The sequence below is a fragment of the Bradyrhizobium sp. USDA 4461 genome, assembly GCF_054055655.1.
In genome coordinates this window covers 2735659-2849797 of the sequence record NZ_JBSRXM010000001.1, presented here as the reverse complement: position 1 = coordinate 2849797, position 114139 = coordinate 2735659, and the positions used below count along the sequence as shown (strand labels likewise).

At 64.7% G+C, this 114139-nt stretch carries 105 protein-coding genes and 1 tRNA gene (2 of these 106 running past the window's edge); 47 read left to right on the top strand and 59 right to left on the bottom strand.

Going from position 1 to position 114139, the window contains the following annotated elements; all coding sequences use genetic code 11:
• The 8 genes from ACVINW_RS13285 to ACVINW_RS13250 all read left to right on the top strand — a co-directional run.
• Nucleotides 1-757, top strand: the final stretch of a protein-coding gene (locus ACVINW_RS13285) for an AMP-binding protein (RefSeq protein WP_456751707.1). The gene continues 794 nt to the left of window position 1, outside the view; the window shows 757 of its 1551 coding nt (coding positions 795-1551); the start codon falls outside the window, past its left edge; it ends in the stop codon at nt 755-757.
• A gap of 124 nt (nt 758-881) precedes the next feature.
• On the top strand, nt 882-1580 hold the full coding sequence (locus ACVINW_RS13280) for a DUF2270 domain-containing protein (protein WP_456751706.1): 699 nt from the start codon (nt 882-884) through the stop codon (nt 1578-1580).
• 79 nt (nt 1581-1659) lie between these two features.
• On the top strand, nt 1660-2547 hold the full coding sequence (locus tag ACVINW_RS13275) for a TauD/TfdA dioxygenase family protein (protein ID WP_456751705.1): 888 nt from the start codon (nt 1660-1662) through the stop codon (nt 2545-2547).
• Nucleotides 2548-2966: 419 nt separating this feature from the next.
• A complete protein-coding gene (locus ACVINW_RS13270) occupies nt 2967-4562 on the top strand; it encodes an ABC transporter substrate-binding protein (protein WP_456751704.1) in 1596 nt (531 codons plus the stop codon).
• Between the two features lie 90 nt (nt 4563-4652).
• Nucleotides 4653-5600: an ABC transporter permease gene (locus ACVINW_RS13265; protein WP_456751703.1), complete on the top strand. Its 948-nt coding sequence runs from the start codon at nt 4653-4655 to the stop codon at nt 5598-5600.
• 60 nt (nt 5601-5660) lie between these two features.
• The gene (locus tag ACVINW_RS13260; protein ID WP_456751702.1) at nt 5661-6554 is read left to right on the top strand and encodes an ABC transporter permease; all 894 of its coding nucleotides are present in this window, start codon (nt 5661-5663) and stop codon (nt 6552-6554) included.
• Nucleotides 6554-7567 (top strand): ABC transporter ATP-binding protein, encoded by a 1014-nt coding sequence (locus tag ACVINW_RS13255; RefSeq protein WP_456751701.1) that lies wholly within the window; start codon nt 6554-6556, stop codon nt 7565-7567. Before ACVINW_RS13260 ends, ACVINW_RS13255 begins: the two co-directional genes overlap by 1 nt.
• Entirely contained in the window at nt 7564-8556 is a 993-nt protein-coding gene (locus ACVINW_RS13250) for an ABC transporter ATP-binding protein (RefSeq protein ID WP_456751700.1), read from the top strand. The genes ACVINW_RS13255 and ACVINW_RS13250 overlap by 4 nt, the downstream gene beginning before the upstream one ends.
• A 46-nt stretch (nt 8557-8602) precedes the next feature.
• Here ACVINW_RS13250 and ACVINW_RS13245 read toward each other — a convergent pair whose 3' ends face one another.
• The 3 genes from ACVINW_RS13245 to ACVINW_RS13235 all read right to left on the bottom strand — a co-directional run bounded on the left by ACVINW_RS13245 (nt 8603) and on the right by ACVINW_RS13235 (nt 13214).
• Nucleotides 8603-10582, bottom strand: a complete 1980-nt coding sequence (locus tag ACVINW_RS13245; protein ID WP_456751699.1) for an acetyl/propionyl/methylcrotonyl-CoA carboxylase subunit alpha — start codon at nt 10580-10582, stop codon at nt 8603-8605.
• Entirely contained in the window at nt 10579-12219 is a 1641-nt protein-coding gene (locus tag ACVINW_RS13240) for an acyl-CoA carboxylase subunit beta (protein ID WP_456751698.1), read from the bottom strand. The genes ACVINW_RS13245 and ACVINW_RS13240 overlap by 4 nt, the downstream gene beginning before the upstream one ends.
• A 128-nt stretch (nt 12220-12347) precedes the next feature.
• Nucleotides 12348-13214 carry a 3-keto-5-aminohexanoate cleavage protein gene (locus tag ACVINW_RS13235; RefSeq protein ID WP_456751697.1) on the bottom strand — a complete coding sequence of 289 codons (867 nt, stop codon included), beginning with the start codon at nt 13212-13214 and terminating at the stop codon, nt 12348-12350.
• Between the two features lie 212 nt (nt 13215-13426).
• Between ACVINW_RS13235 and ACVINW_RS13230 the strand changes: the two genes are divergently transcribed.
• On the top strand, nt 13427-14650 hold the full coding sequence (locus tag ACVINW_RS13230; protein WP_456751696.1) for an ABC transporter substrate-binding protein: 1224 nt from the start codon (nt 13427-13429) through the stop codon (nt 14648-14650).
• A gap of 181 nt (nt 14651-14831) precedes the next feature.
• Here the strand turns inward: ACVINW_RS13230 and ACVINW_RS13225 are convergent, their stop codons facing one another.
• The 4 genes from ACVINW_RS13225 to ACVINW_RS13210 all read right to left on the bottom strand — a co-directional run bounded on the left by ACVINW_RS13225 (nt 14832) and on the right by ACVINW_RS13210 (nt 19108).
• Nucleotides 14832-15677 (bottom strand): helix-turn-helix domain-containing protein, encoded by an 846-nt coding sequence (locus ACVINW_RS13225; RefSeq protein WP_456751695.1) that lies wholly within the window; start codon nt 15675-15677, stop codon nt 14832-14834.
• Nucleotides 15678-15794: 117 nt separating this feature from the next.
• Entirely contained in the window at nt 15795-16451 is a 657-nt protein-coding gene (locus ACVINW_RS13220) for a glutathione S-transferase family protein (RefSeq protein WP_456756388.1), read from the bottom strand.
• A gap of 83 nt (nt 16452-16534) precedes the next feature.
• Complete coding sequence (locus ACVINW_RS13215) at nt 16535-17671, bottom strand: acyl-CoA dehydrogenase family protein (RefSeq protein ID WP_456751694.1); 1137 nt, start codon at nt 17669-17671, stop codon at nt 16535-16537.
• Between the two features lie 93 nt (nt 17672-17764).
• On the bottom strand, nt 17765-19108 hold the full coding sequence (locus tag ACVINW_RS13210; protein WP_456751693.1) for an HD domain-containing protein: 1344 nt from the start codon (nt 19106-19108) through the stop codon (nt 17765-17767).
• Nucleotides 19109-19307: 199 nt separating this feature from the next.
• On the opposite strand from ACVINW_RS13210, the gene ACVINW_RS13205 reads away from it, so the two are divergent.
• Together ACVINW_RS13205 and ACVINW_RS13200 are read left to right on the top strand one after the other, a co-directional pair.
• A complete protein-coding gene (locus ACVINW_RS13205; RefSeq protein WP_456751692.1) occupies nt 19308-20849 on the top strand; it encodes an acyl-CoA synthetase in 1542 nt (513 codons plus the stop codon).
• A 129-nt stretch (nt 20850-20978) separates the two neighbouring features.
• A complete protein-coding gene (locus ACVINW_RS13200) occupies nt 20979-22202 on the top strand; it encodes an ABC transporter substrate-binding protein (protein ID WP_456751691.1) in 1224 nt (407 codons plus the stop codon).
• Nucleotides 22203-22434: 232 nt separating this feature from the next.
• On the opposite strand, the gene ACVINW_RS13195 is transcribed toward ACVINW_RS13200, so the two are convergent.
• Complete coding sequence (locus ACVINW_RS13195) at nt 22435-23199, bottom strand: helix-turn-helix domain-containing protein (protein WP_456751690.1); 765 nt, start codon at nt 23197-23199, stop codon at nt 22435-22437.
• Between the two features lie 200 nt (nt 23200-23399).
• Here ACVINW_RS13195 and ACVINW_RS13190 point away from each other — a divergent pair, with 200 nt between their 5' ends.
• The 3 genes from ACVINW_RS13190 (at nt 23400) to ACVINW_RS13180 (ending at nt 28815) form a co-directional block, all read left to right on the top strand.
• Complete coding sequence (locus tag ACVINW_RS13190) at nt 23400-25655, top strand: marine proteobacterial sortase target protein (RefSeq protein ID WP_456751689.1); 2256 nt, start codon at nt 23400-23402, stop codon at nt 25653-25655.
• A gap of 200 nt (nt 25656-25855) precedes the next feature.
• Nucleotides 25856-26425, top strand: a complete 570-nt coding sequence (locus ACVINW_RS13185) for a class GN sortase (RefSeq protein ID WP_456756387.1) — start codon at nt 25856-25858, stop codon at nt 26423-26425.
• Between the two features lie 167 nt (nt 26426-26592).
• The gene (locus tag ACVINW_RS13180) at nt 26593-28815 is read left to right on the top strand and encodes an acetate--CoA ligase family protein (RefSeq protein WP_456751688.1); all 2223 of its coding nucleotides are present in this window, start codon (nt 26593-26595) and stop codon (nt 28813-28815) included.
• A 168-nt stretch (nt 28816-28983) separates the two neighbouring features.
• Here the strand turns inward: ACVINW_RS13180 and ACVINW_RS13175 are convergent, their stop codons facing one another.
• Complete coding sequence (locus ACVINW_RS13175; protein ID WP_456751687.1) at nt 28984-29745, bottom strand: S1 family peptidase; 762 nt, start codon at nt 29743-29745, stop codon at nt 28984-28986.
• 439 nt (nt 29746-30184) lie between these two features.
• Here ACVINW_RS13175 and ACVINW_RS13170 point away from each other — a divergent pair, with 439 nt between their 5' ends.
• Nucleotides 30185-30859, top strand: a complete 675-nt coding sequence (locus ACVINW_RS13170) for a LuxR C-terminal-related transcriptional regulator (RefSeq protein ID WP_456751686.1) — start codon at nt 30185-30187, stop codon at nt 30857-30859.
• A 154-nt stretch (nt 30860-31013) separates the two neighbouring features.
• Here ACVINW_RS13170 and ACVINW_RS13165 read toward each other — a convergent pair whose 3' ends face one another.
• Entirely contained in the window at nt 31014-31316 is a 303-nt protein-coding gene (locus tag ACVINW_RS13165) for a hypothetical protein (protein ID WP_456751685.1), read from the bottom strand.
• On the opposite strand from ACVINW_RS13165, the gene ACVINW_RS13160 reads away from it, so the two are divergent.
• From ACVINW_RS13160 to ACVINW_RS13120, 9 genes are all read left to right on the top strand, one after another.
• A complete protein-coding gene (locus ACVINW_RS13160; protein WP_456751684.1) occupies nt 31275-33650 on the top strand; it encodes a cyanobactin maturation protease PatG family protein in 2376 nt (791 codons plus the stop codon). The two genes, ACVINW_RS13165 and ACVINW_RS13160, sit on opposite strands and share 42 nt — an antisense overlap.
• A 174-nt stretch (nt 33651-33824) precedes the next feature.
• Nucleotides 33825-34019 (top strand): hypothetical protein, encoded by a 195-nt coding sequence (locus ACVINW_RS13155; RefSeq protein WP_076864612.1) that lies wholly within the window; start codon nt 33825-33827, stop codon nt 34017-34019.
• Between the two features lie 57 nt (nt 34020-34076).
• Nucleotides 34077-34256, top strand: a complete 180-nt coding sequence (locus tag ACVINW_RS13150) for a hypothetical protein (RefSeq protein ID WP_456751683.1) — start codon at nt 34077-34079, stop codon at nt 34254-34256.
• A gap of 35 nt (nt 34257-34291) precedes the next feature.
• Nucleotides 34292-34633: a hypothetical protein gene (locus ACVINW_RS13145; RefSeq protein ID WP_456751682.1), complete on the top strand. Its 342-nt coding sequence runs from the start codon at nt 34292-34294 to the stop codon at nt 34631-34633.
• Nucleotides 34634-34728: 95 nt separating this feature from the next.
• Nucleotides 34729-35415: a methyltransferase family protein gene (locus ACVINW_RS13140; RefSeq protein ID WP_456751681.1), complete on the top strand. Its 687-nt coding sequence runs from the start codon at nt 34729-34731 to the stop codon at nt 35413-35415.
• Nucleotides 35416-35585: 170 nt separating this feature from the next.
• Nucleotides 35586-36218, top strand: coding sequence for an HAD-IA family hydrolase (locus ACVINW_RS13135; protein ID WP_456751680.1), 633 nt, complete (start codon nt 35586-35588; stop codon nt 36216-36218).
• Between the two features lie 173 nt (nt 36219-36391).
• The gene (locus ACVINW_RS13130; protein ID WP_456751679.1) at nt 36392-36712 is read left to right on the top strand and encodes a hypothetical protein; all 321 of its coding nucleotides are present in this window, start codon (nt 36392-36394) and stop codon (nt 36710-36712) included.
• A 154-nt stretch (nt 36713-36866) separates the two neighbouring features.
• On the top strand, nt 36867-37814 hold the full coding sequence (locus ACVINW_RS13125; RefSeq protein WP_194457917.1) for an AAA family ATPase: 948 nt from the start codon (nt 36867-36869) through the stop codon (nt 37812-37814).
• A 6-nt stretch (nt 37815-37820) separates the two neighbouring features.
• The gene (locus tag ACVINW_RS13120; protein ID WP_456751678.1) at nt 37821-39197 is read left to right on the top strand and encodes a vWA domain-containing protein; all 1377 of its coding nucleotides are present in this window, start codon (nt 37821-37823) and stop codon (nt 39195-39197) included.
• A 118-nt stretch (nt 39198-39315) separates the two neighbouring features.
• Here ACVINW_RS13120 and ACVINW_RS13115 read toward each other — a convergent pair whose 3' ends face one another.
• A complete protein-coding gene (locus ACVINW_RS13115) occupies nt 39316-39843 on the bottom strand; it encodes a hypothetical protein (RefSeq protein ID WP_456751677.1) in 528 nt (175 codons plus the stop codon).
• On the opposite strand from ACVINW_RS13115, the gene ACVINW_RS13110 reads away from it, so the two are divergent.
• Nucleotides 39835-39966: a hypothetical protein gene (locus tag ACVINW_RS13110; RefSeq protein ID WP_456751676.1), complete on the top strand. Its 132-nt coding sequence runs from the start codon at nt 39835-39837 to the stop codon at nt 39964-39966. The genes ACVINW_RS13115 and ACVINW_RS13110 overlap by 9 nt on opposite strands.
• Nucleotides 39967-40151: 185 nt before the next feature.
• A complete protein-coding gene (locus tag ACVINW_RS13105) occupies nt 40152-41372 on the top strand; it encodes a DUF2235 domain-containing protein (RefSeq protein WP_456751675.1) in 1221 nt (406 codons plus the stop codon).
• Between the two features lie 5 nt (nt 41373-41377).
• Here ACVINW_RS13105 and ACVINW_RS13100 read toward each other — a convergent pair whose 3' ends face one another.
• Genes ACVINW_RS13100 through ACVINW_RS13090 form a run of 3 tightly spaced genes read right to left on the bottom strand, consistent with a single transcriptional unit; the run spans nt 41378 to nt 45428 of the window.
• Nucleotides 41378-43600 (bottom strand): molybdopterin cofactor-binding domain-containing protein, encoded by a 2223-nt coding sequence (locus ACVINW_RS13100; RefSeq protein ID WP_456751674.1) that lies wholly within the window; start codon nt 43598-43600, stop codon nt 41378-41380.
• Nucleotides 43597-44088, bottom strand: coding sequence for a (2Fe-2S)-binding protein (locus ACVINW_RS13095; RefSeq protein WP_456751673.1), 492 nt, complete (start codon nt 44086-44088; stop codon nt 43597-43599). The genes ACVINW_RS13100 and ACVINW_RS13095 overlap by 4 nt, the downstream gene beginning before the upstream one ends.
• Nucleotides 44085-45428: a c-type cytochrome gene (locus tag ACVINW_RS13090; protein ID WP_456751672.1), complete on the bottom strand. Its 1344-nt coding sequence runs from the start codon at nt 45426-45428 to the stop codon at nt 44085-44087. Before ACVINW_RS13090 ends, ACVINW_RS13095 begins: the two co-directional genes overlap by 4 nt.
• Nucleotides 45429-45561: 133 nt before the next feature.
• On the opposite strand from ACVINW_RS13090, the gene recQ reads away from it, so the two are divergent.
• From recQ to ACVINW_RS13070, 4 genes are all read left to right on the top strand, one after another.
• Entirely contained in the window at nt 45562-47427 is a 1866-nt protein-coding gene (gene recQ / locus ACVINW_RS13085) for a DNA helicase RecQ (RefSeq protein ID WP_456751671.1), read from the top strand.
• Between the two features lie 144 nt (nt 47428-47571).
• Complete coding sequence (locus ACVINW_RS13080; RefSeq protein ID WP_456751670.1) at nt 47572-48270, top strand: alpha/beta hydrolase; 699 nt, start codon at nt 47572-47574, stop codon at nt 48268-48270.
• Nucleotides 48271-48434: 164 nt separating this feature from the next.
• Complete coding sequence (locus tag ACVINW_RS13075) at nt 48435-50183, top strand: flavin-containing monooxygenase (protein WP_456751669.1); 1749 nt, start codon at nt 48435-48437, stop codon at nt 50181-50183.
• An 82-nt stretch (nt 50184-50265) separates the two neighbouring features.
• On the top strand, nt 50266-51207 hold the full coding sequence (locus ACVINW_RS13070; protein ID WP_456756386.1) for a metallophosphoesterase: 942 nt from the start codon (nt 50266-50268) through the stop codon (nt 51205-51207).
• A 141-nt stretch (nt 51208-51348) separates the two neighbouring features.
• On the opposite strand, the gene ACVINW_RS13065 is transcribed toward ACVINW_RS13070, so the two are convergent.
• The 3 genes from ACVINW_RS13065 to ACVINW_RS13055 all read right to left on the bottom strand — a co-directional run bounded on the left by ACVINW_RS13065 (nt 51349) and on the right by ACVINW_RS13055 (nt 54406).
• Nucleotides 51349-52614, bottom strand: coding sequence for a S1C family serine protease (locus tag ACVINW_RS13065; RefSeq protein ID WP_456751668.1), 1266 nt, complete (start codon nt 52612-52614; stop codon nt 51349-51351).
• A gap of 205 nt (nt 52615-52819) precedes the next feature.
• Nucleotides 52820-53065: a hypothetical protein gene (locus ACVINW_RS13060; protein WP_456756385.1), complete on the bottom strand. Its 246-nt coding sequence runs from the start codon at nt 53063-53065 to the stop codon at nt 52820-52822.
• Between the two features lie 327 nt (nt 53066-53392).
• The gene (locus ACVINW_RS13055) at nt 53393-54406 is read right to left on the bottom strand and encodes a 1-aminocyclopropane-1-carboxylate deaminase (protein ID WP_456751667.1); all 1014 of its coding nucleotides are present in this window, start codon (nt 54404-54406) and stop codon (nt 53393-53395) included.
• A gap of 161 nt (nt 54407-54567) precedes the next feature.
• On the opposite strand from ACVINW_RS13055, the gene ACVINW_RS13050 reads away from it, so the two are divergent.
• Nucleotides 54568-55032, top strand: coding sequence for an Lrp/AsnC family transcriptional regulator (locus ACVINW_RS13050; RefSeq protein WP_456751666.1), 465 nt, complete (start codon nt 54568-54570; stop codon nt 55030-55032).
• Between the two features lie 35 nt (nt 55033-55067).
• On the opposite strand, the gene ACVINW_RS13045 is transcribed toward ACVINW_RS13050, so the two are convergent.
• Nucleotides 55068-56630: a serine hydrolase domain-containing protein gene (locus tag ACVINW_RS13045; protein ID WP_456751665.1), complete on the bottom strand. Its 1563-nt coding sequence runs from the start codon at nt 56628-56630 to the stop codon at nt 55068-55070.
• Between the two features lie 321 nt (nt 56631-56951).
• On the opposite strand from ACVINW_RS13045, the gene ACVINW_RS13040 reads away from it, so the two are divergent.
• The 3 genes from ACVINW_RS13040 to ACVINW_RS13030 all read left to right on the top strand — a co-directional run bounded on the left by ACVINW_RS13040 (nt 56952) and on the right by ACVINW_RS13030 (nt 60314).
• Nucleotides 56952-58352, top strand: coding sequence for a selenium-binding protein SBP56-related protein (locus tag ACVINW_RS13040; protein ID WP_456751664.1), 1401 nt, complete (start codon nt 56952-56954; stop codon nt 58350-58352).
• A gap of 2 nt (nt 58353-58354) precedes the next feature.
• Nucleotides 58355-59029 (top strand): hypothetical protein, encoded by a 675-nt coding sequence (locus ACVINW_RS13035; RefSeq protein WP_456751663.1) that lies wholly within the window; start codon nt 58355-58357, stop codon nt 59027-59029.
• A 145-nt stretch (nt 59030-59174) separates the two neighbouring features.
• Complete coding sequence (locus tag ACVINW_RS13030) at nt 59175-60314, top strand: LysM peptidoglycan-binding domain-containing protein (protein WP_456751662.1); 1140 nt, start codon at nt 59175-59177, stop codon at nt 60312-60314.
• Between the two features lie 20 nt (nt 60315-60334).
• On the opposite strand, the gene ACVINW_RS13025 is transcribed toward ACVINW_RS13030, so the two are convergent.
• Nucleotides 60335-60790, bottom strand: a complete 456-nt coding sequence (locus ACVINW_RS13025) for a c-type cytochrome (RefSeq protein WP_456751661.1) — start codon at nt 60788-60790, stop codon at nt 60335-60337.
• A gap of 37 nt (nt 60791-60827) precedes the next feature.
• On the opposite strand from ACVINW_RS13025, the gene ACVINW_RS13020 reads away from it, so the two are divergent.
• On the top strand, nt 60828-61631 hold the full coding sequence (locus tag ACVINW_RS13020) for an NAD-dependent protein deacetylase (RefSeq protein ID WP_456751660.1): 804 nt from the start codon (nt 60828-60830) through the stop codon (nt 61629-61631).
• A gap of 164 nt (nt 61632-61795) precedes the next feature.
• On the opposite strand, the gene ACVINW_RS13015 is transcribed toward ACVINW_RS13020, so the two are convergent.
• The 9 genes from ACVINW_RS13015 to dctA all read right to left on the bottom strand — a co-directional run bounded on the left by ACVINW_RS13015 (nt 61796) and on the right by dctA (nt 68532).
• Nucleotides 61796-62092, bottom strand: a complete 297-nt coding sequence (locus ACVINW_RS13015; RefSeq protein ID WP_456751659.1) for a hypothetical protein — start codon at nt 62090-62092, stop codon at nt 61796-61798.
• Entirely contained in the window at nt 62089-62367 is a 279-nt protein-coding gene (gene minE, locus ACVINW_RS13010; RefSeq protein WP_244070139.1) for a cell division topological specificity factor MinE, read from the bottom strand. Before minE ends, ACVINW_RS13015 begins: the two co-directional genes overlap by 4 nt.
• Nucleotides 62367-63182 carry a septum site-determining protein MinD gene (gene minD, locus ACVINW_RS13005; RefSeq protein WP_456751658.1) on the bottom strand — a complete coding sequence of 272 codons (816 nt, stop codon included), beginning with the start codon at nt 63180-63182 and terminating at the stop codon, nt 62367-62369. The genes minE and minD overlap by 1 nt, the downstream gene beginning before the upstream one ends.
• A gap of 25 nt (nt 63183-63207) precedes the next feature.
• A complete protein-coding gene (gene minC / locus ACVINW_RS13000; protein WP_456751657.1) occupies nt 63208-63918 on the bottom strand; it encodes a septum site-determining protein MinC in 711 nt (236 codons plus the stop codon).
• A gap of 167 nt (nt 63919-64085) precedes the next feature.
• Nucleotides 64086-64349: a hypothetical protein gene (locus ACVINW_RS12995; protein ID WP_456751656.1), complete on the bottom strand. Its 264-nt coding sequence runs from the start codon at nt 64347-64349 to the stop codon at nt 64086-64088.
• A gap of 47 nt (nt 64350-64396) precedes the next feature.
• Nucleotides 64397-65047, bottom strand: a complete 651-nt coding sequence (locus tag ACVINW_RS12990; RefSeq protein WP_456751655.1) for a TetR/AcrR family transcriptional regulator — start codon at nt 65045-65047, stop codon at nt 64397-64399.
• A gap of 190 nt (nt 65048-65237) precedes the next feature.
• Nucleotides 65238-66215: a tripartite tricarboxylate transporter substrate-binding protein gene (locus ACVINW_RS12985; RefSeq protein ID WP_456756384.1), complete on the bottom strand. Its 978-nt coding sequence runs from the start codon at nt 66213-66215 to the stop codon at nt 65238-65240.
• 46 nt (nt 66216-66261) lie between these two features.
• A complete protein-coding gene (locus ACVINW_RS12980) occupies nt 66262-67191 on the bottom strand; it encodes a LysR substrate-binding domain-containing protein (protein WP_456751654.1) in 930 nt (309 codons plus the stop codon).
• 24 nt (nt 67192-67215) lie between these two features.
• Complete coding sequence (gene dctA, locus ACVINW_RS12975; RefSeq protein ID WP_456751653.1) at nt 67216-68532, bottom strand: C4-dicarboxylate transporter DctA; 1317 nt, start codon at nt 68530-68532, stop codon at nt 67216-67218.
• Between the two features lie 263 nt (nt 68533-68795).
• Between dctA and ACVINW_RS12970 the strand changes: the two genes are divergently transcribed.
• From ACVINW_RS12970 to ACVINW_RS12955, 4 genes are all read left to right on the top strand, one after another.
• Complete coding sequence (locus tag ACVINW_RS12970; RefSeq protein ID WP_456751652.1) at nt 68796-69938, top strand: FAD-dependent monooxygenase; 1143 nt, start codon at nt 68796-68798, stop codon at nt 69936-69938.
• Nucleotides 69939-69961: 23 nt separating this feature from the next.
• Complete coding sequence (locus ACVINW_RS12965; protein ID WP_456751651.1) at nt 69962-70360, top strand: carboxymuconolactone decarboxylase family protein; 399 nt, start codon at nt 69962-69964, stop codon at nt 70358-70360.
• Entirely contained in the window at nt 70350-71201 is an 852-nt protein-coding gene (locus ACVINW_RS12960; protein ID WP_456751650.1) for an alpha/beta fold hydrolase, read from the top strand. The genes ACVINW_RS12965 and ACVINW_RS12960 overlap by 11 nt, the downstream gene beginning before the upstream one ends.
• A 238-nt stretch (nt 71202-71439) precedes the next feature.
• Complete coding sequence (locus tag ACVINW_RS12955) at nt 71440-73098, top strand: alkaline phosphatase family protein (protein WP_456751649.1); 1659 nt, start codon at nt 71440-71442, stop codon at nt 73096-73098.
• A gap of 126 nt (nt 73099-73224) precedes the next feature.
• Here ACVINW_RS12955 and ACVINW_RS12950 read toward each other — a convergent pair whose 3' ends face one another.
• The 14 genes from ACVINW_RS12950 to ACVINW_RS12885 form a co-directional block, all read right to left on the bottom strand.
• Nucleotides 73225-74064 carry an urease accessory protein UreD gene (locus ACVINW_RS12950; protein WP_456751648.1) on the bottom strand — a complete coding sequence of 280 codons (840 nt, stop codon included), beginning with the start codon at nt 74062-74064 and terminating at the stop codon, nt 73225-73227.
• The gene (gene ureG, locus ACVINW_RS12945) at nt 74061-74711 is read right to left on the bottom strand and encodes an urease accessory protein UreG (protein ID WP_456751647.1); all 651 of its coding nucleotides are present in this window, start codon (nt 74709-74711) and stop codon (nt 74061-74063) included. The genes ACVINW_RS12950 and ureG overlap by 4 nt, the downstream gene beginning before the upstream one ends.
• Nucleotides 74708-76414 (bottom strand): urease subunit alpha, encoded by a 1707-nt coding sequence (gene ureC / locus ACVINW_RS12940; protein ID WP_456751646.1) that lies wholly within the window; start codon nt 76412-76414, stop codon nt 74708-74710. The genes ureG and ureC overlap by 4 nt, the downstream gene beginning before the upstream one ends.
• Nucleotides 76415-76416: 2 nt before the next feature.
• Nucleotides 76417-77115, bottom strand: a complete 699-nt coding sequence (gene ureB / locus ACVINW_RS12935) for an urease subunit beta (protein ID WP_456751645.1) — start codon at nt 77113-77115, stop codon at nt 76417-76419.
• 16 nt (nt 77116-77131) lie between these two features.
• Nucleotides 77132-77812 carry an urease accessory protein UreF gene (locus ACVINW_RS12930; RefSeq protein WP_456751644.1) on the bottom strand — a complete coding sequence of 227 codons (681 nt, stop codon included), beginning with the start codon at nt 77810-77812 and terminating at the stop codon, nt 77132-77134.
• On the bottom strand, nt 77799-78254 hold the full coding sequence (gene ureE, locus ACVINW_RS12925) for an urease accessory protein UreE (protein ID WP_456751643.1): 456 nt from the start codon (nt 78252-78254) through the stop codon (nt 77799-77801). The genes ACVINW_RS12930 and ureE overlap by 14 nt, the downstream gene beginning before the upstream one ends.
• A gap of 132 nt (nt 78255-78386) precedes the next feature.
• Nucleotides 78387-78689: a putative quinol monooxygenase gene (locus tag ACVINW_RS12920; RefSeq protein WP_456751642.1), complete on the bottom strand. Its 303-nt coding sequence runs from the start codon at nt 78687-78689 to the stop codon at nt 78387-78389.
• Nucleotides 78689-80203: an amidase gene (locus tag ACVINW_RS12915; protein ID WP_456751641.1), complete on the bottom strand. Its 1515-nt coding sequence runs from the start codon at nt 80201-80203 to the stop codon at nt 78689-78691. Before ACVINW_RS12915 ends, ACVINW_RS12920 begins: the two co-directional genes overlap by 1 nt.
• Before the next feature lie 87 nt (nt 80204-80290).
• Complete coding sequence (locus ACVINW_RS12910; RefSeq protein ID WP_456751640.1) at nt 80291-80992, bottom strand: ABC transporter ATP-binding protein; 702 nt, start codon at nt 80990-80992, stop codon at nt 80291-80293.
• Nucleotides 80989-81717 (bottom strand): ATP-binding cassette domain-containing protein, encoded by a 729-nt coding sequence (locus ACVINW_RS12905; RefSeq protein WP_456751639.1) that lies wholly within the window; start codon nt 81715-81717, stop codon nt 80989-80991. Before ACVINW_RS12905 ends, ACVINW_RS12910 begins: the two co-directional genes overlap by 4 nt.
• Nucleotides 81718-81719: 2 nt before the next feature.
• Nucleotides 81720-82784: a branched-chain amino acid ABC transporter permease gene (locus ACVINW_RS12900; RefSeq protein WP_456751638.1), complete on the bottom strand. Its 1065-nt coding sequence runs from the start codon at nt 82782-82784 to the stop codon at nt 81720-81722.
• On the bottom strand, nt 82784-83650 hold the full coding sequence (locus ACVINW_RS12895) for a branched-chain amino acid ABC transporter permease (RefSeq protein WP_456751637.1): 867 nt from the start codon (nt 83648-83650) through the stop codon (nt 82784-82786). The genes ACVINW_RS12900 and ACVINW_RS12895 overlap by 1 nt, the downstream gene beginning before the upstream one ends.
• 61 nt (nt 83651-83711) lie before the next feature.
• On the bottom strand, nt 83712-84950 hold the full coding sequence (locus tag ACVINW_RS12890; protein WP_456751636.1) for an urea ABC transporter substrate-binding protein: 1239 nt from the start codon (nt 84948-84950) through the stop codon (nt 83712-83714).
• A 70-nt stretch (nt 84951-85020) separates the two neighbouring features.
• Nucleotides 85021-86070 (bottom strand): substrate-binding domain-containing protein, encoded by a 1050-nt coding sequence (locus ACVINW_RS12885; RefSeq protein WP_456756383.1) that lies wholly within the window; start codon nt 86068-86070, stop codon nt 85021-85023.
• Here ACVINW_RS12885 and ACVINW_RS12880 point away from each other — a divergent pair.
• Entirely contained in the window at nt 85952-86773 is an 822-nt protein-coding gene (locus ACVINW_RS12880; protein WP_456751635.1) for a MarR family winged helix-turn-helix transcriptional regulator, read from the top strand. The genes ACVINW_RS12885 and ACVINW_RS12880 overlap by 119 nt on opposite strands.
• Before the next feature lie 152 nt (nt 86774-86925).
• On the opposite strand, the gene ACVINW_RS12875 is transcribed toward ACVINW_RS12880, so the two are convergent.
• Nucleotides 86926-87270, bottom strand: a complete 345-nt coding sequence (locus ACVINW_RS12875) for a MerR family transcriptional regulator (RefSeq protein WP_456751634.1) — start codon at nt 87268-87270, stop codon at nt 86926-86928.
• A gap of 80 nt (nt 87271-87350) precedes the next feature.
• On the opposite strand from ACVINW_RS12875, the gene ACVINW_RS12870 reads away from it, so the two are divergent.
• A complete protein-coding gene (locus tag ACVINW_RS12870; RefSeq protein WP_456751633.1) occupies nt 87351-88931 on the top strand; it encodes a nitrilase-related carbon-nitrogen hydrolase in 1581 nt (526 codons plus the stop codon).
• Between the two features lie 653 nt (nt 88932-89584).
• Here the strand turns inward: ACVINW_RS12870 and ACVINW_RS12865 are convergent.
• Genes ACVINW_RS12865 through ACVINW_RS12835 form a run of 7 tightly spaced genes read right to left on the bottom strand, consistent with a single transcriptional unit; the run spans nt 89585 to nt 96945 of the window.
• Entirely contained in the window at nt 89585-90337 is a 753-nt protein-coding gene (locus ACVINW_RS12865) for an SDR family NAD(P)-dependent oxidoreductase (RefSeq protein WP_456751632.1), read from the bottom strand.
• The gene (locus tag ACVINW_RS12860; RefSeq protein ID WP_456751631.1) at nt 90334-91203 is read right to left on the bottom strand and encodes a fumarylacetoacetate hydrolase family protein; all 870 of its coding nucleotides are present in this window, start codon (nt 91201-91203) and stop codon (nt 90334-90336) included. Before ACVINW_RS12860 ends, ACVINW_RS12865 begins: the two co-directional genes overlap by 4 nt.
• Nucleotides 91204-91224: 21 nt before the next feature.
• Nucleotides 91225-92007: a 2-keto-4-pentenoate hydratase gene (locus ACVINW_RS12855; RefSeq protein WP_456751630.1), complete on the bottom strand. Its 783-nt coding sequence runs from the start codon at nt 92005-92007 to the stop codon at nt 91225-91227.
• An 11-nt stretch (nt 92008-92018) separates the two neighbouring features.
• On the bottom strand, nt 92019-92900 hold the full coding sequence (locus tag ACVINW_RS12850) for an alpha/beta fold hydrolase (protein ID WP_456751629.1): 882 nt from the start codon (nt 92898-92900) through the stop codon (nt 92019-92021).
• A 22-nt stretch (nt 92901-92922) separates the two neighbouring features.
• Nucleotides 92923-94734, bottom strand: a complete 1812-nt coding sequence (locus ACVINW_RS12845) for an FAD-dependent monooxygenase (RefSeq protein WP_456751628.1) — start codon at nt 94732-94734, stop codon at nt 92923-92925.
• A gap of 43 nt (nt 94735-94777) precedes the next feature.
• Complete coding sequence (locus ACVINW_RS12840; RefSeq protein ID WP_456751627.1) at nt 94778-95728, bottom strand: 3-carboxyethylcatechol 2,3-dioxygenase; 951 nt, start codon at nt 95726-95728, stop codon at nt 94778-94780.
• Nucleotides 95729-95778: 50 nt separating this feature from the next.
• Nucleotides 95779-96945, bottom strand: a complete 1167-nt coding sequence (locus ACVINW_RS12835) for an ABC transporter substrate-binding protein (protein WP_456751626.1) — start codon at nt 96943-96945, stop codon at nt 95779-95781.
• Nucleotides 96946-97113: 168 nt separating this feature from the next.
• On the opposite strand from ACVINW_RS12835, the gene ACVINW_RS12830 reads away from it, so the two are divergent.
• Nucleotides 97114-97899, top strand: coding sequence for a helix-turn-helix domain-containing protein (locus tag ACVINW_RS12830; protein ID WP_456751625.1), 786 nt, complete (start codon nt 97114-97116; stop codon nt 97897-97899).
• 469 nt (nt 97900-98368) lie between these two features.
• On the opposite strand, the gene ACVINW_RS12825 is transcribed toward ACVINW_RS12830, so the two are convergent.
• From ACVINW_RS12825 to ACVINW_RS12810, 4 genes are all read right to left on the bottom strand, one after another.
• Nucleotides 98369-98458, bottom strand: a tRNA-Ser gene (locus tag ACVINW_RS12825).
• A gap of 345 nt (nt 98459-98803) precedes the next feature.
• Nucleotides 98804-100255, bottom strand: a complete 1452-nt coding sequence (locus ACVINW_RS12820; RefSeq protein ID WP_456751624.1) for a trehalose-6-phosphate synthase — start codon at nt 100253-100255, stop codon at nt 98804-98806.
• Nucleotides 100256-100458: 203 nt separating this feature from the next.
• Nucleotides 100459-101310, bottom strand: coding sequence for a trehalose-phosphatase (gene otsB / locus ACVINW_RS12815; RefSeq protein ID WP_456751623.1), 852 nt, complete (start codon nt 101308-101310; stop codon nt 100459-100461).
• Between the two features lie 3 nt (nt 101311-101313).
• Nucleotides 101314-102807 (bottom strand): MFS transporter, encoded by a 1494-nt coding sequence (locus tag ACVINW_RS12810; protein WP_456751622.1) that lies wholly within the window; start codon nt 102805-102807, stop codon nt 101314-101316.
• Nucleotides 102808-102990: 183 nt separating this feature from the next.
• Between ACVINW_RS12810 and ACVINW_RS12805 the strand changes: the two genes are divergently transcribed.
• Entirely contained in the window at nt 102991-103359 is a 369-nt protein-coding gene (locus tag ACVINW_RS12805; RefSeq protein WP_456751621.1) for a DUF3175 domain-containing protein, read from the top strand.
• Nucleotides 103360-103514: 155 nt separating this feature from the next.
• On the opposite strand, the gene ACVINW_RS12800 is transcribed toward ACVINW_RS12805, so the two are convergent.
• A complete protein-coding gene (locus tag ACVINW_RS12800) occupies nt 103515-105548 on the bottom strand; it encodes a methyl-accepting chemotaxis protein (RefSeq protein ID WP_456751620.1) in 2034 nt (677 codons plus the stop codon).
• 463 nt (nt 105549-106011) lie between these two features.
• Here ACVINW_RS12800 and ACVINW_RS12795 point away from each other — a divergent pair, with 463 nt between their 5' ends.
• Both ACVINW_RS12795 and ACVINW_RS12790 read left to right on the top strand, forming a co-directional pair.
• Nucleotides 106012-107184 (top strand): FIST N-terminal domain-containing protein, encoded by a 1173-nt coding sequence (locus ACVINW_RS12795; RefSeq protein WP_456751619.1) that lies wholly within the window; start codon nt 106012-106014, stop codon nt 107182-107184.
• Nucleotides 107181-108554, top strand: a complete 1374-nt coding sequence (locus ACVINW_RS12790; protein WP_456751618.1) for an ATP-binding response regulator — start codon at nt 107181-107183, stop codon at nt 108552-108554. The genes ACVINW_RS12795 and ACVINW_RS12790 overlap by 4 nt, the downstream gene beginning before the upstream one ends.
• Here ACVINW_RS12790 and ACVINW_RS12785 read toward each other — a convergent pair.
• The 4 genes from ACVINW_RS12785 to ACVINW_RS12770 all read right to left on the bottom strand — a co-directional run bounded on the left by ACVINW_RS12785 (nt 108549) and on the right by ACVINW_RS12770 (nt 113054).
• The gene (locus ACVINW_RS12785) at nt 108549-109331 is read right to left on the bottom strand and encodes a LuxR C-terminal-related transcriptional regulator (protein ID WP_456751617.1); all 783 of its coding nucleotides are present in this window, start codon (nt 109329-109331) and stop codon (nt 108549-108551) included. The two genes, ACVINW_RS12790 and ACVINW_RS12785, sit on opposite strands and share 6 nt — an antisense overlap.
• Before the next feature lie 80 nt (nt 109332-109411).
• Entirely contained in the window at nt 109412-110092 is a 681-nt protein-coding gene (locus tag ACVINW_RS12780) for a response regulator (RefSeq protein ID WP_456751616.1), read from the bottom strand.
• Between the two features lie 24 nt (nt 110093-110116).
• A complete protein-coding gene (locus ACVINW_RS12775; protein WP_456751615.1) occupies nt 110117-111316 on the bottom strand; it encodes a c-type cytochrome in 1200 nt (399 codons plus the stop codon).
• A 22-nt stretch (nt 111317-111338) separates the two neighbouring features.
• The gene (locus ACVINW_RS12770) at nt 111339-113054 is read right to left on the bottom strand and encodes a PQQ-dependent methanol/ethanol family dehydrogenase (RefSeq protein ID WP_456751614.1); all 1716 of its coding nucleotides are present in this window, start codon (nt 113052-113054) and stop codon (nt 111339-111341) included.
• A 404-nt stretch (nt 113055-113458) separates the two neighbouring features.
• On the opposite strand from ACVINW_RS12770, the gene ACVINW_RS12765 reads away from it, so the two are divergent.
• Together ACVINW_RS12765 and ACVINW_RS12760 are read left to right on the top strand one after the other, a co-directional pair.
• Complete coding sequence (locus ACVINW_RS12765; RefSeq protein ID WP_456751613.1) at nt 113459-113944, top strand: (2Fe-2S)-binding protein; 486 nt, start codon at nt 113459-113461, stop codon at nt 113942-113944.
• Nucleotides 113945-114034: 90 nt separating this feature from the next.
• Nucleotides 114035-114139, top strand: partial view of a xanthine dehydrogenase family protein molybdopterin-binding subunit gene (locus tag ACVINW_RS12760; RefSeq protein WP_456751612.1) — the 5' portion only. It continues 2235 nt past the right edge of the window; 105 of the gene's 2340 nt are visible here — the first part of the coding sequence; the start codon lies at nt 114035-114037; the stop codon falls past the right edge of the window.

Here is a 114139-nt window from a genome sequence, read left to right as displayed (position 1 = left end):
TGAGGAGGTCCGCACCCGTTACGATCTGTCGACGCTCGAGATCGCGATCCATGCCGCCGCGCCCTGCCCGGCGCTGGTCAAGGACGACATGATCAGATGGTGGGGGCCGATCATCCACGAATATTACGGCGCGACCGAAGGCCTCGGCTTCACCGCCTGCAACAGTGAGGAGTGGCTGGCGCATCGCGGCACCGTCGGCAGGGTGCTGCTCGGAGACCTGCACATTCTCGACGAGAACATGAAGCCCTGCCCGAAGGGCACGCCGGGCACCGTGTGGTTCAAGACCGCCACGCCGTTCGAATATTTCAACGATCCGGCCAAGACCAGCGAGGCGCGCTCGGCCGACGGCAGCATGAGCACGGTCGGCGACGTCGGCTATGTCGACGACGACAACTTCCTCTATCTGACCGATCGCGCCACCTTCATGATCATCTCCGGCGGCGTGAATATCTATCCGCAGGAATGCGAGAACCTCCTGATCACCCATCCCAAGGTCGCCGACGCCGCGGTGTTCGGCGTGCCCAATGTCGATCTCGGCGAGGAGGTGAAGGCGGTGGTGCAGCCGGCCGAGGGCGTGGCGCCGGGGCCGGAGCTCGCCGAGGAGCTGATCGCGTTCTGCGCCAGCTCGCTGTCGCGCCAGAAGGTGCCGCGCTCGGTGGATTTCGAGGCCGAGCTGCCGCGGCTGCCGACCGGGAAGCTCTACAAGCGCCTGCTGCGCGATCGCTACTGGGGCAACAAGACCTCGCGGATCGTCTGAGTCTGGCGGCGCGGCCAGCCGGGGCGCGCGCGGCCGGGAACGGCGGGCGACGTAACAGACTCGCCCGCCGCGCGGATTCGGCGTTATGCTCCGCCATTGCAAGCCAGCTTCGCCGGAGGCCGCCATGCCGTCGCCCCAGCCGCGCGAGCCCCAGCCGGTGCAGGCCGGAAGGCTCGAATTCACTGCCGCCGAGATCGGCGCGCTCGCCCACCTCTATCGCGGCGAAGTCTATCGCAGCACGGTCTGGCGCACCCGCCTCGACAGTTCGACCAACTGGGCGGTGGTCACGACCGGGATCGCGCTGTCGGCGACCTATAGCAACGCGGATGCTTCGCCCCTGCCGATGGTGCTGGTCGGCCTGCTGGTCACCGTCTTCCTGCTGTTCGAAGCAAGGCGCTATCGCTACTTCAATGTGTGGCGCGCCCGGGCACGACTGCTCGAAACTGATTTCTACGCGCCGATGATCCGCGGCGAAGATCCCTCGCCGACTGCGCCATGGACTGAGCTGCTCGCCAACGACTATCGCAAACCGAGCTATCACATCAGCTTTGCGCGTGCGGTCGGCCGGCGGCTGCGCCGGACTTATGGCTGGATCTTCGCGATCCAGGCCATTGCCTATTACGGCAAGCTTGCGATCCATCCGCTGCCGCTGACCACGATGAGCGCGATCTGGGACCGCGCTTCGATCGGCCCGATACCCGGAGAGATCGTGATCCTGGCCGGCGTTGCGTTTCACGCCAGCTGGGCGCTGTTCGCCTTCGTCACGCAACGCATCGAGGTCGCCGATCGGCGCGCGCGGCACAATCTGATCGCGATGGGGTGAGGCGGCGTGGGCCGCGTTGCCGCCGGCGAGCTTTTCCCCTAACCTCGGCCCAACAAGAAAAGTCAGGGAGAATGTGCCGATGGAAGTGATTCCACTCAAGCCGGGCTTCGGCGCCGAACTGCGCGGCGTGACGCTGTCGGATGTCGCGGCCAGCGATGCGGCCTATGCCGCGGTGCGCGCGGCGTTCGAGGAACATTCGGTGCTGGTGTTCCGCGGCCAGGAGGTCAGCGACGACATCCAGCTCGCCTTTTCGCGCCGCTTCGGTCCGCCCGAGACGACCAAGGTCGGCTCGATGGGCACCGGCTCGCATTTCGTGATCCTCTCGACCTTCGGGCCCGACGGCAAGGTGGTGCCATCCGACCACCGGCAGCAGCTGCGCGCCCGGGCCAACCAGCTCTGGCACACCGACTCGTCCTTCAAGCGCGTGCCGGCGCTGACCTCGATCCTGTCGGCGCGCATCATCCCCGAACATGGCGGCGAGACCGAGTTCGTCTCGATGCGGCTGGCCTTCGAGCGGCTCGACAAGGATGTGGCGAAGCGGCTGGAGAACTCGTTCGCCTGGCACTCCTACGCGCACTCGCGCAGCAAGGTCGCAGCCGGCCTCGCGACATCAGAGGAAGTCGATGCACTGCCGCCGGTGTGCTGGCGCATGGTGTGGCGCAATCCGGTCAACGGCCGCGGCGCGCTGTATCTCGCCTCCCACGCCTATGGCGTCGAGGGCATGGATGCCGAGGCCGGCAAGGCGCTGATCGAGCAACTGACCGAGGCTGCGACCGCGCCCGGCGTCAGCTATCTGCATCAATGGAAGCAGGGCGATGTCGTGATGTGGGACAACCGCGCCACCATGCATCGCGGCCGCCCCTGGCCGGCACATGAAGGCCGCCTGATGATCCGCACCACGATCTCGGCGACGGATGCCGATGGCGTCGCGAGCGTGAGCCCACCCTCGTCGCAGGCGGCGGAGTGAAGGACGACAATGCTCTCTCACCGTCATCCTGAGGAGCGCGCTCTTGCGCGCGTCTCGAAGGATCGGCGGCCGCCAGCGGGGCCGTTCATCCTTCGAGACGCGCTTCGCGCTCCTCAGGATGACGGAGAACGAATCGGCAGCCACACCGTAATCGGCGACAAACTGTCGCTGATAGCGGACTGCTTCACAGCGCACGCGTCGGCGCTCGCAATCGAATTCAAGCGGAGATGCGTCACTGCATAGCAAAACAACCCGAGTTCCGCGCCATCACAGTCAATATTCCCAGTCCGTGGAAATTTTAATGCACTCGCGTCATCCGAATTGCCAATCCCTTCGCGGCCCTCGCTGGTTGCCCGACAGGCTCACCGTGGTATCGTCGATGCCAATCGGCCATTGAGACCGACATGCGGGAGGGGACCATGCGGAGCGTGCAAGCGCTGGCCGTTGCGGTGTTGTCTGTGTTGACCGTCAGTGACGTATCACGTGCAGCCGAGCCGAAATCCGGCGGCATCTTCAGGATCTATCACCGCGACAGTCCCGGAAGTGCCTCGATCCACGAGGGCGCGACCTATTCGCTGAACGTTCCGTTCATGCCGATCTTCAACAACCTCGTCATCTTCGACCAGCACATCGCCCAGAACAGCACCAGCACGATCCGGCCCGAGCTCGCGGAAAGCTGGGCCTGGAGCGGCGACAACAAGACGCTGACCTTCAAGCTGCGCAAGGACGTGAAGTGGCATGACGGCAAGCCGTTCACCGCGGCCGACGTCAAATGCACCTTCGACATGCTGATGGGCAAGTCGCAGCAGAAGTTGCGGCAGAACCCGCGCAAGTCCTGGTACGACCAAGTCGACGAGGTGACCACCAACGGCGACTATGAGGCGTCGTTCAAGCTGAAGCGGCCGCAGCCGGCGCTATTGTCGCTGCTCGCCTCGGGCTATTCGCCGGTCTATCCCTGCCATGTGTCGCCGGCAGAGATGCGTACCAAGCCTGTCGGCACCGGGCCGTTCAAGTTCGTCGAGTTCAAGGCCAACGAATCGATCAAGCTCACGAAAAACCCCGATTACTTCAAGAAGGGCCTGCCCTATCTCGACGGCATCGAGTTCACCATCATCCCGAACCGTTCGACCGCGATCCTCGGCTTCGTCTCCGGCAAGTTCGATATGACGTTCCCGACCGAGGTATCAATCCCGCTGCTCAAGGACGTCAAGTCGCAGGACCCGAATGCGGTCTGCGTGGTGGAGCCGAACAACGTCTCCACCAACATCATCATCAATTCGACCGCACCGCCATTCGACAACCTCGATGTCCGCCGCGCGCTGGCGCTGGCGCTCGACCGCAAGGCGTTCATCCAGATCATGTTCGAGGGCCAGGGCGACATCGGCGGCACCATGGAGCCGGCGCCGGACGGGTTGTGGGCGATGCCGAAGGACATGCTGGAATCCATCCCCGGCTACGGTCCCGATGTCGAGAAGAACCGCGAGGAAGCCCGCAAGCTGATGCAGAAGGCGGGCTATGGCCCGGACAAGCATCTGCAGATCAAGGTGTCGACCCGCAACATCGCAGTCTACCGCGATCCCGCGATCATCCTGATCGACCAGATCAAGAGCATCTATATCGACGCCGAGCTCGACGTCGTCGACACCGCGCAATGGTTCCCGAAGATCGCCCGCAAGGACTACTCGCTCGGCCTCAACCTCACCGGCAACGCCGTCGACGAACCGGACCAATCGTTCTACGAGAATTATGCCTGCGGCTCGGAGCGGAACTACACCAATTATTGCAACAAGGAGATCGAGAAGCTGTTCGACCAGCAGTCCGAGGAGACCAACCTCGACAAGCGCAAGAAATTGGTCTGGGAGATCGACAAGAAGCTGCAAGAGGATGTCGCGCGTCCGATCATCTTCCATGCCCGCACCGGCACCTGCTGGAAGCCTTACGTGAAGAATGTCACGATCATGTCCAACAGCTCGTATAACGGCTATCGTTACGAGGACGTCTGGCTGGATAAATAGTCATAGCGTTTTCGAGCGAAGTGGATACCGGTTCGCGTCTAGAAAACGCGTCAAAAGAAAGCCACAGGCGAGATCAGGGAGAGAGCCAGGGTGTTTGCCTATATCGTGCGGCGGCTGTTCCTGATGCTCGTGACCCTGTTCGGGATCTCGGTCATCATCTTCGTGCTGCTGCGCGTGGTGCCTGGCAACATCGTCGACATCCTGTTCGACGCCGCGGGCTTCGTCGATCCCGCCGACAAGGCCAATCTCGAGCGCGAGCTTGGCCTGAGCCAGCCGATCGTGATCCAGTATCTGCATTGGATCGGCGGCCTCTTGCACGGCGACCTCGGCTATTCCTACGTCTCGGAGAAACCGGCGCTGGAGGAGATCCTGCCGCGGATTCCGATCACCGCGCGGCTGGCGGGACTTGCGCTGCTGTTCTCCGCCTCGATCGGCATCCCGCTCGGCGTGATCAGCGCCGTGCATCAGGGCTCGAAACTCGATTATGCGCTGCGCGTCGTCAGCCTCAGCGGCCTGTCGCTGCCGTCGTTCTGGCTCGGGTTGTTGATCCTGATGGCTTCGGTCTCGCTGTTCGGCACCATGCCGATCTTCAATCCGAACCCGACGACCTGGCTCGAGGCGCTGACCATCTATGCGGTGCCGGCAATGGCGGTCGGCTTCCGCAGCGCGGCGCTGACCATGCGCATCACCCGCTCCTCGATGCTGGAGATCCTGCGCCAGGACTATATCCGCACCGCGCGCGCCAAGGGCGCCTCCGAGGCCTCGGTGAACTATCACCACGCGCTGAAGAACGCGGTGCTGCCGGTGATCACCGTGGTCGGCATCGAGGCCGCGTTCCTGATCGGCGGCCTGATCGTGACCGAGACCGTTTTCAACATACCCGGCATCGCACGCTTCCTGGTCGAGGCGCTGCGCTGGCGCGACTACCCGATTGTGCAGAACCTCGTGATGTTCATCGCGGTCGTCGTCGTCGTGGTGAATTTCATCGTCGACATGCTTTATGCGGCGATCGATCCACGTATCCGGTTCGGAGACTAGCATGATCAGGAAAGTGGAAACCGGTTTTCCGATATGATCATGCTCAACTAAAGAGGCGGCGTGGCGACCATCAACTTCGAAAGTGAATTGCGACGCGCCGGGGCCAACGCCACCGGCGGCTGGGGACGGTTTGCGTTCCTGGCGCAGCGACACGTGCTCGGCACGATCGGCCTTGTCATCATGCTGTTGTTCATGCTGACCGCGATCTTCGCCGACGTCATCAGCCGCTACGATCCGCTGACCGTCGATTCCGCACACCGCCTGGCCGCCCCCTCCGCGCTGCACTGGTTCGGCACCGACTCCTTCGGCCGCGACGTCTGGAGCCGCATCATCCATGGCGCGCGGATCTCGCTCGCGGTCGGCATCGGCTCCACGATGCTTGGCGCCACGCTGGGCGTGATCGTCGGCCTCGCCTCCGGATATCTCTCCGGCTGGGTCGATCTCGTGTTCCAGCGCGTGACCGATATCCTGCAATCGCTGCCGCTGCTGGTGCTCGCGCTGGTGATGACGGCGGCGCTCGGCCCCTCGCTGCCCAACGTGATCCTCGCGATCGCCATCCCCCTGATCCCGACCGTTGCCCGTGTGATCCGCGCCAACACGCTGGCGCTCCGCGAACAGCCGTTCGTGGAAGCCGCCAAATCGATCGGCATGAGCGAGATGCGGATCGCGCTGCGCCACGTGCTGCCGAACACCATCGCCCCCTTGATCGTGCTCGCCACCGCGCAGCTCGGCTCGACCATCCTGACCGAGGCATCGCTGTCGTTCCTTGGCCTCGGCATCCCCGAACCCTATCCGTCATGGGGCCGCATGCTGTCGGAATCCGCCGCCGAATATGTCCGCACCGCGCCGTGGCTGGTGATCTTTCCCGGCATCGCGATCAGCCTCGCGGTGTTCGGCACCAATCTGTTCGGCGACGCGCTGCGCGACATCCTCGATCCGAGGCAGCGCGGCTGATGACCGAGGCTAAGACGCTCGATACGGTTCTCGAGGTGAAGAACCTGCAAACGGTGTTCTTCACCAACTCCGGCCTGTTCCGCGCTGTCGATGACGTCTCGTTCTCGGTCCGCCGCGGCGAGACGCTGGCGATCGTCGGCGAGTCCGGCTGCGGCAAGAGCGTCAGCGCGCTCTCGATCATGCGCCTGGTGCCCGATCCGCCCGGCCGCATCGTCGGTGGCTCGGTGACACTCGAAGGCACCGACCTGTTGAAGCTCGACGATGCCGCGATGCGCGACATCAGGGGCAACCGCATCTCGATGATCTTCCAGGAGCCGATGACCTCGCTCAATCCGGTGATGCGGATCGGCGACCAGATCATCGAGGCGGTGCGGCTACACCAGAACGTGAGCGGCAACGAAGCCTGGAAACAAGCCGTCGACATGCTGCGGCTGGTGCGCATTCCGGAGCCGGAGCGCCGCGCCCAGGAATATCCGCACCAGCTCTCCGGCGGCATGCGCCAGCGCGCGATGATCGCGATGGCGCTGGCGTGCCGGCCGGCGCTATTGATCGCGGACGAACCGACCACCGCACTCGACGTCACCATCCAGGCGCAGATCCTGGCGTTGATTGTCGATCTGCAGCAGCGGCTCGGCACCGGGCTGATCCTGATCACCCATGATCTCGGCGTCGTCGCGCAGACCGCGCAGCGCGTGATCGTGATGTATGCCGGCAAGAAGGTCGAAGAGGCGACGGTCGAATCGCTGTTCGAGACGCCGCTGCATCCCTACACCCGCGGGCTGATGGCCTCGATGCCGGCCGTGATCGCGCTCGGCGCAGAGAGCGACGCACGGCTGAACGAAATTCCCGGCATGGTGCCGTCGCTGACCAACCTGCCGCCCGGCTGCGCCTTTGCGCCGCGCTGCAAGCTGGCTATCGATCGCTGCCGCCAGGAATATCCGCCGCTCGACGAGGTCAGACCCAACCACTGGGCGGCATGCTGGCGCGCCGGCGACCTGGCGGAGGCGTCATGACCACGCAACGCCCGCTCCTCGAGGTCACCGATCTCGTCAAGCATTATGCGGTGCGCGGCGGCGTGCTGCGCCGGCAGGTCGGCACCGTGCATGCGGTCGACGGCGTCAGCTTTGCGCTCGGCGCCGGCGAGACGCTCGGCCTGGTCGGCGAATCCGGCTGCGGAAAGTCGACGGTGGCGCGCACCGTGCTGCGGCTGGTCGAGCCGACCAGCGGTGCGATCAAGCTCGACGGCGAGGATATCGCGCCGCTCAGCAAGACCGCGCTGCGGCCGCATCGCCGCTCGATGCAGATCGTGTTCCAGGACCCGTTCGCCTCGCTCAACCCGCGCATGACGGCCGGCGACATCGTCGGCGAGCCCTTGAGCGTGCACGGCATCGCGACCGGCGCGAAGAAGCAGGAGCGCATCGCGGAGCTGTTCCAGCAGGTCGGGCTGCGGCCCGACCAGATGAAGAACTTTCCGCACCAGTTCTCCGGCGGCCAGCGCCAGCGCATCTGCATCGCGCGCGCGCTGTCGCTTGGGCCGCGGCTGATCGTCTGCGACGAGCCGGTCTCGGCGCTCGACGTCTCGATCCAGGCGCAGGTGATCAATCTGTTGATCGACCTGCAGCGCAGGCAGAACTTTTCCTACCTGTTCATCGCGCACGACCTCGCGGTCGTCGCCCATATCAGCCACCGCGTCGCGGTGATGTATCTCGGCCGTATTGTCGAGATCGCCGACAAGCACGAGCTGTTTGCCAATCCGCGCCATCCCTATACGCAAGCCTTGCTCGCCTCGGTGCCGATCGCCGATCCGAAGGCCAGGCGCACCGCGCCACTGATCGACGGCGACGTGCCGAGCCCGATCAACCCGCCGTCAGGCTGCGCCTTCCACACCCGATGCCGCTGCGCGATCGATCACTGCAAGACCGAGCGGCCGGCGCTGCAGGCAGCCGGCCCCGGGCATCAGGTAGCGTGCTGGCTGAATGATGGGACGGGGCGGAGCGAATAGAGCTGTCGTCCCTGCGAAAGCAGGGACCCAGCGGTTATGACAGCGGCTACGCCGCCGTCTCGATCTCCACCACGATCTTCCCCGTTGTCACCTGCTCGCCCTCGGCGACGTCAATGGAGGACACCGTGCCCGCGACACCAGCGGTATGGACGTGCTCCATCTTCATCGCCTCCAGCGTCATGACAGGTTGGCCCGCCGCGACCTTGTCGCCGGCCTTCACCAAGACCGCGACGACCCGACCGTTCATCGCGGCGCGGACCTTGCCGTCGCCGCCGGCGGTTGACGCGCTCTCGGGCGGCGCGAGCGTGAGATCGCGGGCTGACAGCGTGACGCCGCGATGCAGGACAAAGAGCCGGTCGCCGTCGCGCAGGAATTTGGCCTGCTCCATCACGCCATCATGGTGGAAGCGGATGCTGTCTTGATCCAGCTCGTCGATCACGAAGCTGAAGCGATCGCCATTGCGGGCCGCGAGATAACTGCCGTCGCGCTCGCGGACGATCTCGATCTCCTGCACGCCGTGGCCGAGGTCGATCCGCAGGCCGAGCGGGAATGTCGCAGCCAGCGACCGGCCGCGCTGCCATGGCGGCGCATGCGGATTGGTGACATAGAGCAGCAGTGCCGCCAGCGCGAGATCGCTGCTGCGATCGGGCCGCGGCGCCAGCAGCGCCTCGCGATTATTGCCGATGAAGGCGGTGGTCGCCTCGCCCTTGGCGAACACCGGGTGGCGCAGGCAGTCGATCAGGAAGCCCTGGTTGGTGGTGACGCCAAACGCCGTGACCTGCTCCAGGGCTGAGATCAGCTTGCCGCGCGCCTCGTCGCGGGTGGCGCCATGGCTGATGACCTTGGCGATCATCGAATCATAGAACGGCGGAATCTCCGAGCCCGACTGCAGCGCGTGTTCGACGCGGATGCCATCGGGTATCTGCCACCGCGCCATCGACCCGGATTGCGGCATGAAGTCGTGCCCGGCATCCTCCGAGCACAGCCGCACCTCGATGGCATGGCCGGAAAAGGTGACGTCCTCCTGCTTCACACCGAGCGGCTCGCCGCGCGCGACCCGCAACTGCAATTCCACGAGATCGAGTCCGGTGATCGCCTCGGTGACGGGATGTTCGACCTGCAGCCGTGTGTTCATCTCCATGAAGTAGAAATTGCCAGCGCGATCGAGCAGGAATTCCAGCGTGCCAGCGCCCTCATAGCCGATCGCTTTCACCGCCTGGACGGCGACCGCACCCATCCGCGCGCGCAACTCCGGTGTCACCGCCGGCGACGGCGCCTCCTCGATGAGCTTCTGGTGCCGCCGCTGCACCGAACAATCACGCTCGCCGAGATGGATGGCATTGCCATGGCGATCACCGAACACCTGGATCTCGATATGGCGGGGATCGACGATCGCCCGCTCCAAAATCACGGTGGGATCACCGAACGCGCCTTGCGCCTCCGAGCGCGCGCTGCGCAGCGCATCAGGAAACGCCGCAGTATCCACAACCAGCCGCATGCCGCGGCCGCCGCCGCCGGCGACCGCCTTGATCATGACCGGAAAGCCAATCGCCTTGGCTTCCGCCAGCATCACGGCGTCACTCTGATCGGCGCCCTGATAACCGGGCACGCAGGGCACCCCGGCCTTTTGCATGATATCCTTGGCGCCGGCCTTGTTGCCCATCGCCAGGATCGCTTCCGGCGACGGCCCGATGAACACCAGCCCCTCATCGCGGCAGGCCTGCGCAAAGTCCTCGTTCTCGGCGAGGAAACCGTAACCGGGATGCACCGCGCTGGCGCCGCTCGCCTTGGCGGCTGCGATGATCGCGTCGATCTTCAGATAGGATTGCGCCGGCAATGCCTCGCCGATCCGCACCGCCTGATCGGCCTCGCGCACATGCAGTGCATCACGGTCGGCATCCGAATAGACCGCGACGACACCATAGCCGAGCCGCCGCGCCGAGCGCATGATGCGCAGCGCGATCTCGCCGCGGTTGGCGACCAGGATCTTGAAGAACGGCGTCCGCTTCACGATGGTACCGCTCATGGCCGCGCCACCGAGAACTGCATGCGCTGCGGGGTGCGTGCCTCGGCCTCGCGGCAGATCGAAAGTATCTCGGACAGCACCGTCCGCGTATCGCGCGGATCGATCACGCCGTCGTCGAGCACGCGGGCGCTGGTCGAGAACACGTCCATCTGGCCGTCGAACACGCCTGATATCTGCGCCTTCATCGCCTCCAGCTTCTCCCTCTCGATCGGTTTGCCGCGCCTGATGGCAGCGGCCTCGGTGACGATTGCCATGGTTTCGGCAGCCTGCTCGCCGCCCATCACGGCGGTCTTGGCATTCGGCCAGGAGAAGCAGAAGCGCGGATGGAAGCCGCGGCCGCACATGCCGTAATTGCCGGCGCCGAACGAGGCGCCGCAGTATAGCGTGATCTGCGGCACCGTCGCCGACGTCACCGCCTGGATCATCTTCGAGCCGTGCTTGATCATGCCGGCCTCTTCATAGGCCTTGCCCACCATGTAGCCGGTGGTGTTGTTCATGTAGAGGATCGGCGTGCGCGACTGGCAGCAAGCCTGGATGAAGTGCGTCGCCTTGTTGGCGCCGGGCACGTCGAGCGGGCCGTTGTTGGTGATGATGCCGATCGCTTGGCCTTGGATGCGGGCATGGCCGCAGACCGTCGCCGGGCCGTAATTGGCGCCAAACTCGGTGAAGTCGGAATCATCGATGAAGCGCGCGATCGCCTGGCGCATGTCGACGGGGCGCTTGTGGTCCATCGGCATGATGCCGAGGAGTTCTTCGGCATCGTAGCGCGGCGGCTTGAACGCGGCTGGCGTCGGCGCCGGCCGGTCGCGAGGACGATCCCAAAGACGATCCCATGGCAGCTTGGCCATGATCTCGCGCGCGATGCGCAGCGCATCGCGGTCATCCTCGGCAAGGTAATCGCCGAGGCCGGAGACCTGGGTGTGCATCTCGGCGCCACCGAGCTCCTCTTCGGTCGCGATCTCGCCGGTGGCAGCCTTGAGCAGAGGCGGTCCGGCGAGGAACGCGCGGGTGCGGCCGCGCACCATCACGATGTAGTCGGAGAGGCCGGTCTGGTAGGCGCCGCCCGCGGTCGAAGAGCCGTGGGTAACGGTAACGACAGGGAGCCCCGCCGCCGACAGCCGCGCCAGATTGCGGAAGATGTTGCCGCCGCGGACGAAATCCTCGACCCGGTAACGCAGCAGGTTGGCGCCGGCGCTCTCGACCAGCTGCACATAGGGCAGCTTGTTCTCCAGCGCGAGCTCCTGCACCCGCAGCGTCTTGTCGAGACCATAGGGCTGCAGCGCGCCGGCATCGATGCCGGAATCGTTGGCGCTGACCATGCAGCGAATGCCGGAGACGAAGCCGATGCCGGCGACCAGCCCGCCGCCGGGCACGCTCTTGTCCGGATCCGGCACGTCGAACATGTAACCGGCGAGCGTCGACAGTTCGAGGAACGGCGAGCCGGGATCGAGCACCAGCGCGACGCGCTCGCGCGGCAACAGCTGCCCGCGCTTGTGGAAGCGGTCCTTTGCCGCGGCCGACGCTGCGCGCGTCCGCTCCTCCAGCCCGCGCATCCGGGCAATCAGGGCGAGCATGCCATCGCGATTGCCCAGGAACGCGGCGCTGCCGGTGGAAATTGCGTTCTCGATGATGGCCATCAACCCTGCTCCTCACTCGCTGTCATTCCGGGGCAGCCCGAAGGGCTGAGCCCGGAATCCATGGCGCGACAGGACATGCGGCCTGATGGATTCCAGGCTCGCGCTGCGTGCGCCCCAGAATGACAGCCCTAGTGCCTGACCCCAAAAATCTGCCGCGCTTCCGCGGGGCTCGCGATCTCGCGGCCGGCGCGCCGCGCGCAGGCGGCGAGGCCTTCGACGAGCTGCCCGTTCGACGTCACCTTGGTGCCGTCACCGAGATAGAACGTATCTTCCAGCCCGCTGCGCAGATGGCCCCCCAGATCGGCGGCGTGCTGGTGCAGCGGCCAGATCTCGGCGCGGCCGATCGCGGTGACCTGCCAATGCGCGTCAGGCGCCTTCAGCTTGAGCAAGATCGGCAACAGCTCAGGATCCGCCGGCATTCCCGAGGCGACGCCCATCACGAAATTGTATTCGAGCGGCCCGGAATACATCCCGGTCTGCCGGTACATGCCGACGCAGCGCACGATGCCGACATCGAAGCATTCGAATTCGGGAATGGTGCCGGCGGCCTTCATCACGTCGAGATAGTCCTGCACCTTCTCGACCGCGTTATCGAACATCATCGGCGGCCAGGCCCAGGTGTTGTCGGCCTTGACCTTGAGATAATTCAGCGAGCCGGCATTGCAGGCCGCGATCTCGGGTCTGGTCTCGCGCACGCAATCGAGCGCGCCCTGGTAGTTCGGACCTGACGTGCCGGTGGTGTGGTTGATGATCACGCCGGGGCAGGCCTCGCGGATCGCCTGCTGGATCTCCTTGCTGACGGCCACTTCCCATGACGGCAGGTGGCCCTTGTTGGGCGCCTGCTGACGCAGGTGAATGTGCATGATGCTGGCGCCGGCGTTGAATGCGGCCTTGGCCTCGCGCGCCATTTCTTCCGGCGTCACCGGGACGTTGTGCTGCTTCGGGTCGGTCAGCACGCCGTTCAGCGCGCAGGTGATGACAGCCTTGTCGCTCATGGTCTGTTGTCCGCTTTGCAGCGCACATGCGCTGCTGATTTTCCCATGATGAGAAATTTGCCTTCGCACCATCTTGCGTTGACTGGCTAAGAGGATGCGATCACGTCGGAATCGGCTGTCAGCCGGTTAACACAAGACGCAACGTCCACATGATGCGTAACCTTGCTGCAAAGCAAAGCGGCGCAACAAGCCGGCATCACGGGGAGAACGTCATGGTCTCGATCAACCGGCGCACCTGGCTCGCGAGTGCGGCAGGCGCGGGACTTGCCGCCGTCGGAGGCCTCAGGCCCTTGCTCGCCGAGGACACGCCCGGCGTCACCGCGACCGAGATCAGGATCGGCAGCACCACTTCCCTGAGCGGACCGGTGTCCGCGCTCGGCGTGCAGGCGCGCTGCCAGGAAGCCTATTTCAAGATGCTGAACGAGCAGGGCGGCATCGCCGGCCGGCAGATCAAGTACATCTATTACGACGACGCGTTCAATCCGGCGAAGACGGTCGAGCAGGTGCGCCGCCTGATCGAGAGCGACAATGTCGCCTTCCTGTTCAACATGCTCGGCACTGCGCCGAACTCGGCCGTCGTCAAATACATCAACGCCGCCAAGGTGCCGCATCTGTTCCTGTCGGTGAATGGCGACAAATGGGGTGATTACAAATCCTATCCCTGGACCATGGGCTTTGCGCCCAGCGCGCGGACCGAGGCGCAGGTGTTCGTCAAATATGCGCTGAGTCAACACAAGGACGCCAAAATCGCGGTGCTCTACCAGAATGACGATCTCGGCAAGGATTTCGTCGCCGGCACCAAGGATGTGTTGGGCGAGCGGTTCGCGACGTCGGCCGTGGTGGCCTCTCATGAGGTCACCGATCCTACGATCGATTCCCAGATCGTCGCGCTGCGCGGCGCCAACCCCGACGTGCTGATCTCGGGCACCACGGCAAAGTTCTGCGCGCAATCGATCCGCAAGATCTACGAGCTTGGCTGGAAGCCGATGCACTTCATCGCGAGCGGCGCAGCGTCGTTGTCCTCGACCATCGTCCCCGTCGGTCTCGACAAGGCGCAGGGCACAATCTCGTCGGCCTATATCAAGGACGTTGCCGACCCTGCCTGGGCCAATGACCAAGGCGTGAAGGATTTCCTCGCATTCATGGAAAAATACTTCCCCGACGGCAATCCGAAGGAAGGCTACAATCTTTACGCCTATATGGTGGCGAACGTGCTCAAGATCGTGCTCGAGCAGTGCAAGGGCAATTTCAGCCGCGACAACATCATGGCGCAGGCGAACAATCTCAGGGACGTTTATGTCCCGACGCTATTGCCCGGCATCAAGGTCAACACCAGCCCGACCAATCACCACCCGCTGCAGCAGCTGCAGCTCCAACGGATCGAGGGGCCAGGCTGGTTGCGATTCGGCGAGGTGATCCAGGGCGCGAATTTGTAGCCTTCGTCCCGGCGTCCGCCGCCGTCGCCCGTCCTCCCCTTCCGCCTGAAAGAAAGAAGGTCGGGATGGGTCAGCCGCAAGCGACGCTGCAAGCGGAGAGATTTGATCCCCACCCGCTTTTTCAAGGGGAGGTTAAGTCACAGCCTGCATGCAGCGAAACGCAACCCGCCGGGACGCCGATCTAGGTCAACGCGCGCTCGTTCGCCGCTTGCCCCGTCCGATAGATCGCGAGGTCACGCGAGCCGGAGAAGATCGCGCGCGGCTTCAAGCCGTAGAAGCGGCGGATCGAGTGGCTGAAATGGGTCGAGTCGGGATAACCGATGTCCTGCGCGAGATGCGCGAGGTTGATGTCCTGGTTGGCAAAGTGCAGCAGATACCGCGCGCGCTTCCAGGCACGGAAGGACCGGAACGAGATCCCGGTCTCCTCCTTGAATAGATGCAGGAAGCGCGACGGCGACAGGCCGGCCTCGGCAGCGCAGCCGGCGGCCGTCACCGGCTCGCCGGAAAATTGTCCGATGCGGCCGATCGCGCGCACGACGCGCGGATCGAGCACGCGCTGCGGCAGCGCATCGCCGAAGCACATGGTGTCGAACTCGGCATTCGCGATCGCGTCGCGATGCTGCATCTCGGCGAGCGTCGCATAGGCGTTGCGAATCCGGTTCGCAAACAAATGCGAGTCGGGTCCTTGCAGACGGCGAGCGACGGCTTCCAGCGTGCCATCGGGCACGCTCTCCGGCTCGATCGCAACGCAGATCGCGGAGGGATGTTCGCTGGTGATGGTGTGGCGCAGGTTCGGCATCGTCACCGCGAGCTCGCCGTGGGACTCGCGCCCCTCGCTGGTCGACAGATGCAACCCGTCGCGGATTGCGACATAGACATGGAATGCGCCCGGACAGCGCTCGCGCGGACGGCCGAGCAGCCCGGCATAGAACACCCGCTCCGGCGTGATCAGCATCCGATGGCCGGACTGCTGCTGGCCGGAATGGCGAGCGGATTCCTTGCACTTCGCGTCCACGATCGCGTCCATGGCGGTTCCTCCTCGCGCGGCTCTTTGGGCCGCTGCGGCGGGGTTACCATAGCGCAAATTCGCGGACTGTCACCGGCGCGAAATGTCGTCATTCCGGGCGCATCGACGCCGGCGAGATTAAGGCCGCGCCCGCGGCGCAACGTTCTGTTCCAGCCCGGCTTTTTGCTCCGCCGCCACCGCGTGCCGGTAACCGTCGCGTTGCTGCAGCCGCGCCCAATAGGCCGCGACATTCGGCCCGAAATCCTTGGCAAGGCCGATATTGCTGGCGAGCCGCAGCGCATAGCCATTTGCAATGTCCGCAGCGGTGAAGCGTTCCGCGCAGAGGAATTCCGACTTGGCGGCGGCGGCCTCCACCGCGCGCAGCCGGCCCAGGAACCATTTTGCATAATCGCCCGAGACCTGCGGATTGCGCCGCTCCTCCGGCTCGAGCTGGCTGTAACGCAGCACCAAGGTCTGCGGAAAGGTCAGCGTCGCGTCGGAAAAATACATCCAGTTCAGGAACGCGCCATAGGCCGGCTCGTCGACGCTGACGATGAGCGACGTCGGACCGTACTTGGTGCCGAGGTAATGGCAGATGCCGGAGGACTCCGTCATCTTGGTCTCGCCATCGACCATGAACGGGATGGTGCCGAGCGGATTGATGCCGAGATACTCCTTGGCGAACACGCGCGGCGGAAACGGCAGCATCTTCAGCTCATAGGGCAGCCCGAGCTCCTCCAGCATCCACAGCGGACGGAACGAGCGCGCGGCATCGCAGTGATAGAGCGTGATCATCTCAGGCATTCCCCTTGTGGTCTATCCCTTGTCATTCCGGGGCGGCCACGCAGCGGACGAACCCGGAATGACGGGAAACTCTGTTACAACCCCATCTGCCTTGACGCGAGATCCTTCATGATCTCCTCGGTGCCGCCGCCGATGGCGTTGACCTTGACTTCGCGGTAGATGCGCTCGACCTTGACCCCGCGCATGAAGCCGGCACCGCCGAAGATCTGCACCGCTTCCGAGGCGCAGTGCGCCATGGTCTGGGTCGCCTGGTTCTTCATCATGCAGATCTCGGCGACCGGGCTTTCGCCCTGGCCGAGCCGCCACGCCAGCATTTCCAGCATCGCCTGCGAAGCCGCGACCTTCTGCGCCATGTCGACGATCTTGTGCCGGATGACTTGATGTTGCGCGATCGGCTTGCCGAAGGTCTTGCGCTCCTTGGCATAGGCGATCGCCTCGTCGAGGCAGACCCGCGCAGACGCGGTGCAGCCGGCCGCCATGCCCATGCGCTCGCTGTTGAAGTTCTGCATGGTGATCTTGAAGCCCTGGCCTTCCTCGCCGATCAGATTCTCGACCGGCACCCGGCATTCGTCGAAATGAAGCGTCGCGGTGTCCGACGCCCACCAGCCCATCTTCTTCAGTCTGGTCCGGGAGAGACCCGGCGTATCGCCTTCGATCAACAGCAGGCTGACACCGCCCGGCCCCTCGCCGCCGGTGCGCACCGCGACCGTCAGATAGTCGGCGCGCATGCCCGAGGTGATGAAGGTCTTCTCGCCAGAGACGACATAATGGTCGCCGTCGCGCCGCGCCCTGGTGCGGAGGTTCGCGACATCGGAACCGCCGCTCGGCTCGGTGATCGCGAGTGCGGAGATCTTCCTGCCCGCGAGCACCTCCGGCAGCACGCGCGCCTTGACCTCGGGCCGCGCGGCACGGGCGATCGGCGGCGAGCCGATGGTGTGGCTCATCAGGCTGGCGGAAACGCCGCCGGCGCCGGCCCGCGCCAGCTCCTGCGAGGCCACGATCTTCATGAACTGGTCGGCGGCGATCCCGCCATATTCCTCCGGAAAGCCGAGGCCGAGCAGCCCGATCTCGGACGCCTTGGCATAGAGTTCGCGCGGAAACTCGCCCTCCTCGTCCCATTGATGGGCAAATGGCTCGATCTCCCTGACAACAAAGCGCCGCATCACCTCGCGAAAGGCTTCATGCTCGCCGGTGTAGAACGGGTTTGCCATCCCGGTGCTCCATGGATCCAATACTGGAGCGAGAGTGTCCGCATCGAGCGAGGTAGACTTGCGTTGACTTGCTACCGAGACTTCATGTTGAAACTAGCCTTCTTCGATAGGAGCGGCTTTCTCGAATCTGACTACCTCTCTGCTAATGTCCGATCCATTCACGGTACCCACCACCGCATCTTCCGCACTTTCCCAAGCGTCTGTCCACGCTTCCTCAATTAGACGTCGAACAAGCCCCTCTAGATCTGCTGGTGCCTCCGTCGGAGCGACTTCCGCAAAAAATCGCGTTAGAGTAATTGTGTCATAGCCAGCATACTCATTGGGAACGAACAGAATACGCCCGCCAAGCGTCGATACTATCTTTGGGACGTCGGAAACCCGCACTGTACTGTCAACGGGAACCCATCCAGACGTCTCTACAAGACGCGCGAGTTCAGTGGGACTATCAATTCCCTTCACGCGATTTGCGTTCAATCGTCCGGCGCTCCGCTTCTGCAACAGATGGTCCACACCTCGGAGTTCTTTATCCACCGACACCAAGGTGTCGTGGGCAAGCCACCAAGCCTCCGCCAAGGCGAGTTCGAATGCGGGAGCAGCGGTGTAGACAAGCGCTTCATTCTCAATGAATGGGACCGCCATCCGCTCCTGAAAGGCCCAATGATGTTCAGATATGCCTTGCGGATTTAATAGCTTCCGCAGGAAAGTTGGTGCGCGACGGCGATCGATGTGCATGACATCTGAAACTCGCAGTAAACAAGCCATCTTGATCAGGTCGATACGACTCCTCGTTCTCCCTCCCAATGGGCCAAGGTCGTTCGCCAACTCGTCTTCGACTCGACCGATCGGCCACCAATGACTGTGCGCAAGCTGACCGATCTTCGGTCCGTAGAACTGGCGGACCTCGACATCGTCTATCAAGAATTCCTGTCCGCCGCTCGGAGCCTTCCAAGACATCCCCGGGAGCCTCTCAGCTTGCGGGGCGTGCATCATTCGCAACGCTTCTGCCGTCGCACGCTCCTCGACTAAAGCGAGGTCGATGGGTTCATTCGAGCCCTCTTGAGTCTCCATAAGAATTCTTGCGTAGCTATCTTTCCACGCCAGCGTCTCCTTCAGACCCTCGAGGCCGTTCGGGTAGGCGGCAACAGTCATAGCCGCATCATGGAGGAGTACAGCCCCGCCAAACACGAACGCCTCAGGCGGATTAAGATCCAGCCTGTCTCTCGCTACTATGGAGCCCATTTCCCAAAGCGCATCCAAATGCGAAGTGTCGTGAACTGTCATGCTTGGCATATCGGCCTGGATTCGACCAACTAGCGAAGCGGCCTTTTCCCGCACAGATAGATAACGTTCCTGAAAATATTGCTGCTCTGACTGGGTCGCATCTTCGCGTGCTTGAACAAATGCTCGTTGCCAGAGCCAAGTGTCTCGATACCCCATGTCCAATTTCCTGTTTCAAAACGATCGTTAAAGTTGAAGTATTCGGCAGATTCGCTCAAGAGCCATGCGCCCAAACCTGGCTTTTCTCAGCCACTAAACGCAAGACAGTATCCCGATACGCCCTCTCCACTGCCAATTCATGGCATCAATCGAGCCAGGAACAGGCGGCGCAAGACTGTCGTTCCCGGAGGAGGGACATGTGCCGGTTCGTTACTACGACTGGATCGCGCATCATCGCCGGCGCACGCCGGACAAGATGGCGCTCGTCGATCTCGCGAGCGGACGCCGCTTTGGCTATGCCGAGCTCGATGCCCGCGTGTCGCGGCTCGCCGCCTGGCTGCGCGACGGGCTTAAGGTTGCGCGCGGCGACCGCGTCGCGGTGCTGGCGCTGAACACCACCGATACGCTGGAGGTGCAGTTCGCCTGCTTCCGGATCGGCGCGATCTTCCTGCCGCTCAACACCCGCCTCACTGTCCCCGAGCTGCGCTACATCACCGGCGACGCCTCGCCCAAGGTGATGATCCATGACGACGACCTCGACGAGACGGCGCTTGCGGTCGCCAAACTCTGCGACGTCGCGTCCACCGTGCGGCTCGGCGCGGGCGGTGCCTATGAAGCCGGCATCGCGGCGGCCAAGCAGCTCGAACGGTTCGAGGAAGTCACGCTCGATGACATCTCGACCATCATGTACACCTCGGGCACCACAGGTCAGCCCAAGGGCGCGATCATCACCCATGGCATGACGTTCTGGAATTGCGTCAATCTCGGCGGTCCCGCCTACATCTCGCCGGCCTCGGTGCTGCTGACGGTGCTGCCGCTGTTCCACACCGGCGGGCTGAATTGCTACACCAACCCGGTGCTGCATGCCGGCGGCACGGTGCTGATCATGCGCGCGTTCGATCCCGGCGAGGCGCTGAAGCTGATCGGCGATCCCACGCAGGGCATCAACGTGTTCTTCGGCGTGCCCGCGATCTACCAGTTCATGGCGCAGCATCCGAGTTTTGCCACCGCTGACTTCAGCCGCCTCGTGATCGGGGGCGTCGGCGGCGCGCCGATGCCGGTGCCGCTGCTGAAGACGTGGGAGGCGCGCGGCGTCGCGCTGCAGCAGGGCTACGGCATGACCGAGACCTCGCCGGCGGTGATGGTGCTCGACCGCGAAGATGCCGCGCGCAAGGCCGGCTCGTCCGGCAAGCCGGTGCTGCATACCGAAGTGCGCGTCGTGCGACCCGATGGCAGCGATGCCGCGGTCGGCGAGCTCGGCGAACTCTGGGTCAAGGGCCCGAACATCACGCCGGGCTACTGGAACCGGCCGGACGCCAATGCCTCCTCCTTCACCGACGGCTGGCTGCACACCGGCGACGCCACAAGGATCGACGAGGAAGGCTTCTACTACATCGTCGATCGCTGGAAGGACATGTACATCTCCGGCGGCGAGAACGTCTATCCGGCCGAGGTCGAGAGCGTGCTGCATCAACTGACCGCCGTGGCCGAGGCCGCCGTGATCGGCATTCCGAACGAGCAATGGGGCGAGGTCGGAATGGCCGTGATCGCCGTGAAGCCGGGCCATACGCTGACGCCGGCCGAGATCCACGCGCATTGCCAGGCCAACCTGGCGCGGTTCAAATGCCCGCGCCTGATCGAATTCATCGATGCCCTGCCGCGCAACGCGACAGGCAAGATTCATAAGCCGACGCTCCGGCAGCAATTCAGCCAGCCGAAGCCGACCGATACCGCGGCGTGATCCTGGCGCGCGTTTCTCATGCGTTCCGGATCTCGCCGCGACCACAGATACCCCGCAACCGGCTGCCGGGGCCGGCTGCGGGTTCGTTGCGTCAGTCCCCAACCAGAATCAATCGAGGAAATTGCCTTTATGGAAACTACAAAAAAATTGTCGTTGCTGGCCGTAGCCACAGCGCTCTGCCTGCTCTCCACCCAGGCCGCCTTTGCACAAAAGAAGTACGACACCGGCGCCTCCGACACCGAGATCAAGATCGGCAATGTCGAGGCCTATAGCGGTCCCGCCTCCGCCTACGGCATCATCGGCAAGACCGAGGAAGCCTATTTCAAGATGATCAATGATCAGGGCGGCATCAACGGCCGCAAGATCAACTGGATCTCCTATGACGACGGCTATTCGCCGCCGAAGACCGTGGAGCAGATCCGCAAGCTGATCGAAAGCGACGAGGTGTTCCTGGTGTTCAACGCGTTGGGCACGCCGACCCAGACCGCGGTGCAGAAGTATCACAACGCCAAGAAGGTGCCGCAGCTGTTCCTCGCCACCGGCGCCAGCAAGTGGAACGACCCGAAGGACTTCCCGTGGACGATGGGCTTCCAGCCGAGCTATCGCGTCGAGGCGCGAATCTTCGGCAAGTACATCCTCAAGGCCAAGCCGGATGCCAAGGTCGCGATCTTCTATGCCAATGACGATTTCGGCAAGGACTACCTGATCGGCCTCAAGGAGGTGCTCGACAAGTCGAGCGTCAAGATCATCGCCGAGGAAAGCTACGAGACCACGGAGCCGTCGATCGATTCCCACATCGTCAAGCTTAAGGACACCGGCGCCGACGTGTTCGTCAACATCTCGACGCCGAAATTCGCGGCACAAGCGATCAAGAAGATCGCCGAGCTCGGCTGGAAGCCGATGCAGGTGATGACCGACGTCTCGATCTCGATCGGCGCCGTGATGAAGCCCGCCGGGCTCGAAGCCTCGGAAGGCGTGCTGTCGGCCGGCTATCTGAAAGACGCCTCCGATCCGCAGTGGAAGAACGACGAGGGCATGAAGAAGTTCATGGCCTTCGCCGAGAAGTACATGCCGGGCGCCAACCTCTCCGACGCCAATCTGGTCTATGGCTACGCCGCCGCGCAGACCATGGTGCAGGTGCTGAAGCAGGCCGGCGACGACCTGACGCGCGAGAACGTGATGAAGCAGGCCGCCAGCCTGAAGGATTTTGCGCCCGACACGCTGATCCCCGGCATCAAGATCAACACCAGCCCGACCGACTTCGCACCGGTCGAGCAGCTCAAGATGATGCAGTTCAAGAACGGACAGTGGGAGCTATTCGGCGAGATCATCAGTGCCGAGACCGGCGGCTAGCGCTGAGCTCTCGACGAGCAAACACATCGCGAAGCCGCCCCTCCGGGCGGCTTCGTTGTTTTTGCGGATCAATCTATCTCACCGTCACCCTGAGGAGCCGCGAAGCGGCGTCTCGAAGGGTCGACGGCCCTGCTGGTGCCGTGCATCCTTCGAGACGCGCGTGCCGCGCTCCTCAGGATGACGGAACTGGCATCGCAATATGCCGACATCCTTGTTGCCGCACGAGCCGCGACTATCCCGGCAGGAAGATCGCAAACGGCTCGTCGATGGTGCGGCGCAGATGCTCGCGATAGAGGGCGAAGTTGGCATCGTCGGCCGACACCCGGCCAAGGCTTGGCTTGGCGACGTTCCTCTCCGGCAGGAACGCGATCGGCGCGGCGACCGGCGTCAGCAGCGAGCCGCGGCCGGCGAGCAAGGTCGTGATGATGCCGTACATCTCGCCGGAATTGCGCGGGCGCGACACCGTGATGACGCGATGCTGTCCGTGCCGGTTGGTCACGAGGTAGACGAAGCCGGATTCATTCGGCACCGCGACTTCGCCATACTGCGTATAGTCGGCGTCCTGTCGCTCACCCTCGCGGAAGCCGAGCGACGATGTCGCATCGTCCCAGACGATCTCGGTGCGATAGGCGTAGAGCGCGCCCGGTTCGCCGAACGACGGGCGCACCGTGATGTAGGTGCCTTCGATCCGCGCCACCGAACGGCGGGAATAGGATCCGAGGCTGTCGGGTGCGATCCCGCCATTGGTTGGCACGACCACTTTGATCGCTTCCGGCAGCTTGCGCAGGGAGACGCCGAGCGCCTGCTCCAGCCGCACGGTGGTCGCCAGCGTGAACGGGCGGCGGCCGCCGAGCACCTTCTCCAAGGTCGAGAGGCTGAGCTTGGCCTGCTCCGCCAGCGTCTGCCGCGAGATGCGGCGGCGGGCGATTTCCTCGCGGATGGTCTCCGCGACCTGCTGGCTCTGCTCGGTGGAAAGTTGCTTGTCCGGCGTCGGCATCGTGATCCTGCAGCGGGTTCCCCATGAATTGACGCAGTCTAGCAGACCGGACAACTCATCACAAAACCGCACAAACCCGCCGCGGCCGGCGGCGGAGGGCGCCGGACGGCGGCCAATCATTGCCGATCATTCTGCTCGCGCCAAAACCGCCGTTCTCCATGATTGCGAAGCAGCGAAAGCCTCGCTCGGGAGTGACGAAAATGACGATTTACGATGCATGTGACAGCAGCCCGCAGATCCGAATGTCGCGCAGGATGCGCATTGCGCTGTTCTTCCTGGTGGAAGGCGTGGCCGCGCTGGCGATCGGCTTTGCCGCGCTGTTTGTGAGTTTCGATCCGGTGTGGTCGGCCGAGCTGCCGCAACAGGCGGTGCTGCGGCCATCGGATGCCCGCTCCGGCTCCCTGCTGTTCAAGACCGATGACGGCTATAGCGATGCGCTGAGGCTCGGCATCGATGTAGACCTCACCGTATCGGGCCCGACCGTGCGCGCCCGCGTCACGCAGATCTTCCGCAACCCGACCAAGGACTGGGTGGAAGCGACCTATGTCTATCCGCTGCCGGCGGGCGGCGCGGTCGACGCCCTGAAGATGGTGGTCGGCGACATCAAGGAGCGGCAGCAGGCCCGCGCGATCTACGAGCAGGCCAAGCAGACCGGCCAGAAGGCCGCGCTCACCGAGCAGGAGCGGCCCAATATCTTCACCAACTCGGTTGCCAATATCGGTCCCGGTGAAACCGTGCTGGTACAGATCGAATATCAGGAGCCGGTGCAGCAGAACGGCAATGAGTTCTCGCTGCGGGTGCCGATGGTGGTCGGCCCGCGTTACAATCCGCGGCTCGTCGTGCAAAGCGTCGACCTCCGCGCCGATGGCAGCGGTTGGGGCACCACCACGACCGATCCGGTACCGGATCGCGACCGCATCGCATCCGACGTGCTCGATCCCGCAGCCCATGCGCCGGTCAACCCGACCAACATTACGGTGCATCTCAACGCCGGCTTCCCGCTTGGCGACGTGAAGAGCCATTTCCACCAAGTCAAGATCGAGAGCCCCAATAGCACGGTGCGCGTCGTCCGGCTTGCCGAAGGCCCGGTGCCGGCCGATCGCGATTTCGAGCTGACCTGGAGGCCGGCCGCCGAGAAGGCACCGTCGGTCGGGCTGTTCCGCGAACATGTCGGCGATTCCGACTACCTGCTGGCCTTCGTCACGCCGCCGTCGGTCGAGCAGGCGCAGCAGAAACAGCTGCCGCGCGAAGTGATCTTCGTGATCGACAATTCCGGCTCGATGGGCGGCACCTCGATCATCCAGGCCAAGGCGAGCCTGCTCTACGCGCTCGGCCGCCTGCAACCGACCGATCGCTTCAACGTGATCCGGTTCGACGACACCATGGACACGCTGTTCCCGGCGCCGGTCGCGGCCAACAGCAGCAATATCGGCAACGCGACGTCGTTCGTCAGTGCGATCCAGGCCCGCGGCGGCACCGAGATGGTGCCGGCAATGCGTGCCGCGCTCTCCGACACCAACCATGACGACGCCGACCACGTCCGCCAGGTCGTGTTCCTGACCGACGGCGCCATCGGCAATGAGCAGCAATTGTTCGAGACCATCAGCGCGCTGCGCGGCCGTTCGCGGGTCTTCATGGTCGGCATCGGCTCGGCGCCGAACACCTACCTCATGACGCGCGCGGCCGAGCTCGGCCGCGGCACCTTCACCCATATCGGCTCGGTCGAGCAGGTCGACGAGCGCATGCGCGATTTGTTCGCCAAGCTGGAGAATCCCGCGGTAACCAATCTGTCCGCGAAATTCTCCGAGGCGACCGCCGACCTAACGCCGTCCGCACTCCCCGACGTCTATCGCGACGAGCCGCTAGTGCTGGCCGCGAAGCTCGACAAGCTCGCCGGTTCGGTCGAGATCAAGGGCCGCATCGGCGACCGTCCGTGGAGCGTGACGCTGCCGCTGGCGAACGCCGCCGAAGGCAAGGGCCTGTCGAAACTGTGGGCGCGCCGCAAGATCGCGGACGCCGAGGTCGCACGCACCACGCGGCAGCAGAGCCCCGCAGATGCCGACAAGACCATCCTTGCGCTCGCGCTGGAGCATCAGCTCGTGACCCGGCTGACCAGCCTCGTTGCGGTCGACAAGACGCCGAGCCGTCCCGAAGGCGAGCCGCTGAAGCTCGCAGAGCTGCCGCTCAACCTGCCCGCCGGCTGGGATTTCGCAAAGTTGTTCGGCGAGCGCCCGAGCCTGCCGACTGCTCCCGCCGAGCGTCGCGCTGAGGCCGGCGACGGCAAGGTGCAGCTCGCCGCGCTGAAGCGGTCACCGGTCGCCCCCCAAGGTCCCGGCGCGATCCAGCTGCCGAAGACCGCGACCGATGCCGAACTGAAGATGATCGCAGGTGTGATCCTGCTCACGGTCAGCCTCCTGCTTCTGGTGTTCAACCGACGTCAGACGTCGCCCCAATGACGTCGGATGAAAGGAGGAGGTGCCCCCGGCCTCCTCCTTTCCAAGAGCGCGCGCGGCCTTCCCATCCGTCCCCCGGGGGCCGCGCGCGCAGTTTTCCCTCGAGCGTCATTGCGAGCGGAGCGAAGCAATCCATGCCACCATTCGGGAAAAATGGATCGCTTCGTCGCTTCGCTCCTCGCAATGACGGGAGTCCGATGACGATGCGCCGCTTCATTCTCCCGCTCGCCTTCGCTCTCATCGGCCTGATCCTGTTCGGCCAGGGCGCCTATATCCGCGCCAAGGCGCTGCTCGCGCAGGTGCTGCTGGAGCGCGCCTTCGCCCAGAGTATCGCGACCGGCCAGCCGGTGAAGCCGTGGCGCTGGGCCGACACCTGGCCGGTGGCCCGGATCGAGGTGAAGCGCCTGCACGCCTCCGCGATCGCGCTTGCCGGCAGCAGCGGCCAGGCGCTGGCGTTCGGCCCGGGCCATGTCGAGCAGACCGTCGACGCCGGCGAGCGGGGTGTCGCGGTCTATTCGGCGCATCGCGACACCCATTTCGCCTTTCTGAGAGATGTCACAATCGGCGACGAGATCGACGTGACGCGAAGCGACGGCAAGATGTTTCGCTACCGGGCCGACCGCAGCGCGGTCGTCCGCTTCGATCAATCCGACATCGATCCCATCACGGATAAGCACGAGCTGGTGCTGTCGACCTGCTGGCCGTTCGACGCGCTGATATCAGGGCCCGAGCGTTATCTGTTGCACGCGACCCTGATCGAATCGGGTTCCTGACTCGCGTCAATTTTCGCCTGCCGGGATATTGCGCGCGACGCCCTGACTTGCGCCGGCGTGAGTTGCTACCCCCTTCCATCAGCCATAAAAACAATGAAAAATCATGTCCTGCGGTGATCGACCGTGGGCCAGAGGAAACAAGCAGAACAAGGATAAGGGCAGGCTCCATGGAAGCTCTCGCACGCACCGCGTCTCATCCGTCCCGCGGATGGGCACCGCCAGCCGACGCCAGCGACATCGTCAAGAGCATCCATGCGATGCTGCACCCGCGCAACATCGTGCTGGTCGGCGCCACCGACAAGCCCGGCAACTACGCCGAACGGATCTGGAACAACCTGGTCAAGTACGGCTATGCCGGAGGCCTTTATCCGATCAACGCCAAGCGCGAGGCGATCTGGGGCGTCACCTGCTACAAGGATTTCGCCAGCCTTCCGGAGAAACCCGACCACGTGCTGGTGCTGGTGCCGGCCCGCTTTGCCGTGCAGGTGATCCGCGACGCCGCCGCGGCGGGTGCACGCTCGGCGACCATCGTCACGTCAGGCTTCAGCGAATTGCAGGATGAAGAGAGCCAGCGGCTCGCAGCCGAGCTGAAGCAGGCGATCAAGGAGACCGGGCTTGCGGTCACCGGTCCGAACTGTCTCGGCAATCTCAGCGCCGGCGAGAACCTGTTCACCAATATCGACGACCGCATCGTCACCATGGAGCAGGGCGCGGTGGCGATCGCCGGCCAGTCCGGCGCCATCGTGATGGCGATCCGCCAGGCGCTGGAGGATCGCGGCGTCGGCGTCGGCTACATGGTCACGACCGGCAACGAATCCGGTCTCGAGACGCCGGATCTGATGAGCTATTTCGCTGCCGATCCGAGCATCCGTGTCATCGTGGTCTATCTCGAAGGCGTCAGGAATACAAAAGTGTTCCGCGAGGCCTGCAAGGCCGCGCGCGCCGCCGGCAAGCCTGTCATCGCGCTGAAGCTCGGCGCCTCCGAAGGCGGCCGGGCTGCTGCGATGGCGCATACCGGCGCGCTCGCCGGCTCGATCGAGACGTTCGATGCGATCTCGACCCGCGAGGGTGTGATTCGGGTGCGCGGGCTCGACGAACTGATCGAAACCACCGAGTGTTTCGTGCACGCCGATCCGCCGAAGGGCAACCGCCTCGCCGCGGTGTCGCTGTCGGGCGGCAAGCGCGGGCTTCTGATCGATGCGTTCTATTCCGCCGGCCTCAATTTCGCGCCGCTCAGCCCGAGCGCGTCCGGACAACTGGCGCAGATGCTCGGGCCCGGCAGCATCGTCGGCAACCCGCTCGACGCCGGCTTTGCCGCGGTGGTCGATCCCTCCGTCTACATGAAGTCGATCAAGATCATGATCGACGATCCCGATACCGACATCGTCATCATCGATGCTGAACTGCCGAAGGCGCCGCACGAGCTGCGCGAGCGCAATCTGCGGATCGTCAACGACATGGCGGGCCAAGCCAACAAGCCGGTGATCTACATCAGCGCGATGTCGATCGGCTTCACCGAATTCACCAAGGGCCTGCGCAAATCGCTGCCCAATATCGCCGTCATGCAGGGCCTCGACCGCGCGGTCGGCGCGATCAAGTCGCTGATCGAATATGCGGGGTTGCGCAAGGAAGTGCCCGACATCGCGTCGAGCTCGAAGCCGTCGGCGCGCACCGTGCTGGAGAAGACGCTGAAGGCCGCCAATGGCGCCGCCGCGCTCGACGAGGTCGCCTCGAAGAAGCTGCTTAAGGCCTATGGCATCCCGATCTCCAAGGAAGCGGTCGCGCAGACCGCCGCGGAGGCCGTGAAGATCGCCAAGCAGATCGGCTTTCCGGTGGTCGCCAAGGTGGTCAGCCCCGACATCCTGCACAAGTCGGATATCGGCGGCGTGGTGCTGAACCTCGCCAACGCGGCCGAGGTGAAGAAGGCGTTTAACGACATCACCGCGCGGGTGAAGAAGCTGAAGGGCAAGCCGAAGCTCGAGGGCATCCTGATCGCGCAGCAGGTCAAGGCCGATCTCGAGCTCGTGGTCGGCGCCTCGCTCGATGCCGAGATGGGCCCCGTGGTGCTGTTCGGCACCGGCGGCGTCGACATCGAGCTGATGAAGGACGTGGCGCTGGCCGGTGCACCGCTCGATGACGCCGAAGCGAAGCAGCTGATCGCCAAGACCAAGGCCGGCGTCAAGATGAAGGGCTATCGCGGCAAGCCGGCGCTGCACGAGCCGTCGGCGGTGAAGGCGCTGGTCGGACTCTCCAACTTGATGGCCGACGCCAATGGCCGCATCGCCTCGATCGACGTCAACCCGTTCCTGATCAACAGCAAGCTCGGCGTCGCCGTCGACGGCCTGATCGTGCTGAACAACGCCGCCGCGAACAAGGCAGCGGGGCATTAGGTCTGGCGCCCGCCCTGCCCCTCCCGTCATCCTGAGGTGCGAGCTCTTGCGAGCCTCGAAGGATGCACGGCCCGGCTGGTGGCCGTCGATCCTTCGAGACGCCGCTTCGCGGCTCCTCAGGATGACGGAATTCTGAGTGCGTCGGCGATTCGACCGGAGCGCGCCGGGCTAAAACCCCGCGCCCCACTGCCGCGCGGTCTGCATCACCCAGTCGCGATAGAGCGTCAGCGGCGTCACGCCGGTGATGCCGCCGCAGCCCGCAGTGCCGTTCGGCCCGGTCGACCAGCTCACCACGCCGACGATGACAGGCCCGCCAGGCTTGTCCTCGAACACGGGTGCACCGGAATCGCCGGTGCAGGCGCCGAGCCCGTCGCGCACGCCCTGCCCGACCGGATCGACCAGACGAATCTGCAGCGTGCCGGGCTTGCCGCTCGCGATCAGGCCGGCGACGCGAATGCTGCCGCCGCTCTTGCCGTCGCCGCGCACGGTGACACCGACGCCGGCAATGGTGAAGCGGCCGCCGACCTGGATCGGAATGTTCGGCATGCCGAGCACAGCCGGCGCCTTGCCTGCGGCCGGCATCGCGAGTTGCAGCAGCGCGACGTCGGCGGTCGCGACATGATTGGTCATCGCCTGCATCCGAAAGGCTGGATGGATCGCGACCGTCTTGACGTCCTGCAGCTTGGGCTGGCGGTCCGCACCGTACTCGACGATCTTGTAGTCGGCGCCGGGCTGCACGCAATGCGCCGCGGTCAGCACCACCTTCGGCGCGATCAGCGCGCCGGTGCAGAAATTGCCGCGCGAACCGACGATGGTGACGACCGCACGCGCAACGCCGTCGGTCGACGTCGCGCCGCCACCGACGATCGCGAAGGCCGGTGTTGCCATCGACAGGGTGAGAAAGGCTGTCGCTCGTATCAAGCTCGTCATGGAACCCTGTCGATCTGCATCCGTGTTAAGCACATCCGAGGCGCGGCATTGCGTCGCTCACGCTTCGCGCCGGCGAACACGCATTGTTGTACAGAGCATCCGGATTTGTGGGCGTCAATTGTCTAAATATCTAGACGTCGATCACTACGGTATTGAAGTCGCCGCCAAAATTCCTGCTGCGACGAGACGCGTGCAGGCTTCGCATCGCGACCCTGTCGCGAACCGCAACACATCCGATCGCGGTCTGTGTGATCCGCACGATGCGCGAATGTGAACTGCTTCTCTTGATCCTGCGCGTTGCGGCCGTAATTTCGACCCGATAATAATACAACCTCTGGCAGCATACCGCATACTTACCTTCATGACTTTCTGGATGCCGGTACCGTCGAGCTTCAGACGGCTTTTTCCATCCGCCATTTCGTTGAGTTCGAGGATTATCATGAGGATTGCGGTCGTCACGCCGATAAGGCTGTTCAGCGAGGGGCTTACCTCGAGTTTCCAGAACCACGCCGAGTTTGCCATCGCGGCGGCGGTATCCGATCTGGCCGGGCTGCGCGAGAGTCTCGAGGCCGGCAATGTGAATGTCATCCTGATCGACGTCACACAGGGAATCGATCTCGACGAGGTGCGCACGATCGCGAGCGAGCATGCGGAGATCGCGCTGGTAGCGCTCGGCCTCAACGAGGATAGGCGCGACGTGGTTCGCTGCGGCCGGGCCGGGTTCAGCGGCTACATTTCCCGCAACGCCAGCTTCGATGAGCTCTGCCGCGCGTTGTCGGACGTGGCATCGGGACGGCTAGCCTGCAGCGCCGAGATTTCCGGCGGCCTGCTGCGCGCGCTGTTTTGCATGGAGCGCCAGACCGACACGATCGAGGCGGACCAGGGACTGACGCGTCGCGAAAGCGAGGTCCTCAAGCTGATCGGCCAGGGCCTGTCGAACAAGGAGATCGCACGCGATCTCAATCTCAGCCTTGCGACCGTCAAGCATCATGTCCATCACGTGTTGCAGAAGCTCGGCCTGCCGCGCCGCGCGCAGGCAATGCGGCGGGTGCGCGAAGCGCCGTGGATCGCATCATCCGCACCGACGCTCGATCGTCGCCGCGAGCTCGACTGACCCCGGCATCCTGAATTCCGTGTGCGGCCGGCGGCGCTGCATCGTTGCAGAGATGTGGCGCGTGTCGGCGCGCGCGCGTGCGCGTCGCGCTGCAAGGTCGATCCCGACCAAATCCTTTGATCGATATTTCCAGGCACTCGATCGACCTCATGGATCAATCGAGCCCCATCATCGCCTCGATCCTTTCTGATCCACCGCGACGAATAGGCCGTTTGCGGCAGAGCTGCCACAACTGCACCGACGCAACGAGGTACCGGTGCTTTTTAGCTCGCTGCGCAAATTGCAGATTGCCGTGGAAGACGGATCGCCCGCGTGAGTTCGCGGCAGATCGGTCGGGAATGATTTCATGAATCCAGTTGCCGACATTCCTGGTCTGGCTGTTTTGTGGCAGCGAACGTCGGGTGGCGACCCCGCGGTGAAGATCGCGATCATCGACGGTCCCGTCGACCTCAATCATCCCTCGCTCGGGCAAGCGCGCGTCGCCATGGGCGGCGAGTTCGTCGCGCCGTCTTCGCCGACGATTCAGTCCGAGCACGGCACCCATGTCACCAGCGTGCTGATGGGCACGCCGGGCAGCCCGGTGCTCGGCGTCGCGCCGAATTGCAGCGCGACCGTGTTCTCGATCTATCGCGAGGACGCCGCCGGGCAGATCGAGCCGTCCTCGCAAAGCACGTTGGCGCTCGCGATCAACCAGGCGCTGGCCGTCGGCGCCGATATCATCAATATCAGCAGCGGCCAGCAATCGGCGACCGGACAGGCCGATCGCATCTTGATGGACGCGGTGCGCGCCTGTGAGCGCGCCGGCAAGCTGATCGTCGCCGCGGCCGGCAATGACGGTTGCCGCTGCGTCCAGGTGCCGGGTAGCCTTTCTTCGGTGCTCGCGGTCGGCGCCTGCGACCTCGCCGGCAATCCGCTGCCGTTCAGCAATTTCGGCGACGCCTATCTCAAGAACGGCATCCTCGCACCGGGCGAGAACATCGCCGGCGCCTCACCCGTTCGCAACGTCAGTCTGCGATCCGGAACGAGCTTCGCTGCGCCGATCGTCGCCGGGGTCGTCGCGCTGCTGCTCTCCTGCCTGCGCCAGAACGGGCGCAAGGCCGATCCGCAAGCCGTCCGTGCCGCGCTGCTCGAAAGCGCGGTGCCCTGCCGCAACGACGGCAGCGCCACGCGCTGCCTCGCCGGACGGCTCGATATTCCCGCGGCTGTCGCCGCCCTGCTTGGCGAGCAGGCGGACGCCGTCATGCCGTCGGGTGCCACGGCCGCGCCTCCCCGCTTCCGGGGAGTATCCGCGCGCCCCTTCCTCCAACCGTCATCCGCCGCTCAGCCAACTGCAACCAGAGAGGGTTCCATGGGAGATCTATCAGCAATGTCTGCACCATCGGCTCCGCGCATATTCGGGCCCGACGGCTCGGTCCTGCGAAGCAGCGCCGGGATCATGCCAAGCGAGGCGCAGCCCGCCGCGCCGGCGGCACCAGCGGCGATGGCCGTCCCCGTTGATCACAGTGTCGCCGCCGCACCGATCGCGGCACCCGCGCCTTATCCGTACCACGCTCCTCATCCGGGCGGCGACATGGTCTGGATGCCGGCACCGGCGCCGCAGATGGTCATGCCGCAGATGGCGATGCCAGCCGCCGGCATGATGCCGCAAACCTGGCTGCAGCCGCAGCAGATGCCGGCGCTGATGCCGAGCCACGCGCTTCCCGTCGCTATGCCGCAGGCGCTGCCGATGTACGAGGCACCCGCGGTCCGGACGAGCGAGACGAACTGCGGTTGTCGCGGCGGCATGCGTCCGCGGGGCGCTGCGTCCGAGCCCACCGGTCAGCTCGCCTTCCCGATCGGCCGGCTGTTCTACGATTTCGGCAAGGAAGCCCGGCTCGATTACTTCGTGCAGGCGATCGCCAACTGGCGCGACAGCCTGATCGGCCGCGGCGATCCGGCTTTCGGACCGGAGCGCGACCACTCCGGCGACACCTCGGCGCCCTATAATCCCGCGATCATGGCGCGCTATCTGCTGAACCAGGCCGAAGGCGAAACCGCGACGCCGGCCGGCGCCGGCAACAACTTCCCGGACGCCGACGCCATTACCTGGACGATGACGATCGATTCGATCCCGATCTACGCGATCAAGCCGCTCGATGTGTTCGGTCTCGGGTTCTTCGCCGCACTGATCCTGGCGTTGTGGCACCAGGAGGTCTCGCATGACGATCCCGCGACGACCCGGACCGTTGTGAAGGCGACAGCGGCCGCGGCCGACTCCGAGGCACGACCGACGGCGAACCCGCCATTCCCGGGGCCCGGCGGCGTCGCGCGCGTCTCGATGGCCGGTTGGGTCGACAGCACCAACACGACCAAGCTGCTCAACGGAACCGTCGTGCCGACGCTGGTGACCGACTGGCGCGGCTTCTACCAGTGGGATCTGTTCACGCTGTTCGGACCCAAGTCTGATAGCTGGCCCGCAGGTGCCGAGGGCTTCCTCGATCGAATCTACAACGAGTTCCGCAACGTCGGCCTCTCGCCGCAGGACCGCGCGCTGAATTATTCGGCGATGAATGCCTACAACACGCAGAAGATCTTCGGTGACGCCGCCAAGAAGGGCCTGCGGCTCGACACCGTCGAGGTGGATCAGAGCGTCATCTGTCGGCCGGACTCGGATTGCCACGACGTGACCTACCGCTTCTTCAACCCGACGCAGGTCCTGACCCAGGCGCGCGAAGTCTATCAGTACACGATCGACGTCAGCGACGTGGTGCCTGTCGCGGTCGGGCCGCTGCGGCAGTGGCAGGTCTATTGACGCGATTGCTCCTCTGCGTCCGGAGGAGATCAGAACGTGGCGCGAATTGGCGTCACGTGGTCCAGGGGATCGACGCGATGAGCGATCCCCTGGGCGACGTCCAGCGACGGCGGCCCCGGTCGGTGCCCACCTCCGGTCGTTGCCGTCAATTCAAACCGAAAGAAGGAGCTGAACATGTACGCAAGGAACGACTTTGAGACCTTCGGCAGCGTGCGTAGCCCGATCCAGTGTGAGGGCATCGAGCGCGGTCCGAAGCGGATTGCTGAAGTGGCGACCAACGGGTCGGTCAACCCGCAGGGTTGGGGCGACATCCTCGGCGGGATCGCAAAGGTGGCGATCCCCGCCCTCAGCGGCGTCCTCGGCATCTGATCGCCAAACTCGGGGCCCGGCGCTGCCGGGCCCCACCCCATCTTCGAGGAGGCCGATATGATGCAGAAGTCCACCGCCACGAGTCCGCAGCCACAGCAGCAGAACGGTCGCCGGATCGAGCGCTCCGGAAAGATCGTCGTGTCATCCGTCGTGACCCACGCCTCGCTGCTCGCCGCGATCAGCGACCGCAACCCGATCATCGCCAAACGCACCACATCCGACGAAGACAAGACCTGAAATCGTCGTCATCACCAACCTATGGAGCCGATGCCATGGCAAGAACGCCCCGCCAATCCGGATCCGGCAATGCCGCCCCGCCGCCGCAGGCGGACGCAGCATCCGCAGCGTCAAGCATTGCAGACGCGCGGCTGCCATTGGAGGCAGCTGTTGTCGCCCGTCCGAAGATCGCCACCACGCCCGCTCCGCCGACAACGCAGGCCTATATGGCGCCGCCGCAGGGCCCGGGTGCTCCGCAGCAGATGCGCCATGATGGCTCGCCGCGTTCGGAAGCGCGGCTCAACACCGCGATGAAGATCCTGCTCGATCCCACGGCGCGCGCGCTGCCGAGCAAGGTCTATTCCGGACAGGCGCGAAACTGGACCCGCCGATCGTGAGCGGTCTTGCGCGCTGAACCGCGCTTCGCTGCAAAGACACGCAACGGCCCGCTCGATTCCGGCGGCGCGGCCGTTGCCGCTCGTCGGAGAGAGACATGAATGAGACCAGAAATCCGCCCCACATCAATCTGCACCGCGCCGCCTTCACCTTTGTGGGTCTCGGGACACTCCTGTTTCTCGCCGCCGGCACCTTGCGATGGGCCGGCGCCTGGGTGTTCCTGCTCGAGCTCACGATCGGCGGGCTGATCACCGAGGCCTGGCTTGCGAGGCATGATCCGGGCCTGCTGGCGGAGCGGTGCACCGCGCGCGGCCAGGCCAGCTGGGATCGCGTCATCACGACGATCATGCCGCTGTTGTGGTTGACATGGCTGCCGCTGATGGCGCTCGACGCGATCCGCTACCAGGCATCGCTCGTGCCCTTCTGGCTGCAATGCGCCGGCCCGGTCATGATCGCGGCATCGTTCTATATCGTCTACCGGACCTATCGCGCAAACAGTTATGCCGCACCGGTCGTGAAGATCCAGCGCGACCGCGGGCATGCAGCCGTAACCACCGGACCGTACGCCTATGTGCGGCACCCGATCTATGCCAGCGGCCTGCTGACCTATGTCGGCACGCCGCTGCTGCTCGGATCCTGGTATGGCCTGGCGATCGTGCCTGTGATGGCGGCGCTGCTCGGCCTGCGGTCGATGATGGAGGAGCGGATGCTCACCGCCGAGCTCGACGGCTATGCCGACTACCTTACCCGCGTGCGCTATCGGCTGGTGCCGATGGTCTGGTGAGCCCGTTCCGCGTGGCGGTCTTTCGACGCAAACTGGCGGCTTGCCTGATCGGCGGCAATTCCAATAAAGAGAACGGACACGCGTTTCCCTATCTTCCTGCCAGACGGCCGGAAGACGCGAGGCGAAGCCGACGCTTTGCGACGGGCAGGATTTTGACGGGCAGGACATTGATGATCGAGGCAGTGATCTGGGATTTCGGCGGCGTCTTGACCACCTCGCCGTTCGAGGCATTTGCACGCTATGAGACCGAGCGCGGCCTGCCGATCGATATCATCCGCCGCACCAACGCCGCCAACCATCTGGAAAACGCCTGGGCCAAGTTCGAGCGGGCCGAGATCGGGATCGATGCGTTCGATGAACTGTTCGCCACGGAATCGAAGGCGCTCGGCGCCGAGGTGCGCGGCAGGGACGTGCTGCCGCTGCTCTCCGGCGACCTGCGCCCCGAAATGGTCGAGGCGTTGAAGCGCGTCAAGACGAAATTCAAGACCGGCTGCATCACCAACAATCTGCCGTCGAACGCGATCGGCAGCCACAGCGGACGTACGCTGTATGTCGCCGAGGTGATGGCGCTGTTTGACCATATCATCGAGTCCGCCAAGATCGGCCTGCGCAAGCCCGATCCTCGCATCTACCGGATGATGGTGGAGGCGCTGCAGGTGAATCCTGCGAACTGCGTCTATCTCGACGATCTCGGCGTCAATCTCAAGCCGGCGCGGGAGATGGGCATGACCACGATCAAGGTCGCGAACGCCGCGCAGGCGATCGGCGAACTCGAGGCCGCGACCGGCCTCACGCTGAGGTGAAACGTCCTCCCGGCCTATTCACGCCGCATTCAGGCGGCGGCCGCTAATTGTCGGCCTCCCCGTGGATCACGGCGCGACCGCGAGATCGCATTGTGATCCTTTCCTGGTCTGAGCATGATGTACCGGACAGCCGATATCCACGTCTCCGGACCATGCCCGCGGAGGCACATCCCATGAAACGTCTTGTCGTCGCCCTTGTCTCGGCTGGTTCGCTGCTGGTTTCGGTCGCAGCCTTCGCGCAATCAACCTCAGCCCCCGCACCGGCAGCAGCGCCGGCGGCGGCGCCTGCACAAGAGAGCGTCGCAGCGGCCCCCGTGCCCGGTGCGAAGCGAGCAGCCTGCCAGAGTGCGGCGAAGGCCCTGAAAGGGCAGGACCGCCACGACCAGATGCAGCTCTGCATGGCGCAAGCCCATCTCGACTGCCTGAAGCAGGCGATCGACCAGAAGATCGTCGGCCCGCAGCGCAAGGATTTCGTGAAGAGCTGCGCCAGTTGAGCGCCGCGTATTGCGCTCGGCGGAATACCCCGGGAACCATGCGCTTACCCCAGCCTTTAATCTCCATGCCGTTGCGGGCCGAACGAGCCTTGTGCTTTGCCCGCAACGGGCGCAGAACAGGTCCGAGTTCAAGACAAATTCGGAGCTGATCCTCGTGGCTGACACCAGGCCCACCGCCTCGATCGAGGCCGTGGAAAGCGGCCTCGCCGCGCAAGGCTATATTGCAAGCCGGCAGATCGCGACCGCGGTCTATCTGTCGCAGCAGATCGAGAAGCCGATCCTGGTCGAAGGGCCTGCCGGCGTCGGCAAGACGGAGCTGGCGAAGGCGATCGCCGCCTGGCGCGGCATGAAGATGATCCGCCTGCAATGCTATGAGGGCCTCGACGAGGCCAAGGCGCTGTATGAGTGGAAATACGCCAAGCAGTTGCTCTACACCCAGATCCTGAAGGACAAGCTCGGCGAGGTGCTCGGCGGCGCGCAATCGCTGGCCGCGGCGCTCGACCAGCTCCACACCTTCGGCGACGTGTTCTTCTCCAAGGAGTTCGTCGAGCCGCGGCCGCTGCTCCAGGCGCTGGAGCAGCCCGCCGGCTGCGTGCTGCTGATCGACGAGATCGACAAATCGGACGCCGAATTCGAGTCGTTGCTGCTGGAGATCCTCTCCGACTTTCAGGTCACGATCCCCGAGCTCGGCACCGTCTCCGCGGTGGCGCCGCCGACCGTGATCCTGACCTCGAACAGCGAGCGCGATCTTGGCGACGCCTTGAAGCGGCGCTGCCTGCATCTGCATATCGGCTTCCCCGAGCAGAAGCTGGAAGAGCGCATCGTCGAGAGCCGGGTACCCGGCATCTCGCAGACGCTGCGCAAGCAGATGGTCGGTTTTATCCACGAGATCCGCTCGCTCGACCTGAAGAAGCTGCCCTCGGTCAGCGAGGCGATCGACTGGGCGCGCGTGCTGGTGCTGCTGCAGGCCAGCGAGCTCGATACCGAGATCGTCAAGGACACGCTCAACGTGCTCTTGAAATACGAGGCCGATATCGAGGCCGCGACGCCGCAGATCTCGTCCTTCATCGCCAAGGCGTCGCGCCAGGGCGTTTTTAGTTAGACCAACATGCGCGAGAACCTGCATCGCTTCTTTCGTGCGGCGCGGGGAGCCGGGGTCCGGGTCTCGCCGGCCGAGAGCATTGATGCGATGCGGGCGGTCGCCCAGGTCGGCTTCAACGATCGCGATATCCTGCGCGACACCTTCCTGCTGACGCTTGCCAAGACCCAGGACGAGAAGCGCGCACTCGGCGAATGCTTCGACCTGTTCTTCAGCCAGCCCGAGCCGCAGCAGGAGAACGCCGAGCAGAACAAGCCCGACGACGGCAGCGAATCCGGCGACAACCCGTCGGCCGACGAGCACGGCGACACGACGGGCGGCGCCGCCAACGCCGATGTCGGGCCCTTAGCACAGATGCTGCTGTCGCAGGACCGCTCCGCAATCTCGACCGCGATCGCCAATGCCTCCGGCGCCGCTTCGCTGCCTGACATTCGCTACTTCACCCAGCGCGGCATCTTCCAGACCCGCATCCTCGATGCGATGGGCATCCAGCGCCTGCGCGACGATATCGACGAGCAGACCACGCGCAATCCGGCACTCGCCGAGCGCTTGCAGGAGGCGCTCAACGGCCTGCGCGGCACCGTGCGCGACGCGGTCTCGCAGGCTCTGCTGCTGTACGGCCGCGAGGAAGCCGAGAACCTGCGCAACGAGATCCTGCGCAACGCGCCGTTGGCGCGGATCGAGCCGCGGCAGGTCGAGCAGATGCGGACGCTGATCCGCCAGATCGCGCGCCGGCTGCGCGAACGTTATTCCAAACCGCGCAAGCGCCAGCGCCGCGGCCATCTCGACGTCCGCCGCACGCTGCGGCGGAACGCGGCCTGGGGCGGCGTACCGTTCCTCACCGCCTGGAAGCGCAAGCATCGCGACCGGCCGAAGATCGTCGCGCTGTGCGACGTCTCCGGCTCCGTCGCCCGCGTCTCGGATTTCTTCCTGCTCCTGATCCACAGCCTGCAAGAGGTGGTCGACGACGTCCGCTCGTTCGCGTTCTCGGGCCATCTGATCGAGGTCAGCGACATCCTGGAATCGAAATCGCCGGAGGAGGCGATGAAGGAGATCATGTCCAAGGTCGGGTTCGGCTCGTCCGACTACGGCAACTCCTTCGCCGATTTCGAGGACAATTGGATGAGCGCGATCACGCCGCAGACCACCGTGATCGTGCTGGGCGATGCCCGCAGCAACAACCTCGATCCCCGTGCCGACATCCTGCGCCGCATCGGCGAACGGTCGAAGCGGCTGGTCTGGCTCAATCCCGAGGGCCGCATGGTCTGGGGCTTTGGCGATTCCGAGATGCCGCGATACGCAACCTTCTGCACCGTGGTGCGCCAATGCGCGACAGCCCAGCAGCTCGAGCGCGCGGTGTCGGACATCGTCGCGACCTATCAATAGGCCGCTAAAGCATGATCCGGAAAAGTGCGAAGCGGTTTTCCGGAAAGATCATGCTCAAACAAGGAGCCAAAGCGCGACGCCGATTCAACGCAATATCATCGAGATTTGGCCGCCTAGCCTAGATGGCAAGCGACTCGGCGTGGAACAGCCACCCGACGAATGCAATCAGCGTCAGCGCGATCGAGGCGGTGACACTGACCAGCTTGATCGTCGTGATCGCCTTCAGCACCGAGACGGAGCGCGCCGCTGCATGCGGGTTGCCGTGCAGCAGAAGCCAGGCCAGCAGGCAATCCTCGATCAGGTCACTGAGCAGGTACACCGCCGGCACGACCAGGCCGAGCCACGCCGCGGACGGATGGATCTGGTTGAGCCAGTGCGATGACGCCGCGCCCATCGCACCCGCCAGCGCCAGCATGACGATGAGGTCGAGCGGAAACAGGATCGGGAAGACGTACTTCATTCGCAGATTGGACTGTACCAGCGTGCCGAGCTGGCCGCCGGTGTAGCTCAACGTCTTCTCCGGAAAGCGGGTGGGAAACCGGTTGGCAAAGACGCGATCGGAGTAGCGGCCGACCCACCAGAACAGTCCGAACGCAATCACAACCAGGCCCGCGAGAATGACCGTCACGAGAGCTTGGTGGCTCATGCCGATCCGTTCCTGTCCGTGTTGAGGGAGCTGCTGACGGCAGCAGGCAAGATGATCGCGCGCACCGGCGAAATCCCTGAACGGGAGAAAAAATCAACGCAATACCGCAATGAGTGTCGGTGAGATTCCCACCTTTTCAGAAATGTTGCAATTGAATTCTGCGGATCGCCGCGAGGCATGAGCACACGGCCGACAGTGCGCCCGTCACGCCGCGTGCACAGAGCCGCCTTCAATTGAAGATTGAATCTCGCCTGTATTCCGCCGTACATTGAGACTGCGAATTTTCACGGCGACCGCAGGGGCAACGGATGCCGAAAGATATTGTCATCATGTGCGACGGCACCGGCAACGAGATCGGCGCCAATATTTCCAACGTGCTGAAGCTGTTTCGCGTCGCCGACAAGCATGACCAGCAGCGGATCTACTATCATCCGGGTCTCGGCACGGTCGGCTTGCAGAACAGCTGGGGCCGTTTCAAGCAGCAGGTGCGCGGCCTGTTCGGGCTGGCCTTCGGCGCCGGTCTCGACGAGGATACGCTCGGCACCTACCAGTTCCTGTGTCAGATTTGGGAGCCCGGCGATCGGGTCTGGATGTTCGGCTTCAGCCGCGGTGCCTACACCGTGCGCGTGCTGGCGGCCTTCGTCCACGTGATGGGACTGTTGCCGGTCGACCAGCTCGACCTCGCGGGCTACGCGTTCTCGACCTACAAGAAGGCGAGCTCCGACGCCCAGAAGCCCGACGGGACGTTCGACGATGCCCCGTTGAAGGAAGCCTGGCATTTCAGCCAGATCGCCGGCGGCCGCAACATCGACATCGAATTCGTCGGCGTCTGGGACACCGTCGCCTCGATCATCGTGCCGCGGCAGGACAACTTCCTGTTCGACTTGCAGACGCTGCTGTTCACCCGGACCAATTCGAGCGTCAGGCGTTTCCGCCAGGCGATTTCGATCGACGAGCGCCGACGCATGTTCCGCCTCAACCGCTGGATCGAACCGCAGAAATTTCGCTCCGATCCGTTCGATCCGACAACGGCGGTGGAGCAGGACATCCGCCAGGTCTGGTTCGCCGGCGTGCACTCCGACGTCGGCGGCGGCTATCCGGAGGATCAGAGCGGGCCGTCGAAGTTTCCGCTGATCTGGATGCTCGAGCAGGCCAAGGCCGCCGGGCTGCACATGGACCAGGCACTGATCGATCATCTCGCCTGGGGGCTGCCGTTGCCGCCGCACGTCCACGACTATGTGCCGCCAAGCGCGACCGCGCCGCTGCACAACTCGCTGACCGCCGCCTGGGAAATCCTGGAGTGGATTCCGAAGCGCGACAAATGGAAGGAATGGCCGGAGCGCAAATCCTTCCTCGGCTTCTACCTGCCGATGGGCGAGCCGCGGCCAATACCGGAAGGTGCGATCATCCATGCCTCCGTGCTCGAACGCATGGAGAAGGACCCCGCCTACAAGCCGATCAACCTACCGAAGACCTATAACATCGAACCGATGACACCGCCGCCGGCGCCACCCGCGCCCGTTGCCTGACTTCGCTACGCATTGATCGCATCCTTGATCCGCTTGCGGCTGAGCGGCAGGTCGCGAAGCCGCTTGCCGGTCGCGTGCGCAATGGCGTTGGCCAGTGACGCGGCGGCCGGGCCCTGCCCGGTCTCGCCGCTGCCGAGGAACGGCTCGCCGGGGCGATTGATGATGTGGACGGCGATGCTGTCCGGCACGGCATCGAAGCGCAGGATCGGGTAAGTCTGCCAGTCAATACTCGTGATCCTCGCATCGTCGAAAGTGACGCTCTCGTACAAGGTCCAGCTCGTCGATTGCACGATCGCGCCCTCGATCTGGTTGGTGATGCCATCCGGATTGACGACCTGACCGGCATCGACGGCGGCAACCGCGCGCACCAGCCGCGCGCGCCCGGTCTCGCGATCGACCTCCACTTCGGATGCGATGGCGCAATAGGCGGCGAGATTCTTGTAGCGCGCGAACGCAAAGCCATAGCCGCGGTTTTGCGGTGCCTTCCGACCGCGCGTCCAGCCGAATTCCCGGGCGGCTCTCTCGACCACCGCGCGGCCGCGCTGATCGTCGAGATGCTTCAAGCGAAACTCGACCGGATCGACGCCAGCAAGGTCCGCCAATTCATCCATAAAGCTCTCGATCGAGAACACATTGTGATAGGCACCGAGCGCGCGCATCGCGGAGATCCGCAGCGGCATGGCTGCAATGAAGTGATGCATCACATGCACATTCGGAAAATTGTAGATCGGGATCGCGTTGCGGTCGCCGCCGCCTTCGGGCAGCGGCAGTGGTTTTGGCGCAGGTATCGCAAATGACCGCGCCATATGCTGGGCCGCGAGCAGTGAGCCGGCGCCGCCAGGCCGCATCGAATGGGTGTTGCTCCAGACCGCGAAATTCCAGTCGGCGATCTTGCCGGTGCCATCCAGCGATGCACTCAGCTTCGTCACCATCGCCGGACCATACGGCTCCCAGCCATGCTCCTGCTCGCGCATCCACTGCAGGCGAATTGGGCGGCCCGGAAACGCACGGGCAATCAGCGCGGCGTCGGCCGCGGCATCGTCGGCGCCGTTGTGGCCGTAGCAGCCGGAGCCCTCGACATGGATCAGCCGGACGCTCGATTGCGGCATGCCGAGCATCTCAGCGAGCGCCTGCCGATCCGGATAGACGCCTTGCGTATGCGTCCACACCGTCATCGCGCCATCGACGAAATGCGCGACCGCGCAGGACGGCCCGATCGAACCATGCGACTGGTAGGGTCGTGTGTAGGTCGCTTCATGCGATTTCGTGCCGCTCACCGCGGGATTGCTGCGTTCGAAGATCGAAAAATCCTGCGACGGCAGCCCGGTCAGCACATTTGCCAGGTCCTGTTGGTTCGGCAGCTTCGCGCTTTCCCGCCATTTCGCTGCCGCCGATAGCGCCTGCATCGCCCTGACCGCGGCAAATTCCTTCTCCGCTACCACCGCGAGGAAATTGCCGTCGCGCACGGTTCCGACCACGCCGGGCATTTTCTCGATCGCGCCGGTGTCGCATTCGATCAGCTGCGCGCCGTAGCCCGGCGGACGCACGACGCGCGCATATACCATGCCGGGCAGCCGCATATCCTGCACATAGGCCGCGCCGCCGGTGACCTTCGCGGGAATATCGAGGCGCGGCACCGGCTGGCCCATCACCTTGAAGCTTGCCGGATCCTTCAGGGGCGACGTCGGCTGCGCCTGGACGTGCAGCATGTTCAAGGCCACGAGCTCGCCATAGCTCAGGCGGCGGCCATCCGAAGCAATGACCGCCGCATTCTCGGTTCGCAATCCGTCGGGCAGCAGGTCGAAGCGCCTGGCGGCCTCTGCTACCAGCAGCGCACGCGCCTGCGCCGCGGCATGCAGGATCGCGGTGCCGCTGTCCTGCATCGAATGGCTGCCGGAGGTGTAGCCCTCGTTCGCCGTGAGCTTTGTATCAGCGGTGATCACCTTCAGCGCATCGAACGGGATATCGAGCTGCTCGGCGGCGATCTGCTGGAATGCAGTCTTAAACCCCTGGCCCAGCTCGGCCTTGCCGGTGAAGGCAGTGATCTGGCCGTCGGCATCGATCCGGATCCAGGAATCCAGATCGGGCGAGGTCGCGAGACTACCCGGCAGCTTCGGCCCCTGCGCAGGCTTCTCCTGCGCCACAGCGTGACGCAGCGAGAAGCTGACGATCAGCGCGCCGCCGCCGGCGAGCACCCTGCGGCGATCGAGAACCAGCGGCGCGGTCATCGGACGCTCCTGTCGCTTGTGGCGTCGGCCGTGTCCATCAACCTGGCGGCGCGGCGCACCGCGCGCAGGATGCGCATATGAGTGCCGCAGCGGCACAGATGCGGCTCCAGCTCGGCGCGGATTTGCGCATCCGATGGTTTCGGGTTGCGCATCAACAGCGCCTGCGCGCGCATCATCATCCCGGCGATGCAGTAGCCGCACTGCGCGGCCTGCTCCTCCATGAAGGCGCGCTGGATCGGCGCCGGCGCGGCGACGGTGCCGAGCCCTTCCAGGGTGGTCACCTGCTTGCCCTCGACGAGCAGTAGCGGCGTGACGCAGGACAACACCGCCTTGCCGTCGACGATCACGGTGCAGGAGCCGCATTGGCCGAGCCCGCAGCCGAACTTGGCGGCATTGAGCGCGAGATCATCGCGCAGCACATAGAGCAGCGGCGTATCCGGATCGGCGTCGACCTGATGATCCCGGCCATTGACCTTCACTGTCGTCATGGCTTGCCTCGCTGTTTGGAGTCCGCAGACGCATCGCGCGCTGCAAGCGACGCGGCCTGCACCGCGCGCGCATCGCGCACGGCCTTGTTGAGGTCGCTCCATGCCGGCCGCTTGCCGAATCGGGCGCGCAGGTAGTTCGCAAGCGCGACCATCTGCGCATCATCGATGCTCGGCGCGAAGCCGGGCATGATCGGGCTGCGCTCGCCCGCGACAGCGCCGACGCCTGACAGCACGATGTTGAGCAGGTTGCGCGGATCCGGGCTTGTAATCGCCGTGCTGAGCGCGAGGTTGACGCCGCCATAGGGCAGCGCCCGGTTGCCCTCATGGCAGGCCGCGCACGCCGCGGCATAGATCGCAGCACCTGCTGGTTGGGCTTGCGCCGCATCATCTGAAGACGTTTGCGCCACGACATCCGCGGGCGCCTTGCGATCCTGCGCCGGCGCACCCGAAATATCGGCCATGTAAACGGCAATCGCCCGCACGTCGCTATCGGCCACCGATGCCAGATTGCCGACCACTTCGGCCATCGGTCCGCGCGCGGTGCCGTGATCGCTGTGCCAGCCATGGCGCAGATAGGCGTACAGCGCGTCGGCGGTCCACCGCACCGGGGCGTGCGAAGAATCGTTCAGCGCATAGGCGTGCCAATTGTCGACATCGCCGCCGGCAAACTGCGCATTCACCCGCTCGGCGCCGAGCGCGTTGCGCGGCGTGTGGCAGGCGCCACAATGCGCGAGCCCCTCGACCAGATAGGCGCCGCGGTTCCATTCGGTGCCCTTGGCTGCGTCGGAAGGCACATCGCCACTGCGAAGATACAGCAGCTTCCAGCCGGCGATCAGTGGCCGATAGTTGAGCGGAAATGCCAACTGATTGGCCGGTGGCGAGGCGTGGACCGGCTGTCGCGTCATCAGGAAGGCATGCAGTGCCCGGTCGTCCGCCTCGGAGACGTTGGTGAAATGATCATAGGGAAAGGTCGGATAGAGATGCCGGCCGTCGCGGCTGACGCCGGAGCGCATCGCGCGGACGAACGCCTGCTCCGGCCAGTCCCCGATACCGGTCTCGGCATCGGGCGTGATGTTCGATGAGAAGATGGTGCCGAACGGCGTGGGAACCGGAAGCCCTCCGGCATAATTCGCGCCGCCCTGCACGGTATGGCAGGTGTTGCAATTGCCGATTGCCGCGAGGTCGCGGCCACGCTTGACCATGTCAGGATCGAAGCTATCGGGCCGCGGCGGCGCAATGGCCGCGATCTGGGGCCGCCAGGCGACCGCGAAGGCCGCCGCCGCGCCGGCGACCAGCACGATCGCAGCAATGCCTGTGATGATCCGCAGCCGACCCGTCATGCCTGAATTGAGTTTGTTGTTGGGACGTGTATTAACACGCTTCGTTCCGCTATCGTTCGCCCGCAAGACCTCGATCACCGCCTGTTGACCCCACAGACATCCGGGGAAGTCGCAAGGGATCAAACAACGGATCATGACCGCCCAGCCCGCCCTCGATCGCGCCTCCGCTCCACCCCTCGACGCGCGATCCGTGCTCAGTTCCGTGTTCGGTCTGTCGGACTTCCGCGGCGCGCAGGAGAAGATCATCCGCCACGTCACCGATGGCGGCAATTGCCTGGTGCTAATGCCGACCGGCGGCGGCAAGTCGCTGTGCTACCAGCTGCCGGCGCTGCTGCGCGACGGCTGCGGCATCGTGGTATCGCCCCTGATCGCGCTGATGCGCGACCAGGTCGCGGGCCTCACCGAGGCCGGCGTCAACGCCGCGGTGCTGAATTCGACGCTGTCCTATGAGGAAGCCTCCGAGGTCGAGCGGCGGCTATTGGCCGGCGATCTCGATCTGCTCTATGTCGCGCCGGAACGGCTGCTGACGCCACGCTGCCTCAATCTGCTCGGCCAGGCGCAGATCGCGCTGTTTGCGATCGACGAGGCGCATTGCGTCTCGCAATGGGGCCATGACTTCCGTCCGGAATATATCGGCCTGTCCGCACTGGCCGAACGCTTTCCCAAGGTGCCGCGGATCGCGCTGACCGCGACCGCGGATGCGCTGACGCGGAAGGAGATCGCCGAGCGGCTCCAGCTCAGCGACGCGCCGGAATTCGTCGCGAGCTTCGACCGGCCCAACATCCGCTACGAGATCGTCGACAAGCAGAACGCCACAACGCAGCTGAAGAACTTCATCAGGGATCGGCATGCCGGCGACGCCGGCGTGGTCTATTGCCTCTCGCGCGCCAAGGTCGAGGACGTCGCGGCGGCGCTCAACGAGGCCGGCATTCCGGCGCTGCCCTATCATGCCGGGCTCGATGCCGGCGTGCGCGCCCGGCATCAGGATCGCTTCCTCAACGAGGACGGCCTCGTGATCGTCGCAACGGTTGCGTTCGGCATGGGCATCGACAAGCCCGATGTCCGTTTCGTGGCGCATCTCGATTTGCCGAAAAGCATCGAGGCCTATTACCAGGAGACCGGACGCGCCGGCCGTGACGGCAAGCCGTCGGCGGCGTGGATGGCCTATGGGCTCTCCGACATCGTGCAGCAGCGCCGCATGATCGACGAATCGACCGGCTCCGACGCCTTCAAGCGCGTCTCGATCGGCAAGCTCGACGCCCTAGTCGCACTGGCCGAGACCGTGCACTGCCGGCGGCAGCGCCTGCTCGGCTATTTCGGCGAGACGCGAGCCGATGAAAGCTGCGGCAATTGCGACAACTGCCTGACGCCGCCGCGTGTCCGCGACGGCAAGGTGCTGGCGCAGAAGCTATTGTCCTGCGTGTATCGCACCGGGCAACGCTTCGGCGCCATGCACCTGATCGACGTGCTGGTCGGACGGCTGACCGAGCGGGTCAAGCAGTTCAACCACGACCAATTGTCGGTGTTCGGGATCGGCCGTGAGCTCAACGAGAAGCAATGGCGCGCGGTGCTGCGCCAGCTGGTGGCGATGGGCCATCTGCGCGCCGACAGCGACGCCTTCGGCGCGCTGAAACTGACCGACAGCGCCCGCGGCGTGCTGAAGGGCGAGACCGCGGTGATGCTGCGCGAGCAGCCGCAAGGCGCGCGCAACCGCGCGATCCGCGACAAGTCACGCCGTGGCGAGCTTGCGCCCGCCGACGGCCCCGGTGGCGTCGCCAACCCAGCGCTGCACGCGGCGCTGCGCGCCTGGCGCTCGGAGGTCGCGCGGCAGCGCGGCGTACCGGCCTATGTGGTGCTGCACGATTCCACCATCGACGGCATCGCCGCGATGCGTCCGGACACGCTGAGCGAACTGCGCAACATCGCCGGGATCGGCGACAAGAAGCTCGAGCATTACGGCGCCGAGCTGATCCGGATCGTGAAGGCCAACGAGGGCTGAACAGCCGGAGGCGGCGACTGCCTCCTGTTGGTGACGACACCGTGACACCGGCGCGACGCGGCTCTGTTTTGTCTCGTTGACGGCCGCCCGAGGCCGGCTCATCCTGACCGCGTTTCCTTAAACGATCCAGCAGAGGAGCCGAGCATGAGCAGCAAGCCGACGATCGTTCTGGTTCATGGATTCTGGGGCGGCGCAGCACACTGGAGCAAGGTGATCGTCGCGCTCTCGCGCAAGGGGCACACCGGCCTGCAAGCGGTGGAGATGCCGTTGACCTCGCTCGCGGACGATGCCGAACGCCTGCGCAAGATGGTCAGGCAGCAGAGCGGTCCGGTGCTGCTGGTCGGCCATTCCTATGGCGGCGCGGTGATCACCGAAGCCGGCGATCTGCCGAACGTGGTCGGCCTGGTCTACATCGCGGCCTTCGCACCCGACGCCGGCGAGAGCCCCGGCGGCATCACCGCGGCGCTGCCGCCGGCAGCGATCGCCAATGTCGCACCGGACAGCGACGGCTACCTCTGGATCAAGCCCGACAAATTCCATGAGAGTTTTTGCCAGGACCTGCCTGCCGATGAAGCGCTGGTGATGGCGGTCACGCAGAAGGCCCCGCTTGCCAGCACGTTCGGCGACAACATCACCGCGCCGGCGTGGCGGAAGAAGCCGGTCTGGTACCAAATCTCCAGCGACGACCGGATGATCAATCCCGACAATCAGAAGCGGATGTCGGAACGGATGAATCCGCGCAAGATCATCACGCTCGCTGCCGGCCACGCCTCGCTGGCCTCGAAGCCGATAGAGGTGAGCGCCTTCATCGACGAAGCTGCGACCAGCCTGGCCGGCGCCTAAACACAAGTAGCGCCCGGATACCGCGGCCCTCGCCGCCCCGGCATAGGAGCCATACCCGACGGAGCAGCGCACGCGCTTGCGGGCCTCGCCGCAACAGCCCTAATCTTTTGTCACCGTGTCCAACGAGGCGCGGTCGAAGACAAGGCACAGGGAAGAGACGGGCCATGGCTCATGACAGCGCCGCGCGCACAACTGCGCGCCCTGCCGAAACCGGATCGTTCGAAGCCGTGGTGATCGGCGCGGGCTTTGCCGGCATGTACATGCTGCACCGGCTGCGCGGGCTCGGCTTCACCGCGCGGGTCTATGAGGCCGGCGGCGGCGTCGGCGGCACCTGGTACTGGAATCGCTATCCCGGCGCGCGCTGCGACGTCGAGAGCCTGCAATATTCCTTCTCGTTCTCCGAGGAACTCGACCAGGACTGGAGCTGGTCGGAGAAATATTCTCCCCAGCCCGAAATTCTCGCCTATGCCAATCATGTCGCCGATCGCTTCGATCTGCGCAGCCAGATCGTGTTCGACACCCGCGTCACCGCGGCGACCTTCGACGAGCAGGCCGGCACCTGGCAGATCGAGACCGATCGCGGCGACAAGGTCACCGCGAAATTCTGCATCATGGCGGTCGGCTGCCTGTCGGCGCCGAACCGCCCGGCCTTCCCCGGGATGGCGGATTTCCGCGGACCGATCTATCACACCGGCGAATGGCCGCATGATGGGGTGGATTTCACCGGCCTACGCGTCGGCGTGATCGGCACCGGTTCGTCGGCGATCCAGTCGATCCCGATCATCGCGCAGCAGGCTTCCGCCCTCACGGTGTTTCAGCGCACCGCGACCTGGTCGGTGCCGGCCTGGAATGAGCGGCTGTCGGCAGAATATCTGAAGGAGGCCAAGGCGCATTATCCGGAGCTGCGCGCCAAGGCCCGTGCGCGGCCGACCGGATTCTATTTCCCGTTCAATGCCCAGCCCGCCTTGCAAGCCAGCGAGCAGGAACGCGAACGGCTGTATGAAGAAGCTTGGCAGCGCGGCGGCCTGCCTTTCCTCGGCACGTTCGGCGACCTCCTGTTCGAGAAGGCGGCCAACGACACCATCGCCGATTTCGCGCGCGAGAAGATCCGCGGCATCGTCAAGGATCCCGCCACCGCCGAGCTGCTGTGTCCGCGGAACGTGTTCGGCTGCAAGCGGCTCTGCGTCGATACCAATTACTTCGAGACCTACAATCTGCCGCATGTGAAGCTGGTCGATGTGTCGAAGACGCCGATCGAGCGCTTCACGCGTGACGGAATCGTCGTCGGCGGTACCGAGTACAAATTCGATGCGGTCGTCTCCGCCACCGGCTTTGCCGCCATGACCGGCTCGTTCGACAAGATCGCGATCACCGGCCGCGGCGGACGAACGCTGGCGGAGAAATGGCGCGCCGGCCCGCGTGCCTATCTCGGGCTCGCCTCGGAGGGCTTTCCGAACCTGTTCATGATCACCGGGCCCGGCAGCCCGTCGGTGCTCGCAAGCATGATCCAGGCGATCGAGCAGCATGTCGACTGGCTGGCGGATTGCCTTGGCCACATGCGCGACACCGGCGCAGGCACCATCGAGGCGATCCGCGACGACGAGGACGCCTGGGTCGCCCATGTCAACGACGTCTCCACGGTGTCGCTGCGCTCGACCTGCAGCTCGTGGTATGTCGGCGCCAACATCCCGGGCCGGCCTCGCGTGTTCATGCCCTATATCGGCGGCTTCCCGATCTATGTGCAGAAGTGCAACGAGGTGATGAATTCGGGCTATGCCGGCTTCGTGCTGCAGGGCGGACGCAACGGCAATGCGCCGCCGCAGGTGCGCTTCACCGAGCGCTGGCAGGTACCGCTCGACATCGAGGTGATCTCGCCGGCCGCGGTCGCCGCCAAACGGGTTCCCGTGATCTGATCGCCGGCGGTATCCCCGCCGGGATTGCACATGATAGTGTCGCGCCGGGCGCCGTTTCGCATCGCGGGCCGCACGGGGGATGATGGCCGACACGGCGTTGCAGGGATTGATCGAGCGGATCGGCGCCGACCATGTCATACGCCGGCTTGGCATCGAGGCTGCGCATGAGAAGCAAGTGTTCGGCCAGGGCACCTTGCTGTTCAATGTCGAGAACTGGAAGCTGGCGCCGCGGATCGTCACGACCGCGCTGAAAGTTGCCGGCCTCCATGGCCGCGCGCGACGCAACGCCGACCGGGTCGAGGTGCGGCGCAACCTGGTGACGTCGGCACGGCTGCCGGCAGCGTTCGACGGCTTCACCATCCTGCAGCTCAGCGATCTCCACGCCGACATCAGCCAGGGCGCGATGCGGCATCTGGCCGACATCGTGTGCTATGTCGCCTGCGATATCTGTGTGCTGACCGGCGACTATCGCGGCAAGACGTACGGCCCGTTCGGGACCAGCCTTGCGCTGATCAAGGAGCTCTGCGCGCGGATCAAGCGGCCGCTCTACGGCATCCTCGGCAACCACGACAGCATCCGCATGACGCCGGCGCTGGAGGCGATGGGCAACAGGATGCTGTTCAACGAGCAGGAGCCGATCACGCGCGATGGCGCGACGATCCATCTCGCCGGGATCGACGACGCGCATTTCTACCGCACCGACGACATTGCGAAGGCCGCCGCGGCGATCCCGCGCGACGGCTACGCGATCCTACTCGCGCATACGCCGGAATCCTATCACGCGGCGGCAGCGGCCAACTTCGACCTGATGCTGAGCGGCCATACCCATGGCGGCCAGCTCTGCCTGCCCGGCGGCATCGCGATCAAGCTGGAGGCGCGGCTGCCGCGGCGGATGGGCCGGGGCGCCTGGCGTTTCGGCGAACTCGCCGGATACACATCGGCCGGTGCCGGCACCAGCCTGGCGCCGGTGCGGCTGAACTGCCCGGCCGAGATCACGGTGCATACGCTGCGGCGGCTGAGCTAGCTCCGATACCAGGAGTGGCGCGCATGCCAATATATGGAAAACAACCCCATGCAAAGGAGCCGGTGGCCGTCCGATAGGTGATGGAGTATGGCTATCAGCCCCTATGCGATCTCCTCCGCGGAGAGAGCGTGAGCGGAGGTCTCAATTGCCCTTCTTCGCGCTCGCGCTCTGCTCGGTCACCGTGCAGGTGATCAACAGCGTGTAGCCACGCGCCTCCTTGGCGATGTCGGACGTCTCCTTCTTGGTCCCGTCGCGCCATTCGGCGGTCCGGTACGTCACCGCGCTGTTGTCGAGGAAGTCGCGCAGCGCGCCGGTCTTGATGGCGAAGTTGATGTTTTCCGGGATCGATCCCGTGGCCCGCGCCATCCTGACCGCGTCGAGCTTCGAGGCCACCACGCCGACCACCGCGCCGCCGAGATCGAACAGCGGTCCGCCGCTGTTACCGGGCTGCACCGCTGCGCTGATCTGCAGATGGCGCGTGTCGTTGAGGATGCCGCTCAGCGAAGAGACGATGCCCGTGGTCACGGTGAAATCGGATGTCAGCAGGCCATGATAGGGATAACCGATCGCCACGACTCCGTTGCCCACCTGAATCGCGTTCTGCCGGATGCTCGCGACATCCTTGAACGGGCTCGGCGCTTGCAGCAGCGCGAGATCGTTGGTCTCGTCGTCGGACACCAACCGCAATTTGACCGCCGCGGCGCCGCTCAGATTGCCCGTGATCTCGCTGCAACCTTCGATGACATGATGGTTGGTGACGACGTGGCCGCCATCGCTGACGACGAATCCGGTGCCGGTCCCCGATCTTGCCTGCTTCGCCGGCGGTGCGCTGGGTGCTGCAGCCTGCGGCGGCGGCGCGGCCGCAGGCTTTGTCGCGACCGCGAATTCCCCGGCACCGGCGACGCCGTTCTTCTTCACCGAAACCACGCAGTTGAGCAACGCGGGCAGCAATTGCCCGGTTTGATTCAGGTTGAACTGAAACAACTGTCCCTGCGCGAACGCCGTCATCTGGCGCGCCTTGCGGAACTGGTTGACCAGGTTGGAATTGACCGGCATCTCGACATTGACGAGGTGGGTGCCGAGCGGCATGCCGTAGACATTGAACGCGGGCTGTCCGTCGAAGGTCAGCGCAAGCGGAAAGGCCTCGCCCGGCGTCAGGCGCCAGCTCTCATGGGCAAAGCCGAGCCGCCAGCTGCCGTTCGCGGCAATCGCGACGACGAAGTAGATGCCGCTTTGATAGACCGTCGCGGCCGAGCAATGCGTGAACGCACCGCTCTTGTCGTCGGTGAAGGCGCCGCCCTTCCAGTTGCCGACCGTGATCGAGCCGTAGGGGCCGCGGGCATGCGATGGAGTTGCGGACGTGAACAGCCACGCGGCCAAAACGGCCACCCAGATCACAACTCTCATGACGCGCACTCCCCAGCCACAACCCATTCTAGGAGGCGAAGAAATTCACCCGCAAGCGGTGCGCGGCTCAGCCTTTGGTCCTGCCACCGCGCAATACCGCCGCAGATGAGGCCATCGCCACATCCTCAGGTTACGCCTGGAATGTTCTTATTATGTTCCTAGAATGTCAACCCAGACATATTTCGTCGGTCATGCAGGCGGATGGCTACTGCGGCTCCCGAACCGAGGATTGCGCCGAGTCGTTGGAATCGCTGAACCAGTACCGGGATGCGAGGGCGTGGACGCCGATGCCGATCAGGAAGATGCCCGCGTACAGCTCGACCGCGTGATTCATCCCCAGCAGGCGGGCGCGCAGCCCAGCAGCGTGGCCCTGGTAGGTCCAGAACCAATGCCCCACGGCGACGATGCCAAGGCCAAGTGCGGCGATGGCCCGGCCGGCCGCATTCATCATCCTCACGCGAAGGTCTCCCGACTCGCCCGGCCCGGACAGGATACCGAGAGAAGCTGACGCCGACCTGACGCGGAGAGATGGAACGTAGCCCGGATAGCGCGAAGAAGCGTAGCCCGGATGAAGCCAACGGGTCGCGCGAATGCGCGCCCGATGACAGGCTCCGCGCAATCCGGGGATCTCGCGCCGCGGAGAAACCTATCCCGGATTGCGCTGCGCTCCATCCGGGCTACGAAGCTGTATGCGGGGAGAGCAGATCCCCACCCGCTTTGCTCTGTCGAGCAAAGCGACCTCCCCTTTTAAAGGGGTGGTAAGAATGCGTGCGACGCCTCAGCCGTTGCGGAACGCGTAGGCGTAGCCGTTGAGCGCAGGGGCGCCGCCGAGATGGGCGTAGAGCACCTTTGATCCGGCCGGGAAGTAGCCCTTCTGCACCAGGTCGATCATGCCCTGCATCGACTTCCCCTCATAGACGGGGTCGGTGATCATGCCTTCGAGCCGCGCGCTGAGGCGGATCGCCGCCTTGGTCTCCTCCGACGGCACGCCATAGGCGGGATAGGCATAGTCCTCGATCAGCACGACATCATCCTTGACGATGTCGCGGCCGAGTTCGACCAGCCTGGCGGTGTTCTGCGCGATCGACAGCACCTGCGCCTTGGTCTGCGCGGGCGTGAACGAACCGTCGATGCCGATCACGTTGCGCGCGCGCCCGTCGGCGGCGAAGCCGACCAGCATGCCGGCATGGGTCGAGCCGGTCACCGTGCAGACCACGATGTAGTCGAACTTGACGCCGAGCTGGCGCTCCTGCGCGCGCACCTCTTCGGCGAAGCCGACATAGCCGAGCCCGCCATATTTGTGCACGGAGGCGCCGGCGGGGATCGCATAGGGCTTGCCGCCGGAGGCCTTCACCTCCTCGATCGCCTGCTCCCAGCTCTTGCGGATGCCGATGTCGAAGCCATCGTCGACCAGGCGCACGTCGGCGCCCATCACGCGCGACAGCAGGATGTTGCCGACGCGGTCATAGACGGCGTCCTCATGCGGCACCCAGCTCTCCTGCACCAGTCGGCACTTCATGCCGATCTTGGCCGCGACCGCGGCAACCATGCGGGTGTGGTTCGACTGCACGCCGCCGATCGAGACCAGCGTGTCGGCGTTGGAGGCGATCGCGTCGGGGATGATGTATTCGAGCTTGCGCAGCTTGTTGCCGCCATAGGCGAGCCCGGAATTGCAATCCTCCCGCTTGGCATAGAGCTCGACCTTGCCGCCGAGATGCTTTGACAACCGATCGAGCTTCTCGATGGCGGTGGGTCCGAAGGTGAGGGGGTAGCGCGCGAACTTCTCCAGCATGCTGGCATCCTCTTGGGTGGTCTGGAATGGCGGCCAGACCTACCATCACCGGCACGAAAGGTGCTCTCTAACTCAGCCCGCGTATTCGTAGAAGATTGCCGGATTTGCCACGGATGATATGTTTTCTCTCACAAAACTGATCAATCGTGAGAGATTCTTCCATGACGGCACGGCTCGACCGCATCGACCTCAAGATGTTGAGATTGCTGCAGAAGAACGGCCGGCTCAGCAATGCCGAGCTGGCCGATCAGGTCGGCGTCAGCCCCGCCACCTGCCATCGCCGGACCCAGGCGCTGTTCGACGAGGGCTATCTGAGCGGCGTCCGCGCCATGGTGGCGCCGCGCAAGCTCGGCAAGGGCACGCTGGTCATGGTCGGCGTCGTGCTCGACCGCTCGACGCCGGAAAGCTTTGCAAGCTTCGAGCAGGCGGTGGCGAAACTCAAATGCGTGCTCGACTGCCACCTCGTCGCCGGCGATTTCGACTATTTCCTCAAGATCCGCGCCGGCGACGTCGACGACTTCAAGCGCATCCATGGCGATCAACTGATCGCGCTGCCCGGCGTGCGCCAGACCCGCACCTTTTTCGTCATGAAGGAGGTGGTGGACAACGCGGCGCTGGAGTTTTGAACCAACGCAGGCGCGCGGTTGTCACGCGTCTTGCTTCAGCCGCCGGCGATGCCTTCCGCTGACCCCTTGCGCCCGTCCCTCGCCTTGCCGCGCAGCGCGACCTTGTCGCCGTCGTAAGTGAGCGTCCAGATCCAGGCGTCGCCGAGGCCGACATATTGGAGGTCGACGACAAAGGTCTGCTCGTCCTGCCACGCGCCCTTGACGGCCCGAACGCCGAGGAAGGTCGGGGCACTCTTGCGATAGAGGCCGTCGAGGCCAACCGGTCCGTCGAGCTGGCGCCGTGCAGGATCGCCCGCGTTCGTCTCCACGACGTAGCGCGGGTTCTCATCGGCAAGGAACAACGTCAGCGTTTTGATCCCGAGGTCATTGTCAGAGAATTTGTAGGTCCGGCCCGAGATCGCGGATGCAATCGCGGGCGTCACGCCGACCGGTGTCGGCTTCTCCGTCGAGACGTCGGCGATCGCCTTGGCCAATTGTTCGGCCGCGAGCGCATCGGTCGGCAAGGCCTGGTCGGATTTGGCGGCAGCGGAAATCTCGTCGGCCAGCTTGCCGAATGAACAGAAATTGCTTGCCGTCATGACGGCGACGATATCCCGCTCCGGCAATACCATGATCACCTGGCAATGATAGCCGACCGTCATGTAGATGTGCTTGTCGGGGATGGCCCAGAACTGATCGGCATAGCGCAGCGAGGGATCGAACCGCGCATTCATGTCGGTGCTGGCATGGTTGACGGCATCGAGAAAATCCGCCGGCAGCAACTGCTTGCCCGCCCACGCGCCGTTGCGCAAATAGAGATAGCCGATCTTCGCCATGTCCCGCGGCCGCATCGTGAGGCCGAAGCCGCCGATCGGAAGCCGTTGCGGATCGCGCCGCCAGAACGGCCTGGAGATGCCGAGCGGGCCGAACAGCCGCTCCTCGGCATAGTCGGCGGTGTTCTTGCCGGTGAGCTTGCTGACGATCGCCGACAGCAAATGCGAGCCGCCGCTGTTGTAATAGAACACCTCGCCCGGCGCGTGCACCATCGGCCGGTCCAGGATGAACTGGACCCAGTCCGCGCTCTTTCCCATGTCGCGCAGCGACTGCTCCCGGCCGCCTTCAAAGCCCTCGTCCCAGTCGAGGCCCGATGTCATGTTGAGCAGATGCTGGACCGTGATGGCCTTCTTGCGCTCGTCGACATTGGCAATGGCGCGATCGGAAAAGAAATCCAGCATCGGATGATCGAGACGATCCAGCAGACCATCCTTGTAGGCCATCGCCAGCAGCGTCGAGACCACTGCCTTGGTGGAGGAGTTGATCGCGTGCGGCATGTCGGCGGTAAAGGGCGCGTAATACACATCGAGCACGATGCGGCCATGGCGCGTCACCAGCAGGCTGTCGAAGCTACGCGTGGTGCCGGCCACCACCAGCTTTGCCAGCGCCGCCGAATCCATCCCCTGCTGCTCCGGCGTCGAGGTTTCCCACTGAGCCGTCGGCCAGACCGGCTCGGCGCCTTGCGCATTGGCCGCGCTGGAGTGAAGTGACGTGAGCAGGATGAGCCCGCCTAGCGCGGTCCCGATCCGTGACGAAAGCCCGACGACGAGATCGGCTGCCCGCATATTCCACCCCTGCCAGTGACCAGCTTTGCGCAAGGCATATACCACGAGCGGCAGCGGTCTCACTTCACAACTTGCAGACATCGATGCTGGCGCAGCGAAAGCTCAGCGGCCCGGCAATTGCATATGTGATGCGGTTCACGAACTCGTGGCAGAACGCCACAGCCCAGGTGGATGCGCGCGTGTTTCCGGCAGGCGCACGATGCCGTAAGCTGTCCGCAGCCAACCTCGCGCCCAGCGGAGTGCCAGGCCGACCATTCAGAGCATTGCAACGCTGCGCACGGCCCGATGTTGGCGACAAGCCGATAGAACCGGGAGGACGTCATGACGATGCGACCCGACCCTACGTTTCACGCCTCGCCCAAGCTTGCGATGGAGGCGCCGCCGGAGCAATTCGCCTATACGCTGCTGCTCAGTCCCGACTTCAAGAAGCCCGACGCGCTCGCGGTGATCGACGTCAAGCCGGGCTCGAAGACCTACGGCAAGGTCGTCCACACCGTGACGATGCCGAACAAGGGCGACGAGTTCCACCACTTCGGCTGGAACGCCTGCTCCTCCGCACTGTCACCGCTCACAGGGCATGCCTTCATCGAGCGGCGCTACCTCATCATTCCCGGACTGCGGTCGTCGCGCATCTACATCATCGACACCAAGCCCTCGCCGCTCGAAGCCAAGATCCACAAGATCATCGAGCCGGAGGAAGTGTTCAAGAAGACCGGCTACTCGCGGCCGCACACTATTCATTGCGGACCGGACGGCATCTATGTCTCCACCCTCGGCGGCGGCGGCAAGGACGGCACGCAAGGCCCGCCCGGCATCTTCATCATGGATTGCGAGACCTTCGACGTGCTCGGCCGCTGGGAGATCGACCGCGGGCCGCAAACGCTGCACTATGATTTCTGGTGGAACCTGCCGCGCGATTACATGGTGTCGAGCGAGTGGGCGCTGCCGCCGCAATTCGAGAACGGCATCGTGCCTGAGGACCTGCTGGCGAACAAATACGGCCACCGGCTGCATTTCTGGGATTTGCGCGCGCGGCGCAACGTGCAGACCATCGACCTCGGCGCCAATCACCAGATGGCGCTCGAGGTCAGACCCGCGCATGATCCGATCCGCGAATACGGCTTTGTCGGCGTCGTCGTCGACACCACCAACCTCGAAGCCTCGATCTGGACCTGGTGGCGCGAGGGCGGAAAATTCCACGCCGAGAAGACCGCGGTCATCCCGCCCGAGCCGGCGCCGAAGGAGAAGCTCCCGCCGCTGCTGCAGGGGTTCGGCGCCGTGCCGCCGCTGGTGACCGACATCGACCTGTCGATGGACGACCGCTTCCTCTACGTCTCCTGCTGGGGCACCGGCGAAATGCGCCAATACGACGTCCGCGATCCGCGGAAGCCGAAGCTCGCAGGCTCGGTGCATATCGGCGGCATCGCCCGCCGCACGCCGCATCCGAACGGCAAGGCGTTTGCCGGCGGCCCGCAGATGGTCGAGATCAGCCGCGACGGCAAGCGGGTGTACTGGACCAACTCGCTGTATTCGACCTGGGACGACCAGTTCTATCCCGACGGCATGCCGGGCGCCGAGGTGATGGCCAATGTCGGCGCCAACGGGGGGCTGGAACTCGCCAAGGACTATTTCGTCGACTTCCCCGAGGGCTATCGCCCGCATCAAATCCGCCTCGAGGGCGGCGACTGTTCGACGGATTCGTTCTGCTATCCGTCGGTCTGACATTGAGTGGCGTCGAACCGACGGCTATCTGGCTGTGGTTCGCGATCATCGCAAGCGGCCTCTATCACGGTATCAATCCGGGCATGGGCTGGCCGCTCGCGGTGTCCGCGGGCCTGATGGACAAATCGCCGCGCGCCGTGGTCGGCGCGCTGCTGCCGCTGTCGGCGGGCCATCTCGCAGCGATGCTGCTCGTGCTGCTGCCGTTCGCGCTGCTGATCGCGCTGGTGGAATGGCAGCGCCCGATCCAGGTCGCGGCCGGCATTATCGTCATCGGCTTCGGCCTGATGCGCCTGGTCGATCGCCGCCATCCGCGCGCCCTCGCGCGGATTCCGCCGGCCAGATTGGCGCTCTGGTCGTTCGCTGTGGCGATTGCACACGGTGCAGGCCTGATGCTGCTGCCGATCTATCTCGGCCTCTGCGCGACGTCATCGTCGCACGACGGCCACACGGCCGCAGCCCGGATGATCGACCAGAATCTGGCGATGGCGCTCCTGGTCGCATTCGTCCACACCGCCGCCATGCTGTGTGCCGGTGGCCTGCTGGCATGGCTGGTCTATCGCTATCTCGGCGTGAGATTCGTTGCGCGGAGCTGGTTCAACCTGGAGATGGTCTGGGCGCTCAGCCTGGTTCTTGTGGGCACCGCAGCGCTTGCTGTCAGTGTCGCGGCGTGGCGCTGAGCTGCCCGGCCGGCCGTGCCGCTCAAGGGAGTAATCCTTTCATCCGACTTGATGGGGTGCGCAAACCGGCGCACTCTGTTCCGGAACCTCACGAGGCTGCAGGGGAGCGCGGACACACGGGGACATTGATCCGCGGATGACGATCATGAACGCTACGGCGATGCGATTGGTCATACCGTTGCTGGCACTTGCCGCCGGCGGCACGGCGGCGCTCGTCTTCGGTATCCGCCAAACCCAGCAGATCCTGAGCACAAGCCCGCGCCTGATGGCGACGGCGCCATCCGCTGCCGCACCAGACGCACGAAACCAAGACAAGACCGCGCTGGCAAAGGCACAGACCGAGACAGCGGCCCTGACCGACGCCCTCGCAGGATCGTCGCCGGCAACGGGTGGCGACGCGGTGCCGGAATTCGACGTCATCAACATCGAGCCGACCGGCGAGACCGTTGTCGCCGGCCGGGCAGCCCCGGGCACGACGGTGGAATTGCTGCGCAATGGCGAGGTGCACGATCGCGCGTTGGTGGACAAATCCGGCCAGTTCGTCATGGTGCCGCGCCCGCTTCCGCCGGGAAATTACGACCTGACCCTGCGCATGACGCGTGACGGCAAGCAGGTGACCTCGACGCAGAGCGTGGCCGTGGCGCTGGATGCTGCGGCACGGGAGCGGCCGATGGTGGCACTGATGGCGCCGGACAAGCCGGTGCGTCTGCTGTCGCAACCTGCCGCGGCGGCGCCGGCGGCCGGCAAGGTGACCGTCGAGGCGGTCGAGACCGAACCGGGGGGCAAGCTCCATGTCAGCGGTCAGGCCGCGCCCGGGGCAACCGTCCGGTTCTATCTCAACGGCGGCTTGATCACGTCGGCCACCGCCGACCAGACCGGACACCTCTCGGTCACGATCAACCAAGGCGTCACCGCCGGCGACTACCGGATCCGGCTCGACGATGTCGACCCCGGCTCGGGCAAGGTCCGTGCACGCGCCGAAGTGCCGTTCAACGTTCCGGACGCGGCCATGACCGCGTCGATCCCGGCGTCGAGCGGTGCGAATGCAACCACACCGCAGCTCGCGGCGGCAACGCCCACCGCCGCATCAAGCTCCCCCTCCGCCGTCATCGTGCCGAAGATCGCGACGACCACCGTCGTCCGCGGCGACAGCCTGTGGCGGATCAGCCAGCGCGCATTCGGCGCCGGGCAGCGCTACGCGGTGATCTATCGGGCCAACTCGCAGCAGATCCGTAATCCCAATTTGATCTATCCCGGCCAGGTCTTCGTCGTGCCGGCACGGTGAGACCGGCGTTGCGCCAACGGTCATTTGCCGGGGGATTTCAGGAAAGCGACGATCCTGGCGCGATCCTCCGCCGAGCGCACGCCGGTGTACGGCTTCATGCCGTTACCTGGCACCACAGCCTCGGGATCCTCGATGAAGCGCAGCAGTGTGCGCTCATCCCAGACGATGCCGGATGATTTCATCGCCTCCGAATAGGGAAAGTTCGCGACCGATCCGGCCTTGCGGCCGACGATATTGTGCAGGTTCGGGCCGACACGGTTGTCGCCGTCCTTGACGGTGTGGCAGGTGCGGCAGGAATTGTTGAACGCCTGCTCGCCGGACACGCCTGCATCCTGACCATGAGACGGCGTCAACGGCAGGGATATCAACCCGCAAACAACGACGATGAATCCTTGACGCATCGATCGCTCCGTCGGAAGTGCCATGCCGTCAACGCAGAGATCACGTGAAAGGTCCGCTCGCGGCAGGCCCCACATCTGGCGGAGCCGCGCGCGCCGCACTAGATGTGCCCGCATGCAGCACCCCGCCCTCGAGGATTTCGTCGCCGGCCACCAACGCCTGTTTGTCCTGACCGGGGCCGGATGCAGCACCAATTCGGGCATTCCCGATTACCGCGACAGCGACGGCAACTGGAAGCGGACGCGGCCGGTCACCATCCAGGCATTTCTGGGCGAAGCCGCGACGCGGCAGCGCTACTGGGCGCGCAGCATGGTGGGCTGGCGGCGGTTCGGCCGCGCGGCGCCGAACGGCGCGCATCGCGCGCTGGCGAAGCTCGAACAGCAAGGCCGCTGCGAGCAGCTCGTGACCCAGAATGTCGACCGGCTGCACCAGGCCGCGGGCAGCGAGCATGTGATCGACCTGCACGGCCGGCTCGATGTGGTGCGCTGCCTCGGCTGCGACGCAACGATGCCGCGTGAGCAGTTTCAGGGCGAGCTGGCGCGGCTCAATCCGGCCTGGCTCACGCTCGATGCCGCCGACGCGCCCGACGGCGATGCCGATCTCGAGCAGGATTTTTCATCATTCGCGGTGCCGGCCTGCACGGCCTGCGGCGGCGTGCTGAAGCCCAACGTGGTGTTCTTCGGCGAGAACGTGCCGCGCGAGACGGTTGCCGCCGCGCAGGCGCATCTCGAGCAGGCCGACGCCGTGCTGGTGGTCGGCTCCTCGCTGATGGTCTATTCCGGCTTTCGCTTCGTCCGGATGGCAGAGCAGCTCGGCCTGCCGATCGCCGCCGTCAATCTCGGCCGCACCCGCGCCGACGATTTGCTGACGCTCAAGGTCGAAGCCCCGTGCGAGACGGCGCTGTCGTTTTTGCTGTAGGCCGCTGCTGCTTCAGCTCAGCGCTCCCCAATAGGATCGTCATTCCGGGGCGACGCGAAGCGTCGAGCCCGGAATCCATTGTTCCGCATCGCCCGTGGCTCAATGGATTCCGGGCTCGCGCCAAGAGGCGCGCCCCGGAATAACGACCTTGTGGGAATCGCCCTCTACGCGCGATGGCGCGGCGCCTTGGCCATCGGCATGTTGGCGTTCCAATGCGTCCAGCTGACGCTGGCGAGACTGCCGAGATCCGTCGCCAGCGGACGGCGGGTGCGGCGCTCATACTCGGCGATGCAGCGGCCTGACTCGCCGATCTTGCGCTGCAATTCGTCGATCGTCATCTGCGTCGCGCGGCCGCAATTGGCCTTGCCGAGCTGATCCGCCTCGATCGCCTTCAAGGCCGCACGCAGCTTCTTGAGCTGCGCGCGCTGCCAGGCGATGTGACTGTCGCTGTCTACCGTCATGTGGCCGCCACCATCTTTGATCGTTGCACGCCATTGGGAACCTCGATGTCGACCTCGAGCATCGAGACGAACTTGCCGCGATCCATCTTGACCACGACCTTGTCGGGATCGACGTCGATGTGCTTGGAGACCACGCTCAGGATTTCCGAGCGGAGCGTTTCCAGCAGGTCGGGTGCGCCGGTCCGGCCGCGCTCATGCGAAAGCAGGATCTGCAACCGCTCCCGCGCGACGGGCGCCGATGCGGCGCGGCCGCCGAACAGCCGCATTACGTTCATCATGCCGCCCTCCGTCGCAGCAGCCTGTCCATCAGCCCCTTGCGCTCGACCGGCACCACCATCTCGACCGCCTCGCCCATCAGGCGACGCACCGCGTCGGTATAGGCCTTCGCCGGCGCGCTGCCCGCCGCGTTCAGTGTCACCGGGCAGCCGACATTGGAGGCGCGCAGCACGTCCTGGCTCTCTGGGACGATGCCGAGCAGCGGCGTCGCAAGGATCTCCAGGATGTCGTCGATCGACAGCATCTCGCCGCGCGCGGCGCGGCCTGCATCGTAGCGGGTGACCAGAAGATGCTTCTCGACCCGCTCGCCGCGCTCGGCGCGGACCGTCTTGGAATCCAGCATGCCGATGATGCGGTCGGAGTCGCGCACCGACGACACTTCCGGGTTGGTGACGATGATGGCCTCGTCGGCATACCGCATCGCGAGCGTCGCGCCGCGTTCGATGCCGGCCGGGCTGTCGCACAGGATCCAGTCGAACTTGGTCTTGAGGTCGGCGATCACGCGCTTGACGCCCTCTTCGGTCAGCGCGTCCTTGTCGCGGGTTTGCGATGCCGGCAGCAGCCAGAGATTTTCCAGCCGCTTGTCGCGGATCAGGGCCTGCGGCAGCTTGGCGACGCCCTGCACCACATTGATGAGGTCGAACACCACGCGCCGCTCGGCGCCCATCACGAGGTCGAGGTTGCGCAGGCCGACGTCGAAATCGATGACGACGACGTTCTGGCCCATTTGCGCAAGCGCCGCGCCCAAGGCGGCAGTAGAGGTCGTTTTGCCGACCCCGCCCTTCCCAGACGTCACGACCAAAACCTTGGCCATTCTCTCTCTCCTTGTAGTCAGTCGGTCAGTTCAATGGTGTGATGCGCAGCATTTCGCCCTCGAGCCACGCCTGGGCGGGCCGGTTGCGCAAGCTGTCGGCGATGTCATCTGCGGTCTGGTAATAGCCGTCGATAGCGAGCAGTTCGGCCTCGATCTTCTGGCAGAAGATCCGCGCCGCCGAATTGCCGTTGATGCCGGCCATCGCGCGGCCGCGCAGCGTGCCGTAGACATGGATCGAGCCGCCGGCGACGATCTCGGCGCCGGAGCCGACCGAGCCGAGCACGGTGACGTCGCCCTCGGCGAACACGATCGACTGGCCGGAGCGAACCGGACTCTCCAGCAGCAGCGATGGCAGCTTGCTCTTGTCCTTGTCCTTCTCTTTCGGCTGCGGCGCCTTCGGCTCGACATGGGTGATCGCGCAGGCCCGGCCGCCGGTCAAAAGCGGCGGCATGTTGGCGCCGAGCTTGGATTCGTCGACCCCCTCGATGCCGAGGATGCGGATGTTGCGTTCACCGAGGCTGCCGATCAGATGCGCGATCGCGGCCTGGCTGAGGTCGACCGACGCGAGGTCCAGCACCACAGGCTTGCCAGTGAAGAAGCCCGGCGATTTCGCCAACGTCGCGTCAATCTCGGCGAGCCAGGACACGACAGGCACGACCGGCGAGAAAACGAACGCAACATAGGAACGGCCGCGCATGCGGACCTGCTGACGTGCGACCTGTTGAGTTGCGTCCATCGCCCCTGACTCGGTTGTCTTGTCGAATGGTTAACAATCGGACCGCATGGTTAATCAAAGGTTAACGGAAGGGGGTGTTTTCACGGATTTGAGACGGCTGCTCCGGCGGCAACCGCCACTGGCTGCGAACTGTGGCCCGGATGCAAACTTCTGGAGCTGACGGCCGATCAACGCCGCGGCGACGGCGATCGCTCGGCCTGCATGGAGGCATCGAACACCGCGCGGCATGACGGGCTGAGCTGCTCGACCTGCGCAGCCATGCAATCCCTGATCCGCTCGCGGTCCGGAATGTAGGCGCCGCACAGCCGCACCGCGTCACCCATGCAGGCCTGACGCTGCATCGATTCGTTCGGTCCGGACTGGGCCACAGCGGGCGTCACGGCGGGCGCAATGGTTGCGGCGATAAGCACGAGGGCAAGACGAAGTTTCATGGATCACTCTCTCACTGGTGGTTGAAATGCCGGGTCGAGACGGATTGTCACGACTGCGGCGTGCCGGCGTTGCCGGCTGCGGGATCGACGTCGGCTTGCGACGGCGGAAGGTGCAGAAGCGTTGCGATCGTGGTGTCGAGCAGCCGGGTCCAGGCGGTTTCCGCGTCGATCTCGGGCGCAATCCGGCCGAGCAGCATCGGGAAGGACGGCGGCTGGTTCAGCGCGGCATTGAGCAGCGCGAAGAACAGCGCCGGATGGCTGCTGCGGATGATGCCGGCATCGATGCCCGCCTGGAAAAGCTCGCGCGCCGACTCATAGGCCGGACGCAGCAGCTTCTCGGTCACCTGCGTGGCGCGCTCCGGGCTCTCGGCGCCGTGCCGAACCACGAAATTCCTGACGTCCGGATGCGCGGCATAAAACGTCGCGACCTTGATGATGAGCGCGCGAAGCCGGTCGCCGAGCGAACGGCTGCCGTCGTGGGCGATCGCATGCACCTCGGCCATCGCGGGCACGGCAAGCGTCACGATGCGGTCGAGGCAGGCCTCCCATAGCGCGGCCTTGTTGCCGAAATGAACGCGCACGAGATTCGGCGCGACCCCGGCCGCCGCCGCGACACTGCGCAGGTCCGCGCCGTCGAAGCCCTGGACCGCGAAGGCCTCGGTCGCCGCGACCAGCAGCGCCTGACGGCCATCAGGCATGTCCTTGCTGCGGCGTCCTTTGGGCCGGGAATTGGGCCGAGCGATTGTCGCCGGCGCCGTTTTGCTCGTATCGGTCATCGCCACCATTATATGTTCGATTGAACATATAATGGTGCAGGCCGACCGTTCAAGGGGCAAACCCCAAGTCGGGGAATTCGCCTAAAACACCCATTCAGTCAGACGATTACGCCTATTCCGGCTTGATGTTGGCCGACTTGACGATCGGCCACCATTTCTCGATTTCGGCGGCCTGATGGTCGCGCAGCGCGGCGGGGCTCTGCTTGTCCGGCGGCGGAATCTCCTGACCGAGCTCGGCGAAGCGTTGCCGCACGACGGGCTCGGCGAGCGCAGTCATCACGGCCTTCGACAGCGTCGCCACGATCTCGGCGGGCGTACCCTTCGGGGCCCAGATGCCGTGCCAATAGGCGATAGTGAGACCCGGCAATCCGGCCTCATCGACGGTTGGAATCTCGGGCGCCGAGGCCAGCCGCGACGACTGCGTCACCGCAAACGCCTTCACGGTCCCGCTCTTCACCTGCGGCAGCGAGTTGGAGGCCTGATCGAACATGATGTCGATATGCCCGGCCATCAGATCGTTCATCGCGGGGCCGGCGCCGCGATACGGCACAAGGGAGAAGTTCGTGTTCGTCAACTGCTGGAAGAACACGCCGGCGACATGCGCGCCCGATCCCGGACCGGCGGTGCCCGCCGTCGCCTTGTCGCCATTGGCCTTGAGCCAGGCGATCAGCTGCTTCAGATTTTGCGCCGGCAGATCGGGTCGCCCGATGATCAGCTGCGGCCCACTGGCGATCAGCGCGACCGGTGCGAATTCGCGCACGTCATATTGCAGCTGATAGATCGCGCCGTTGAGGCAGTGCGTTCCCCAATGCCCGATCGTGATCGTGGAGCCGTCCGGCGCCGCGCGCGAGGCACGCAGGCCGGCGACGGTGCCGGAGGCGCCCGTGACATTCTCGATGATGACGGGATGGCCGAGCGCATTGCGCATGTATTCGGCGAGGATCCGCGCCAGCACATCGGTCGGCCCGCCGGCGGCAAACGGCACGATCATGGTGATCGGCCGCGCCATGGTTTCGGCGCGCGCACCGCGCGCTGCAAGCGGCAGCGTCGCCCCACCGAGCGCCAGTTGCAGGAACGGCCGGCGAGACATGTTGCTCATGTGCATTCCCCCCTGATGCGGTCTTAGAGCCGCTCGTCTAGAAGCTCCAGCCCTTCGATCTGCCCCAGTCCATCATGAATTGCTCGGTCTCGCGCCCGGCGTCGGCGAGCCATGCGGTGAAGTCGGCGATCGCGCCGGCGCTTTCATTGTCGGCGAGATAGAACGAGCGATACTCGCGCTTGCGTAGGCCGAGATCGCCGAACGGCAGGCAGAGCTGCCCGGCTATCAATTCGTCGATCACCAGGAACAGCGGAAACAGCCCGATGCCGATGCGCTCGATGGTCGCCTGCAGCGCGAAGAACATCTGCTCGAACCGCAATGTCTCCTGATCCGCGCTCATCTCGCCGCCGGCCTGGGCCAGCCAGCGCGGCCAGTCATAGGGCTCGGTCAGATAGGTGATCAGGGTGTGGTGCCGCAGGTCGTCGGGCGTGGCGAGCCGCCCGCGGCTCAGCAGGTCGACGTGGCAGACCGGCGCGATCAGCTCGGTCATGAAGTGCTGCGACATCCAGCCGACCGGCTCGCCGATATTGCCGCGGATCGCGACGTCGAACGAGCGGTCGTTGAAGTTGAGCGGTCCGATCGAGGTCAACAGCCGCAGCTCGACATCGGCGCGCATGCGCTGGAACGAGGCGATGCGGCGGATCAGCCAGCGCATCGCAAAGGTCGGCGGCGCACTGACGCGCAGCACCGACGGCGAGCCGTACGCCTTCATGTCCATCGACGCGAGCGCCAGCCGATCGAGGATCGCCGTGACCTCGCGATAATAGATCTGCCCGGCGGCGGTCAGCGTCAGTTGCGAGGGCGCGCGGCGAAACAGCTTGACGCCGAACCAGTCCTCGAGAAGCGCAACCTGGCGGCTGACCGCGCCATGGGTGACGAGCAGCTCTTCAGCGGCCTTGGTGAAGCTGACGTGCCGCGCGGCCGCCTCGAATGTCCGCACCGCGTTGAGCGGTGGTAACTTTCTCATGATGCTGTCGCGTCTCCGGAAGGCTCAGGAGGATAGCGTGGCGGCGTCCGGATTGTCGAGGGCGCGGACGAATTGCGCGCGGTCGAGGTCGCCCTCCCAGCGCGCCACCACCACGGTCGCCACCGCCGTGCCGATGAAATTGGTCAGCGCGCGCGCTTCCGACATGAAGCGGTCGATGCCGAGCAGCAGCGCGATGCTTGCCACCGGGACATGGCCGATCGAGCCCAGCGTTGCCGCGAGCACGATGAAGCCGCTGCCCGGCACGGCGGCTGCACCCTTCGACGTCAACAGGCAAACCACGACGAGACCGATCTGCTGCATAAGCGACATCGGCGTGTCGGTGGCCTGGGCGAGGAACACGGCGGCCATGGTCAGATAGATGCAGGTGCCGTCGAGATTGAAGGTGTAGCCGGTCGGGATCACCAGGCCGACGGTCGATTCGGCGCAGCCTGCGGCCTTCATCTTGTCGATGAAGCGCGGCATCACCGATTCCGAGCCCGACAGGCCAAGCACAAGCAGCAGCTCTTCGCGGAGATAACGGATCAGCTTGAAGATGCTGAAGCCGGCGAGGCGCGACACGATGCCGAGCCCTGCGATCACGAACAGCACGCAGGTGAGATAGAACACCAGCATGAAGTGCGACAGCGCGACGATCGAGCCGACTCCGTATTTGCCGATGGTGAAGGCCATGGCGCCGAACGCGCCGATCGGCGCGATCCGCATGATCATGCCGATCAGGATGAACAGGATCTTCGACAGCTTCTCGATCGCCACCAGCACCGGCTTGCCGCCTTCGCCATAGCGCTGCAGGGCGATGCCGAACAGCACCGCGAAGAACAGCACTTGCAGCGTGTCGCCGCTGGTGAACGCGCCGCCCACGGTGGAGGGAATGACGTTCATCAGGAAGCCGACCACGGTCTGGTCGTGCGACTGGGTCACGTAGGTGGCAACGAGGCGGGAATCCAGCGAAGCGGCCGAGACGTGCATGCCGGCGCCGGGCCGCGCCAGGTTGATCACGATCAGGCCGATGATCAGCGCCGCGGTGGTCGCAACCTCGAAATAGATGATTGTCTTCAGACCGATCCGTCCGGCCTTGCGCATGTCGTCGAGGCTCGCAATGCCGTGCACCACGGTGAGGAAGACGATCGGCGCGATCGCCATCTTGATCATCTTGATCAGGGCGTCGCCGAGCGGCTTCAGCGCCGCGCCGACATCCGGCCAGAGGTAGCCGACCAGCACGCCCAGCGCGATGCCGATCAGCACCTGGACATAGAGACGCGCATGCCAGGGCGCTGCGGCGACGTCGAGACGGGCAGCACCGTCATTGGTGATCGTGGACATGGGCGGCGATCCTCTGGAGTCTTTGATATTGGCCGCGCCATCGGTGGATGCACCGCTGCAGCAGCGGCGGAACGTTGGCGGGCGATCGCGCCGAGCGCAAACGAGTTAAGCTCAGGCAGCGTGACCTCAGCTCACAGGCTGGTACCGGGCGCGTGAGCCCACCTCACGCTCCGTCAGCATTACTCGTTTGCGGGCGCCTGCCGCTTTGACCGACAACGGCAGGGAAGCCGGTCGTCAACCGGCGCAAGCTGTGAGGAACGACGATGAGCAGACTTTCGGTGGCGGTGATCGGCGCCGGCATGGGCGGACTGGCCTCGGCGGCGGCGCTGAGCCGCGCGGGCGTCGATGTGACGGTATACGAACAGGCCCAGCGCTTCACCCGGCTCGGCGCCGGCATCCAGATCGGCTGCAACGCCATGAAGGTGATGCGGGCCTGGGACCTGGAGCCGGTACTGCGCCGCGCGGCGTTCTACCCGCGATCCTGGAACAACAAGGAATACGACACCGGCGAGGTGCGCTTCGACATGGTGTTCGGCCCTGCCGCGGAGGAGCGCTACGGCGCACCCTATCTGCTCGGGCATCGCGGCGACCTGCATGCGGCGCTCGCCAGCGCCGTGCCAGATCATCTCGTCCGGCTCGATCACAAGCTGACTGCGATCGAACAGCGCGCCGACCGTTCAGTGGCGCTGACCTTCGCCAACGGCCACAGCACGGCGGTCGACGCGGTGGTGGCGGCCGACGGCGTGCATTCCTTCGTCAAGGAGCGGCTGTTCGGCCGCGACGAGCCGAACTTCACCGGCCGCATCGCCTATCGCACCGTGTTTCCGGCATCGCTGCTCGAGGGCTATCCGATCGACGACTGCACCAAATGGTGGGGGCCGGATCGCCATATCGTGATCTATTACGTCAAGCCCGACCGTAGCGAGGTCTATTTCGTGACCAGCCAGCCGGAGCCGGGCTTCACGGTGGAATCCTGGTCGGCGACCGGCGACGTCGGCGAGTTGCGCAAGGCGTTCGAAGGCTTCCATCCCCAAGTCCGCAGGGTGCTGGAGGCCTGCCCGTCGGTGCACAAATGGGCGCTGGTCGACCGTGATCCGCTGCCGCGCTGGAGCGAGGGCAACATCACGCTGCTCGGCGATGCCTGCCATCCGATGACGCCCTACATGGCGCAGGGCGCGGCGATGGCGATCGAGGATGCCGCGGTGCTGTCACGCTGCCTCGCGGGCGTCGATCGCGACGGCGTCGCCGAGGCCTTCCGCCGCTTCGAGGCGACGCGCAAGCCACGCACCTCGCGCGTGCAGGCGAGCTCGCGCACCAACACCTGGCTCAAGAACCCGACCGATCCGGACTGGGTCTACGGCTACGACGCCTGGACCACGCCGCTCGCCCAGCCGGCGCTGGCCTGACCACAATAGAAATGGAGACGATGATGACCGACGCAAATCCCCGCGGCGAGAAGTTCGAGCGCGGCCTGCAAACCCGCCGCACCGTGCTCGGCGACGCCTATGTCGAAAGATCGCTGAAGGCGGCCGACGAGTTCAACTGGCCGATCCAGAAGCTTGCGACCGAATATTGCTGGGACGAGATCTGGAATCGCCCGGATCTCGACAAGCGCAGCCGAAGCCTGCTCAACCTCGGCATGATCGCAGCGCTGAACCGGCCGCACGAGCTGAAGGTGCATATCCGCGGCGCGCTCAACAACGGCCTGAACAAGAGCGAGCTGCGCGAGGTGTTTTTGCAGATCGCGGTGTATTGCGGCATGCCCGCCGGCCTCGATAGCTTCCGCATCGCCAAGGACGTGTTCGCGGAGATGGGCCTTGTCGACTGAACCGGCCCCGATCGTCACCGCCGCATGGCAGGGCTTCGTCCGGCACGACGTGCCGGGCAAGGCCGGGCGGCTCAGCGTCCGTGTCGGCGGCGCCGGTCACCGCGCGCCGGTGCTGCTCTGCCACTCGATCCTGACCAGCAGCGCGATCTGGCACCGCCAGGCCCTCGCGCTCGCCGCGCGCGGCCATCGCGTGTTCGCACTCGACAGCAGGGGTCACGGACAATCCGAGGCACCGCGCGGTCCGTATACGATGGACCACCTCGTGGCGGATGCGGCCGTGGTGCTCGATCATTTCGAGATCGCGCGGGCGCATGTGATCGGCGTCTCGCAGGGCGGCATGACGGCGTTCGGCCTCGGCGTGCGCCATCCCGACCGCCTGCTCAGCCTGTGCGTGATCGCCGCGCGCGCCGATGCGCCACAGCCCTTCGCGGCCGCATGGGACGATCGGATCGCTCTCGTGCAAGCACAGGGCGTCGCGCGGCTGGCGGCACCGACCGCCGAGCGCTGGTTCGGACGCGCTTTTCTCGAGGCCCATCCGGCGATCACCACCGCGCTGCTCGAGTGCATCAACGGGACCGATCCCGCGGGCTTCATCGGCTGTGCCCGCGCGATCCAGTCCCTCGCCTATCTCGACGGCGTGAAGACGATGCAGGTGCCGCTAACGATGATCGTCGGCGCAAACGACCAGCTGCTGGTGCAGCCGATGACCGAACTCGCGGCGATGCTTGATTGCCGGCTTGCGATCATTCCCGACGCCGGACACCTGCCCCAGGTCGATCACCCCAGCGAGGTCGAGGCCGCGATCGAACGGCATTTGCGGGAAGCCGCTCGATCCGGGTGACGCGCGTCCGCCGCGGCTCCCCAGCAAAAACATCGAAAACAACCCCATGCAAAGGTGCGGGCGGCCGCCGCCTGCGCCAATTCGCGCCATCGGCGTGACGATCTTTGGATGCCGGTCAGCCCCGGCCGGTCATCGAACTCGCAAGAAAGCGTCATCCCGCCGTCAACTGACCGCGACAGATTGTCGCGGCCAGCGCAGGCGATTCAAAATCTCACCGGGAATCGAGAGGGGCGAACTCATGAGTGGTTTTCGTGACTATTTCTTGTCGACTGCCGCGATCGCGGCGGCCATGCTGGCTTGCGGCGTCGCGGTCGCGCATGCCGATGATGACAACGACCATTCGCAGCGACATGGCTACAAGCACGTCCTGCTGATCAGCGTCGACGGCATGCACGCCGTCGATTTGAAGCGTTGGGTCGAAAGCCGTCCGGGCGGCAACTTCGCGCAGCTCAGCGGCAAGGGCGTGGTCTATCCGAACGCCTTCACCACCGCGCCCTCCGACAGCTATCCCGGCATGCTGGCGCAGGTCACGGGCGCCACGCCGAAAGGCGGTAGCCTGTTCTATGACGACAGCTATGATCGCACCGAATATCCGGCGAAGGCCTTCTATACCAGCCAGGGTCTTGCCGATCCCGGTTGCGTAAGCCCCGCAGGAACCGAGCTCACCAATTTCGAAGCGCTCGACAAGAGCTACAACTATTCCAGCGGATTGGTCGCCGATTACACCGCCGGCGGCACGCTCGGTCAGGTCTACACCCAGCTCGATCCGGATCACATGCAGCGCAAGCTGGTGAACGGCGAGTGCAAGCCGGTCTATCCGCACGACTATGTGCGCACCAACACGATCTTCGAGGTGATCAAGCAGGCCGGCATGCGCACGGCCTGGTCCGACAAGCATCCCGCCTATGAGGATCTCGCCGGTCCGTCGGGCAAGGGCCTCGACGAGCTGTTCACGCCGGAGATCAATTCGCAGGACACGATCGACCCCGGCGCGCAGCCCGGCGACGACTACACCACGAGCTACACCGGCGTCCGCTCCTACGATTCGCTGAAGGTGCAGGCGGTGCTGAACTGGATCGACGGCTATGACGGCACGCGAGCCAAGCGTCAGCCGGTGCCTGCGATCTTCGGCATGAACTTCCAGGCGGTCAGCGTCGGCCAGAAGCTCGCCAAGGCCGGCCACGCCGATACCGACAAGTCGCTGGTCGGCGGCTACGCCGACGGCAAGGCGACGCCCGGCAATGCGCTCACGCTGCAATTCCAGTTCGTCGACGACGCGCTCGGCAAGTTCGTCAACGAGCTCAAGGCGCAGAACCTCTACGACTCGACGCTGATCATCGTCAGCGCCAAGCACGGCCAGTCGCCGATCGACGTCAAGGACCGCGTGGCGATCTCCGACGCGCTGTACAGCGGCACGCCCGGTTTCGGCAGCAACGGCTTCGAGATCTGCGATGACGAGGCGCTGGTCTGGCTGTCGCCCGAGTTGCAGCAGGCGACCAATCCGGCGACCGGCCATCCCTATTATGCCGACGCCAAGGCCTACATCCTGGCTCACGCCGCCGACCTGCATATCCAGGAGCTGCTCGACCGCGACGAGCTGACCAGGCTGTATGAGGATCCGTTCCACAACAGCCGGGTGCCGGACTTCATCGCCATCACCGACCACGGCGTGATCTGCACCGGCGGCAGCAAGCTTGCCGAGCATGGCGGCTTCTCGAACGACGATCGCAACGTGCTGCTGCTGCTCTCCTCGCCGCGCATCAAGCATGCGCGGGTCATCGAGGACGAGAGCTTCACCACCCAGATCGCGCCGACCATCCTCCGCGCGCTCGACCTCGATCCGCGCAGCCTGCAAGCGGTTCGCGACGAGGGCGTCGAGCCGCTGAAGGAAAAATGAAGCCGCAGCTGCGGGAGCTCCAGCGGCGCACCACAGCGAACGGCTTGCGCGGCAGAGACACCGGGCAAGCCGACCTGCCCGATCTCACGTATCGGCGCCTCGCATACCGGGGCGCCGATACTCGCATCAGCAGGCGATCGCGCCCGCACGCGCCGTCGGCGCCAGCATTGCTTGACGATAGATCGCCCGGATCCCGTCAAAGGCCGTTCGGATCGGCCGGAGGTCCGTCGCCGCAAGGCGGACACCGAGCCCCGCGGCCTCGGGCAGCACGCTGGCCGCAGCGTACAGGCACGGAATCCGATCCAGAGCGGCGTTCAGCGATGCCTGAAGGCTCGCCAGATCATGCGTTGGGGTCAGCACCAGGAACGCCGATCCAAACGCCCGACGACCGCAAAAGATATCGGGGTCCGGACGCTGCAGCCGCATCCGGTCGATCAGCAGGGGCTCGCCGCCCGATCTGCGCAGGCAGAACGTCGATTCCAGCTCGCGGAAACCGCGGGCTTTCCCGCCGGGATCGTGCATCGTGAATGCGTCGACGATCAAGCTGCACGCCTCGTCTGCGCAGTCGAGCTCCACGGACTGGCGCAGCGCCGCATCCGGAAACAGGATACGCGGCTCCGGCAGATATTCCAGGCTGGCGCCGTTCGCGACCTGAAGGCTGACGGTCTCGACGGAGTGAGCATCCGGGTCCGCACGATGCACCGACGTCGCGCCTTGATTGGTGAGGCAGACGGCCGTGCCCGGCTCGAGCACGAGACGCTGCGCCAGGCGATCCTCGCCGTGCACGGCGCCACTTGCCGTCTGCACGATCACGCCGAGGCAATCCGGCCGATCCGGATCGACATGGAAGCTGCGCGTGAGGACGAACGGCCCACGGAACAGGCGCCGGTCGATCACCGTGCGCTGGCCACGGCGGACAAAGCTCAGGTCGAGCCGCAGATCGTCCGCTGTCGCCGCCGGCCTCACGTTCTGAACAGAACCTCGCGCTCGAGCAGATCGACGATCGCATCGATCCCCTCGCCGCGACGGCAATTGGTGAGCAAGACTGGACGATCGTCGCGGACGGTCAGGGCCTCGCGATGCATGCGCTCGAGGTCGACGCCGACATGAGGCGCCAGATCGACCTTGTTGATGACAAGGAGGTCGGCGCGGATGACGCCGGGCCCGCGCTTGCGCGGGATATCGTCGCCCCCGGCCACGTCGATGACGAACATCCAGAAATCGGTCAGATCGCGCGAAAAGGTCGAGGCGAGGTTGTCGCCGCCGCTCTCCAGCAGGATCAGCTCGACGCCGGGAAAGCGCCGCTCGAGTTCGTCCGCCGCCTCGATGTTGAGCGTCGGGTCCTCGCGAATGACGGTGTGAGGGCACGCGCCCGCCTCGACCGCCGACACCCGCGCAGGATCGATCAGCCCGGATCGCCGGATCCGCTCGGCGTCTTCCGCGGTGACCAAATCGTTGGTGATGACGGCAATATCGATGCCGCGCGCCTTGAGCGCCGGGATCAGCCGCTCGACCAGCGCCGTCTTGCCCGAGCCGACCGGCCCTCCGATCCCGACCCGCGCGGCCGCGATATGTGCAGCGCTCGATTCGCCTCTTAGCGTGATTCGATTCATCGCAGCATATACCGCCTGGCAAGCGGCACCTTGGTAGCCGGGGGACACATCAAGAGCTTGCCGTCGGCGCGGACTTCGAAGGTCTGCGGATCGACCTCGACATGCGGCTTCGCCGCATTCCGCACCATGTCGGCCTTGCGCAGCTTCCGCACGTTCCTGATCTGGACGAGATCGCGCGTCAGGCCGTGCTTGCGGCCGACGTCGGCATCGATGGCAAGCTTCGAGACGAAGTTGACGCCCAGACGTTGCGGCGCGGCGCCAAGCGCGCCCCACATGCGTTTCTGGATCATCGGTTCCGACAGGCCAAGGCTGCCATTGCCGTCGCCCATGGCGGCCCAAACGACAAAGCCGTTCTTGATCACCATGTAGGGCTTGATGCCGAAAGACGCGCGCGGCCAGAGCACGAGATCGGCCATCTTGCCGATCTCCACCGAGCCGACCATGTGGTCGATGCCGACCGCGATGGCCGGGTTGATGGTGAGCTTGGCGACATAACGCTTGATGCGTTCATTGTCGGCGCGAACGGTTTTTTCCTCGGGCAGGCGGCCGATCCGGTCCTTCATCACGCTGGCGAGCTGCCAGCATTTCGCGACATTCTCGGCAAGCCGTCCCATGCCTTGCGTATCGGTACCGAAGATCGAGATCGCGCCCATGTCGTGGAGGAAATCCTCCGCGGCCATTGATTGGGCGCGCACCCGCGCTTCGCCGAACATCACGTCCTCGGGCGCATTGTAGTTGAGCTGATGACAGATCATCGTCATCGGCACGCCCTCCTCCATACCGTAGGAGGTGTAGGGATTGGTCGGGTTGGTGGACGAGGGAATCACATTGTCCCACGACACGACCTTGAGCAGATCCGGCGCATGACCGCCGCCGGCGCCCTCGACGTGATACATGTGGATGGTGCGCCCATCGACGGCGGCCATCGTATCCTCGCAGAAGCCGTATTCGTTGATCGAATCGGTGTGCAGGTGGACCGCGAAATCGTTGCGATCGGCCGCCACCAGGCTCTGGTCGATCACGGCCGGAGCGGCCCCGAAATCCTCGTGGATCTTCACCGACATGCCGCCGGCCCCCACCGCCTCCTCGACGGCTTCCGGATTGGACCCGCCGCGCCCGAACAGCGCGTAGTTGAGCGGCGAGAACTCGATCGCCTGGAGGAAGCGCGCAAAGGGTGCGGCGGCACCACTGCCGACATCGAAAACCGGGCCCGAGCCGTTGCCGACCAACGTGGTCGTGCCGCCCGCGAGTGCATGGTCGGACTGTTCGGGCGAGATCAGGTGGGCGTGTGACTCGATCGCGCCGGCGGTGATGATGAACGGACCGCCGGCGATCGGCGCCGTGGTGTGGCCGACGACCATGTCGGGATGCACGTCCGGCATCACGTCGGGGTTGCCCGCCTTGCCGATGCCGACGATGCGGCCGTCCCGGATGCCGATGTCGGCCTTCACGATCCCGGTCACCGCATCGACGATCGTGGCATTCTTGATCACCGCATCGAGGCTCTTGTGCGAGGACGTCCGGTAGCCGTTGACGCCCTCGCCGTCGCGCAGGTTCTTGCCGGCACCGACCAGCAGCTCATGCCCGTAAGTGGTGTAGTCGTGCTCGATCTCGGCGAGCAGGCTCGTGTCGGCGAGCCGCACCAGATCGCCCTTGGTCGGGCCGTAGAGTTCGCCATAGGCGCGGCGGGTCAGGATGGCCACGGTCAGGCTCCCTGATAGCCGCGGGCGCGGGCCTGCTTGAGCGCCGCGTCGCGCGCGGACGGCGCATCCAGCGGACCGTTGACCAGCCCGGCCTGCCCAAGCACGACCCGGTCGCCCGCGATCGGAACGAGGCGCACCGACTTGGTGACACCCGGCTCGAAGCGGATGCCGGCGCCGGCCGGCCGATCGATCTTCATGCCCCAGGCTGCCGCGCGATCGAAACGCAAGGCGCGATTGACCTCGAAGAAATGCGTGTGGCTGCGGACCTGGACGTCGCGGTCGCCGGTGTTGACGACCTCGATGGTGATCGCCGGCAGGCCCGCAAAGCTCTCGATGTCTTCGCCGCCTGCGATGATCTCGCCGGGAACGAGATCCTCGGCGACCGCACTATCGCTGGGCGCGATCGGCTCGAACACCGCCATCACCTTGGTGCCCTCGGCGAACATGCATTCGATGTAGAGCATCGGGATCATCGGGGCGACGCCGGGCTCGACGTCGTCGACCGTCAGCAGCCGGCCTGCCATGTCGCGAATGTCCGCATACGGCAGGTCACGCCGCGCCGCCGTCATCACCTCGTCGGTGATGTAGGCGACCGCCTCGGGGTGACTCAGTTTGATCCCGAGCGAACGATTGCGGCGCGCCATTTGCGCGGCGTTGAAGATCACAAGACGATCCAGTTCAGTCGGCGACAGGTTCATCATGGCGAGGTCAGCTCCTCTATGTCGTGAACATCCGGACGTGGCGCAGCGGCCCGCGCGACACCGCAATGTCGATGAACGGCGTGAAGCTCGCCGGCTGCGCGTCCGGCCGGGGCGTTTCCGCCAGCAGGTTCGCGAGCAATCCGCGCGCCACCGCCTGGCTACGCTGGGCTTCCACATGACCGATGACGCCGAGCCGTACCGCGGCACCGACCAGACCGGTCACCAGCGTCCAGCCCGACATCAACTCCGCTGCATCGAGCTTGAATTCGGCATCGCGGCAGACCACGGCCTGCGCGACCGGTAAATGACCGAGCCGCGCATCCGATGACACCAGCCTGCGGTAAGCGACCGATAGCGGGCCATCGAGCTTGACCCAGACCCCGAGCAGCGCCCTGCCCGCGCGACGCGAACCTTCCCGCATCTCGGCCGACACCGTTGCCGCCTCGGCGAGCCGATCGACCGCAGCAATCGCATCGCAACCCGCCGCATGAAAGGCGCTGCGCAGCAGGATGCGATCCATGGTGGCCCAGCGCCGCACCAATTGATCGGAGATGATGCGGTCGAGCTCGTTGCGATTGGCGAGCATGCCGTCGGCGGCGAGCCCTTCGAGTCCCCAGGAGAACGCGAAGCCGCCGGCCGGATAGGCGCTATCGCCCAGCTGCAGCAGCGCCAGCGCTTGCAATCTATCGAACAGCATCGGCTTCCATCACCTCGCCGGTCCCGAGCAGCGGCATGATGCGCGCGCGATACGTCTCGAGCGGACCATCCAGCAGCACGACGAGCCAGTCGCCGTCGAAGCGGACCCGCCAGTGCAGGTTTCCGGCATTCCATCCGAGCTTGAGCGCCGCCGCCTGATCCGTGGCCTTCAATCGCCACGTCTGCTGCTCGCCAAAACGCACAATGACGGCGCGATCATGCGCGAGAAAGAGCAGCGCGCCATCGACCAACTCTTCATCGCGATCCAGGCTGACCGCGCAGTCGGTTCCACGATCGGTCGTCAGACGAAAGCGCTTGCGACCGACATCCGCCGGCGGCACGAACAGCAGTTCAATGCCGCCGTGATGCTCGACATGATGGAGGCGGCGCGCAAAGGCCGTGTCGTCGGACCTCCCGATGATGCCATGAAGCCGTAACGTCACGATGTTCTCCCGCAATTGATCCGGCGCCGGTCTAAAGCACGATGCGATTTGGTTGAATCGTCATCGCGCTTTAGCCCTTTGTTTGAGCATGATCTTTTCGGAAAACCGCTTCGCACTTTTCCGGATCATGCTTTAACGCACCGTCGCCGACACCTCCTTTGACGTCACCAGCGTGACCTCGCCGTCGAGGATCGGCTTGGCGATGCCGAAGAAGGTCGCCACCGCGGCCGATTCGTTGTGACGATCCATCGCGGCCTTGTCGGCGAAGCGCTCATAGGTCGTGAACAGGCAGGGATCGTCCTCGCTTTGCGAGATGAAGAACCCGATCGTCTCCGGCTCATTAGCCGCGACATGGGCCGCGACGTCGCGCAGCGCGTCGCGCATCGTGACCTCGCGGCCGGATTTCGCCCTGATGATGGCGGTGATCGTGATCATCAGAACTTTCTCCAGTCGCCGTCGGCCTCGAAGGCCTTGGCCGCCTGATAGATGGTCGCCTCGTTGTAATCCCTGGCGATCAGCATCAGGCCGACCGGCAGGCCGTCCGAGAGACCGCAAGGCACAGTCATGGCGGGGTGGCCGGTGACGTCGAACGGGCTGGTGGTGGCGGTCATCTCGAAGGCACGCTGGACCACTTCGGCCAACGGCGCCCCCTTCGCCGGAATCGGCGTCGCGACGCAGGGCAGGGTCGGCATCAGCAGCAAATCGTACGACCCGAACATCCTGTCGTAGGCCGCCTTGGCGACGATCGCGATGTTGCGGGACTTGGCGTAATAGCGGCCGCGATAGTGGCTGACGCCCCACTGTCCGACCAGCATGCAGAGCTTCAGCGTCTGCGACAGATCGTCGGCACGGTCGCGCCAGGCGGAATGCGCGTCGACCAGGCCCACATCGTAGAGCCCCTTCCAGTTGAAGCCCATGCCGTTGCCGATCATCATCTGAACCAGAAAGCCCTCCAGCGTGATCGGATTCCAGGCCGCGAGCGCGTGCATGTGTTCGGGGATCGAAACCTCCGACACGCTGGCGCCGAGCTTGGCGAAGCGCTCCGCCCCGGCTTTGACCTTGGCGACGACGCCTTCCTGCATGTTCGGCGCCGAGAAGCCCTCCTTGAGGACGCCGATCTTCAGGCCCTTGGCGCCGCGGTTGAGCAGCTCGGTGTAGCTCGTGACCTTCGGCGCATATTGCCGCGGATCATACCCGTCGGGACCGGCCAGCACCTCCAGCAGCAGCGCATTGTCGGCGACGTTCGCCGTCATCGGCCCGGTGTGATCGATCGTCGATTCGATCGGCATCACGCCGGTGTAGGGAACCAGGCCGTGCGTCGCTTTCATGCCGTAAATGCCACAATAGGACGACGGGATGCGGATCGAGCCGCCCTGGTCGCCGCCGATCGCCATGTCGACTTCACCGGCCGCAACCAGCGCGGCGCTGCCCGAGGACGAGCCGCCTGCGGAATACCCCATCTTGAGCGGGTTATGAACCGGCGCCGGATCGGAGGTGTGGCTGCCGCCCGACAGACAGAAATGTTCGCACACCGCCTTGCCGACGATGGTGCCGCCGGCATCGAGGATCCGCGTCACGATGCTCGCGTCGGCAGCTGGAATGAAGCCCTCGAGCGTCGTCGAGCCGTTCATCATGGGAACGCCGGCAAGCGCGACGTTGTCCTTCAGCACGACGGTGCGGCCGGCAAGCTTGCCGCTCGATGCGCCCTTCACCTCGGTCTTGATCGCCCAGGCGCCGTACTTGTTCTCGCTCGGCGCCGGCTTGCCGCCGGGCACGCGCGGATATTTCACCGGCGGCAGCGGATTCGGGAGCTCATCGACGACGTCATACGCATCGAACATGCCGCCCATCAATGCGAGATAGTCGGAGGCCTCCTCGACCGACATGTTCATGTGTAGGCTCGCGGCGAGCTCGGCGACATCCTCGGCATTCGGGCGCTTGATAGACATGAGTCATCCTTTCTTGTGCGGACAAGCTGGCAGAGCAGACAGAAATCAGTCATCGCGGTGGCCGGCGCGGCTGCGCCGGAACGGGCCTTAACTCGGGCTCATGGCGGCATCCCGTGCCATCAGGCTGTTGCGGTCGAGCTCTTCCGTGATGCGTCCCTTCTGGATATTGAGCACCCGGTCGGACAGCGAGGTGATGAATTCGAGGTTCTGTTCGACGACGATCAGCGACATGCTCCAGCGCTTCTTCAGCGCGAGCAGCGTCTCGATGATCTCCTCGATGATCGACGGCTGGATGCCTTCGGTCGGCTCGTCGAGCAGGATCAGCCGCGGCTTGGTGCAGAGGCAGCGCGCCAGCGCGAGCAATTGCTGCTCGCCGCCCGACAGCGCCCCGCCGCGCCGGTCGAGCAGGCGCACCAGGCGCGGAAAGTCCTGCAGCACCGCGTCGATCACCGTGCGATCTTCCTTCGGTGCCGCCGCAAGCCCCATCCGCAGGTTCTCGTCAACGCTGAGGTCGGGGAAGATCTCCCTGCCCTGCGGCACCAGACCGATGCCGAGTCGGGACCGCTCATGTGGCTTCAGATGGGTGATGGTCTTGCCGGCAAAGGCGACCGTGCCGCCGGTGGTCGGCAGATGGCCCATCAAGGCACGTAACGTCGTGGTCTTGCCCATGCCGTTATGGCCGAGAATGCCGAGATACTCGCCGTCCTGCACCGTCATGTCGATGCCGAACAGGATCGGAATCCGGCCGTAGCCGGAGCGCAGATCCCTGACCTCCAGCAGCGCGTTCATGCCGCCACCTTCTTGCCGAGATAGACGTCGCGCACCCGCTGATCCGCCAGCACCTTGCTCACGGTATCTTCCACGAGCACGCGCCCCTGATGGAACACGGTCACCTTCTTGGCGATCTGCTTGATGAACTCCATGTCGTGCTCGACGACGATGATGGCATGGGTCTGGTTGATCTCGCGGATGATCGCGGCGGTGTGCGCGGTCTCCTCGTCGGTCATGCCGGCGGCCGGCTCGTCGAGCAGGATCAGATCGGGCTCGGCGGCGAGCACCATGCCGATCTCCACCCACTGTCGTTGGCCGTGCGACAATGTCGCGACAATGCGGTCGGCGTGGTCGGTCAGGCGGATCATCCCCAGCACGGCATTGACGGCGGGCGCCTGCGCGCGCGGCGTCGCCTTGCGGCGGACCGCAAGCCAGATGTTCTCGCGCACCGACAGGCCGTTGAAGACGTTCGGCACCTGGGTCTTGATGCCGATCCCCATCCGGGCGATCTGGTGCGACAGCCGGCCGGCGATGGCCTCGCCGCGAAATGCGATGGTGCCGGAGGTCGGGGTGAGCTGGCCGGTCAGCATCTTGAAGAAGGTGCTCTTGCCGGCGCCGTTCGGGCCGATCAGGCAACGCAGCTCCATCTCCTCCAGCGTGAAGGTGATGTCGTCATTGGCGACCACGCCGCCGAACCGCATCGTGAGATGCTCGGCCTTGAGCAGGGGGACGAGTTCGGCCATTTCTATTCTGCTCCAGCCGGGTGCGGCGCCACCGTCGGCGATGACATCGGTTCCTCTTCGAGAGACGCTTTCGCTTTCGGCTGCGGCACAAGCCTGAGCAGGAGATCGCGCGCCGTCGGTACCAGCCCCTTGGGCAGCAGCAGCACGAACACGATCAGGACGGCGCCGAGGACGAGATTGGAGTTCAGCGCCTGCTGCGAGCCGATATAGGCGACGATGTACTCGATCAGCACGCAGCCGACGATCGGACCGAGCAGGGTGCCGAGGCCGCCGACGGTGATCCAGATGATGATCTCGGCCGAGAGCGACAGGCTGAAGATGGTCGGACCGACGAACGCGCCCCAATTGACATAGAGCGCGCCGGCCAACCCCGCGATCGCGCCGCCCAGGCTGAAGGTCAGCAGCTTGACGACGCGCGGGTCATAGCCGAGCAAGGACGCGCGGGTCTCGTTCTCGCGCACCGCGACGATGACGCGGCCGGCCGGCAGCGACAGCAACAGACGTAGCAACAGGAACACGGCAAGCAGCGCGCCGGCCGTCGTCCACCAGGATTGCTCGGGCGACAGCATCTCGCCCGGATGGAACGGCACGTTGAAGGTCGGCACTGCCGGAATGCCGTTGAAGCCGCCGAGCAGCGCCTGGCCGATCCGGTAGCTGTCGCCGGACGTCGAGTTGATGCAGTTGAACAGGATCAGCGTCACGGTAAGCGTGATCACGCCGAGATAGACGTCGGAGATGCGGCCGAAGAAGATGAAATAGCCGAGCACCACCGCGAACAGCAGCGGAACGATGACGGCCAGCAGGATCGCCGGCGTCGAGTCCTGGAAATTGATCGCGGCGATCGCATAGGCGTAACCGCCGAGCCCGAAGAACGCGGTCTGTCCGAACGACAGGATGCCGCCGAAGCCCCAGATGAAGGCCAGGCTGAGCGCCAGCACCGACATCGCCGCGAACAGCGTCAGCTGCATCAGCGCGAACAGTTCGATCACCGACGGAACCAGCGCGATCGCGATGATCGCAGCGACGATCGCAGCCGCCTGGGCCGCGAGGCGAAAGCGGGGCGGCATCACAGCGTCCCCTTGAAGAAGCGGCCGGAGATGCCCTGCGGCAGCAGGCGGATCAGGACGATCGCCGCCGTGAACACCAAAACCTCGCCGTATACGGGCGTGGTAAAGTAGGCGCCGATCTGATTGACGGCGCCGAACAGGCTGGCCGCCGACATCGTGCCCGACAGGATCGCCGCACCGCCGCCGACCACGGTCATGAAGGCCTTGGCGACATAGGCGCCGCCCATCCCGGGCGTGATCCCCGAGACCGGCGCCAGCAGGCCGCCGGCAAGGCCGGTGACCGCGGCGCCGACCGCGAAGGTGCTCATATAGACCCGCGCCGGATTGACCCCCAACGTCGCTGCCATCGCCGGGTTCTGCATCGTGGCGCGCGCGATCAGGCCCCACCTGGTATAGCGCATGACGCCGTAGACCAGCGCCATCATGACAACGGCCATGCCGGCCAGGAACAGCGTGTAGTAGCTCGACTGATACGAGCCGATCGAGAAGCCGCCGAGCGGCGTCGGCACGCCCTGCTGGGTATTGCCGTAGATCGTCGTGATGATGCCGATGATGGCGAGGCTCAGTCCCCAGGTCGCCAGCATCGAATCGACCAGGCGTCCGTAGAGAAACCGGATCAGGCAGCGCTCGATGACGAGGCCGACGACGCCGACGAACAGCGGCGCGACGACCAGCATCGCGATCCAGATGTTCACTCCGGCGTTGGCCGAGATGACGGTCGCGTAGGCGCCGAGCATGACGAACTCGCCATGGGCGAGGTTGATGATCTTCATCATGCCGAAGATGATTGCCAGTCCGAGGCACAGCAGGAACAGCGAGGCGATTCCGTTCAGAACGTCGAGCCCGAGTATGACGTAGATCGCCATTCGTAAGGTCCTTCCGGCAGTCCAGTGCGCTGGCCCCGCCGCGCTGCGGGGCCAGAAGACGTCAGAGACTGATGATGTACTGCTTGATGTCGTTCGGATTCTTGACCAGATCGCAGACGCTCGCGGTGTCGGCCGGCTTGACGTCCGGGTAGCTCTCCAGCACCGACCATTTGCGGTCCTTCACCTCGGCGAGGAAGGCGTTGCGGATGGTGTGATGGGTTGCCTTGTCGAGCGTGACCTTGCCGCTCGGCCCGTCGAACGAGATGGAATCCTCCAGCGCCGCGATCACCTTCATGCGGTCGATGCTGGCGGCCTTGCGCACGCCGGCCGCCCACAGCATGACGCCTTCGTAGGTACAGGCGGCGAGCTCGCTGATATAGGGCGTGTCGGAATGCGCCTTCTTGATCTTCTCGACGAAGCTCTTCGAGGCCGGCGTCGTCAGCTCCTCGAAATAGCCGTAGGCGCCGAGGATGGAGTCGCTTTCGGCCGCATCGAGCGTGGTCGGCTCGTTGACCAGGCCGAACGTGGTCGACGCGATCGGGATCTTCCCCTTCATGCCGGCCGAGGTCCACTGCCGGTAGAACGCGGTGTGGTTGCCGCCGACCAGCGCCGAGAGGATGAGGTCGGGCTTGGCGGCCTGGATCTTCGAGATCGTCGGGCCGAAATTGGTGACGTCGAGCGGGAAGAAGTCGGTCGACAGCACCTCGCCGCCATTGTCCTTGACGTATTTGGTCATCCACTTCGCGGTGATCTGACCGTAATTGTAGTCGGCGGCAATGATGTAGGCCTTCTTGCCGGCCTTCTTCATCGCGGTCGGCACCAGCTTTTCCACGGTCTGCGCCGGTGTCGTTCCGGTGCAGAAGGTGTTGCGATCGCAGACGCCGCCCTCATAGAGCACGTTGTAGAAGTACAGCACCTTGAAGCGGTCGAAGGTCGGGCGCACCGCCTCGCGCGAGGCCGAGGTGATGCCGCCGTGAACCACGTCGACCTTGTCCTTCACCGCGAGCTGCTGGGCGAATTGCGAATACATCTGGATGTTCGACTGGGTGTCGTAGTGGATCACCTTCAGCGGCCGGCCGAGCAATCCGCCGCCGGCGTTGATCTCGTCCACGGCGAGCTGCAGGGCGTAGACCATCGGCGTGCCGGAGGCTGCGATCGGCCCGGACTGATCGTGCAGGCTGCCGACCACGATCGGGTTCTCGGCCCCGAGCGCGCCGGAGCGGAAGACCGCGGGCGCCGCGATCAGCGTCGTCGTTGCAATGGCCGAGTGCTGCAGGAAGCGGCGACGCGAGAAACTCATGGAGGCCCCCAAGTTGGCGGTGCTTGATATGGAAACTATTAAAAAGACAATATTTGAAAATGCAAGCGCTTTATCGCCACGCGACCAGCGAGAAATCGTAGCCGTCGAGCCGGGCGAGATGGATCGGATGCCGGACTCCGACCACCGGACGCGCATCATCGCCGCGTGCCGTGCGCTGCTGGCTGGTCCGCCCGTAAAGGCGGCTGAGTTGCCGCGCATCGAGGCTGCCGGCTTCCTCGATCAGGGCGGCGAGGGAATAGATCCCCTCGTAGCAGGACTCCCCGAAAGCATTGGCCGGCGGCGGACTGTCACCGAACGCGGTGTGATAGCGCTCCAGGAAGGCGCCGTTGTTGCGGGAGCGGATCGAGGCGAAATAGCTCGACGCCGCATAGAGGTTTTCGGTCTCGTCCGGCTCGAGCCCGTAGATGATGGTCTCGTCGACCGCGGAGGAAAACCGCAATACGTGCGAACTCAGGCCGGCGGCACAGAACGCCCGGTTGAAGGCGATGCAGTCCAGCCCCAGGAACATCGGCACCACCACGTCCGAGCGCGTGGTCTTGATGCGGTCCAGGATCTCATCGAAATCATGCAGGCCGACGGGCAGATAATGCTCGCCGGTCACGCTGCCGCCGAAGCGGGCGATCAGCGCGCGCGCGATCCTGAGCGACGAGCGCGGCCAGATGTAGTCGTTGCCGCAGAGAAAATAGCGGCGCGCGTGCTTCGATTCCGAGAGCCATTGGATCGCCGGCGCGAGCAGCTCGTCGGCGGTCTCGCCGGTCGTCATGACGTCGAACGGCGACGACAGCCCTTCGAACTGCGGCGTATAGATGAATGGAACGCGACCGAGGGCCGCGTTCACCACGGAGTCCCGCGCAAAACTCGGCAACATCCCGACGATGCCGTCCGCGCCATGAAGGTCGATGGCGTCGCGCGCCGCCTGCCCCGCACTTGCGCCGCTCTCGCCGGCATTCATGACGCAGAGTTCGACCGGCCGGCGCAGGATGCCCGACATCCGGTTGATTTCGTCGACCGCCAGACGTCCGCACGCCTCGGCCGACGGCGCCCACAGTCCCGCCGCGCCGCTTTGTGGGATGAGCAGACATATCCGGACGCTACGCAACAATGGCCTCTCCGCAATTCCGACGGAGATACCACTCACGAATCATGCCAACCGCGATCCCGCGCGCAACCGGGCCGGTTTTGCAGCAGAAGCGATCATTCTCGCAGTCTCGCCGCCTGTCTTGCCGATGTTTGCCGCCGAGCCTGCCCATTCATTGAGCAGCCCCAACCGGATTTGCTTTCCGGGCACACCAATTTATAGTCGAAATCAAATGTTGAAATATCAAATAAATTGGCCAAGGACCTCCATGGATCTACCCGACCTGATCCGGGGCGTGCATCGTCAGCTGGAGCAAGCGCTGGAAGCCCAGCTCAAGCCGCACGACATGTCGCTCCACCAGTATCGCGTGCTCGAGGCATTGGCCGAGCAGAACGGCCTGTCGATGGGAGATCTGGCGACCCGTCTGCTGGTCGATGGTCCGACCCTGACCAAGGTGATCGACAGAATGGTCGCGTCGGCCGACGTGTATCGCGGTCCCGATCCGTTCGACCGGCGCAAGGTGCTGATCTTCCTGTCGCGCAGGGGCGCTGCGCGCTTCGACGACATCGGCGCGCTCGGCGCATCTATCCAGCAGGACGTCGTTGACCGGCTCGGCACATCGGAAGCTGCAACCTTGACGGCGCTGCTCTCGGAACTGTTGACCTGCGGCCATCCGTTACAGTCCCGATCGACGCGTGGACGAGAGACGTTCACGCACGAATGATCGCGTGCTATTCTGCACATCGATCGCCGGGTGCTAAACCACAACTTGAGCCACGACCCGAACCAGTCTAGCGGGTTTGGCTCATCCAACTCGGAAATTCGAGCTCGAGATATAAGCTTCTGTCGCGAATGGGAGCTGGGTTTACACCGCCCTCAACGATCCATTACCTTTATTAGTTTTGCGATCTCACGCCGCCGGGCTTGTATCTCCTTGATATGCTGGTCGATACGGCCCAGCTTTCCTCTTAGTGCCTTTACCATCGCTGCGCGCGAGGGATAATTGGGCGCGGCGTCGCTGAGGCCCTTTCGGATTTCGCCAAGGGAAAAACCCAGCCGCTGCGATCCATCGATGAGACTGAGAATTTTCACGGTCGTTTCCGGATAGTCTCGATAGCCATTCTCACGCCGGATCGCGGCGGGAAGCACTTTGCGCTTTTCGTAAAACCGGATGCGGGACGGCGAGATGCCGGTCCTTTTTGAAAGCTCTCCGATCCGCATCGGACCTCCTTGACCTTGAACCTAGGTTGAAAGTGTAGCGTCGACCGATCGGCCGGAAAAGCCAAAGGAGGGAGCGCCCGATGACTACACACGCATTTGAGGACGACAGCGCGAGAGTTGCGGTCGCTGCTCCCGCCTGCAACCAGTCGCTACTATGGCTGATTGCAGGAGCGTTCACCTCGATGTTCGCCGTCGGCGGGCGATGGGACATCGCACTGGCAGCTTGGGTTGCTCCGGTATTCCTGCTGCGATTTGTACGCATCAACCGTTTACGCGTCGCGATCCCGGCCATTTGGCTGGCTTCCCTGGCCAACGCCTTGTTCTGGGCGATCGAGCTGAACGACAGAGCGATGACCGCTCCGGATTATGCGATAGCGATCGTGTTCGGCGCCGTATTCGCGCTGCCATATGTGGCCGATCGAATACTCACGCCCCACCTTGGTGTTCTCGGTAAACTTCTGGCATTTCCGGCAGCCTGGGCCTGCACGGAATATTTGGTGGCGACGCTGAGCCCGCTGGGAGGCATGTATGGCCTGCGCGCCAACACGCAGACCGAATATCTGTCGGTACTGCAGCTGACCTCCGTGCTCGGACCGTACAGCATTGGATTTCTGATCAATTGGTTTGCAACGACGGTGAACTGGATGTGGGAGCGCCCGCGCGATTCCAGGCGACGATCCGTAGCGATCGCTTACGGTACCGTTCTAGGCGTGGTTCTGATCGGAGGGGGTTTGCGGCTCGCATTCACGCCGACGCCAAAAGCTTACGTCCGCATGGCGACGATCACGCCGAGCATGTACGCGCAAAATGCCGCGCGCGCGATGATCGAAGGTCGATCCGCTGCTCCAAATTCATACGCCGATCCGATGACCGTCATGCACGCCAATACACTTCTTTTCGCGAACAAGAGTGAAGTGGCGCGCGCGCCCACGGATTTGGTGCGAGCTGCCTATTCGCTTGTGCAAGACGACCTGCTCCGAAGCACGCGCGAGGCTGCCTGGAGCGGCGCCAAAGTCGTGCTCTGGTCCGAGACAGCGGCACCAATACTCAGTGATGCCGACAAATCCGCCTTTCTTGTCAAGATCGCAGACGTTGCGCGCTCGGAGAAGATTTTCATTGATGCCGCCATCGGAGAGCCGTTCGCTCGGAATCAGAGTGAGCTGATCGGTCCTGACGGCAAGGAAATCTGGTCCTATGACAAGCGCCATCCTGTTCCTCTCCTCGAACCGGTTGCTCCGGGAACACGACCGGCACCCACTGCGCAAACGCCTTTCGGCCGCTTGACCAACGTCATCTGCTTCGACGCCGATTTCCCCTCGCAGTCGCGGGTGGACGCGGATGTCATGTTGGTGCCAGGGTTCGAGTGGCCCGAAATCGGCTCCTCGCACACGCTGAAATGGGTGCGCGTGCGAGCAATCGAGAATGGCTACGCCCTGATCCGCGCCGCCTACTACAGCCAATCGGCGGCTTTCGATCGCCTCGGCCATGTCCTTGCAACACAGGACACCTCGGGACCGGAGAGCCACATCATGTATGCAGATGTGCCAACCAAAGGAAGCGCGACGATCTACAACAGGATTGGAGACGTCATCATCTGGCTGAGCATTGCAATTTTGGCTGCTGCCGCTGTCGCTGCGTTTCGGCTACGAAGGGCTCAATAGCACGACGCGCGTGTTGGTGACGGGGGCGGGTTGCCCCCCGACATCTGGTTTGGTGTGGTCGACGCACGTGACGTCGCGAACCTGCACTTGCGGGCGATGACCGCCCCAGCAGCATGTGGAGAGAGGTTTCTTGCGACTGGCGGCGACTTCATGAGCGTCCTGCAGATGGCCGAATTGCTCAAGAAGGCCGCTGGCGATAACGCGGGGAGGGTTTCCACCCGCTCCTTGCCGGATTGGCTCACGCGCGCGGTCGCCGTGTTCGATCCCGGGGGTCAAGGGTCTGTTGCCGGAGCTCGGAAAGCGCAAGAACGCATCCAGCGAAAAGGCGCGCCGAACGCTGGGCCGGGCGCCGCGAAGTCCCGCGGATGCGGTCCCCGCTCGCGCCCGAAGCCTGGCGGAGTTCGGTTTGCTCAAAGCAGGCTCGGCGGGCCGGACGGGCTGAGACTGGCGGAGAGAGTGTCAGTCAATCCCCATTGAAACATAAAGCATTTTTGACCTTACGCAACCCAAACCCACGAGTTGCGCTACTGTCATTGCCGTTTCCTAGAGGAGTTCGCGCGTACTCAACGCCTCGCTCCAATCAAGACGAAGATGAGTGCGGCGGGCCCCGTCCACGCAAACCGTTCGCGGCGCGAACATGACGGACCGCCCGGCTAGTAAGTTGCTCGCCCGCCCGAGAGATCGAATACGGCGCCCGTGCTGAACGAGCACTCCTCGCTCGCGAGCCAGCAGACGAGCGATGTCGCCTCTTCGATCGTTCCGAACCGTCCGAGCGGAATCTTCGAAAGCATGAAATCGATGTGCTGGGGCGTCATCTGGTCGAACAGCGCCGTTCTGATCGCAGCCGGCGTGATGCAGTTGACGCGGACGCCCGTCGTGGCCGTTTCCTTGCCCAGCGATTTAGTGAGCGCGATCACGGCGGCCTTGGACGCACTGTAGGCCGAAGCGTTCGGGTTGCCTTCTTTTCCTGCGACCGAAGCGACGTTCACGATGCGACCGTAGCCACCCTTCTCCATCGCGCGGACAGCAGCGCGATTGCAGTAGAAAGCTCCGTTGACGTTGACGTCGAAGACCTTGCGCCAATCGCTGCCGGCATAGTCTTTCACGGCTCCGTTCGGCCCTGTGATGCCGGCGCTGGCTACCAGAATGTCGAGCCGGCCGCCCAGATCATCGATGCTCCGCCGCATAGCCGCATCGACGGCGTCTTCTTCCGCGACGTCGAGCGACTGCGTGTGTGCCGCGCCGGCCTCCGCCGCTGCTGTTGCGAGGACGGAGGCATTAAGGTCCCACATGGAGACCTGGGCGCCCTCGGCCGCCAGGCGCCGGGCCACATCGCGACCGATGCCGGACGCCGCGCCGGTAACGACGGCCGTCCGTCCTTCGAATCTTCCGCTATAGACCGTCACGACCGCGGCCCCGCAGCGGGCGACCACTCACGGGTTTGCTGACGTTGCGTCCCGAGACCCTCGATCCCGAGCGTCATGACGTCGCCCGGCTTGAGGTAGATCGCAGCGGGCTTCTTGCCCATGCCTACGCCAGGCGGCGTGCCCGTCGCGATGATATCGCCGGGCATCAGCGTCATGAAGCGGCTGACGTAGCTGACGATCTCAGCGCAGTCGAAGATCATAGTCCGGGTGTTGCCCGCCTGCATGCGTTGCCCGTTGACGTCGAGCCAGACGTCGAGCGCCTGGGGGTCGGTGACCTCGTCCGTCGTCACCAGCCACGGCCCGACAGGTCCGAAGCTGTCGCAGCCCTTGCCCTTGTCCCAGGTGCCGCCGCGTTCCATCTGGTACTCGCGCTCGCTCACGTCGTTCACGATGCAGTAGCCCGCGACGTGTTCGAGCGCGTCGGCGCGCTCGACGTAGGAAGCTCGCGTGCCGATCACGATTCCGAGCTCCACTTCCCAGTCGGACTTCTTCGAGCCCCTGGGCATAACGACATCGTCGTTCGGTCCGCTGAGCGAAGTGATCGCTTTCTGAAAGACGATGGGCTCGGAGGGCAGCGGAAGGTTCGCCTCCGCCGCATGATCGGCATAGTTCAGACCGATCGCGATGAATTTTCCGACGCCTGCGATCGGCACGCCAAAACGGGGCTCGCCGGCAACGAGCGGAAGCGTGGATGGAGCGATCCCAGCGATCTTCTGCAGCGCTGAACGCGACAGGTTGGCGGGGGTGAGGTCGGCGATGACATTCGACAAGTCGCGCAGGCGCCCCTGATCGTCGACAAGCCCCGGCTTTTCGGCGCCGGGATTGCCGAATCTGACGAGCTTCATTTGGTGTTCCTTTGGATATCCTTATGCGAACCGGGCCGAGACGGTGCCAAGACCGGCGATGTTGGCCTCGAACGCGTCCCCCGGGTTCACCGCGACCATCGGCCCGAGCGCTCCGGAAAGCACGATGTCGCCGGCGCGCAGCGGCCGCTTGCGACGGGCCAGTTCGCCGGCGAGCCACGCCATCGCGTTGAGCGGATTGCCGAGACAGGCCGCGCCGGTTCCCTTCGAGACGACCTCGTCCTTCCTGGTCATCTGCATCTGGAGAGCGCGGAGATCCAACCCATCCAGCCGGCGCACAGGCCCTCCCAGGACGAAGAGGCCAGACGACGCGTTGTCGGCGACGGTATCGACGATGCCGATGTCCCAATTGGTGATGCGGCTGCCGACGATCTCGAGGGCTGGCATCGCGTAGGCCACCGCCCGCAGCACGTCGGCCACCGTCGGTGTTTCGACCTCGACGTCCCGGTCAAGAAGGAAAGCCACTTCCGCTTCGATCTTCGGCTGAAGCACGCGCCCCGCAGCGACAGGCTCGTCCTCGCCCACGATCATATCGGCGAAGAGAACTCCGAAATCCGGCCTGTCTACCCCGAGTTGCTTCTGCACGGCGCGCGAGGTCAGACCGATCTTGCTTCCGACCATGCGCCGGCCTTCCTTCTCCCAATGTGCGGTGTTCTCCTGCTGGATGGTATAGGCCCCATCGACGTCGAGGTCCGCCAACTGGGGTCGAATGGGCGCGATCGGAGTACCGGCGTAAGCGGCGCGAATCTGAGCGGCGAGTTCGCTGTGCTTGGCTTGCTGATTCATCTGAACGATCCTTATTTGCCGGTCCGCAGAAATTCGATGTGGAGCCGATTAAACTGCTCTGCGTCCTCGAACTGGGGCCAGTGGCCGCAGCGGTTCATGACCACGAATTTCGAGCCCGGAATCATGTCCGCGATCTGCTTCCCCTCCTCGGGCGTCGCCGTCGGATCATGCGAGGTCCATACGACCATGGTCGGCGCCTTGATCGACCGGTATTGGTCGGCGGTGATCATGTTGGGCCGGCGGATTTCCATCTCCTGCAGGCACATGATCCGCTTCATCGTGTCGGCGAATCCCGGCTGGGCGTAGATCGCGCGACGGGTCTCGATCAGATCGTCCGAAACCATTCTCTTGTCGCACATCAGGAATTCGAGACGTGCCTTGATCCGTTCCCAGGAGGGATCGGACGCCGCCTCGTTGGACAGCTTTTTCAGCCGCTCCATCACGTGAGGGTGCGCCGTCCAGCCACCGGCAGTGTTGAGGACAAGCTTCTCGACCGCGGCCGGACGATGCACCGCGAGATAGGTCGCGACCCAGCCGCCGAGCGACTCACCGCTGATCATCGCCTTGTCCCTGCCGAGCGTCTTGAGGACGGCAAGGACATGATCGGCGTAGTCCTTGACCTGGTAGTCGATGGCCGGCTTGTCGGTCCATCCATGGCCCAGCATGTCGATGGCGACAAACCAGAAGTGATCAGCGTGCGGACCGAAGTTTCTGGAGTATGCCTCTGCATGGCCGCCGACGCCGTGCAGCGCCAGGACGAGCGGCTTGGACGGATCGCCCGACTCGATGCAGCGAGTGCGAATCCCGCCGGCGTTGATGAAGTGCTGTTTGAAGGAAATGCCCCTGAGATCGGCCCAGACGCTGGAAAAGTTTTCTGGTCTCGTGTCGCTCATAGCTGGATCTCGTTCGTTGACGTCAGGCGAAAAGCGGGGTGCCGCTGGGTTTCGATGGAGAGGATGGTTTCTGTCGCGGGACCGCTGAGAGGTCCGGAAGATCCAGGACCGTTCGGATTGCTGCGCTGAGCCGGTCAAGGGCCGCGCTTGCGTCGGACGTTCCCTCAATGTCGCGCCAGGCGATCACGCCATCGGGGCGAACAAGCAGAACTCCGGCTTCCTCGATCTCGCGGATGCGCTGCCACTCGCAATAGAGGTCCTGCGCCTCCGGCGAGCCCGTCAACACGACGCGGAGGAATGGCAGATCGAGGCGCAGCGCCGCCTCCTTCCATGCCCCGCCGGCGAGGCCGGTCACGACAGTGAATAGGCCCTTTCCGGTCACGTCGAGCGTCGACACGCGCAAGCCGTCACGGTCGACGAGCCATGCATGCGGAATCTTGGCACCGGGGCGCGACGTCGGTTGATTGTAGAGGCCGCGATCTCGCCGCCACTCCTCCGGCTTGGCACCGACGTCCGGGATCACGGCCGAGGATTCGTACCGCTGGTTCATCTCGGTGCCCTGGGCATTGAACTCCGTCTGCTTGAGGTCCAGCGCTGCCTGCGCCGCCTTCCGGGCGGCCACGCCATCCGGCCCTGGGTCGCGGAAGCGTGCGATGCCCGCGGCGACCGGGTTTTCCGCGCCCTGCACCCTGAAGCATGCGTTCAGCGGGGCGTAGTCGAGCCGGGACTGGTTCGCCCGCAGCACGATCTGCTTTCCGACCGGCGCCCGCTCCTGCGAGTAGCTTTCCAGCAGCTTCGGACCGGCCCAGCCCTTCACCGAATAGGCGAGCTTCCAACCGAGGTTGTGGGCGTCCTGGACGCAGGTGTTGTTGCCCAATCCGCTCGACGGCGGGTGCCGGTGGACCGCATCGCCGCCACAGTGCACCCTGCCCTTCGAATACTGGGTCACGTAGGCCTGGTTCACGTACCAGATCGATGTGCGCACGATGTTGATGTCGACGGACGGGTCGCCGATCAGAACCTTTATCTTTGGAATGATCGCGTCCGGAGATAAGTCTGGCTCGCCCTTGCTGATGTCGAAACCCCAACCGGCGATCCACTGCGTCCAGGGATGCACGGCCCGCAGCAGGCCCATGCCGATTTCGCCGAAGCTAGCATCCGGCGTCACGATCCAGTTCAGAATGCTCGGCCGATGTTTGCTGTATTTGGTCAGGTCACAGTTGAAGACGGTGTAGACGGTGCCGGCGCGCGCCATCTGTCCTTCGATCGGCAGGCCCAGATGGTCCACCACCATCGAGCGCGCGCCGTCCGCGCCGACCATATAACGCGCGCGGACGGTGTACTCTCGCCCGTCGAGGCGATCGCGCAGCGTGGCCGTAACGCCGCCCGCATCCTGCTCATGCCGGACGTACTCGGTGTTGAACGCGAAGGTCGCGCCCTTCTCGGCCGCCTTCTGGAACAGAATTGGCTCGAGCAATGGTTGGATGATGTCGACCATGCCGCAGGGGCTTGCACGCAGATAATCGCCGCGGCGATCGTCGCCAGTCCCCCAGGTCCGCATTCGGATCAGCTCGCAGCCAGCCAGGCTGGTCGTGAAGGTCGTGTCGCCCATGAGCTCCCAGGGGCTCGCGTACCGGGCCACGTCTTCCGCGATCCCGAGATCGCGGAAGACCTCGTTGGCGCGCTGGTTGGTGATGTGAGCGCGCGGGCTGTCGGCCATCCAGTTGCCGCGCGATACGATGTGACTGCGAACGCCGCAATTGGCGAGCGCCAGGGCGGTCGTCGAGCCCGTGGGGCCGGCGCCGATGATGAGCACGTCCGTTTCGTATGCCATTTGCCTGCTCCGCGATGCCCGCATTCGCGCGGGCTTTAGTCGATCAATGAGCACCGTCGGCCTGCTTCGCCGCCATCATCGCCATGCCGGCGATCCAGCCCGGAATCGCTTCGTAGAATTCCTGCTCCATCTTGAAGTGGCCGCCCGTGGAAAAGGCGCCGAAGGCGGCGACCCATGCGAGCACCTCGTTGGCGCCGCGCCCCGCGACTTCGCGGACCTTGCCGGTGTTGAGGGCGTCCGCGCGCCAGATCTGGCCGCTGCGAAGGATGTTCATGAACTCCGCGTCCCACTCGGGATTGAGCGGCTGGCAGGGCCCCTTGCCCGCCTCGGCGAGAACACCCGCCTCGAGCACGCGCTTCTCGCGGGCCTCCTTGGCCTCGGCCGTCGGATTCCGGCCGTTGATCAGCCGCTCGCGGATTTCGGGCGGCGCATCCTTGATCGACGGCAGCGGCGGATCGTGCGAGAGGCCACCCGACGCGGCAAACAACACCCGCTTGCCGGAACGTGCCGCGAACCGGCCGACCGATTCACCGAGTTGCCGAGCACGGCGGTAGGTCGGAACGGGCGGCGCTGCGGCGTTCACGAAGATCGGCAGGATCGGAATTGATTTGAAGTCTCCGAGCATCGCTTCCCAAAGCTGGACGAAGCCGTGATCGACCGGCATGCGGTAGGACACCGCGACGTCGAAGTCCTCGGCCCGCACGTGGTCGATGAGCTCGAGTGCCGTTTGCTCCGGAACATCCAGCGGGCCCGTCCCGCCTCCCCAGTCGCCCAGGGAGACTGCTCCGGCCCCGACGCAGAAGGAGGGCATCAAGTCGTAGAAGAAGCCGTTGAAGTGATCGGGTGCGAACTGGATGATGTAGTCCGGTGCGAACTCCTTCACGAAGGCCCCGAGCCGTCCGAACGCGGTTCGGACGCGTTGCTCGGTTTCGTTGCTGGCCGGCCCCTTGTACATCAGGGGAGTATGCGAAGCGCAGACGATGGCGACTGACATGATCGGATTCCTTCGAACGCCAAGCTGATTTGTCGAACGATGGCTGGCGGCTACTTCTTCACCAGCAGGCACGGACTGTCGGAAAGCGGGCGATTCACGGACTCGCCGGGCAGCGTCTGGATGACGTTGTAGAGATCCCAGGGGCCTTTGTTTTCGCCGGGCTTCTTGACCTGCAGCAGGTACATGTCGTGGATCATCTTGCGATCTTCGCGGATGTAGCCGTCGGCCGCGAAGAAGTCGTGCACCCGCTCCTTTTCCATCTGCTTCATCACCGTCGGAGCGTCGTCGGTACCCGTGGTTTTCACCGCCTTCAGATAGTGCGCGACGGAGGAGTAGACGCCGGCGTGGAATCCGGTCGGCATGATCTTGGCCTTGGCGAAGAAGCGTTCGGCCCATGCGCGCGTTTCGGGTGTGCGGTCCCAGTAGAACGGCGACACTTCGTAGGCGTCGTGCGCGATCTTCTGACCGACCGCGTAGACGTCCGTCAGCACCGACTGAAGCGGAACGATCTTGGCTGTGGAGCTCAGACCGAATTCGTCCGCCTGTTTCATCGCGGTGACCGTATCGCCGCTCGACGCCGCGATCGCGATCACGTTTGCACCGGCATTGGATGCGGTGAGAAGGAACGATGCGAAATCGGACGTGTTCGGCGGGAAAACGGAGTTGCCGACCACCTGCCCGCCGTTGAGCTTGACTTGCTCGGACGTATCGCGCGTCAGGGCATTGCCGTACGCCTGATCCACCGTGAGGAAATACCACTTCGTTCCGCCGGCCTCGACCACGGACTTGGCGGCACCTTTCGCGAGATTGTAGGTATCCACCGTCCACTGGACCGTGAGCGGCGAGCAGGCCTTGCCGTTGAAGTCCGAGGAGGTCGAACCGGACAACAGCATGATCTTGCTCTTCTGCGCCGCCATGTTCTGCACGGCGAAACCGATCGGCGATCCCTGCATGTCGGCGATCGCGTCCACGCCCTCTACGTCGAACCAGCGTGCTGCGATCTGCGATCCGACGTCGGGCTTGCCTTGGTGATCGGCCGAGATCACCTCGACGTTGAGACCCGCGCCGAAGTCCTCGGCGGCCATCTCGGCCGCGATCACCGAGCCCTTGCCGTTCGCCATCGCCGTGGGGCCGGCGATGTCCGTCAGGACACCGACCTTGACTTTCCCACCGCTCAGATTGGCGTTGCCACCGGCGCTCTGGGCCGCAGCGGGCATTGCGAGGGCCAAGCACACGGCCGCGGACAAATAAAAACTTGAATGAACCATCGTTTCCTCCCGTCGCCGCCTCTCTCAGCGGGTTGGGCGATGGATTGCCGCCGATCGCACTATGATTCCATCGGAGTCTGTGAAATGTTCGCACAGCGAACACGTCCGGAGGCGATCATGCACCGCAACGTCAGGGCACTTTCCCGAGGGTTGGCCCTGATCAATGAGCTCAATGCGAGCGGGCCATCGAACGTCGTGCAACTCGCGAAGAGGACCGGCCTCAACCGGACAACCTGCTACCGTTTACTCGATACGCTCCGCGAAGACGGCTACGTAACGTTCGACGAAATGAACGCTCTGTTCGGCTTGACGCCCCAAGTGCGCACCCTCAGCGAAGGCGTTTCTTCACGCGACCTATCAAGCCAGGCAGCGCTGCCAGCCATGTTCGGCTTGCTCGACGAGGTTTCGTGGCCAAGCGACTTCGGCGTCTTCGAACTTGGCTCGGTCCTCATCCGAGAGAGCACGCATCCCTTCAGCCCCTTCTCGGTCCATCGCTCGATGGTCGGCCGCAGAAGATCCTTGGTCCGGAGCGCCCTGGGGAAGGCCATCCTGGCCGCCTCGACGCCTGCGCTGCGCCGCGAGATGCTCGAGCTGACCGCCACCCTCGTCGAAGAAGACGCAGGGTTGGCGAAGGATCGTCGCTTCATCAACGAAATCCTCCTGCAGACGAAAGAAGATGGATACGCCTCGTCCGTCGGTGGATCGGAGGCTGGTATCAGCGCCATCGCGCTGGCCATCCCAGGTGGTGGCCCCGTACTCGGCAGCCTCAACCTCATCTTTTTCTCGTCGTCGATGACGCCCGAGGTCGCCGCGAAGAAGTATTTGCCCAGCATGAAAGTTGCGGTGAGGGAAATCGAGCGTCGATGGTCTGCGGCAAACAAGGCACGAGGGAAGATCTCATGAGCGCTTGCACCGAATCTGCTCTGCTGGCGCTCCGAATAATGATCATTTTAATTGCGCAGATATCCGATCTGCTCGCGCTCATATCCAAATCCACGACGCGCCTCAGCCGTCAGGTTAGTTGCGGGGCCAAGTTTCACGTTCGATGTCGAGCGGTTGGAGCTTACTTGCCAAATGTTCTCCCTCGCAAAATCCGTCCTCCAAACCCGCGGTCAAAACCTACGGTTTTCATGATGCAAGGATATGATCGCGGACTGACCACAATGGCCTTCGTCGCGCTACTCGTTGTTTTATTATCGCTTTGAAGAATGCGAGGCAGAGGAAACCGTTGTGGTGGCGGAAGAACCCTCCTCCGAACCCACGGCGAAAAACTACGAGTTGGCGCGAAGCATCGCGCAACTTCGCGGAAATTTTCGTTGGATTCGCGGTAGATTCGGGGAATCGGATACAGGGGAGGGCTATGGCGTAGAAATGGCGGAGAGAGTGGGATTCGAACCCACGGTACGGTTTCCCGCACACACGCTTTCCAAGCGTGCGCCTTAAGCCACTCGGCCATCTCTCCGGGAGGCCTCTCTTGAAGGGCTCAGCCGGATTTTGCAAGGGAGCGCGGGCCTCCGGCGCAAGATTTCCCCAATGTATTGAAAACATTAGATAAATTGGCAAGGCGCCAGCCGCGCCTGGCGGCCTGGTTGACGCCGCAGGCGATTCCTGCGGCGTGCTGGCCGGACGCAAGCGCAAATCAATGACGGCGGTCCGGGCGGGCTGGCGCAAGCATTGCGAGAATGCGCGCGTATCACTCACCGGGCGGAGCAACATAATGTCATACCGGCTCCCGTGCGCACCAGGCCGGGACGACAGAACAGCGGATGTGCGAACGACGCACCGATCCCGCAGGGATAACGTTCGCTCAGTGATAGCGCGCGGCAAGATCCGCCGTGCGGCGCGGCCACAGGGTTGGAGGCTCCGGCAGCGCCGCGTTTGCCGCACTGGGCGTATCCTGCAGCGCCTCGATGAAGTCGGCGAACCATTGCTGGATGGTGCCGCTGTTGAGCTTCTCCATCATCGCTTCCCAGCGCATCCGCCGCTCGGTCAGCGGCATCGCCAGCGCGGTTGCGAGCGTGCGCGCCATGCCGTCGATGTCGTGCGGATTGACCAGCAATGCGGCGTCGAGCTCGTTCGCCGCGCCGGCGAATTTCGACAGCACCAGCACGCCGGGATCCGCCGGATTCTGCGCGGCGACGTATTCCTTGGCGACAAGGTTCATGCCGTCCTGCAGCGGCGTCACGACGCCGACCTGCGCAGTACGATAGAGCCCCGCGAGCACGCCCTGGCCGAACCCCTTGTTGAGGTAGCGGATCGGCGTCCAGTCGACCTCACCATGCACGCCGTTGACATCGGTGACGAGTTTCGCCACCTCGCCGGCGAGATTGCCATAGGCCTCGATCGCGCCGCGCGAGGGCGTCGCGATTTGCAACAGCGACACCGAACGCTTCAGGTTCGGATGCAGCGACCACATCCGGTCGAACGCCTTGATGCGGTTGACGAGACCCTTGGAATAATCGAGCCGGTCGACGCCGATCGCGAGCTTCTCGCCGTTCAGGCTGCGCCGCAGCCGCGTCACGTCGGGATGCGTCATCGCCTTGGTGGCCTGCTGCGCGAACTTGCCGGGATCGATGCCGATCGGGAACACCGCAGCGCGGGTGCGGCCGAACGACGAATTGATCACGCCGTCACGCACCTCGAATTCGAGATCGTTCTGCACGTAGCTCAGGAAATTCTCGCAGTCCTCATCGGTCTGGAAGCCGATCAGATCATAGGACAGCATCGCCTCGATCAGTTCGCGATGATTGGGCACGCCGGCGATCACCGCGCGCGCCGGCCACGGCGTGTGCAGGAAGAAGCCGATCGGCTGCGTGACGCCGAGGTCGCGCAGCTCGGCGCCGAGTGCGAGGAAATGATAGTCCTGGATCCAGAATACGGAATCAGGCTTGCGAAAGCGCAGCAGCGCGCGCGCCATGAACGCGTTCACTTCGCGATAGCTGGTGTAGTCCTCGTGCGAGGCGCGAATCAGATCGGCACGCGAATGCATCGCAGGCCACAGCGCCGAATTGGCGAAGCCCTCGTAGTAGCCGCCATAATGCGCGGCCGGCAGATCGAGCATCGCCAGCGCGCCCGCACCGAGAGCCTCGACTTCTGCGAAAGGTTCCTTGTGGTTCCCGTCGCGGACCCGCCCGCTGGAACCAACCCATATTGCCCCTGTCTTTTCCACCACCGGCAGCAATGCCGCGGCCAGCCCCCCCGTCATGGGTTCGTTAGGTTTTCCGCGCGAGACGCGGTTCGATACGACGACGAGGTTCACCAGGTCCCCTCCTGTTGGTCAACTCGCGTATTAACAACCATTCATCAAGATGGTTCCTGATCAAGGAATCTCCCAAATGAAACCAAAATCGGGCAGGGCGCGGAGGAACTCGCGGGAACTTGCGAAAAGAAAATTACACGCGAGCGCCGCGTCACGACGCAAAAGCACCGCATTCGATTCGGTTGCGATGAATACGACTCGGGTTAGGACAGGCTGACGTCCCGATCATCGTCCAGCAGCTGCGCGAGAAATTGACGCACATCGCTCGGCCCGGCGAAATGTCCGGCGACGCCGGTCGCGCGGCGGCCGACGGAGAATGCGAGACCGTCGAAATCAGGCATGATGCCGAAAACGGTCTCGTCGGTGACGTCGTCGCCGATGAAGAACGGTCGGCGTCCCCGGAACGGCTCATGCGTCATCAGCTCGCGCACGCCGGTCGCCTTGGTGAAGCCGGAATGCTTGATCTCGCAAACGCTCTTGCCCGGCAACACCTCGATCGGCGCATTCGGCAGTTCGGCGCGGATCAGCGACACCGCTTCATAGATCGCCTTCTCCGCAGCGGGCGCCAGCCGATAGTGCAGCGCCAGCGAATAGCCCTTGTCCTCGAGCAGAATGCCGGGGCTGAGCTTGGCGATCGCGGCCAGACGGCGCTTCAATTCCTTGTCGAGCGGGGGCGCGTGCGCGGCGACGGCCTCGCTGTCCGGCTGCAACCGCATCTCGGCGCCATGGCCGCCGATCGCGGGAAACACGTCCGGCGCGAAGATCAGGTCGATGTCGTTGAGCGAGCGGCCGCTGACCAGCGCCAGCGCGCCGCCGGTGCGCTCATGCAGCTGCTTCAGCGTGCCTGACAGCTCCGGCGGCACCCAGACCTCGCGCGGCGTCGGCGCGAAGTCGAGCAGCGTGCCGTCGATGTCGAGCAGCACCGCGGTCTGGTGAAGCGGCGGAATCAGCGATGCCGGCACACTCTCGATCCTGCTGTCGATCCTGCTGTCATTCTTGGCGTCAGGGGCGATGTCGTCATCCAGAGCTATTTCGGCCACGTCATGCTTCGTCATAGTCTACTCCACAAATGCCAACGGTCGCGCGACAGATTCGAGCGATTTTCGCTCGGCCGCGACGGCATAGCGCCAAGCGGCGGCTGCGGCGACCAACATGAGTGCCGACCCCAGGAGGTAGCCGGCGAAGACGCTGTTGCGCGATCCGGTATCGATCAACACGCCGAACAGCGCCGGCCCGATCACGCCGCCGATCCCGGTGCCAACAGCATAGAAGACCGCGATCGCAAGCGCGCGGACCTCGAGCGGAAACGTCTCGCTGACGGTGAGATAGGCGGCGCTTGCCGCCGGCGAGGCGAAGAAGAAGATCACCATCCAGGCGATGGTCTGAGTCGTGGCGCTGAGCACGCCGACCGAGAACAGATAACCGGACAACGCGAGCAGCACGCCCGAGGTGCCGTAGGTCAGCACGATCATGGTGCGGCGGCCCAGCGTATCGAACAGGCGGCCGAGCAGCAGCGGTCCGAGGAAATTGCCGGCGGCGAACGGCAGGATGTACCAGCCGACATTGCTGGCGGCGATGCCGAAGAAATCGGTCAGGATCAGCGCGAAGGTGAAGAAGATCGCGTTGTAGAAGAACGCCTGCGCCGCCATCAGCGTCAGCCCGAGCAGCGAGCGTTGCCGGTAGGTCGAGAACAGCGTCACCGCGACCTCGCGCAGCGGCGTGTGATCGCGCATCCGCAGCTTGATCTTGTCGAAATCTTCGCTGGACTGTTCGCGACCGAGCACCGAGGTCTCGATATCGGCGACGATCTTGTGCGCCTGTTCGGGGCGACCGTGGATCATCAGCCAGCGCGGGCTTTCCGGAATCCACATTCGCATCAACAGCACGACAAGGCCGAGCACCGCGCCGGTGAAATAGGCGAGCCGCCAACCATGATCCGGCGCAAGCAACGCAGGATCGAGCAGCACGATCGCGCTCGACGCGCCGATCGCGGCACCGATCCAGAAGCTGCCGTTGATGACGAGATCGGTCCAGCCGCGGTAGCGCGCCGGCACCAGCTCCTGGATGGTCGAATTGATCGCGGTGTATTCGCCGCCGATGCCGGCGCCGGTGAGGAAGCGAAACAGCGCGTAGCTTGCGACATTCCACGACAGCGCGGTCGCAGCCGTCGCCGTCAGATAGACCGCCAGCGTGATGAAGAACAGCTTCTTGCGCCCGATCCGGTCGGTGAGCCAGCCGAAGCCGAGCGCGCCGAGCACGGCGCCGGCGAGATAGGCGCTGCTGGCAAGACCGACATCGGCGTTGGAGAAGCTCATGGTCGGGCTCTCCTTCAGCGCCCCCGATAATGCGCCGGCGAGCGTCACTTCGAGCCCGTCGAGAATCCAGGTGATGCCGAGCGCCAGCACGACGCGGGTGTGGAAGCCGCTCCAGTGGAGATTGTCGAGGCGAAGGGGGATCGAGGTCTCGATGATGCGATCGGCGGTCTGCGCAGTTGGCGCGGCCGTCCCGTCGATCGTTGTCGCAGAACTCGATTGTACCGGCTGCAAATTCATCAGATTGGACCAATGAGAAAATCCCCGGAACGGTGCGTTCCAAGGTCTTCCCTCCCAGGATTGCGGCAAACGGTGTGCCCGCCACACCACATCAACGCTGCATGCCGGGAACGGTTCCCGCACTGCGGCACAGGAACCGCAATCGCGGCGAAGTGTTCTCGGCACAAAGCCATGGAGGCATTGATGGCTGCACACAAGAAAGTCTCGCGCAAGACGCCGAGAAAATCAGCGGCACGATCCACGAGCAGAGCGCGCCGCAAGCGTGGTGCGAGAAAGACAACGTCGAAGCGCTGGTCGCAGCGGGTCACAAAGGAGAGCGACGCGCTCGACCTCAAGCGCGGCGTGTTCAAGCAGACCAGCGCGAGGAAGATCGCAGCATCGCTGAAAAAATCCGCCGAGCACAGCACGCGCCGCAAGAGTGGCGCCTATCGTTCCGCGCTGTCGATGCTGACCTTCTATATCAACCGCGCCGGCAAGACGCTGCCGAAGACCGAGCGGTCGCGGCTCGAGCGCGCCAAGGTCGAGCTGAAGCATCAGTTCGGTCGGGATTGATACCGTCGTCCTCGTTCTGTCGGCCTGGCGAAAGCCGGGACCCATTACCACTACTGTCTGTTGGCGTAAGGACAACTCGCCGCTTGCCTCCTTCGAGGGCGGCGGCGTATGGGTTCTGGCCTTCGCCAGGACGACGGTGGTTAGTTCAGCGCCAGTTACGCCGCGCGGATATTCGCCATGAAGCGGTCGAGCTCCTCGCGCAGCCGCGAGCTCTCGACCGAGAGCGAGCGGGCAGAGTTCAGCACCTCTTCGGAGGCGGCTCCGGTCTCGGTGGCGCCGCGGTTGACCTGGGTGACGCTGGAAGCGGCTTCCTGGGTGCCCTGCGCGACGTTCTGCACGCTGCGCGCGATCTCCTGCGTGGCGGCGCTCTGCTGCTCGACCGAGCTTGCGATGTTGGTCGCGATCCCCGAGATCTGCCCGATCGTGCCGCCGATCTCCTTGATCGCGGCGACCGATTCCTGCGTCGCGGCCTGCATGCCCGAGATGTGGGTGGAGATCTCGTCGGTGGCGCGCGCGGTCTGGCTCGCCAGCGATTTCACCTCGGAGGCAACGACCGCGAAGCCGCGGCCCGCCTCGCCGGCGCGTGCGGCCTCGATGGTGGCATTCAGCGCCAGCAGATTGGTTTGCTCGGCGATCGCCGTGATCAGCTTGACCACGTCGCCGATCTCCTGCGCGGCACGTGACAGCTTGCCGATCCGCGCATCGGTCTGCTCGGCCTGACGTACGGCGGAATCGGCGATCTGGCTGGACTCCTTGGCACGGCGGCCGATCTCGTCGACCGACGCCGACAATTCCTCGGTCGCGGATGCCACCGACTGCATGTTGCTGGAGGCCTCCTCGGAGGCGGCGGCGACCTGGCTCGACAGGTTCTGCGTGGTCTCCGCAGTCCGCGTCAAGGTACCGGCCGCGGATTCGAGCTGCACGGCGGACGCCGACACGTTGGAGACGATCGAGCCGACCGCGGATTCGAATTCGTCGGCGAAACGAATCAGCTCGTTGCGCCGCGCGGTCGCGCTCGCCTTGTTCTGCGCTTCCTGGGTCGCGGCATCGCGCTCGGCCTTGGCGACCGCCTGGACCTTGAACTCTTCCACCGCGCCGGCCATTTCGCCGAGTTCGTCGCGACGGCCGAGGCCGGGCAGCACGACGTCGAAATTGCCGGCGGCGAGCTCGCGCATCGCCGCACACATCGCTGCGATCGGCCGCGAAATGCCCTTGCCGAGCAGGAACGCCCACACCAGCCCGAGCACGAAGCTGCCGGCCGCGAGCATCAGGATCAGCTGCTCGGTGTCGCCGATCATGCTGTGCGATTCGGTCTCGAACCGCTTCTGGTCGGCGAGCAGATCGGACTTCATCGCCGCCGCGCCCTGGCTGATGGCAGCCGCGGATTCCGTCATCTCGACGGTCAATTCGTCGATCGACTTCGCATTCGCGATCAGCCTGGTGAGCGCCTCGCGGTACTCCTCGAGCAGGCCGGTGATGTCTTTCACGCTTTGGGTGATCCGCTCGTCCTTCGAGGTGATCGCCTTCACCAGATTGTCAGCGAATTTCAGCCGGGCGAGCGCGCTGGAGGCGACCGTCTTGTCGCCGTTGACGACGAAGGTGTTGACTGCCCCGGCGATCGACTGCAACTGGTCGGCCACCTTCTTGGCGCCGAACTGGATCGACTGCAGCTCGGAATCGTCGGCATTGCTCGGCAGATCGTCGAGCTTGTAGCGCATCGAGGTCGCGCTGCGCGTCAGCTTGTTCTGCGCGGTCAGCGCGCTGTCGTCCTTGATGCGGACGATCTCGGCAAAGATCTTGGTGAAGGCACGGAACTCGCGCTCCAGCTTGGTGACCTGCTCGAGCCGGGCCGGATTGCTGGTGCCCTTCATCGACGCCACGATGGCGTCCTTCAGGCTGGCCTCGGCGGCGAGCGCGGCCTTGGCGTCGTCCTCCTTGCCGGTGGCGACGTAGTAGCGCGCCAGCGAACGGTAGGAGATCAATTCGCGGTCGATGTTGCGGGCGAGATCGGCTTCCGCGACGCTCTGGCGATAGGAGCCGACCCCGACGGAGACCCGCTCGAAGCCCAGATAGGCAAAGCCCATGGTGGCTGCCGACAGCGCCAAGGTGACGGCAAAGCCGAGCATGATCTTGGCGCGGAATCTGAGGGTTGGGAACCTGATCGACAACGATCGCTTCAGTCCCGGCATTCCAACCCCCGTCTTCATTCTGAAAACCACGCGGGGTCCGGCGGCAACCCGCCCCAGCCCCCGGAGGGCAAAACTAAGGCAGAATCGATAAGGCCCGGTAAATGGGCAGCGGCCGCGCCGGTTCGGCCCGGTACTACCTTGGTCGGCCCAGGGGGGCGGGCAAGGTGATTGACGCGCGGGTCCGGCCCGATAGTTTAGAACCGATCAAACCTGTCCCTGCCCGGGCCAGGACAACACATCGGGAGGTGTCCCATGTCATCGCGTCGATCGGCGCCGTTGGCGCTCGCGGCGAGCTCGGCTGACGGCGAAGACCGCCGGCCCATGACATTTCCCTTCACGACCTGGAATAAAAAGGCGGGCCTAGCCGCAACCGATCGCGGCGAAGCTCCGTAGCCTTGAGACCCGCGCGAGCCGAACCGGCCGCGCCAAGAAAAGCAAAAAATTCTGGTCAGGGAGGATACGTTTGGCGAAGCAGAACGGCAGCGCCACCGACAGCATTGTCGTGGTGCAGGCAAAGACCGACGGGCCGCAGGAGGCGGCCGACGAGATCGCGCGCCAATTGGCCGCGACCGAGCTCGCCATGCTCGTGGTGTTCGTGTCGCCGTTCTACGATCCGCAAGCGTTCATCGCCGAACTGTCGAAGCGGATGCCCGACGTTCCGATCTTCGGCTGCACCACGGCCGGCGAGTTGTCCCCGCGCGGCTGGGACGAGGACAGCGTGGTCGCGATGGGATTCGACGCGGCCGATTTCGTCATCGCGGCCCGGCCGCTGTTCGACGTCTCGACGTTCCGGGTCGACCACGGCCGCTCGATCTGCACCGAGCTGCAGCACGAATTCGCGCAACGCACCGAGCATTGCGACCACACCGACGAGTCCTTCGGACTGCTCTTCATCGATGGCATGTGCCAGCGTGAGGAGACCATCATGTCGGCGATCTACGCCTCGCTCGGCGACATCCCGGTGGTCGGCGGCTCCGCCGGCGACGGGTTGCGGTTCGAGAAGTCCTGGGTGTTCCATGACGGCAAGGCCCATAGCGATGCCGCCGTCCTGATCCTGATCCGGACCCGGCTGCCGTTCCGCACCTTCAAGTGCGATCATTTCGAGCCGACCTCGACCAAGATGGTGGTGACCGAGGCCGACACCGAGCACCGCATCGTCAAGGAATTGAACGCCGAGCCGGCCGCGCTGGAGTATTCCCGCGCCGTGGGCCTCAGCGACAGCAAGCTCGAATTGTTCTCCTTTGCCGCGCATCCGGTGCTGGTCCGGGTCGGCGGCGCCTACTACGCGCGGTCGATCCAACGCACCAACCCCGATGGGTCGCTGCAATTCTTCTGCGCCATCGACGAGGGCATGGTGCTGACGGTGGCGCGCGAGCGCGATCCGATCGACGTGACCAGCCGCCTGCTCAAGGAGCTGACCGAGGATCTCGGCGAGGTCTCGATGTTCATCGGCTTCGAATGCGTGCTGCGCCGGCTCGATGTCGAGCAGCGCCAGCTGTCGCGCGAAATGTCGGAGCTCTATCGCCGCAACAAGGTGATTGGCTTTCAGACCTATGGCGAGCAGTATCGCTCGATGCATGTCAACCAGACGCTGACCGGCATCGCCATCGGCAAGCGGGCGATCGCGCCGCAATGACCGACAGCAAGACCACGCGCATTGCCGCCCTCGAACGCGAAGCCGAGAAGCTGCGCAAGATCAACGCCGCGCTGATGTCGCGTGTCGAACGGTCGACCGACCAGCAGCTCAACGCCTTTTCCCTGTTCGAGACCGCGATTGCGCTGGACCAGCAGGTGCGCGACCGCACCCAGCAGCTCAAGCAGGCGCTGCAATCGCTGGAGAAAACCAACGGACGCCTGCTGCAGGCCAAGCAGCAGGCCGAGGCGGCAAGCTCGCTGAAATCATCGGTGCTGGTTTCGGTGACGCATGACCTGTTGCAGCCGCTGAATGCGGCGCGGCTGACGCTGTCCGCGCTCGCGGAAATGGCGACCGAGCCCAAGAGCGTCGCGCTGACCGACCAGATCGACCGCTCGCTGGCGACGCTGGAAGACATGCTGCGGACGCTGCTCGACATCTCGAAGCTCGACGCCGGCGTGCTCCGGCCCGAATTCGGTCCGGTCGCGATCGCCGCGCTGTTCGAGGCGCTGGAGCAGGAATTTGTCGCGACCGCCGCCAAGCGCAATCTCGGCTTCCGGATCATGCCGTCATCCGCCGTGGTTCGCTCCGACCCGCTGATGCTGCGCCGGATCCTGCAAAACCTCGTCGCCAACGCGCTGCGCTACACCCAGCGCGGCACCGTGCTGATGGGATGCCGCATGAAAGGCAGCGACATCTGCATCGAAGTGCACGACACCGGGCCGGGCATCCCGGAAGCCCAGCGCGAGGCGATCTTCGTCGAATTCCAGCGCGGCGACGCCGGCGCCGGCGACAAGGCCGGCATCGGCCTCGGCCTTTCGATCGTGCGCCGGTTTGCCGATCTGCTCGGTCATGACATCCGGCTGAATTCGCACGCCGGCAAGGGCTCGGTGTTCTCGGTCACCGTGCCGCGCACGCTCGATCCGGTCGCGATCCCGGTGCGCGAGCAGGCCAGCGTCGACTATCGCTATGGCGGCATGGAGGGCGCCAAGATCCTGCTGATCGAGAACGACCTGTCGAGCGCCGAGGGTCTCGCGCATCTGCTGGAGAAATGGGGCTGCGACGTCGCGGTGACGATCTCCAAGACCGAGGCGCTCGAGCGCATCCATGCGCTCGACGGCATCCCCGACGCGATCATCGCCGACCTGCATCTCGACAATGGCGAGACCGGCATCCAGGCCGTCGATGTGATCCGCGGCGAGATCAACGCCAAGGTCCCGGCGATCATCGTGACCGCCGACTACTCGGCCAAGGCTGCGTCCGACGTCTCGGCGTTCGGCCATGAGCTGCTGAAGAAGCCGATCAAGCCGGCCGAGATGCGCTCGCTGCTGTCGTTCCTGCTGGCGGCGGAGCAGTCCGGCGCGCGGCTATGATTCGGCGTCGCGCGACGACGAGGCCGTCACCGGCGCGTGGTCGTGCTTGCCGAAATCGAGCTTCGACAGCGCGATGATCGCCTCGGTCCGGCTGCGTACGCCGAGCTTGCGCAGAATCTCGGAGACATGCACCTTCACGGTCGTGACCGAGATATCGAGCTCATAGGCGATGTGCTTGTTCTGCAAGCCACGGCAGATCATGTCGAGCACACGAAGCTGCTGCGCGGTGAACTGACCGAGTTGCTGCATCAGCTGCTTGGTCTCGGCCTGCGCCTTCCGTGCGGCGGCGGTATCGCGGAAGCGCGTCGGCAGGCACAGCTCGCCTTCGAGGATGCCGCGCAGCAGCCGCGCCAGTTCGAGCTTCGGCGTCGACTTCGGAATGTAGCCGGAGATGCCGAGCGAGATCGCGCCGCCGACGATCCGGGAATCGTCATGCGCCGACACGATCACCAGTGCGCTGCGCGGCGCAGCGGCGCGCACCCGGTAGGCGCCGAGCAGGCCTGTGGTCCCCGGCATCGACAGATCGAGCAGGATCAGATCAAGCCCCTCGCGCGCGGCGATCACGTCCAGCGCGCCGTCGATCGAGGTGGCCTGCAACACCTCGGCGTCGGGAAACTCGGCGCTTATCACGCCGATCAGGGCGGCACGGAACAGCGGGTGATCCTCGACGATCAGCAGTCGAGGCGCACCCGCTTGATCGAGCGGCGGCTGGTCCGCCAGGGGCGCGGTCGTGGTCAATGCTGCGCCGTCCTCCCTCGGATCGCTTGTGACAGCCATGATGCGCACGAACTTATCCCAAAGCCGACCGCCAGCCTATAGGCAGGACGTTCAATGCGATCGCCTCGCGATGCAGCAAGCTAGGGCGCCTTCTCTGCCTTCGCAGCCGCGCTGGTCTCGAGGACCGGAAGCGGAATCTTGCCGAGCTCGATGATCGCCTTGTTGCGGCTGAACAGCTTCAGCTTGCGCAGGATCTCGGTGACATGCGCCTTCACGGTGGATTCGGCGAGCTTGAGCTCGGCGGCGATCTCGCGGTTCTGCAGGCCGCGGATGATCAGATGCAGCACGCGGATCTGCTGCGGCGTCAGCTTCTGGATCCGCTCGCGCAGCGTCCGCGCGGTCTCGGACTGATCGAGCGCGCCGACCGCGACGAAATCCCGCGGCGCCGACACCGATCCGCTCAGCACGCGCGCGATCGCCTGCGACAGCTCGCCGAGCGAGGTCGATTTCGGCAGATAGCCGACCGCGCCCATCTCCAGCGCCTCGCGGATGGTGTGCTTGTCTTCTTCACTGGAGACGATGGCGATCGGCAGCCGCGGATAGCGATCCCTGATCTTCTGGAAGCCGGAGAAGCCGACCACGTCGGGCAGCAGCAGGTCGAGCAGCGCCAGATCGATATTCGGCTCGCTGGCGAGGATGCCGAGCGCGCCCTTGATCGAGGTCGCCTCGTAGATCCGGGCATCGGGATGCGAGATGCGGATGGCGTTGCCAAGCGCTTCGCCGAACAGGGGGTGATCGTCGATGATCAGGAACCCCATCATGAGGACCCTCGCACTGCTCTTTGCCTAGTTCCCGCCGGTATCCTGAACGCTCTGCAGATAGGCATACACGTTTCTCAGCTCGTCGTCGCTGAAGACGTCCTTCCAGGCCGGCATGCCCTTGGCAGGCCGCCCGTCATGGACCGTCTTCCAGAAGGTCGATTCCATGTCGTCAGCATAACGCTTCTTGAGCAGCCTGAGATCGATCTTTCGTTCGGCCTGCACTGCGTCCGGGCCGTGGCAATGGGCGCAGGTGCCATTGAACACCTCCCGCCCTGCCTTTGGATCCCCCTTGGTGTCGCCGGCGGCCGCCGCGGTCTGAACCGGTTTCTCGGCGACCGCCTGCCCGACCGTGACAGGCTCGCTCGTCCCGACCGACGTCGTCGCAGGTGCCGCCTGGCCGAATTTCACCGGCGCGCCGTTCGGCACGCCATACTTGGCAAACAGAGCGGCAATATCCGGCCCGAGCGACGGCAGCACACCGTCGACCTCGTCGCGCAGTGCGCCGGATGCCTTGGCAAAACCGATCGCGGTGGCCCAGAGCAGGCCGTCGCCCTCGGTGGAGACAATCTGGTATTTGTCGCCGTAGCTGGTCTTGTTGAGCCAGCCCGCCACCGGCGCCCAGATGAAGGCGATGTCGACCTTGCCCTGCTCGAGGGCCGCCATGCCCTCCTCCGGGCTCAGCACGGTGACCTTCTGAATATCGTCGCGCAGCGCCAGCAGGTTCTGCGGCGTCGACTGGTATTGCACCGCAACCCGCAATCCCCTGAGGTCGTCGATGCCGGCGAGCTTGCGATCCCTGGCGCCGACCAGCGCATAGCCTTCATGGGCGATCGGCTTCGAGAAGATCACCGAAGGCCCCATGAAATCATCGATCAGTGGGAGCCCGACCATGGCGTCGCACTGCTTGCTGAGCAGCGTCTCCCGCACGGTGCGCTTGCCGAAATACGACTTGTACCAATTGGTGCTCACGCTGCGGCCGAGCTTCGCGGCCACCGCCTGGCCGATCTCGAGGTAGAGGCCGGGCTTGCCCGGCTCGTCACTCGAGAACGGCAGGTTGGTCGGATCGGCGCAGAGCCGCAGCGGCGGTTTTGTCTCGTCCGCGCCGGCCGACAGGGCCGGCGCAAGCAGCGTCGCGGAGAGCAGCACGGTCCGGATCGCCTTTCCCAACTGCACGCGGCGCGTTGAGTTCGGCATGCCATTCAAGTTGATACGGGACACGGACAATGCTGCCTCCTCGCGACTGTTGTTACTGCAGGGCGAACACGAACAGCGAGCCGCCTTCGGGCGCCGCGGCGACCATCTGCTTGCCGATGTCACCGAGGAAGGCCGGCAGCGCCGCGGTGCGGCCGACCACGATCGCGACATACTGCTTGCCGTCGACCGAATAGGTCACCGGACCGGCACCGATGCCGCTGCCGAGGTTCTTGCTCCACAGCACCTTGCCGTTCTTGGCGTCGATGGCGCGGAAGTCGCCATGCAGATTGCCGGAGAACACCAGATTGCCGCCGGTCGTCAGCGTGCCGCCGTTGAAGGGCAGGTCTTCCTTGATGCTCCACACCTTCTTGTTGGCCACGGGATCCCAGGCCACGAGTTCGCCGAGGAAGCCGCCGGGACCGGGCTTGGTCGGGAATTCGGCACCGAGATAGAACACGCCGCGCTTGTAGTTCACGTCGGAGACCGACCAATCCATGCAGACATTGTTGCTCGGGATGTAGACGAGGCCGGTCTGCGGGTTGAACGACATCGGCTGCCAGTTCTTGCCGCCGATCAGGTTCGGGCAGATGTCCTTGGCGGGATGGCCGGGGCCGGGACGCTTGTCCGGATCCTCCTCCGCCCGCATCGTGTTGATGTCCCACTTCTTGGCCCAGTTGGCGAACACGTATTTCTCGGCCGAGATCACCTTGCCGGTCTCGCGGTTGGCCACGAAGAAGAAGCCGTTGCGGTCCGCCTTCATCAGCACCGGCGTCTCGGCGCCCTTGATCTTGAGGTCGGCGAGCAAGAGTTCGTTGACGCCGTCATAGTCCCAGGCGTCGGCCGGCGTGCCCTGGATATGCCACTTGATCTTGCCGGTGTTGGGATCGATCGCCAGCGTCGAGGCGGTATAGAGGTTGGTCAGCTTGCCGAAATTGCCGTCGCCGGTGGAGCGCACCGCGGTATTCCACGGACCCGGATTGCTGGTACCCCAGTAGACGGTGTCGGTCTTGGCATCGTAGGAGCCGACCAGCCAGGCGGCGCCGCCGCCATGCAGCCCGGTGTCGCCCTTCCAGCTGTCGCTGCCGGGCTCGCCCGGCGCCGGCACCGTGAAGGTCTGCCAGAGCAGCTTGCCGTCCTTGAGGTTGAAGGCCTGCAACGCGCCGCGGACGCCGTATTCGCCGCCGCCGAAGCCGGTGATGACCTTGTCGCGGACGATCAGCGGCGGCGAGGTGATCACCGAGCCCTGCTTGTAGTCGACGACGGTCGAGGTCCAGAGCTCCTTGCCGGTCTCGGCATCGAGCGCGGTCAGCTTGCCGTCGAGCCGGCCGACGAAGATCTTGCCGTCGGCATAGGAGACGCCGCGGCTGTTGACGTCGCAGCAGGCGTACTGGAGCACGTCGTCAGGAATATCGGGCTGCCAGGTCCATTTGCGCGCGCCGGTCGCGGCGTCGATCGCATAGACGTATTTCGGCCCCCACGAGGTCGACACATACAGGTTCTTGCCGATCACCACCGGCGAAGCCTCGTTGGAGCGCAGCGAAGCGAGCGACATCGAGTAAACGAGCTGCAGCTTGCCGGCGTTCTCGGAATTGATCTGCTTCAGCGGGCTGAAGCGCGTATTGCCGTAGTCGTGGCCGGCGATCGCCCATCCGTTCGGATCGGACGCTGCCTTTGCGACGGAATCATTGGCGTTCGATGCCGTAACACCTGCCATCACCATGGCGACCAGCGACACGCCGGCAAAGAAAATCCCGCTCCTCAGCTTCATTGGCTTCCTCCAATATGGTTTCGTTGCCGCGATGGATGCATCGCGCGCGCGTCTCTCTACCCAAATGCATGGATCAGCGATCTTGTGTCGCTACATCGGCGATGAAAATGCCAGCAACACTCTTGCGTCGTTATAGGCGGAAGGTAGTAGCGTCAGCGGCGACGATTTTGCCGTGCTGCAAGCACCAATGATCTGCCGGAAATCGCTTGCGTCGCAGCGCATTTTCGTCACGCCGGAGCACGCCGCGGCCCGCTTGCAAATTGCCCATCGAACGGCTGGCTGCTAGGATTAGAGGCACAGCCCGGAGCCTTCGTGACAGGGCCGTAACTACGACTTTGATCGCGGTTACGTCCCATCTGAAGCGTGGTCTACTGGGCCCATAACGAAGCTATTGGGAGAAACGCGTGTCTACAGTCAAACTGACGGTAAACGGCAAGGCGGTCTCGGTCGATGTCGAGGACCGAACCCTCCTCGTGCACCTGTTGCGCGAAAATCTGAACCTCACCGGCACCCATGTCGGCTGCGATACCAGCCAGTGCGGCGCCTGCGTCGTCCATGTCGATGGCCGCGCGGTCAAATCCTGCACCATGCTGGCCGGCCAGGCGGCGGGCTGCAACGTCACCACCATCGAAGGCCTCGCCAAGGGCGACGAGCTGCACCCGATGCAGGCGGCATTCCGCGACAATCACGGCCTGCAGTGCGGCTATTGCACCCCCGGCATGATCATGTCCGCGGTCGATATCGTGCACCGCCACGGTGGCAGGCTCGACGAGGAAACGGTCCGTCACGAGCTCGAAGGCAACATCTGCCGCTGCACCGGCTACCACAACATCGTCAAGGCGGTGCTCGACGCTGCCGGCCGCATGAAGGTCGCGCAGGCCGCCGAATAGCAGCTCGCGCAGCACATACGATCAAGCTCATCACCGCCGATCTCGATGGAAACGGCGGCAAATCGAATCTCCGGTCGGGAGGACCAGACCATGGGTGTTGAAGGAATTGGCGCACGCGTCGTGCGCAAGGAAGATCGCCGGTTCATCACCGGACAAGGACGTTACGTCGACGACGTTAAAATGGTCGGCATGAGC

Excerpts from the sequence above, each read along its gene's own strand:
- ACVINW_RS13020 (WP_456751660.1), top strand. The coding sequence starts at position 60,828 with ATGCAGCACCCCGCCCTCGAGGATTTCGTCGCCGGCCACCAACGCCTG.
- ACVINW_RS13240 (WP_456751698.1), bottom strand. The coding sequence starts at position 12,219 with ATGGCCATCATCGAGAACGCAATTTCCACCGGCAGCGCCGCGTTCCTG.
- ACVINW_RS12855 (WP_456751630.1), bottom strand. The coding sequence starts at position 92,007 with ATGAATCAGCAAGCCAAGCACAGCGAACTCGCCGCTCAGATTCGCGCC.
- ACVINW_RS13100 (WP_456751674.1), bottom strand. The coding sequence starts at position 43,600 with ATGACCGCGCCGCTGGTTCTCGATCGCCGCAGGGTGCTCGCCGGCGGC.
- ACVINW_RS12965 (WP_456751651.1), top strand. The coding sequence starts at position 69,962 with ATGACCGACGCAAATCCCCGCGGCGAGAAGTTCGAGCGCGGCCTGCAA.
- ACVINW_RS13045 (WP_456751665.1), bottom strand. The coding sequence starts at position 56,630 with ATGCGGGCAGCCGATCTCGTCGTCGGGCTTTCGTCACGGATCGGGACC.
- ureB (WP_456751645.1), bottom strand. The coding sequence starts at position 77,115 with ATGATGAACCTGTCGCCGACTGAACTGGATCGTCTTGTGATCTTCAAC.
- ACVINW_RS12780 (WP_456751616.1), bottom strand. The coding sequence starts at position 110,092 with ATGATGGGGTTCCTGATCATCGACGATCACCCCCTGTTCGGCGAAGCG.
- ACVINW_RS12810 (WP_456751622.1), bottom strand. The coding sequence starts at position 102,807 with ATGAATTTGCAGCCGGTACAATCGAGTTCTGCGACAACGATCGACGGG.
- ACVINW_RS13255 (WP_456751701.1), top strand. The coding sequence starts at position 6,554 with ATGACCGAGGCTAAGACGCTCGATACGGTTCTCGAGGTGAAGAACCTG.
- ACVINW_RS13275 (WP_456751705.1), top strand. The coding sequence starts at position 1,660 with ATGGAAGTGATTCCACTCAAGCCGGGCTTCGGCGCCGAACTGCGCGGC.
- ACVINW_RS13145 (WP_456751682.1), top strand. The coding sequence starts at position 34,292 with ATGGCAAGAACGCCCCGCCAATCCGGATCCGGCAATGCCGCCCCGCCG.
- ACVINW_RS13030 (WP_456751662.1), top strand. The coding sequence starts at position 59,175 with ATGAACGCTACGGCGATGCGATTGGTCATACCGTTGCTGGCACTTGCC.
- ACVINW_RS12870 (WP_456751633.1), top strand. The coding sequence starts at position 87,351 with ATGACTACACACGCATTTGAGGACGACAGCGCGAGAGTTGCGGTCGCT.
- ACVINW_RS13150 (WP_456751683.1), top strand. The coding sequence starts at position 34,077 with ATGATGCAGAAGTCCACCGCCACGAGTCCGCAGCCACAGCAGCAGAAC.
- ACVINW_RS12900 (WP_456751638.1), bottom strand. The coding sequence starts at position 82,784 with ATGCCGCCCCGCTTTCGCCTCGCGGCCCAGGCGGCTGCGATCGTCGCT.
- ACVINW_RS13235 (WP_456751697.1), bottom strand. The coding sequence starts at position 13,214 with ATGAGCGACAAGGCTGTCATCACCTGCGCGCTGAACGGCGTGCTGACC.
- ACVINW_RS13105 (WP_456751675.1), top strand. The coding sequence starts at position 40,152 with ATGCCGAAAGATATTGTCATCATGTGCGACGGCACCGGCAACGAGATC.
- ACVINW_RS13060 (WP_456756385.1), bottom strand. The coding sequence starts at position 53,065 with ATGATGAATGCGGCCGGCCGGGCCATCGCCGCACTTGGCCTTGGCATC.
- ACVINW_RS13210 (WP_456751693.1), bottom strand. The coding sequence starts at position 19,108 with ATGGGGTATCGAGACACTTGGCTCTGGCAACGAGCATTTGTTCAAGCA.
- minE (WP_244070139.1), bottom strand. The coding sequence starts at position 62,367 with ATGAACGTAATGCGGCTGTTCGGCGGCCGCGCCGCATCGGCGCCCGTC.
- ACVINW_RS13135 (WP_456751680.1), top strand. The coding sequence starts at position 35,586 with ATGATCGAGGCAGTGATCTGGGATTTCGGCGGCGTCTTGACCACCTCG.
- ACVINW_RS13225 (WP_456751695.1), bottom strand. The coding sequence starts at position 15,677 with ATGGACGCGATCGTGGACGCGAAGTGCAAGGAATCCGCTCGCCATTCC.
- ACVINW_RS12980 (WP_456751654.1), bottom strand. The coding sequence starts at position 67,191 with ATGAGAAAGTTACCACCGCTCAACGCGGTGCGGACATTCGAGGCGGCC.
- ACVINW_RS13130 (WP_456751679.1), top strand. The coding sequence starts at position 36,392 with ATGAAACGTCTTGTCGTCGCCCTTGTCTCGGCTGGTTCGCTGCTGGTT.
- ACVINW_RS12800 (WP_456751620.1), bottom strand. The coding sequence starts at position 105,548 with ATGCCGGGACTGAAGCGATCGTTGTCGATCAGGTTCCCAACCCTCAGA.
- ACVINW_RS13040 (WP_456751664.1), top strand. The coding sequence starts at position 56,952 with ATGACGATGCGACCCGACCCTACGTTTCACGCCTCGCCCAAGCTTGCG.
- ACVINW_RS13185 (WP_456756387.1), top strand. The coding sequence starts at position 25,856 with ATGCGCCGCTTCATTCTCCCGCTCGCCTTCGCTCTCATCGGCCTGATC.
- ACVINW_RS12920 (WP_456751642.1), bottom strand. The coding sequence starts at position 78,689 with ATGATCACGATCACCGCCATCATCAGGGCGAAATCCGGCCGCGAGGTC.
- ACVINW_RS13180 (WP_456751688.1), top strand. The coding sequence starts at position 26,593 with ATGGAAGCTCTCGCACGCACCGCGTCTCATCCGTCCCGCGGATGGGCA.
- minD (WP_456751658.1), bottom strand. The coding sequence starts at position 63,182 with ATGGCCAAGGTTTTGGTCGTGACGTCTGGGAAGGGCGGGGTCGGCAAA.
- recQ (WP_456751671.1), top strand. The coding sequence starts at position 45,562 with ATGACCGCCCAGCCCGCCCTCGATCGCGCCTCCGCTCCACCCCTCGAC.
- otsB (WP_456751623.1), bottom strand. The coding sequence starts at position 101,310 with ATGACGAAGCATGACGTGGCCGAAATAGCTCTGGATGACGACATCGCC.
- ACVINW_RS13170 (WP_456751686.1), top strand. The coding sequence starts at position 30,185 with ATGAGGATTGCGGTCGTCACGCCGATAAGGCTGTTCAGCGAGGGGCTT.
- ACVINW_RS12770 (WP_456751614.1), bottom strand. The coding sequence starts at position 113,054 with ATGAAGCTGAGGAGCGGGATTTTCTTTGCCGGCGTGTCGCTGGTCGCC.
- ACVINW_RS12895 (WP_456751637.1), bottom strand. The coding sequence starts at position 83,650 with ATGGCGATCTACGTCATACTCGGGCTCGACGTTCTGAACGGAATCGCC.
- ACVINW_RS13120 (WP_456751678.1), top strand. The coding sequence starts at position 37,821 with ATGCGCGAGAACCTGCATCGCTTCTTTCGTGCGGCGCGGGGAGCCGGG.
- ACVINW_RS12880 (WP_456751635.1), top strand. The coding sequence starts at position 85,952 with ATGCCCGACATCCGGTTGATTTCGTCGACCGCCAGACGTCCGCACGCC.
- ACVINW_RS12785 (WP_456751617.1), bottom strand. The coding sequence starts at position 109,331 with ATGGCTGTCACAAGCGATCCGAGGGAGGACGGCGCAGCATTGACCACG.
- ACVINW_RS13055 (WP_456751667.1), bottom strand. The coding sequence starts at position 54,406 with ATGCTGGAGAAGTTCGCGCGCTACCCCCTCACCTTCGGACCCACCGCC.
- ACVINW_RS12850 (WP_456751629.1), bottom strand. The coding sequence starts at position 92,900 with ATGAGCGACACGAGACCAGAAAACTTTTCCAGCGTCTGGGCCGATCTC.
- ACVINW_RS13200 (WP_456751691.1), top strand. The coding sequence starts at position 20,979 with ATGGAAACTACAAAAAAATTGTCGTTGCTGGCCGTAGCCACAGCGCTC.
- ACVINW_RS13140 (WP_456751681.1), top strand. The coding sequence starts at position 34,729 with ATGAATGAGACCAGAAATCCGCCCCACATCAATCTGCACCGCGCCGCC.
- ACVINW_RS12805 (WP_456751621.1), top strand. The coding sequence starts at position 102,991 with ATGGCTGCACACAAGAAAGTCTCGCGCAAGACGCCGAGAAAATCAGCG.
- ACVINW_RS12835 (WP_456751626.1), bottom strand. The coding sequence starts at position 96,945 with ATGCCCGCTGCGGCCCAGAGCGCCGGTGGCAACGCCAATCTGAGCGGT.
- ACVINW_RS13215 (WP_456751694.1), bottom strand. The coding sequence starts at position 17,671 with ATGGCAAACCCGTTCTACACCGGCGAGCATGAAGCCTTTCGCGAGGTG.
- ACVINW_RS13015 (WP_456751659.1), bottom strand. The coding sequence starts at position 62,092 with ATGACGGTAGACAGCGACAGTCACATCGCCTGGCAGCGCGCGCAGCTC.
- ACVINW_RS13280 (WP_456751706.1), top strand. The coding sequence starts at position 882 with ATGCCGTCGCCCCAGCCGCGCGAGCCCCAGCCGGTGCAGGCCGGAAGG.
- ACVINW_RS13025 (WP_456751661.1), bottom strand. The coding sequence starts at position 60,790 with ATGTGGGGCCTGCCGCGAGCGGACCTTTCACGTGATCTCTGCGTTGAC.
- ACVINW_RS13245 (WP_456751699.1), bottom strand. The coding sequence starts at position 10,582 with ATGAGCGGTACCATCGTGAAGCGGACGCCGTTCTTCAAGATCCTGGTC.
- ACVINW_RS12995 (WP_456751656.1), bottom strand. The coding sequence starts at position 64,349 with ATGAAACTTCGTCTTGCCCTCGTGCTTATCGCCGCAACCATTGCGCCC.
- ureG (WP_456751647.1), bottom strand. The coding sequence starts at position 74,711 with ATGAATCGAATCACGCTAAGAGGCGAATCGAGCGCTGCACATATCGCG.
- ACVINW_RS12990 (WP_456751655.1), bottom strand. The coding sequence starts at position 65,047 with ATGCCTGATGGCCGTCAGGCGCTGCTGGTCGCGGCGACCGAGGCCTTC.
- ACVINW_RS13175 (WP_456751687.1), bottom strand. The coding sequence starts at position 29,745 with ATGACGAGCTTGATACGAGCGACAGCCTTTCTCACCCTGTCGATGGCA.
- ACVINW_RS12790 (WP_456751618.1), top strand. The coding sequence starts at position 107,181 with ATGACCGACAGCAAGACCACGCGCATTGCCGCCCTCGAACGCGAAGCC.
- ACVINW_RS12890 (WP_456751636.1), bottom strand. The coding sequence starts at position 84,950 with ATGAGTTTCTCGCGTCGCCGCTTCCTGCAGCACTCGGCCATTGCAACG.
- ACVINW_RS12955 (WP_456751649.1), top strand. The coding sequence starts at position 71,440 with ATGAGTGGTTTTCGTGACTATTTCTTGTCGACTGCCGCGATCGCGGCG.
- ACVINW_RS12860 (WP_456751631.1), bottom strand. The coding sequence starts at position 91,203 with ATGAAGCTCGTCAGATTCGGCAATCCCGGCGCCGAAAAGCCGGGGCTT.
- ACVINW_RS13050 (WP_456751666.1), top strand. The coding sequence starts at position 54,568 with ATGACGGCACGGCTCGACCGCATCGACCTCAAGATGTTGAGATTGCTG.
- ACVINW_RS12875 (WP_456751634.1), bottom strand. The coding sequence starts at position 87,270 with ATGCGGATCGGAGAGCTTTCAAAAAGGACCGGCATCTCGCCGTCCCGC.
- ACVINW_RS13075 (WP_456751669.1), top strand. The coding sequence starts at position 48,435 with ATGGCTCATGACAGCGCCGCGCGCACAACTGCGCGCCCTGCCGAAACC.
- ACVINW_RS12915 (WP_456751641.1), bottom strand. The coding sequence starts at position 80,203 with ATGTCTATCAAGCGCCCGAATGCCGAGGATGTCGCCGAGCTCGCCGCG.
- ACVINW_RS13270 (WP_456751704.1), top strand. The coding sequence starts at position 2,967 with ATGCGGAGCGTGCAAGCGCTGGCCGTTGCGGTGTTGTCTGTGTTGACC.
- ACVINW_RS12930 (WP_456751644.1), bottom strand. The coding sequence starts at position 77,812 with ATGCTGTTCGATAGATTGCAAGCGCTGGCGCTGCTGCAGCTGGGCGAT.
- ACVINW_RS13230 (WP_456751696.1), top strand. The coding sequence starts at position 13,427 with ATGGTCTCGATCAACCGGCGCACCTGGCTCGCGAGTGCGGCAGGCGCG.
- ACVINW_RS12845 (WP_456751628.1), bottom strand. The coding sequence starts at position 94,734 with ATGGCATACGAAACGGACGTGCTCATCATCGGCGCCGGCCCCACGGGC.
- ACVINW_RS12970 (WP_456751652.1), top strand. The coding sequence starts at position 68,796 with ATGAGCAGACTTTCGGTGGCGGTGATCGGCGCCGGCATGGGCGGACTG.
- ACVINW_RS13090 (WP_456751672.1), bottom strand. The coding sequence starts at position 45,428 with ATGACGGGTCGGCTGCGGATCATCACAGGCATTGCTGCGATCGTGCTG.
- ACVINW_RS13080 (WP_456751670.1), top strand. The coding sequence starts at position 47,572 with ATGAGCAGCAAGCCGACGATCGTTCTGGTTCATGGATTCTGGGGCGGC.
- ACVINW_RS13250 (WP_456751700.1), top strand. The coding sequence starts at position 7,564 with ATGACCACGCAACGCCCGCTCCTCGAGGTCACCGATCTCGTCAAGCAT.
- dctA (WP_456751653.1), bottom strand. The coding sequence starts at position 68,532 with ATGTCCACGATCACCAATGACGGTGCTGCCCGTCTCGACGTCGCCGCA.
- ACVINW_RS13115 (WP_456751677.1), bottom strand. The coding sequence starts at position 39,843 with ATGAGCCACCAAGCTCTCGTGACGGTCATTCTCGCGGGCCTGGTTGTG.
- ACVINW_RS13165 (WP_456751685.1), bottom strand. The coding sequence starts at position 31,316 with ATGATTGAGGTCGACGGGACCGTCGATGATCGCGATCTTCACCGCGGG.
- ACVINW_RS12830 (WP_456751625.1), top strand. The coding sequence starts at position 97,114 with ATGCACCGCAACGTCAGGGCACTTTCCCGAGGGTTGGCCCTGATCAAT.
- ACVINW_RS12840 (WP_456751627.1), bottom strand. The coding sequence starts at position 95,728 with ATGTCAGTCGCCATCGTCTGCGCTTCGCATACTCCCCTGATGTACAAG.
- ACVINW_RS12985 (WP_456756384.1), bottom strand. The coding sequence starts at position 66,215 with ATGTCTCGCCGGCCGTTCCTGCAACTGGCGCTCGGTGGGGCGACGCTG.
- ACVINW_RS13095 (WP_456751673.1), bottom strand. The coding sequence starts at position 44,088 with ATGACGACAGTGAAGGTCAATGGCCGGGATCATCAGGTCGACGCCGAT.
- ACVINW_RS13220 (WP_456756388.1), bottom strand. The coding sequence starts at position 16,451 with ATGATCACGCTCTATCACTGCGATGCCGCGCGCTCGTTCCGTCCGCTG.
- ACVINW_RS13065 (WP_456751668.1), bottom strand. The coding sequence starts at position 52,614 with ATGAGAGTTGTGATCTGGGTGGCCGTTTTGGCCGCGTGGCTGTTCACG.
- ACVINW_RS13190 (WP_456751689.1), top strand. The coding sequence starts at position 23,400 with ATGACGATTTACGATGCATGTGACAGCAGCCCGCAGATCCGAATGTCG.
- ACVINW_RS13155 (WP_076864612.1), top strand. The coding sequence starts at position 33,825 with ATGTACGCAAGGAACGACTTTGAGACCTTCGGCAGCGTGCGTAGCCCG.
- minC (WP_456751657.1), bottom strand. The coding sequence starts at position 63,918 with ATGGACGCAACTCAACAGGTCGCACGTCAGCAGGTCCGCATGCGCGGC.
- ACVINW_RS13195 (WP_456751690.1), bottom strand. The coding sequence starts at position 23,199 with ATGCCGACGCCGGACAAGCAACTTTCCACCGAGCAGAGCCAGCAGGTC.
- ACVINW_RS12905 (WP_456751639.1), bottom strand. The coding sequence starts at position 81,717 with ATGGCCGAACTCGTCCCCCTGCTCAAGGCCGAGCATCTCACGATGCGG.
- ACVINW_RS13070 (WP_456756386.1), top strand. The coding sequence starts at position 50,266 with ATGGCCGACACGGCGTTGCAGGGATTGATCGAGCGGATCGGCGCCGAC.
- ACVINW_RS12910 (WP_456751640.1), bottom strand. The coding sequence starts at position 80,992 with ATGAACGCGCTGCTGGAGGTCAGGGATCTGCGCTCCGGCTACGGCCGG.